The following is a 115,343-nucleotide window of genomic DNA, read 5'->3' as shown; positions in this document are numbered from 1 at the left end:
AACCTATCAGGATTCCGGCCCGGATCCCGAACCGGAACTGCCCCCGGACCCCTTCCCGGACTGGCACCAATTCACAGCCGCGCACCCACTGCCCGCCGCGGACACGGACGATCCCGGCTGGCCAGAACCCCTCGACGACCCCTACCCGGAAAGCTTCCAGTTCCAATCTGCCTGATCGGCTGGTAGCGGGCCGTTCCAGCGCGGATATCCCAAGCAGCCTGAGATACCTAAGCAGATTCTTGCGGCTGGCTGCTGCACCGCCCGTAAGCTGGCTGCTGTACCGCCCGTAACAGGTAGCGTTGTCGCCGTTGTGTTTGGCGCCCTACACCGGCGGATCGGTCACCAGGATCCGCACCGAGCACAGCTCCGCGGCGGCTTTCTTAAGGACCGCGGCACGTGGATCCGGGACGTCCAGAAACGCGAGCCGGGTCAGGCCGGCGATGCGTTTTAGCACCGGCTCGGCGAGCACCAGATCCGCCAGCGTCCGGTCGCCGCCCGGCGCCAAATATTCGACCGGGTGCTCTGCGAAGATCCTTCCAGCGTGCTCGGCGACAGCTTCCACAAGAGCGTCCGCCTGGTTGGCTCGCCGCCGGGCGAAGCGCTGCTGGGACCACCCGCCGGCAGCCGTCCGGGACTGGACGTGGCGCGTGCCGGTCTTGGACGCCAGCACGGCGCCCGCGCTGACCACAGCCACCGAATATCCGCCGCGCCGGACCAGCACGGCACCGACGCTCCGGGGCTGCCCGGCCAGGGAGGCCAGCCGGGAGAGGGCGTCGTGGCCGCTCCCGGGCCGGCCGTCCACGGGCCAGGGCGCCCGGAGCACGGCCATGGCGCCATCCGCGGCGCGCAACTGCAGGCCAGCGTCGAGCTCCTCCACCACCAGGTCGCCGTGGCTCGCGGCGAAACGGTCCACCCAGCCCGGCAGCCGGTCGCCGGAGACGAAGGCCACTCGGGTCTCGGGGCTGGACATGGCAGGCTCTCCGTTGCAGGGGTGAGAAGTGATGATGGCAGGGCGGGCAGGAACTAGAAGTAGCCTATCTATGTGGATGATCTATTTGGCGCAGGGCGGGACGACGCCGACGGAAGCGACGACCCCGGCGCAGACGGCAACGGCGGCGCCGAGGACTCCGGCCACGCCCGGGGTCAGATCCGGTCAGGCGCCGGGTCAGCCTCGCCGCGGAGCCCGCTCGCCGTCCGGATGCGGCCGCGCACCCTCGATGACGTGGTGGGCCAGCAGCACCTGCTGGGCCAGGGCTCCCCGCTGCGCCAGCTGGCTGCAGGCTCCGACGCGACCGGCCCCGCCGGGCCGAGCTCGGTGATTCTCTGGGGCCCACCCGGCACCGGCAAGACCACCCTTGCCCACGTCATTGCCAAGGGCCCGGGCCGGAAATTCGTCGAGCTCTCCGCCATCACCGCCGGCGTCAAGGACGTCCGTCGCGTGATGGATGAGGCGCTGACCGCACGCGACCTCTTTAAGACCACCACAGTCCTCTTCCTCGACGAGATCCACCGCTTCAACAAGGCCCAGCAGGACGCGCTGCTTCCCGGCGTCGAGAACCGCTGGGTGGTGCTGGTGGCGGCCACCACCGAAAACCCGTCGTTCTCCGTCGTTTCCCCGCTGCTGTCCCGCTCGCTGCTGCTGACCCTGAAACCTCTCACCGATGCCGACGTCGAGGGCCTGTTGCAGCGGGCCGTTTCGGATGTCCGCGGACTGAACGGCAAGGCCGAGCTCAGCGCCGACGCGATGGCGCACCTGGTCCGGCTCTCCGGCGGTGACGCCCGCCGGGCCCTGACGGCCCTTGAAGCCGCGGCTGGCGTCGCCTTCGGAGACGCGGACGACATCGACGCAGTGGATACCGACACAGCCGCCGGCGCGGGAACGGCGGAGCCTGTCACGATCCAATTGCGGCACACGGAGCGGGCTCTGGATGTCGCCTCCGTCCGCTACGACCGGGCCGGGGACCAGCATTACGACGTCGCCAGCGCGTTCATCAAGTCGATCCGGGGCTCCGACGTCGACGCCGCCCTGCACTATCTCGCCCGGATGCTGGAGGCCGGTGAGGACGCCCGGTTCGTGGCCCGCCGGATCGTAATCTCCGCGGCCGAGGACGTCGGCATGGCAGACCCGACGGCACTGCAGACCGCCGTCGCGGCGGCCCAGGCCGTGCAGCTGATCGGCATGCCGGAAGGCCGCATCATCCTCGCTGAGGCCGTGGTGCACCTGGCCACCGCGCCAAAGTCCAACGCCGCCTACATGGGGATCAACCAGGCAATCGCGGACGTCCGTGCCGGGCTCGGAAACGGCATTCCGGCCCACCTGCGCGATGCCCACTACCCGGGATCAAAACAGTTGGGTCATGGCAAGGGCTACAAATACGCCCACGACGCCCCGCATGCCGTGGCCACCCAGCAGTACCCGCCGGACGACCTCGTCGGGCGCAACTACTACGAGCCCACAGTCAACGGAGCCGAACGCGACATCGCCACCCGCCTCGAACGGCTTCGGAAGATCATCCGCGGCAAATGACCAGCCCCTGACCAGCGGCTGGTCCGCAGCGGCACGCAGCGCGGAATCCGTCGTTGACATAGGGGCCAAGAGGTCTAACGTGGAATTACGTCAGCATTGACCTGCTGGCCGTCCGTGCGGCGCAGGGGACAGCGCGGTCACATCGCCGGCACTCGCTCTCCGGACCGGCAGTCGGCTTCGCCCCATCCCAGATCATCCAGCGCATGCGTCCCCGCCCCGTCCCCAGGTAGTGTCCCATGAGTATCAATTTCGTTACAGCCATGGCAGTGAAGTCCTTCGATGTGCCCGATAAGAAGCGGTGTCCGGACAAGGCCGAATTCGACCTCTGCACAGTGAACGACTACTCGGTGACCCGACTGATCCTGGGCCCAGGCTGGCGGTGGTCGGAGAACACCAGGCCCTACGAGCAGACCGACGTGTGCCTGCACCACCATCTCGGTTTCTGCATATCCGGAGAAATGGAAGTCGAAACGGCCGAAGGGCTGCGCTCCACGATCCACGCCAACGACACCTATGCGATTCCGCCGGGCCACGACGAATGGGTAGTGGGACCGAAACCGTTCGTGGCCGTGGAATTCCTGGGTGCCGCGTCCTTCGGGCGCAGCGGTGCACGGGGAGTGCACGCCCGGATCTGACTTCGGTACTGGCTTCGGGCCATGGGCCCATTCATGGTAGGCTGATTCGTTGTCTGGCAAGGCACGGACGCACAATCCATCGAAACTTCGCATTTGATGAGGGTTGCCCTGTGCCCAGTAGCAAAAGGCAGCGGTTGGCCGATGCTCTCCATCGTGGAGGCCAGTAACACTGACACACCGCAGATATTGGAAGGACACAAGTGGCTAACAACACTCGTGCTCGCCGTACCGCACGCCTTTCGCGTGCACTCGGCATCGCTCTGACCCCCAAGGCCGCCAAATACATGGAGCGCCGCCCGTACGGCCCCGGTGAGCATGGCCGTGCCCGCAAGAAGCAGGACTCCGACTACGCCGTACGTCTGCGCGAAAAGCAGCGTCTGCGCGCCCAGTACGGCATCCGCGAAGCCCAGATGACCCGTGCCTTCGAAGAAGCACGTCGCACCAAGGGTCTGACCGGTGAAAACCTGATCGAACTGCTCGAAATGCGTCTCGACGCCCTCGTGCTGCGTGCCGGCTTCGCCCGCACCATCGCCCAGGCCCGCCAGCTGGTTGTGCACCGCCACATCCTCGTTGACGGCATTCGCGTTGACCGCCCGTCTTTCCGCGTCGGCGAGGGCCAGCTGGTTCACGTCCACAGCCGCAGCGAGACCATGCCTCCGTTCCAGGTTGCAGCAGCCGGCGCTCACCGCGACGTCCTGCCGATCGTTCCGGCCTACCTGGACGTCAAGCTTGACGCCCTGCAGGCCCGCCTGGTGCGCCGCCCCAAGCGTTCCGAGATCCCCGTGACCTGCGAAGAGCAGCTCGTCGTGGAATTCTACGCACGCTAGTTTCAAAGGCAACACCTACAAAGAAGCCCGTGGCAAGCGCCGCGGGCTTCTTTGTATGTAAGGTACTTGGGGGAGTTCCCCGGGAGCCGGTTCCGACCGCCGGTTTAAACTGCCGGCAAAATCCGTCGAACCCGACGCAACGAGCAGCTATCCACTGCAGTTCAAGGAGATGAGTGTCTATGTCTGGTGGCGATATTGCTGGCCTGATCGCGGCAGGGGTGTTCGCACTGCTGGTCCTGCTGCTCGCCGTGCCGATCCTGAAACTGGGGGGAGTGTTCGACGAAGTGCGGACATCCATCCGGTCCATCAGCGACGGCGCCACCCCGCTCATGGACGAAGTCACCGCCACGGTGACCACCACCAATGAGCAGCTGAAGAAGGTCGACGGTATCTCCTCCAACGTCTCGGATGCCTCCGCCAACATCTCGGCGCTGTCCTCGCTCATGGCCGCCACTGTCGGCTCACCGCTGATCAAGGTGGCCGCGTTCAGCTACGGCGTGCGCTCCGCCTTCTCCACCCCCAAGAAGCCCGCCACCGGCCGGCGCAGCCGCTAAGCCCTCCAGGAGAACCTGACATGAACAGAATTATCTGGATGGGAATCGGCGTCGCGATCGGCGTCATTGCCTTCCGCAAGGTCACCGAGGCCCAGTCCGCCCTTGGTCCCCAGGGGCTCAACCGTGCCGTGGGACGGCTGGCGGACGGCCTATACGACTTCGCCGACGCCGTCCGCGAAGGCATGGGAGAGCGGGAAGCCGAACTCCGCTCCGCCCTCGGCATCGACACGGCCTCGGATATCGCTGCAGGCGGCGCCGTTGCCCGCCGGGATGCGGTCCGGCGCTAGCCGGGAGAGAATTAGTAAGTACGGTGCCCGTTAAGGGCGTGCCGGCACGTCGGCACCTCCCAAAGGAGTCCCGGATTGACGGGGCCCGGATCAGCGCCATCTCAGCTTGACCCGCGCAGCAAAGACGCGGGCCACATAACGCAGTGAATATTGAAGGGTAAGAAATCAGCTCATGAAGTCGCAGGAGATCACCAAGCGCTGGATCGACTTTTTTGTCAGCAAGGGGCACACCGCTGTGCCCTCCGCCTCCCTGGTCTCCAGCGACCCCTCCCTGCTGTTCACCGTGGCCGGCATGGTCCCGTTCATCCCGTACCTGACGGCCCGTGAGGAGGCCCCCTTCAAGCGGGCCACCAGCGTGCAGAAGTGCATCCGGACTGGTGACATCGAGGAAGTGGGCAAGACCGCACGCCACGGCACCTTCTTCCAGATGTGCGGCAACTTCTCCTTTGGCGACTACTTCAAGGAAGACGCCATCAAGTTTGCGTGGGAGCTCCTCACCAGCAGCGTGGACGACGGCGGGTACGGACTGCCGCCGGAGCTGCTGTGGGTGACCGTCTACGAAGAGGACGACGAGGCCGAGCAGCTGTGGCTGAAGAACACCGGCATGCCGGCCGAACGGATCCAGCGGATGGGCAAGTCCGACAACTACTGGTCCACCGGCCAGCCGGGCCCGGCCGGTCCCTGCTCGGAGATCTACTACGACCGCGGCCCGTCCTACGGCGTCGAGGGCGGCCCCATCGCCGACGAAAACCGCTACGTCGAGATCTGGAACCTCGTGTTCATGCAGTACCAGATCGACAACGTCCGCTCCAAGGTGGATTTCGACATCACCGGCGAGCTGCCCATGAAGAACATCGACACGGGCCTCGGCATGGAGCGCCTCGCGATGATTCTCCAGGACGTCGAGAACATGTATGAAACCGACCAGGTCCGTCCCGTGATCGACCGCGCCGCGGCGCTCTCCGGCCGGGAGTACACCTCCGCTGAGTCCGCCGAGGACCCGCACCACACCGACGACGTCCGCATGCGCGTGGTTGCCGACCACATCCGCTCCGCCCTCATGCTGATCGCCGACGGCGTCACCCCCTCCAACGAGGGCCGGGGCTATGTGCTGCGCCGCCTAATCCGCCGCGCCGTGCGTTCCATGCGCCTGCTCGGCGTCGAAAAGGCCTGCCTGCCCGAGCTGCTGCCGGCCTCGCGGGACGCCATGAAGGGCGTCTACCCGATCGTGGAAACTGACTTCGAGCGCATCAGCCGGATTGCCTACGCCGAGGAGAAGGCCTTCCTGCGCACCATCGCGTCGGGCACCGCCCGGCTCGAGGACGCCGTCAAGGAGTCCAAGGCCGCCAACCAGCCGCTCTCCGGCGCCGACGCCTTTGCCCTGCATGACACCTACGGCTTCCCGATCGACCTCACCCTGGAAATGGCCGAGGAAGCCGGGCTGAAAGTCGACGAGCCCGAGTTCCGCAAGCTCATGCTCGAACAGCGCCAGCGCGCCCAGGCCGATGCCAAGGGCAAGAAGGGCTCGCACGCCGATCTCAGCGCGTTCCAGGAACTGCTGTCCGCGGGCGAGACCGTCTTCACCGGCTACACCGAGCTCCAGGGCGAGTCCAAGGTCCGCGGGATCCTGGCCGGCGGCCGGAAGGTCGCCCAGGCCTCCACGGGCGACGAAATCGAACTCGTCCTGGCCGAGACGCCGTTCTACGCCGAGGCCGGCGGCCAGGCGGCCGACACCGGGCTGATCACCGGTGACGGCTTCGTGGTCGAGGTCCTGGACGTTCAGCGCCCCGTCAAGGGCCTCAGCGTGCACAAGGCGATTGTCCGCGAAGGCGAAATCGGGTCCGACTCGCTGGTTCAGGCCGCCGTGGATCGGGAACGCCGCCACGCCGCCGAGCAGGCCCACACGGGCACCCACATCGTGCACGCGGCCCTGCACCAGATCCTGGGCCCGGAGGCCCTGCAGCGCGGCTCCTTCAACAAGGCCGGCTACCTGCGCTTCGACTTCGCCTGGGGCGAGGGCCTGAGCGCCGCCACCCGGTCCGAGATCGAGGAAGTCTCCAACATCGCCATCCGCAACAACTTCCGGGTGGAAACCAAGATCATGGGCCTCGCCGAGGCCAAGGCTCTCGGCGCCATGGCGCTGTTCGGCGAGAACTACGGCAACGAGGTCCGGGTCGTGGAAATCGACGGCGCCTGGTCCCGCGAACTCTGCGGCGGCACCCACGTCGAGAACACCTCCCTGATCGGCAGCCTGTCCCTGCTCGGAGAGCAGTCCGTCGGCTCGGGAAACCGCCGTGTCGAAGCCTTCGTGGGCATGGACGCCTTCCGGCACCTGGCCGCCGAACGGGCCCTGGTCACTGAGCTCACGGAGATGCTGAAGGTTCCCTCCGGGCTGCTCGCGGACCGGATTTCCAGCACGCTGACCAAGCTCAAGACGGCCGAAAAGGAACTCGAGCGGCTGCGCAGGGAGCAGCTCACGGCCGCCGCTGGCCAGCTGGTTGGCACCGCCAAGGACGCCGCCGGCGTCAAGGTCATCGCACACGACGCCGGCCAGGTCAGCGGCGCGGACGACCTTCGCGGCCTGGCCCTGGACCTGCGGACGCGTCTCGGTTCCGAGCCCGCCGCAGTCGCGGTGGCCGGCGTCAGCAACGACCGTCCCGTCATCCTGATCGCCACCAACGAAGCCGCCCGGGCGGCCGGAGTCAAGGCCGGTGCCCTGGTGCGCCTCGCCGCGGGCATCCTCGGCGGCGGCGGTGGCGGCAAGGACGACGTCGCCCAGGGCGGCGGCACGGACGCCGCCAAGGTCGGCGCTGCCCTCAGCGCCGTCGTGGACGCCATTACCCGGCGATAGCGGATCCTACGTGTCTGAAGCTGCTGTGGCCGGCGTCTATCCCCGGGGTGTGAAGCTCGGGGTGGACGTCGGCACCGTCCGCGTGGGCGTGGCCGTCTGCGACCGCGACGGAATTCTCGCGACCCCGCTGCGCACGCTGCAGCGGAACGTGAAAAAGAACACCGACGTGCGCATCCTGGCCGCCCTGGCCGCTGAGCTGGACGCCGTGGAGATTTTCGTGGGACTGCCGCGCACCATGAAGGGCGAAGAGCACGCCTCGGCCAGGATGGCCACAGAGTATGCACAGCTGCTTGCCCGGGCCCTGCAGGGCGCCGGATCCGACGTACCTGTGCGGCTTGTTGACGAGCGGCTCAGCACCGTGACCGCCCACCGCAACCTGCATGAAGCTGGCATGAGCAGCAGAAATCACCGTACAGTTGTTGATCAGGTTGCGGCGGCAGGTATTCTGCAACAAGCGATTGATATGCAAAAGGCCAGGGGAACGGAGGTCGGAAACCGCGTGTACGCGGAGTCTGCGCCGGGGCCGACCGGAGGCGGCGCACAGACCGGCCCGGCAGTACAGACGCACTCTTCAGACAATGGAAGGCTACAGTGAGCCCGGTCAACAGTGATGACTCCTCCGGTGACGCCCTTAGTGGTGCCGGCCGACCGCTGACGCGTAAAGAGATCCGGGCCCGGGAAAAGCTTCTGGCGACGCAGGGACACAGCGTGATCCCGCCGCAGGCTTTTGAGACGGGACAAGACGTTCCCACGCCGGCGCCGGAGCGCGAACTGCCGCAGGCCGCCCCGGAACTGCCCGACGCGGCACCGACCGTGCACGAAGACGCCGTACACGAAGAGCCCGTGCACACAGAAGCCGCGCACGACGAACCAGTCCACCCAGAACCAGTCCACGACGAACCAGTCCACCCAGAACCCGTGCACGAAGAGCCGGTTCAGGACGAGCCCGTGCGCCCCGAACCTGTGCACGAAGAGCCGGTTCAGGACGTTCCGGTTGACGTGAAGCCCGTTCGCGAAGACTTCACCCAGATGATCCCCGTCCGTGAAGAGCCCAGCCACGACGACCCCGGCTATAACGTCGCCGGCCACGAGGACGCCGTCTACGCAACGGCCGGCCAGCAGGGCTACGAAGCCCGCCATGGCGGGGCTGCCCCCGGCACCGGACCTCATGACGGTTACGCGCTGCCGCCCCATGAGATGGGACAACACGATGTGGGACAACATGATGAGGCCCACGATGTTTACGACGATTCCGTCGATCACGATGCCCCGGCCCATCCGGAGGCCGAGTACCACGGCGAGTCCGGCCACGAGCTGATGGCCGGAGCGGTCCGCTACAACAAGGTTTCGTCCAAGAAGGTCCGCCGCCGGCGCCGCTTCCTGGCCCTGGTGCTGTCCTTGACAGTTTTCGTCGTCGCAGTCGTTGTCGGCGCGCAGTTCCTCAAGCCCCTTCTGGGCGGGGACAAAATGGCCGATTACCCCGGCCCCGGGACCGGCAACGTGACCATCACGGTCGCTCCCGGTGCCGGGCCGAGGTCCGTGGCCACCGAGCTGGAATCGCAGAAGGTGGTGGCGAACGCGGACACTTTCTTGAAGGAGTTCACCGCTTCCGGCGGTGCCCTGAACCCCGGCACTTTCTCGATGCGCCAGGAAATGAAGAACTCCGATGCCGTCTCTGTCCTGCTCAACGAGGGCCAGGGCAAGGTCATGTACTTTGCGCTCAGCGCCGGGTTGCGGATCAGCGAATCCCTGCAGGCGATTTCGGAGGGCACCGGGATTCCGGTGGCCGATTTGAAGGCGCTCAGCGATGCGCCCGCGCAGTTTGGCGTCCCGAAGAAAGCCAAGAACCTCGAAGGCTACCTGGCGCCGGGGGAGTACCGCTTCCCGTTGGGCTCCTCTGCCAAGGACATTCTGCAGAAGCTCGTCGGCAACACCTTGGATGAACTCAAGGCCCAGGGCGTCACCGATTCCGCGAAACAGTACGACGTCGTGACGGTAGCGAGCATCGTGCAGGCCGAAGGCGGCCAGGCTGAATACGGTGATGTTGCCGGCGCCATCTACAACCGCCTCAAGCCGAACAACACCGAGACGAACGGGCTGATCCAGTCCGATGCCACGGTCACCTATGGCCTGGGCATCCGCAGCTTCCACATCGACGAGGCCCAGAAGGCTGACAAGTCGAATCCGTACAACACCTACGCCAACCAGGGACTGCCTGCCGGGCCCATCGGCTCTCCCGGCAAGACGGCCATCGACGCCGCCGCCAAGCCCAAGTCCAACAGCTACCTCTACTGGGTCACCATCAATCTGGACACCAAGGAGACCAAGTTCTCCAAGACGTTGGCCGAACACAACGGTTACGTGGAGCAGTACAACGCCTGGTGCGCCGCCAACCCGGGACGCTGCGTATGACGCTGCGGGCGGCCGTCCTTGGGCATCCCATCAGCCATTCGAAGTCGCCGGCGCTGCACCGTGCCGCCTACGCCTATCTGGGCCTGGGCATCTCCTACTCCGCCATTGACGTGACGGAGTCCGCATTGCCGGATTTCATGCGGCAGGTCAGGGACGAGGCGCGCGCTGACGGTTCCTGGCGCGGCCTCTCGGTCACCATGCCGCTCAAATCGGCCATGGTGGCGGAAGTGGACGAAGTCCGGGGCGTCGGGCGCGCACTCGGCGTGGTCAACACCGTGGCGTTCGAACCCGACGCCGACAGTGCCGACCAAACCCAGTTGGTCGCTTACAACACCGATGTCGCCGGGATCGTCAACGCACTCCGGCACGCGGGCGCCGCCCCGGCACCCACCGCCGTAATACTTGGTGGCGGCGGAACGGCCGCCGCAGCCATCGCGGCGCTCAAGGAACTGGGGGCACCGTCCGCCGACGTATTCGTGCGCGATCCCAGCCGCGCCGGCGAGGCCCGCGCGGCGTCCGCCGCCTTGGGAGTCCCCGTCCAGGTGCTTCCTCTTGCCGGTGCGGCCGCCGCGGTCGCCGCGGCCGACGTCGTCATCTCCACGCTGCCGCCCCGCGCGGCGGACGCACTTTCCGCGGAACTGGCAGACGCGCTGGCCGCGAAACCGACAGGCGCCCCGGGGGTGCTCCTGGACGTCGCCTATGATCCGTGGCCCAGCCGGATCGCGGCGGTCTGGCAGGAAGCCGGCGGCACGGTGGTCCCGGGACTTGAAATGCTTATCTACCAGGCCGTGGAGCAGGTGCGGCATTTCACCGGACTGGGCGAGGGTCTCCCGGCCGGAGTCATAGATGTGATGTGTGACGCAGTGGGGGCACCCCGACGGGTGTTCTAACCGCCCGACATGGCAGGATGGATTGTATGTTGCGTTGGTTGACTGCCGGAGAATCCCATGGTCCGGCACTGGTCGGAATAATTGAAGGCGTGCCCGCCGGTGTGGAGCTCACCAGCGCCCACATCAGCGAGGCCCTGGCCCGCCGCCGGCTCGGTTATGGCCGCGGCGCCCGGATGAAATTCGAGCAGGACGAGGTCACGATCCTCGGCGGAGTCCGCCACGGCCTGACCCAGGGCGGCCCTGTCGCGATCCAGGTCGGCAACACTGAATGGCCCAAGTGGGAACAGATCATGTCTTCCGATCCTGTCGAGCCGGAAATCCTGGCCGACCAGGCCCGGAACGCGCCTCTGACGCGGCCGCGGCCTGGCCACGCTGACTTCACCGGCATGCAGAAATACGGCTTCGACGAGGCCCGCCCGGTCCTCGAGCGCGCCAGCGCCCGCGAGACGGCCACGAGGGTGGCGCTCGGCACGGTCGCCGCAGCGTTCCTCAAGCAGCTCGGGATCGAACTCGTCTCCCACACCGTGTCCATCGCCAGCGTTGCCGTACCGGAAGGCCGGCCGCTGCCGGTCCCGGGCAACGTGATCGCCCTGGACGCCGATCCGCTGCGCTGCTTCGACCGCGAAACCTCGGACGCCATGGTGGCCGAGGTCGACGTCGCGCACAAGGAAGGTGAGACCCTCGGCGGCGTCGTGGAAGTGCTTGTCTACGGGCTCCCGCCGGGACTGGGCAGCTACGTCCACTGGGACCGGCGCCTCGACTCGCGCCTGGCCGCGGCCCTGATGGGCATCCAGGCCATCAAGGGCGTTGAGGTCGGCGACGGCTTCCGTACGGCGGCGCGCCGCGGCTCGGCCGCCCACGACGAGATCGTCAAGGACGCGGACGGCAAGATCATCCGCACGTCCAACCGTGCAGGCGGGATCGAGGGCGGCATGAGCATTGGCGATGTCCTGCGCGTCCGTGCCGCCATGAAGCCGATCGCCACCGTGCCCCGCGCGCTCAAGACGGTCGACGTCAGCACGGGGGAGGCCGCCAAGGCCCACCACCAGCGCTCCGACGTTTGTGCCGTCCCGGCCGCCGGCGTCGTGGCTGAGGCCATGGTGGCCCTCGTGATCGCCGAAGCGGTCACCGAAAAATTCGGCGGTGACTCCGTGCAGGAGACCGCCCGCAACATCAAGGGTTACCTGGACAGCATTCCGGCGTCCCTGGACTCGATCGGCCACTAGTGCCGGCCGGGAACACCGACAGGCGCTCCGCCGCGGCAAGGCACTCCGGCCCGGTGGTCCTGATCGGACCGATGGCCGTGGGCAAGTCGGCGATCGGGCACCAGCTCGCGCAGCACCTGGGCTGCCCGTTCGTGGACACCGACGCGCTCGTGGTGGCCCAGCACGGGACGATCGCCGAGATCTTCGCCAGCCGGGGCGAGCACGCCTTCCGTGAACTCGAGGCCCGGGCCGTGGCGCAGGCCATCGAAGAAGCGCAGGGGAACTCCACCGTCATTTCGCTCGGCGGCGGGGCTGTCCTTGACTCCGGTACCCAGCAGCTCCTGGGCCGCTGTACCGTTGTTTATCTCGAATGCGACGCCGAGACTGTGGCGGAACGCATTGCCAGAAATTCGGGCCGGCCGCTCCTGGCCGGCGACGCCATGGGCCGGTGGCGGACCTTGTTCGCCACCCGGCAGCCGGTCTACGAACGGCTCGCCGACCTGATCCTCGATGTCCGCAGCGGCAGCGTTCCGGAGCTGACCCACCGGCTGGAAGATGCGCTGGGGGAGCACGCCGCCGCGAAGACCGCGGCCGTGCCCACTCCGGCGGCGACAAAGGAAGTTGAATAGTGAGCAACGAATCAACCGTCATCAAAGTCACCGGACAAACGCCGGGTGAGAACTACGACGTCGTAGTGGGCCGCGGCCTCCTGGCAAGCCTGCCCGGCCTGCTGGGCGAGCGCGTCAAACGGGTCCTGGTCATCCACCCCCGGGCGCTCCGACTGACCGGGGACACCGTCCGGGAAGAGCTGGCCGCCGCCGGCTTCACCGCGCTGACAGCAGAAATCCCCGACGCCGAAGAGGGCAAGCACATCGAGGTCGCCTCCTTCTGCTGGCAGGTGCTGGGTCAAAACGACTTCACCCGCTCCGACGCCGTCGTCGCCGTCGGCGGTGGCGCCGTGACGGATCTGGCCGGCTTTGTCGCCGCGACCTGGCTGCGCGGCGTCAAGGTCATCCACATGCCCACGAGCCTGCTGGGCATGGTGGACGCCTCGGTCGGCGGCAAGACCGGCATCAACACCGCCGAGGGCAAGAACCTCGTGGGCGCTTTCCACCCGCCCGCCGGTGTCCTCGCGGACCTTGACACGCTGGAGACGCTGCCGAAGAACGAAATCATCTCCGGCATGGCCGAGGTCATCAAATGCGGCTTCATCGCAGACCCCGCCATCCTGGACCTGATCGAAAAGGACCCGTCAGCGGTCATCGATCCCCGCTCGGACCTGCTGCGGGAACTGATCGAACGGGCCATCACCGTCAAGGCCCGGGTGGTCTCCGAGGACCTGAAGGAAACCGGCCAGCGTGAGATCCTGAACTACGGCCACACCCTGGGCCACGCGATCGAACTCGCCGAGCGCTACTCGTGGCGCCACGGTGCCGCCGTCTCCGTGGGCATGATGTTCGCGGCCGAACTCGCCCGCAGCGTGGGCCGGCTCAGCGACGCCGACGCCGACAGGCACCGCAGTATCCTCGAAAGCCTCGGGCTTCCCATCACCTACCGCCGCGACCGCTGGCAGGCCCTCCTTGACGGCATGCGCCGGGACAAGAAGTCCCGCGGTGACCTGCTGCGGTTCGTGGTGCTCGACGGCGTCGGCCGGCCCGGCATCCTCGACGTCCCGGACACGTCACTGCTGTTTGCCGCCTACCAGGAGATTGCCTCCTGATGCACATGGTCAAGGGCGGCACCAGCGAGTGGCCGGACGCGGGACTTGCCGGGATCCGGATCAACCCGCAGACCCTGATGCCCCAGATCGTCAACGACGAGGTCCTGGCCGAGGCGTTGGCGGCCTCTGCAGACCCGGGGGACCTGATCCTCGTCCGGCTCGTCGAAGGGCGCGCTGCCGAGGCCGCCGAGCTCCTGGCCGAGGCCCGCTACAAGGACCCCGGCTCGCTCCGGCTCCGGATCTTCGAGGCGGACGTGCTCCGGGTTTCGAACCGGTTCGACCGGGCGGTCGAAGTGTTCCGCCAGCTCCTCGCCGAGACCCAAGGGACATTGGAGGAGGCGGCCGTCCGCCAGCACCTCGGCAGGTCCTACTTCGCCGGCGGGAACGTTGGCGCCGCCGTCGAATCCTTCGCCAAGGCGCTGGATCTGCGGGTGGCCGGGCACGCCGACGCAGCCCTGATCTACGCCTCGACAGTGGCGCTGCAGCGCGCGCGGGAAGTGCTGGAACAGCAGTCCTGAGCCCCCGTCAGCCAGCTGTCCGCGCGAACCGGTAGAATAGAACTTGGATTTTTGACAAATACGCGCTGGCGGGCCGCTTGGCATGCCGGCCCGGCATAGAACGTCTGGCCGATAGCACCGGCCCGATGGAACCAGAGAGAAACTAAGAGGATACTGTGGCAACCACTAACGACATCAAGAACGGAACCGTCCTTAAGCTTGAGGGCCAGCTTTGGAACATCATCGAGTTCCAGCACGTCAAGCCCGGCAAGGGTGGCGCGTTCGTGCGCACCAAGATGCGCAACGTGATGTCCGGCAAGGTGGTCGACAAGACCTTCAACGCCGGACTGAAGATTGAGACCGCCACGGTGGACCGCCGCGACTACCAGTACCTGTACCAGGACGGCGCCGACTACGTCTTCATGGACACCTCGGATTTCGACCAGCTCACCGTTTCCGCCGCCACCGTCGGCGACGCCACCAACTTCATGCTCGAGAACCAGATGGTCAACATCGCCATCCACGAGGGCAACCCGCTCTACATCGAGCTGCCCCCCAGCGTCGTCCTCGAGATCACCTACACCGAGCCGGGCCTGCAGGGCGACCGCTCCTCGGCCGGCACCAAGCCCGCCACCCTCGAAACCGGGTACGAGATCCAGGTGCCGCTGTTCGTCGAGAACAACACCAAGGTCAAGGTCGACACCCGCGACGGCAGCTACCTCGGCCGGGTCAACGACTAGTGAGTGCGCGCGGTAAGGCCCGGAACCGGGCTCTCGATGTGCTTTTCGAGGCCGAGCAACGCTCTGCCTCGGCGTTCGACGTGCTGAAGTCCCGCCGCGAGCAGACAGACCAGATCGTCAACCCGTACACCCTCGAAATTGTCGAAGGCGTGGTGTCGCACCAGGCGGCCATCGACGAATTCCTCGAGACCTATTCGCAGGGCTGGACCCTGGAGCGCATGCCCTCCGTGGACCGCATCATCCTGCGGATCGGCACCTGGGAACTGCTCTACAACGACGACGTCCCGGACGGCGTGGCAGTCAGCGAGGCTGTGGCTTTGGCCAAGACGCTCTCCACGGAGGAGTCGCCGTCGTTCATCAACGGCCTGCTGGGCCGGCTGCAGCAGCTGAAGCCTTCGCTGCTGGCTTAGGTCCTCAAGGCAATCAGCCCAGGCACCACGAAAGAACCCCGTCCAGGACAGTCTGGGCGGGGTTCTTTCGTTAGCCGACGACGGCGGTCCGGAGCGCGGCGATCTCGGCGAGCCGGTGCTGTTCATCGCGTTGGCACGCCGGCACGTCCCGGCCGGTGAGGATCCATTGCCGGGTCAAGGCAAGCTGGGTGGCTGCATCGATCAAGGCCTTCATCTGCGCGTCCCGCCCGACGGACTTGGCCCAGCGCAGTGCGGAACGGCGGCCCGCGGCGGTGGCCAGCATTTCCACCTCAGCCGCGGTGAACCAGCCCGCGGCCGCGTATTCCTTGAGCCGCTGGCGGGTGAGCCTGCGCTCCGCAACCCGCAGCAGCACGATGACCAGGGCCGCCAGCAGGAAAATGGGCACCTGCACCAGCACGTACTGGGCCAGGAAGTCCTGGCCCATGCTGTTCCAGCCGCTGTGCAGCAGCATCGCGGGGACGAGGCCGACGGCGAACGCCAGCACGCCCAGCCCGGTGTGCCCGCGGCGCACGGCGAGGCCCATGATCAGGCCGGTGGTTCCCGTGAAGATGGCGTGGGCGAAGGGGGAAAGTACGCCGCGGAGGAAGAACACCACGGCGAGGTCCGTGCCGGGGTCGCTGGATTCGGCAATGGCACGGCCGAAGTAGAGGATGTTCTCGGTGAACGCGAAGCCGGCCGCGATGGTGAAGGCGAACACCACACCGTCCACCGGCCCGTTGAAGTGTCTCGGGGCGAAGATCAGGAGCATCAGCAGCCCCAGGGACTTAGCGAATTCCTCCACCACCGGTGCTTGGACCGTCACGGCGAAGGTCGTGTAGTCCAGCCCCGAGGCCGGCCCCGCCACCAGCGAAAAATATGGCTGGATCAGCATGGTGACCGCGATGGAGACGGCAGCGCCCCAGACAAAGGCGAAAAGCAACAGCGGCTTGGGCTCAGGTTCCCAGCGGTCGATGAAGCGCACCGTCAACAGCACGGTCCCCAGCGGAATCAGGGAGGCGATGAAGCCAATGACAAAGCCGGAGATTCCGGTCCTGCCCAGCAGGAAGGGCAGGACCAGGAAGAGGCTGATGAAGGCGAGGAATCCGCCGGCCAGGACCAGGCCAGCGACGCCGGCGGAACGGCGGCCGGCCGGAACCGCCGGAGGAACCGCCGGCTGGAACGCCGGCTCGAATTGGCCACGGGGGTTGGCCGGGGCCCGCTGGTAATACGCCGGCCGGACATGTCCCAGCCACGTCGGGTTGGCCTGCTGGGGCAGCGGCCGCTGGCCGGAGGCGCCAAGGTAGTCCTGCCCGGGCCGTGGCTCGTTCGTCGTCATGGAGTCGAGCCTATGTCCGTGTGAGGTTAAACGCATTCCTGCGGCGGCGGACAGTCAGCCCCGCTGTGGTAATTTGAAAGAGCAAATAATCCTTTTTTAATTCCGTCCCGTGAGGCGGGGAAAGGGGAGACGAGCTTTGACTTCTGTGCCTTCAGCACCGGGTCCGGCAAAGGTGATGCTCACCCGGGTTGTCCTCAACCAGGCTGACATCGACCGCGCCCTCACTCGTATCGCCCACGAAATTCTCGAGGCCAACAAGGGCTCCCAGGACCTCGTCCTGCTGGGCATCCCGCGCCGGGGCTATCCCCTCGCCGTCCGCCTCGCCGCCAAAATAGCCGCTGCCGACCCCACCGTGGACGCCTCCGCGATTGTCGGCCAGCTCGACGTCACCATGTTCCGCGATGACCTCTCGCACCAGGCCACCAGGCCGCCGTACCCCACTCAGCTCCCGCGCACCGGGATCGACAACAAAGTTGTTGTGCTGATCGACGACGTCCTCTACTCCGGGCGCACCATCCGCGCAGCCCTCGATGCCATCATCGACCTCGGCCGCCCGCGGATTGTCCGCCTCGCCGTGCTGATCGACCGTGGCCACCGGGAACTGCCCATCCGCGCGGACCACGTCGGCAAGAACCTGCCCACGTCCTCGTCCGAGAAGGTCCGCGTCCGCCTCGAGGAAACCGACACCGTGGACGGCGCCCCCGACGGCACACCCGTCAATGAAGTGGTCATCGAGGCCACCGCATGAGGCACCTGCTCTCCACCCAAGACCTGAGCCTGCAGGACGCCATCCGCATCCTGGACACCGCCGAGGAAATGGCCGCAGTGGGGGAGCGCGAGGTCAAAAAGCTCCCCGCCCTGCGCGGACGCACCGTGGTCAACCTGTTCTTCGAGGACTCCACCCGCACCCGGATCTCCTTCGAGGCCGCCGCCAAGCGGCTCTCCGCCGACGTCATCAACTTCGCCGCGAAAGGCTCTTCCGTCTCCAAGGGCGAGTCACTCAAGGACACCGCCCAGACGCTCGCCGCAATGGGCGCCGACGCCGTGGTCATCCGGCACTGGGCCTCCGGCGCCCCGCACCGGCTCGCCGCGACCGACTGGATCGACGCCGCCGTCATCAACGCCGGCGACGGCACCCACGAACATCCCACCCAGGCGCTGCTGGACGCGTTCACCATGCGCCGGCACTGGTCGAAGCTGGCCGGCACGCCGTCGGCCGGGGCCGACCTCAGAGGCATGCGCGTCGCCATCGCCGGCGACGTGCTCCACTCCCGGGTGGCGCGCTCCAACGTCTGGTTGCTGCGCACCCTCGGCGCCGAAGTCACCCTCGTCGCACCGCCCACCTTGCTGCCCATCGGCGTCGAAAAGTGGCCCTGCGCCGTTAGCTTCGACCTCGACGAGACCCTCGCGCAGGGCGTGGACGCCATGATGATGCTCCGGGTCCAGGGCGAACGGATGAATGCATCCTTCTTCCCGACCACCCGCGAGTACTCTCGCCGCTGGGGCTTCGACGACAACCGGCTCCGGGCCCTCGACAGCCTCGGGCTCAAGGACACCATCATCATGCACCCGGGTCCGATGAACCGCGGCCTGGAAATCTCCGCGGCCGCAGCCGACTCGCCCCGCTCCACCGTGCTGGCGCAGGTCCGCAACGGTGTCTCCATCCGCATGGCGGCACTGTACCTGCTGCTGTCCGGCGAACACCGCGAACCGGCCCCGGCAGCGGTTAGGGCCTCTGCGGCCGCGCCTGCATCCGCGGCCAACGCCGCCACTCCGAACATCACTTATTCCCACCAGGAGATCCACTGATGGCCGAACAGCAACAGCACGCAGTCAACAGCGGCGCCTACCTCATCCGGGGCGCCTCGATCCTGGGCGGAGCAGCCGAGGACCTCCTGATCCGGGACGGCGTGATCGCCGCCCGCGGGCAGTTGGACGCCGACGGTGCCGGGGTGAGGGGTGCCACAGTAATTGACGCCGCCGGCCTCGTCGCGCTCCCGGGCATGGTGGACATCCACACTCACCTGCGCGAACCCGGCCGCGAGGACGCCGAAACCGTCGAAACCGGCACCCGCGCCGCCGCCCTCGGCGGCTATACGGCCGTCCACGCGATGGCCAACAGCACCCCGGTGGCGGACACCGCCGGCGTCGTCGAACAAGTCCTCACCCTTGGCCGGACCGCCGGCTGGGTGGACGTCCGCCCGGTGGGAGCCGTCACCGTGGGGCTCGCGGGGGAGCAGCTCGCCGAACTCGGCGCCATGGCCGACTCCCGCGCCCACGTCCGGGTCTTCTCCGACGACGGCATCTGCGTGCACGATCCCGTGCTGATGCGCCGCGCCCTCGAATACGTCAAGGCGTTCGACGGCGTCGTGGCCCAGCACGCGCAGGAACCCCGCCTCACCGCCGGCGCCCAGATGAACGAGGGCGAGGTCTCCGCCGTCCTCGGCCTGGCCGGCTGGCCGGCCGTCGCCGAAGAAAGCATCATCGCCCGGGACGTGCTGCTGGCCCAGCACGTCGGCTCCCGCCTGCACGTGTGCCACGTCTCCACGGCCGGGTCCGTGGAAATCATCCGCTGGGCCAAGTCCCGCGGCGTCAACGTCACGGCCGAGGTCACCCCGCACCACCTCTGGCTCACGGATGAGCTCGCCCGCAGCTACGACCCCGTCTACAAGGTCAACCCGCCGCTGCGCACCGACGCCGATGTCCAGGCCCTCCGCGCCGCCTTGGCCGACGGCACGATCGACGTCGTCGGCACCGACCACGCCCCGCACCCCAGCGAACACAAGGAATGCGAGTGGGCGCAGGCTGCCATGGGCATGACCGGGCTGGAAACCGCGCTCTCCGTGGTGCAGCACACCATGATCGAATCCGGCCTGATGGGCTGGGAAGACTTCGCCCGCGTGACTTCCACGGCGCCGGCCGCCATCGGCCGGGTCCAGGACCAGGGCCGCCCGCTCGAGGCCGGAGAGCCAGCCAACGTCACACTCGTGGACCCGGCTGCGCGCTGGACGGTGGACCCTTCTAAGATGGCAACCATGGGCCGTAACTCTCCGTTTGCCGGCCGGGAACTGCCCGGGAAGGTAATGGCGACGTTCTTCAAGGGCCACCCGACCGTTCTCGACGGAAAACTCAACACCCCGTACCGGTGGCCGGCCGACGCTGTCGACGCCGGACCGGCGGGCCGCCGCCCATGACGGTCAAGGACCTTTCCCTGCTCTTCACGCTGGTCCTGACCGGCGTCGCGCTTGTCCTCATCGCGGTCGGCTGGCGCAACCGCCTGCGCCGCCAGTCCGACGTCGAGCCCCTCCCCGAGGTTCCCGCCGAGCTCGGCGCCCCGCTGGCCGCGGCCGAGGGCCAGTACGTCGCGTCCACCACTGCCGGCGACTGGCTGGACCGGATCGCCGTGCACAATCTGGGCATCCGCACCAACGCCACGCTCAGCGTGCACCCCGAAGGCGTTTTGTTTGAGCGCGCGGGCGCCGGCCCGGTGTTCATCCCGGCCCCACGCCTCACCGGCGTGCGGCAGGAAAGCGGCATGGCCGGAAAGTTCGTCGAGAAGGACGGCTTGCTGGTGCTGAGCTGGATGCTCGGTTCCCACGAGCTGGACACCGGTTACCGGACCCGCCGTGCCGAGGACAAGAACGTCCTCCTCACCACCCTCCAAGATTTGATCTCCGCAGCCCCTCAGGCAGAAGCCGATAGTGGAAAGTAACGACGTGACGGAAGCCAACGAAGTGTCAGAAGAAGCAGTGTCAGAAACAGCAGTGACGGAAGAAACAGTGACAGCAACGCCCGCTGCGGCGGCATCCACCCCCGCTGTCCTCGTGCTCGAGGACGGCCGGATTTTCCGCGGCACCAGCTACGGCGCCACCGGAACAGCGCTCGGCGAGGCGGTCTTCGCGACCGGCATGACCGGCTACCAGGAGACCATCACAGACCCCTCCTACGCACGCCAGCTCGTGGTCCAGACCGCGCCGCACATCGGCAACACCGGCGTCAACACCGACGACGCCGAGTCCCGCCGCATCTGGGTAGCCGGCTACATCGTCCGCGACGCCGCGCGCCGGCCCTCCAACTGGCGTTCCGAACGGTCCCTGGACGATGAGCTCGTCGACCAGGGGATCGTCGGGATCCAGGGCGTCGACACCCGCGCCATCACCCGGCACCTGCGCGAACACAAGAGCATGCGCGCCGGCATCTTTTCGGGCGACGCCGCCCGCGCCACGGACAAGGAACTCGTCGACGCCGTCCTGGCCAGCGCGCCGATGGAAGGCTCACGGCTCGCCGAGGAAGTCAGCGTGGACGCCGCGTACACCGTGGAGCCCAAGGACTTCGGCTGGGACGGCGAGCCGCGGTTCAACATCGCCGCCATCGACTTGGGCATCAAACGCATGACCCCTGTCCGCTTCGCCGAGCGCGGTGTCCGGGTGCACGTGCTGCCCGCCACGGCGACCCTCGCCGACGTCCAGGCCGTCAACCCCGACGGCTTCTTCATGTCCAACGGCCCCGGCGACCCCGCCACCGCGGACAACCAGGTCACGCTGCTGCGCTCCGTGCTCGACGAGAAGATCCCGTACTTCGGGATCTGCTTCGGCAACCAGATCCTGGGCCGGGCCCTCGGGTTCGGCACCTACAAGCTGCGCTACGGCCACCGCGGCATCAACCAGCCCGTAATGGACCGCCGCACCGGCAAGGTCGAAATCACCTCGCAGAACCACGGGTTCGCCGTCGACGCTCCGCTCAACGGCGCCACGCAGGCCCCCGAGGAACGTTTCGGCCGCGTCGAGGTCAGCCACGTGAGCCTCAACGACGACGTCGTCGAAGGACTCGCCTGCCTCGACATCCCCGCCTTCTCCGTGCAATACCACCCCGAAGCGGCCGCCGGCCCGCACGACGCCGCCTACCTCTTCGACCGCTTCATCGAGCTGATGGCGGACGCTTCTTCAAAGACAGAGACAGGCACACAGACTGCCACCGATTCCAAGACTGAGGACAAGAAGTAATGCCCAAGAGAACTGACCTCAAGAGCGTCATGGTCATCGGGTCCGGCCCGATCGTGATCGGCCAGGCGGCCGAATTCGACTACTCCGGCACCCAGGCACTGCGCGTCCTCAAGGAGGAAGGCCTGCGGGTCATCCTCGTCAACTCCAACCCGGCCACCATCATGACGGACCCCGAGTTCGCGGACGCCACCTACATCGAGCCGATCACCCCCGAAGTGGTCGAGAAGATCATCGCCAAGGAGCGCCCCGACGCGCTGCTGCCGACCCTGGGCGGCCAGACGGCGCTCAACACGGCCATCGCGTTGGACAAGAACGGCGTCCTGGAGAAGTACAACGTCGAGCTGATCGGCGCCAACATTGCCGCGATCGAGCTCGGCGAGGACCGCGAGAAGTTCAAGGGCGTCGTGGAGCGCTGCGGCGCCGAATCGGCCCGCAGCCACATCATCCACACCATTGACGAGGCCCTCGCGGCAGCCGAAGACCTCGGTTACCCGATGGTCGTCCGGCCCTCCTTCACCATGGGCGGCCTCGGCTCCGGGCTGGCCTACGACGAGGCAGACCTCCGCCGGATCGTCGGCCAGGGCCTGCAGTACAGCCCCACGTCCGAGGTCCTGCTCGAAGAGAGCATCCTCGGCTGGAAGGAATACGAGCTCGAGATGATGCGGGACAAGAACGACAACGTCGTTGTGGTCTGCTCCATCGAGAACTTCGACCCGGTCGGCGTGCACACCGGCGACTCGATCACCGTCGCCCCGGCCCTGACCCTCACGGACCGCGAATACCAGCGGCTGCGTGACATCTCCATCGCCGTCATCCGAGAAGTCGGCGTCGACACCGGCGGCTGCAACATCCAGTTCGCCGTCGAGCCGGACACCGGCCGCGTCGTCGTGATCGAAATGAACCCGCGCGTCTCCCGCTCCTCCGCCCTCGCCTCGAAGGCCACCGGCTTCGCGATCGCCAAGATCGCCACCAAGCTGTCCCTCGGCTACACCCTGGACGAGATCCCGAACGACATCACCCAGAAGACCCCGGCGTCCTTCGAACCGACCCTGGATTACGTGGTGGTGAAGGTCCCGCGCTTCGCCTTCGAGAAGTTCCCGGCAGCGGACCCCACCTTGACCACCACCATGAAATCGGTGGGCGAGGCGATGGCCATGGGCCGGAACTTCACCGAGGCGCTGCAGAAGGCCCTGCGCTCCCTGGAGCAGAAGGGCTCCCAGCTGGACTTCAGCCACGTCCCGGAATGGGAAGTCGCCGAGCTGATCGAGAAGTCCAAGCGTCCCACCACCGACCGCCTGCACCAGGTCCAGCGCGCCCTGCTCGGCGGCGCCACCGTGGAACAGCTCTTCGAAGCCACCAAGATCGATCCCTGGTACCTGGACCAGCTCCAGCTGCTGAACGAAATCTCCCTCGAAATCCGGCAGGCCGCCGCGCTGACTCCGGAGATGCTGACACGCGCCAAGCGCCACGGCTTCTCCGACGAGCAAATCGGTGCCCTGACCCACAACTCCGAGGACGTCGTCCGCGGCGTCCGGCAGGCCCTCGGCATCCGTCCCGTCTACAAGACCGTGGACACCTGCGCGGCCGAGTTCGCCGCCTACACCCCGTACCACTACTCCTCCTATGACGAGGAGGACGAGGTCGCGCTGCACGCCAAGCCGTCCATCATCATCCTCGGGTCCGGCCCCAACCGGATCGGCCAGGGCATCGAGTTCGACTACTCCTGCGTCCACGCCTCGATGGCGCTGCGCAAGGCCGGCTACGAGACCGTGATGGTCAACTGCAACCCGGAAACGGTCTCCACGGACTACGACGTCTCCACCCGGCTCTACTTCGAGCCGCTGACCCTGGAGGACGTGCTCGAGGTCATCGCGGCCGAGGAGCGCACCGGCGGCGTCATGGGCGTCTTCGTCCAGCTCGGCGGCCAGACCCCGCTGAAACTGGCCCAGCAGCTCGCCGACGCCGGCGTGCCGATCCTTGGCACCTCCCCGGAGGCGATCGACCTCGCCGAACACCGGGGCGCCTTCTCCCGCGTGCTCGACAAGGCCGGACTCGTCTCGCCGAAGAACGGCACCGCCGTGTCCTTCGAGGACGCCAAGAAGATCGCCGACGAGATCGGCTACCCGGTCCTGGTCCGCCCGTCCTACGTCCTCGGCGGCCGCGGCATGGAGATCGTCTACGACGAGCCCAACCTCTCCCGCTACATCGCCAACGCCACCGAAATCACCCCGGACCACCCCGTGTTGATCGACCGCTTCCTCGAGGACGCCGTCGAGATCGACGTCGACGCCCTCTACGACGGCACGGAGATGTACCTCGGCGGCATCATGGAGCACATCGAGGAGGCCGGCATCCACTCCGGCGACTCGGCCTGCGTGCTGCCGCCCATCACCCTGGGCAGCAACGTCCTGGAACGGGTCCGGACCGCCACCCTGGCGATCGCCGAGGGCGTGGGCGTCCGCGGCCTGATCAACATCCAGTTCGCCCTGGCCTCCGACGTGCTCTACGTCCTCGAAGCCAACCCGCGCGCCTCACGGACCGTGCCGTTCGTCTCCAAGGCCACCGGCGTCCAGATGGCGAAGGCGGCAGCCCTGATCGGCACCGGCGTCACCATCAACCAGCTCCGCAGCGCGTACAAGATGCTGCCGGAGACGGGCGACGGCTCCTCCTTGCCGCTGGACGCACCGGTCTCGGTCAAGGAAGCCGTGCTGCCGTTCAGCCGCTTCCGCACCCCCGAGGGCAAGGTGGTCGACTCCCTGCTCGGCCCGGAAATGCGCTCCACCGGTGAGGTTATGGGCATCGACAAGCACTTCGACACGGCCTTCGCCAAGAGCCAGGCGGCCGCCAACAACGCGTTGCCCACCGAGGGCAAGATCTTCGTCTCGGTCGCGAACCGGGACAAGCGCTCGGTCATCATGGGCGTCAAGCGGCTCTCGGACCTCGGCTTCGAGATCGTCTCCACCGGCGGCACGGCCGACGTCCTGCGCCGCAACGGCATCCAGGCCACCCCGGTCCGGAAGGTCGCCGAGGGCTCCAGCGCCGAAGGCGAAGGCACCATCGCCGACCTCATCATCGCCGGCGAGATCGACATGGTCTTCAACACCCCCTCCGGTGGCGAGGCCCGCAGCGACGGCTACGAACTGCGTGCCGCCGCAACGTCGATCGGCATCCCGTGCATCACCACGGTGGCCGAGTTCAATGCCGCCGTCCAGGCCATCGAGGCGCTGCGCACCTACGAATGGTCCGTCACGAGCCTGCAGGAGCACGGCGCGAACCTGAAGGCCCTGCAGGATGCCTGAGGCATCCACTCCGCGAACGCCCGGCCGGGAGTCGTTCGGCTCCCGGCTGGGGCGGGCCATGGCGGAGCGCGGCCCGCTGTGCGTCGGCATCGACCCGCACCCGGCGCTGCTGCAGCGCTGGGGGCTGACTGACGACGCCGCCGGGCTGGAACGCTTCTCGCTGACCGTCCTGGAGGCCGTGGGCTCCCTCGCTGCCGCGGTGAAGCCGCAGGTAGCGCTGTACGAGCGGCACGGCTCGGCGGGAATCGCCGTGCTCGAACGGACCCTGGCCGCGGCTGCGGAACACTCCGTGCTGAGCATCGCGGACGCCAAACGCGGCGACATCGGCTCCACCATGGCCGCGTACGCCGACGCGTGGCTGCGGGACGGCTCGGCCCTGGCGGCGGATTCGGTCACGCTGAGCCCGTACCTGGGCTTTGAGTCGCTCCGGCCCGCCCTGGACCTGGCGGCCGAGACCGGTCGCGGCGTGTTCGTCCTCGCGCTGACCTCGAACCCGGAGGGCGCCTCCGTCCAGCACGTCGGCGGAGCGGACTCCGTCGCGCGGCGGATCACGGAAGCGGCCGCGGCGGAGAACCGCCGCTACGACGGCCCCCTCGGTTCGGTGGGCCTGGTGGTCGGCGCCACGGTGGGCTCAGCTCTCACCGCACTCGATCTGGACCTGGCGGCGGTCCGCGGGCCCATCCTGGCCCCCGGCCTGGGTGCGCAGGGCGCAACGGCGGCGGACCTGCGCCGCACTTTCGGTGCGGCTTATTCCCAGGTTCTGGGCACCTCGAGCCGGGACATCCTCGGCGCCGGACCGCAGCTGCAGTCCCTCCGGGATGCCGCACGGCGCACTCTCGACGAACTCCTCGCCGCCTAGCGGCAGCCGGGACGCCGGCCCGGGTCCGGGGCTCCCGGGCCCGGGCCGAGCGCTTTCCGGACGCCGGCCAGTTTCGGCATCTGAGTTCTTCCCGTGCCGGGGGCGTTCGCAGATTTCCATTGATTTCTGCCGCCGCCAGACGGTAGGTTCGGGGCAAGGGCATGAGTGCCCCGTCCCGCCATGCAGGGAGGACTTCCAGTGAGTTTGAGACCCCTCACTCCGCAGGAGCGTTCCGACGCCCTCCGCAAGGCCGCTGCCGCAAGGGCCACCAGGGCCGAGGCAAAAGAGCGCCTCAAGACGGGGGAACTGTCTATTGCCAAAGTCATCAGTGCCGCCGAAAGCGACGACGCCATTGCCCGCATGCGAATCGTGGAGCTGCTCGAAGCCCTCCCCGGGATCGGCAGGGTCCGGGCGGCGGCCATCATGGACCAGCTTGGCATCGCGCAATCCCGACGGGTCCGCGGCCTGGGAATCCACCAGCGCCGCGCGCTGGTAGATTTTATTGACGACAAATAGCTCGCTCCGCCGAGCTGCCCCCACCGCCAAAGGAATATGTGAGCAAGAAACCGGGACTGACAGTCCTCGCCGGCCCGACGGCTGTTGGCAAAGGCACCGTGTCCACCTACATCCGGGACAACTACCCCGAGGTGTGGCTGTCTGTTTCGGCTACCACCCGGGCTCCGCGGCCCGGGGAGATCGACGGAGTGCACTATTACTTCAAGTCGAAGGAGGAGTTCGAGTCCCTGGTGGCTGCAGGCGAATTCCTCGAATGGGCCGTGGTGCATGGACAGAACACCTATGGCACTCTGAAGAGCACGGTCAACGAGGCCATCGCCGACGGCCGCCCGGTGCTTCTGGAAATCGATCTGCAGGGAGCGCGCCAGGTAAGGCAGGCCGTTCCGGAGGCGCAGTTCGTGTTTCTGGCGCCCCCGAGCTGGGACGAATTAGTGCGTCGACTTGTGGGCCGCGGCACGGAAAGTGCCGAGGAACAGCGGCGGCGGCTGGAAACCGGTAAAGTAGAGCTTGCTGCTGAACCGGAGTTCGACCATACCGTCATCAACGACGACGTTCGCCGGGCAGCGGACGAGCTTGTTTCACTCATGGGGCTGACCCCCCACCCGCACTAGCTGCGGGAAGCCATCAGCCCGTTAGAATTTGGAGAATTCGTGTCCACGAACCTTGAAGGCATCATCAACCCGCCGATCGACGAGCTGCTGAAGGCCGCCGACTCGAAGTACGGACTGGTGATTTTCGGTGCCAAGCGCGCACGCCAGATCAACGCGTACTACGCCCAGCTGCACGAGGGCCTCTTCGAGTACGTTGGCCCGCTGGTCGACACCAAGCTGAACGAGAAGTCCCTGTCGATCGCTCTGCGAGAGATCAACGAAGGCAAGCTCGTCTCCACGCCGATCGAAGCCGCAGAGTAATTCCCTCCGCGGGAAGAGCCAAGTAAACAGACTGCCTGCTGACGGAGATCACGTGCGCATAGTCCTCGGAGTCGGGGGAGGGATTGCCGCCTACAAGGTGGCGTCGCTCCTCCGGCTTTTTACTGAAGCCGGGCACGACGTCACGGTCATCCCCTCCGAGGCGGCCACCCGCTTCGTCGGCGTCGCCACATGGGAGGCCCTTTCCGGGCACCCGGTGAGCAACAGTGTGTTCGACGCCGTCCACACGGTCAACCACGTTCGGCTCGGCCACGAGGCCGAACTGATCGTCGTGGCCCCCGCCACGGCCGATCTCCTGGCCCGTGCGGCCACCGGACAGGCCGATGACCTCCTCACCAACACCCTGCTGATGGCCGGCGACTGCCCGGTGCTCATGGCCCCGGCCATGCACACCGAAATGTGGCAGCACCCCGCCACCGCGGCCAACGTTGAAACCCTGCGCAGCCGCGGCGTCACCGTGCTGGAACCCGCGAGCGGCCGCCTGACCGGCGCCGACTCCGGTCCCGGCCGGCTTCCCGAACCCGAGGCGATCTTCACCGCCGCCATGGCCCTCGCCGGCGCAGCTGTTGCCGCGGCGGGGGAGCCGGCCGGCGCGGCCGAGCCGGACGTCGACGCTGCCCTGGCCGCCGGTCCGTCCGCTGCGCCGTTGGCGGCCCTGCCGTTGGCCGGTCTGACTGTGACCGTCAGTGCCGGCGGCACTAGGGAACCGCTGGACCCCGTGCGGTTCCTGGGCAACCGCTCCTCGGGCAAGCAGGGCGTCGCCCTGGCCTCGGCCGCCCTCGAGGCCGGCGCCCGCGTCCGCCTGCTGGCCGCCCACATGGAGATCCCGGCACCCGCCGGCGTCGAGGTCGTCCAGGTCGAGACTGCCCTCGAGTTGCGGAAGGCTGCACTGCACGCCGCCGCCGACTCCGACGTCGTCATCATGGCCGCCGCCGTCGCGGACTTCCGCCCGGCGGACGTCTCCGGGACCAAGATCAAGAAGCGCGACGACGTCGCCGATCCCGTGATCAATCTGGTGCGCAATCCGGACATCCTGCGGGACCTGGTGGAGGTCCGCGACGCCGCGTCGCGGGACCAGCTGATCGTCGGCTTTGCCGCCGAAACAGGCGACGCCGGGGGCGACGTCCTCGAGTATGCCCGGGCCAAGCTGCAGCGGAAAGCCTGTGACCTGCTGGTCGTCAACCAGGTGGGTCGGGACAAGGTCTTTGGCGAAGACACGAACTCCGTAGTCATCCTTTCCCGCGACGGCTCCGAACCCCAAGAGGCGTCGGGTTCCAAATCCGACGTCGCGGCTGCCGTGATCGACCGGATCAGCGCCGAGCTGAGCCGGGCTGTACCGCCGGCATAGCCCGGCGTAACCAACATCTCCTTAGCACGGTGACACATGCCGCCGGACGTCCGTTTTCCAACCAGTAAGGTAGTTGAGTGACTTTACCGCTGCACATCCCCGCCTTCCACGGGTCCACGCCCGCCGCGCTCCGGCTCTTCACGTCCGAGTCAGTGACGGAGGGCCATCCCGACAAGATCTGTGACCAGATCAGCGATGCGATCCTCGACGCCCTGCTCGCCAAAGACCCCGAGTCCAGGGTTGCCGTGGAGACGCTGGCCACCACCGGGCTGGTCCACGTGGCCGGCGAGGTCACCACCGACGCTTACGTCGAGATCCCGCAGATTGTCCGGGAAACCATCCTGGGCATCGGGTACGATTCTTCGGCCAACGGCTTCGACGGCGCCCGTTGCGGCGTCTCGGTGTCCATCGGCCAGCAGTCCAACGACATCGCCGGCGGCGTGTTCAACTCGCTCGAAGCCCGCGAGGGACGCCAGGAGGACGACTACGACCTCCAGGGCGCAGGCGACCAGGGACTCATGTTCGGCTACGCCAGCGACGAGACGCCGTCCTACATGCCCGTGCCGATCTGGCTCGCGCACCGGCTCTCCGAACGCCTGACCGAGGTCCGCAAGAACGGCGAACTCGCCTACTTGCGCCCGGACGGCAAGACCCAGGTCACGGTGGGCTACGACGGCGACCGGCCGGTCTCGGTCGAGACTGTCGTCATCTCCAGCCAGCACGCAGAAGGCACCAGCCTCGACCGGCTCCGGGCTGACCTCGCCGAGCACGTGGTGGGACCGGTCATGGCGCTGTCCAACCTGGACACCTCACGGGCCCACAACATCCTGAACCCCGCAGGCGCCTTTGTCATTGGCGGCCCGGTGGGCGACGCCGGCCTCACCGGCCGCAAAATCATCGTCGACACCTACGGCGGCATGGCCCGCCACGGCGGCGGCGCTTTCTCCGGCAAGGATCCGTCGAAGGTGGACCGCTCGGCGGCATACGCCATGCGCTGGGTCGCCAAGAACGTGGTGGCCGCTGGCCTGGCCAAGCGAGCCGAAATCCAAATCGCCTACGCGATCGGGCAGGCCCGCCCGGTGGGCACCTACGTCGAGACGTTCGGAACCGAAACCGTGGACCCGGCGCGGATCAGCGCCGCGATCGCCGAGATCTTCGACCTGCGCCCCCGCGCCATCATCGATGCCCTCGACCTTAAGCGCCCGATCTACGCCAAGACCGCCGCCCACGGGCACTTCGGCCGCGAAGACCCGGACTTCACCTGGGAACGCCTGGACCGGGTGGACGAGCTGAAGGCGTTCTTTAACGCCTGAGGCCAGGCCCACACCGTCCGAAGCCCCTTGTTGGGTTGTTGGATGGTGAGAATTGTCAGTCCTGTGTGATGTGCTGTAGCCAGGCCGCCCTCCGGTGGCCTGGCTACATGCAATTTAGCCGGTTCATATTTAGCCGTGGCGTTGTCGAACGATCCCAAGGGAGGTGCGAGCCGTGAGTCCCAATCCTGCCGGCGGCGCGCCCGGTGAGCCCCAGCAGCTGTCCCTGCTCCAGGGCTTTCCCGCCTCCGCCGCGGAAGCGTCGGGTCCCGCCCTTGCCGCACAGTTGCCGGTGGCGCGGGTGCTGATCGAATCCTCGCTGCCCCACCTGGACCGGCCTTTCGATTACAGCGTGCCTGCCGCCCTCGACGCCGCGGCCGTGCCCGGCGCGCGGGTCAAGGTCAAGTTCAACGGGCAGGAACTGGCCGGCTACCTGCTGGAACGAACCGCCGGGTCCGATGCCGGCCACCCGCTCGTGCCGCTGCACAAAGTGCTCTCGCCCGTCCCGGTCCTGACCCCTGCGGTGGCCGAGCTCGCCGGCCGGATCGCCGCACGGTACGCCGGAACCGTCAGCGATGTCCTGCGCGTTGCCGTGCCGCCCCGCATGGCCAAACTGGAAAAGGAATTCGCCCCTGACGGCCGGCTCGACCCCGAGCTGTTTGGTACTGAGATGTTCGGTGTTGCGACCGCTGTGTCGCTTCCGTCGCCTGCCGCGGGCAGCGCCTGGGCCACGTACCGCAACGGTCCGGCGTTCATCGCCCACCTCGCCGCGGGGGAGTCGCCCCGGGCAGTGCTGACCGCCCTGCGGGGGTACGGGCCCGGGGGCTGGCCGCGGATGGTCGCCGAGGCGGTGGCGGCCGTGCGGATCTCCGGCCGCGGCGCCGTCGTGGTGGTGCCCGACTATCGGGACCTCGACCGTGTGGAGTCTGCCCTGCTGGAGCTCCTTCCTGCCGGCGACGTCGCCCGGCTTACCGCGGACGACGGCCAGACGCCGCGCTACCGGAGTTTCCTGCGTGTCCTCAGCGGCGCGGCCGGGGTGGCCGTGGGCACGCGGTCCGCTGCCTACGCGCCGGTGCGGAACCTCGGGCTCGTGGTCTGCTGGGACGACGGCGATGACCTCCACATCGAACAGCGCTCCCCGTACGCGCACTCCCGCGAGGTCCTCCTGCTCCGCGCGGGCCAGGAGGGCGCCGCGTGCCTGCTCGCGGCCCATTCGCGCAGCACCGAAACGGAACGGCTGGTCGCCTCCGGCTGGGCGCAGGCCGTGGAAGCGGAACGAACCGTCCTCCGGCGCACCGTCCCGCGCGTCCTGAACACGGCGGACAGCTACGAACTCGAGCATGACCCGCTCGCCCGCATCGCCCGCCTCCCCGGCGCGGCCTGGCGGGCTGCCAAGGAGGGCCTGGAACGGGGTCCGGTCCTGGTCCAGGTGGCCCGGGCCGGGTACGCCCCCTCACTGGTGTGCGAAACCTGCCGGGAACCGGCGCGCTGCACCGCCTGCAGCGGGCCCTTGGCGATCGCCGGTCCGGGCGGGAGCAGCGCCGTACCGCAATGCCGCTGGTGCTCGGCCCCCGCCCCGGCCTGGCGGTGCGGCACATGCAACGGTGCCCGCCTCCGGCGTGGCGCCACGGGCGCCCTCCGCACGGCGGAGGAGCTGGGCCGGGCCTTCCCGGGAAAACCGGTCATCACCTCCTCCGGGGACCAGATCAAGGCCACCGTTCCGGAGACGGCCGCCCTCGTGGTTGCCACTGTCGGTGCCGAACCCGTAGCCACCGGCGGGTACGCCGCGGCGCTGCTGCTCGACGGCGACTCGCTGCTGCGCCGGGAAAACCTAAGGGCGGGGGAGGACGCAGTCCGCCGCTGGTTCAACGCAGCAGCGCTGGTGCGGCCGGCGCACGACGGCGGGCTGGTGGTCATTACCGCCGACGACGCCGCCGGCGTTGGCGCCCTCTTGCGCTGGGATCCCGCCGGGTACGCCAGTCGGGAGCTGGCTCTGCGGCAGGAGCTGCAGCTGCCGCCCGCCGTGCGGGTTGCCTCCGTCACCGGCGGCAGGACCGCCGTCGGCCATTTCACCGATGCCATTGCGCAGCGGCTGGCGGCGCAGGGTACCGTCCTCCGGACGGCCGGTCCCGCGCCCCTCATCCTGCCGGCTGCCGCGGGGGCCGGCCGCACAGTGTCACGGGATGCTGCGCTACGGGACTCGCCGCCGCGGGAGGCCGGCGAGGAAGTCCGGACCCTGTTGTTCATCCCCTACGCCCAGGCCGCGGACGCCACGGCCGTCATGCGGGCCGTCAAGGCCGCGGCCGCAGCCAAGCGCAGCGACGACCCGGTACAGCTGCGCCTGGACGGCGTGGACGTCCTCTAGCCGCAGCCAGGGCTAGCTCTTGCTCCGGCTCCGGAGCGCGACGGCCTCTTCGGCGACGGCCACGAGCCGCCGCGCCGACTCGTCCCAGCTGAAGTCCGCTGCCCGCTCCACCGAACGGCGGGAACGGGCCTTCCACAGGTCGGGGTCCTCGAGTTCGCGCACCGCCTCAGCAAAGTTCGACGGCGAGTCGGCGTGCACGTAGCTGACGGCGTCATCGCCGACTTCCCGGAAGATCGGGATGTCGCTGGCGATTACCGGCGTGCCGTGCGACATTGCCTCGACGAGCGGCAACCCATAGCCTTCGGCTCGGGACAGGCTGATCAGGGCCGTGGTGCGTGCCAGGAGGGCCTCGTACTCGGCGTCCGTAACGCCGTTGTGGAAGACGATGTTTGCGCCCTCCGGGGCCAGGGCCTCCAGTTCGGCCCGCCGCTCCGGAGCGATGCGGCTCAGCAGATGGAGGGTCATGTCCGGCAGCTCCGCCATGCCGCGGATCATCGTCTCCACGTTTTTGTAAGGCATGAAGGAACCCATGTAGAGCAGGGTCTTGTCGGCCCCTGCCCCCGGGTCGCGCGGTGTGTGGCCATGCTGGGGGGCGTTGCCCACAATCCTGACGGGGCGCCGCGTGAGCCGGTACTTTGCCATCAGGGCCGCCGTGGTGGAGCTGATGGTCGCCACGATGTCGGCCCTGTTCAGCAGGAGCCGTTGGGGCCAGAAGGCCTTGTGGTAGAGGCGCCACAGGACCCGGACCGGGGCCGGCAGGAACCCGGGCGGGGTGGGGTGCTCGTAGTAGATGAGGTCGTGCAGGGTCAGCACCAGGGCGTACTTGCGGCCCCAGCTGCCCATGGTCTGCATGGGGCACACCACCACATCCGCGCCAAGTTTGTTGACCTTCGCCGCCACGAAGAGCTCGGCCGGGGACAGCGGGCTGCTGATCAGGGTGTAGGGCACGTCCGGGAGGAGCGCGAGCTGGCGGCGATCGCTGATCAGCATCGAGACGTCGGCGATCTTGGCGGCTGCCGCGATCAGGCTGGCGCCGTACCGGCTAATGCCGTCGTGCTGGTCCAGCCGGGTGAAGCGGGCATCGATGAGAATTTTCACGCGGCGTGGTCCTTTAGGAAGCGTCGGATGTAGCGGGCGGCGGGTTCGGGGGTTTCGTAGTGGATCAGGTGCCCGACGCCGGGAATGACCTCCAGCCTCCCGTCCGGTAGCCGCGCCGCGAGTTTGTGCTGGTCCGCGAGCATGGCGATCTCGTCCTTCTCTCCGGCGATCAGCAGCACGGGCAGCGTCAGTTCGGCGGCCACCTCTGTGACGTTGCTGCCGACGGAGGCCTTGAAGGCCTGCAGCAGGCTGTCCCGGTCCGCAAAAGAGGAGAAGTAGGCGCTGTGCTGGGCGTGCACGAACCGGCGGATGTCCTTGTCCCCGGTCTTGGCCATGGCCACGCTCATCACCCGCACGATCGCCTGGCTGCGCAGCAGTGCCAGCCCGAGCCGCTGGGGGAGGCGCGCCGCGGCCTCGTAGTACAGCACCGCAAGCTTCGTCATCAGGCCCTTGGGCCCTTCGAGGGCGGGCGCTGCGATGGGATTGACCAGGATCAGTTCGGCCACGGCGCCGGGGTTGGCCGCCACGAAGTGGCTGGCGATGATCGACCCGAACGAGTGTCCCAGCAGGACGGTATCCGCGCCCAGGCCCAGCGCGGCCATGAAGCCGCCGAGGAAACGGGCGTAGGCGGGAACGCTGTGCTCGGTTCCCCCGAAGGCGGCTGAGCTGCCGAAGCCCGGCAGGTCCGGCATGATCAGGCGCATGTCCGTCAGCTGGTCCGCCACACGGAGCAGGCCGTGGTGGTCGCCGCGGAATCCGTGCACCACCAAGATGGTGCGGGTCTCCGGGGTGACGCGGACGGGTTCGTAGACCCAGTAGGCGATTCTGGCGCCGTCAACCTCAGCGGACGCGGCCCGGGTGCGGGCGTCAAGTCCGCCGCTGAACAGGGGCGTGCGTGAGGAGCCGGTTTCCACTTGTTCCATTGGTTCGAATCCTATGCGACGTTGTCGGGGTGGGAGCCGGTCCGGAAGCCGCGTTCGAGGCCGCTGATCTCCGACATGTCCAGCGGGGTGAGTTCAAAGTCGAAAACCTCGAAGTTTTCCCGGATCCGCCCGGACGAGCTGGCCTTGGGGATGGCGATGTTGCCAAGTTGCAGATGCCAGCGGAGGATAATTTGCGCCGCGGTGCGGTCGTGTTCGGCGGCGAGGGCCAGGATCACGGGGTCTTTCAGCACCTGGCCGCGGCCCAATGGACTCCACGCCTCGGTGCGGATGCCCAGCACCTCGTGCTTTTCCCGCAGTTCATCCTGCTGCAGCCAGGGATGAAGCTCGATCTGGTTCACGGCCGGTACTACCTCGGCCGTTTGCAGAAGCCGGTCCAGGTGTTGCGGCTGGAAGTTGCAGACGCCGATTGCACGGACCTTGCCTTCGCGGTACAGCGTCTCCAGGGCCCGGTATGTGTCCGGGAACAGGCCACGCCGCGCGCACGGCCAATGGATCAGGTAGAGGTCGATGTATTCCAGGCCGAGGTTGGACATCGAGGTGTCGAACGCCCGCATCGTGTTGTCGAAGCCGTGGTCGTCATTCCAGACCTTGGTGGTGACGAAGAGGTCCTCACGGGAAACGTAGGGTGCGGTTTCCCCCGGCTCACCGCCCGTACCCTCAAATCCGGACAGGGCACCGATGCCCTTTCCGACGCCGGTCTCATTGCCGTACATGGCGGCGGTGTCGAAATGCCGGTAGCCGGCCTCGACCGCCATGGTCACCAGGCTGGCGGCGTCGGCCGGGGGAACCTTGTACAGCCCGAATCCCAGCCGGTCGATCAATACGCCGTTGTTCAGTGTCAGCTGGGGGGAGAGTTTCATGACAATGACTTTACCTACTGGCGCTGGCGGGCGCCGGACCGCAGGACCCCCGGTGCCGCCCGCAGCTCCGGTGGCGGTGCGCCGTGGCCACTCAGGACAGCCCGTCGAACCGGACCAGCCTGCGGGCGCTGGCCTCATCCAGGATCAGGTCGGTGGCCAGCCCCGCCGCCAGCGCGCCCCGGAGCCCGTTGATCTTGGAGGCGCCGGACACGACGCAGATGCGGCGCCGCACCTGGCGGAGCTGGGCCAGGTCCGGCCCGGTGGACCGCTCGTTGAGCGTGATGCCGTCAGAGGATCCATCGGCCCGGAAGAACACCGTGGCAACATCGCCCACCACGTCGGAAGTCGCCAGAACGTTCAGGTCGTCTTCATCGAGGTAGCCGCCGGCGTATACGTGGCTGGGGTAGTCGGCGTCGACCGATCCGACGCCAAAGATCGCGATGCTCATCCGGGCCTGCAGCTCCAGGATTCGCTGAACACTGCGCTCATTCCACATGGCTGTTTTGGTCGCGGCGTGGTCGAAGAAAGCCGGGACGGGAAACTGTTCCACCCGTGCACCGTAGGCGCTGCCGAACCGTCGCATGATGTCGGAGGCGTAGGTGATGCCGGTGGTCTGCATGTTGCCGGCGCCGTTGAGCTGGACGATCACGCTGTCGTGGGTGATCTTTCGGGTCAGGTGGCGGCTCACGGCACTCAGGGTGGAACCCCAGGCGACGCCGATGATGGCGTTGGAGTCCACCAGCGGTCCAATCGTCCGGGCGGCCTGCATGGCCACGCGGTCCAGTGTTTCCGCCTCATTCAGGGTGTCTACCACCGGGACAACGTGGACATCCACCTTGAATTCGGCGCGGATCATGCTCTCAAGTTCGGGCCCGGTGTCCAGCGGGCTCCGGATCTGGATCTGCACCAGACCCGAATCCCGGGCCGCCGACAACAGCCGTGAAACCGTGGACCGGGACGTCCGGAGCTCGCGGGCAATGGCGTCCATGGTCAGGTCCTGGAGGTAATACAGCTGGGCCGCGCGGAGGGCGTCGGACTGGCGTGAATGCGTCATGAAATTTCCCGTCTGCACGTTTGTGCATAGTGCTTGACTCCATTTTCCATTAGTCCAAAGAATAGTGTTGAACGGCGCCGCGCCACGGGCGTGCCGCACAGAACCAAACCCAAGGGAGCAGTTTTGGGACAGAAGGACTCAGTCGGCACACCGGCGAACGATCGCGCCTCGGTGCAGAAGCTGCGGACGCGGCGGCGCGCGCAGGTTTTGATCATCGGCGGCGGAATCAACGGGGTGGGCACGTTCCGTGACCTGGCCCTGCAGGGCGTCGATGTGGCGCTCGTTGAGCGCGGCGACTACTGTCAGGGGGCCAGTGGAGCCTCCTCCCACATGATCCACGGCGGCATCCGGTACCTCGAGAACGGCGAGTTCCGCCTCGTCCAGGAGTCCGTGGTCGAGCGCAACAGGCTCCTGCGGATCGCACCCCACTACGTCAAACCGCTGCAGACCACGATCCCGATCTTCAGCACCTTCTCCGGAGTGCTGGCCGCCCCGATGCGCTTCCTGACCCATAAGCAGGGCAAGCACACTGAGCGTGGAGCGTTCCTGATCAAGCTGGGCCTGAGCATGTACGACTTCTTCTCCCGCGACGGCGGCACGGTTCCGCGGCACCAGTTCCGCGGACGCAAGCGGGCCCTGGCCGAGCTGCCCCGTCTGCACCCGGGGATCAAATACGCGGCCACCTATTTCGACGCCTCCGTCCACAACCCCGAGCGCCTCACCCTGGACGTGCTTCAGGACGGCGAGAAGGCCGGCGGCGCGGACAGCCGCACGGCCCGGGCCAGCAATTACGTCTCGCTCGTTTCGACAGGTGCCGCGGAAGGCGCCACAGGCGGAACCGGCTCCACCGGAGGCAACGGCACAACAGTCCAGTTGCGCGACGAGCTGACCGGCGAAGTGTTCGACTTCTCCGCCGACGTCATTGTGAACACCACCGGCGCCTGGGTCGACCTGACCAACGAGGCGATGGGGGCGGCGTCGTCGTTCATGGGCGGAACCAAAGGTTCGCACATCGTGCTGGACCATCCGGAGCTGCTGGCGGCGTGCAACGGCCGGGAGATCTTTTTCGAGCACACCGACGGCCGGATCGTGCTGATCTATCCGATGGGGGACCGCGTCCTGGTCGGCACCACCGACGTCGACGCCGACATGGCCCAGGACGCCGTCTGCACCGACGCGGAAATCGACTACTTCTTCGACCTGATCGGGCACGTGTTCCCCGGCATCCCCGTGGACCGGGAACAGGTGGTCTACACGTTCTCCGGTGTGCGCCCGCTTCCGAGGCATGACGCGACCCAGCCCGGGTTCGTCAGCCGGGACTACAGGATCGAACGCCGTGTGGCTTCGGGCGGGGCCGTCCTCAGTCTCGTGGGCGGCAAGTGGACCACGTTCCGGGCCCTCGCCGAGCACCTGAGCAACGACGTCCTGGCCGAACTCGGCATGGAACGGAAGGTCTCGACGGCGCAGCTCGCCATCGGCGGCGGCGCCGGCTTCCCGGACAGCGCGGACGGTGTCCAGCGGTGGATCAAGGCCCACATGTCGGCCGGCCGCGACGCCGCCCGCGTCACCGGGCTGCTGACCCGCTACGGGACCCGTGCCGAGGAAGTCATCCGATTCCTGGATGCGGACCCGGCCGGTGCACCCGACAGGCCGCTGCACTCCACCCGCGAGCTCAGCACCCGTGAATTGGAGTTCATGGCGGCGCACGAGCAGGTCGGACACCTCGTGGACGTGCTCATCCGCCGCACCTCGTTGGCTTTCCGGGGACTCGTGACGGGGGAACTGCTGAACGAAGTTGCCGACACACTTTCGGGCCCGCTCGGCTGGGACGCGGCTCGCCGGGCCAAGGAAATCAGCCACACGCAGGAGGTGCTTGAGCGGTTCCACCGCGTCCAGGTCCACAGCCTGGTCGCCTGATACGGCTTGCGTGCCCGGGCGGGGAAGCCCGGGTGCAAGCACTGCGCGGTCCGCCCCGGCGGCCGGCGCAGTGGCTGGCCGGCAGCACCAACATGCTGCCGGCCCCACGGCCCTTCAAACTCGCGAAGGGCCGACAACAGAAAATAGAGGAGTCAAAGATGTCTCTTGGAATAGTATTCCTGTCCGAAGTATTCGGAACCGCAATGCTGACCCTGTTGGGTTGCGGCGTTGTGGCCAACGTTGCGCTCAGAGGCACCAAGGGCAACAACGGCGGGTTCCTCATGGTCACCTGGGGGTGGGGCATTGCCGTCTTCTGCGGTGTCTATGTTGCCGTCCAGTCCGGGTCGCACCTGAACCCCGCGGTCACCTTTGGCCTGCTGCTCAACGGCAAGAGGTTGTACGCCCCCGGCGTTCCGGTCGACTTCGCCTCAACCCTGACGTACTTCGGCGGTGAACTTGTTGGTGCCTTCCTTGGCGCAGTCATCATGTGGGTGGCCTACCGGCAGCACTTTGACGTCGAGACCGAGCCCGCCAGCAAGCTGGCCGTCTTCTCCACCGGCCCCGCGATCCGCTCCAACCCGTGGAACCTGGCCACCGAGATCATCGGCACCTTTGTCCTCGTGTTCGTCATCCTGACCTTCGGAGGGACACCTTCCGGACTCGGCCCGCTGGCGGTCGCCCTGCTCGTTGTGGGCATCGGCGTTTCCCTCGGCGGTCCCACCGGCTACGCCATCAACCCGGCCCGTGACCTTGGCCCCCGCGTCGCCCATGCCCTGCTCCCGATCAAGGGCAAAGGGTCTTCCGACTGGAGCTACTCCTGGATCCCGGTGGTGGGACCGCTGATCGGTGGCGGCCTTGCGGGACTTGTGGCCGCGGTGGTGCCGATCATCCCCCCTGTACTTCCTCTCTAACTGCCAGTTCAACTGCCACGCCAAACAGACAAGGACGTCAATATGAACCAGTACGTAGTTGCAATCGACCAGGGCACCACGAGCACCCGCGCCATCGTGTTCGACCACAGCGGCAGCATTGTCTCCTCGGGCCAGATGGAGCATGAGCAGATTTTCCCCCAGGCCGGCTGGGTGGAGCACAATCCTGCTGAAATCTGGAACAACACCCGCGAAGTGATCGGCTCGGCCCTGTCCAAGGCGAACCTGACCCGGCACGACATCGCCGCCGTCGGCATCACCAACCAGCGCGAAACGGCCGTTGTGTGGGACAAGACCACCGGCGAGGCGATCTACAACGCCATCGTGTGGCAGGACACCCGCACCCAGCCGATCGTGGACGAGCTCGCGAAAGAGGGGGGCGCAGACCGCTTCAAGCAGAAGGTGGGCCTGCCGCTGGCGACCTACTTCTCCGGCACCAAGATCAAGTGGATCCTGGACAACGTCGAAGGCGCCCGGGCCAAGGCGGAGGCCGGCGACCTCGTCTTCGGCAACACCGACTGCTGGGTGCTCTGGAACCTGACCGGCGGGACCGACGGCGGAGTGCACGTCACCGACGTGACCAACGCCTCGCGGACCATGTTCATGGACCTCGAGACGCTGTCCTGGGACCAGGAGATCCTGGACGCGTTCGGCGTCCCGGCCTCCATGATGCCGACCATCAAGTCCTCCTCCGAGGTCTACGGCACGGTGCACACCTCCCAATTGCTGCGCGAGGTTCCGGTGGCCGGCATCCTCGGCGACCAGCAGGCGGCCACGTTCGGCCAGGCGGCGTTCGACGCCGGTGAAGCCAAGAACACGTACGGCACGGGCTGCTTCCTGATCTTCAACACGGCCGAGGAAATTATCCACTCCAAGAACGGGCTGCTGACCACCGTTGGCTACAAGCTCGGTGACGCGGCGCCGCATTACGCGCTGGAGGGCTCCATCGCCGTCACCGGCTCGCTCATCCAGTGGCTGCGGGATAATCTCGGCCTGATCAGCAGCGCCCCGGAGGTCGAGACCCTCGCGGCCTCGGTGGAGGACAACGGCGGCGTGTACATTGTGCCGGCGTTCTCGGGCCTCTTCGCGCCGTACTGGCGTTCAGACGCCCGCGGCGCCATTGTGGGCCTGACCCGCTTTGTGAACAAGAACCACATCGCCCGCGCGGCGCTGGAGGCCACAGCCTTCCAAACCCGCGAGGTGCTGGACGCCGTCAACGCCGACTCCGGCGTGCCGCTGACGGAACTGAAGGTCGACGGCGGCATGGTCGCCAACGACGCACTCATGCAGTTCCAGGCGGACATCCTCGGCGTGCCGGTCATCCGTCCGAAGGTAGTGGAGACGACCGCGCTGGGCGCAGCCTACGCGGCCGGCCTGGCGGTCGGATTCTGGAAGGACCTGGGCGAGTGCTCTGCAAACTGGGCCGAGGACAAGCGGTGGGAACCGCAAATGGACCAGTCCGAGCGGGAACGCCAGATGCGCCTCTGGAAGAAGGCCATCACCAAGTCCATGGACTGGGTTGACGAGGACGTCCGGTAGGGGCATCCTGACCCGCAGGCCGGGCACGGCTTCGGCGCACAATGAGGAGCTCCGGTCAGGGAAACCTGGCCGGAGCTCCTCATTTTGCCGCCTCCGATTCGTCCCTCAGGACAAGGGACGCACTTACCGGGTGCTCACAACAGCGCGCGGCGTCTTGGCGTAGACGTCCTTGCTGACCGTGTAGCCGCGGCGGTCAATCGCCAGCGCTTGCTTATTGACGCTGGCCAGTTCCGTTCGGTTGAGCTTCTTGATCTTGACCAGGTCCATGAACTCCTGGTCTTGGCCGCCCACGGCGGTCACTTTGATAAGCCCGGTCCCGGGAGCGTAGTACTTGCGCTGATGGCCAGCGCTCGGGGGATCCAGCGGGTTGAACTCATCGATCACCATGACGTCGTCGTAGCACCCCGCGGGGACACAGACGCACAGGTCCTTGTATTTGACGTCACCGCAGTCCAGGAAGTCCACGCTGGGGGCGTAGGCCTGGACGTAGGCCGGTGTGTTCCGGTGTGGCCGGGCCTGCATCGCAATGCCGGCACGGGCTTTGTCGATGCCGCTGATGAACGTGCTGGGGGCGCCGACAAGCTTGCCGTTCTCGTACTCCTCCGGATACTCGCCGAAGAGCCACACCGTCCCCTTCCTCGTCTGGGCGAAGAATGCGAGCTCGGACTCCACGAGTTCACCGTCGGAGTAGTCCCGGTCCCAAATCGCGATCGTCTTGACCCCGTCGATGACCTTGGTCAGGCCCGTCACGATGCTGACCACCGTACGGGCGGTCGTCCCGTCCGGCGAGACTACCTTGCCCGTGGTGGTGCGATGCATTCCGGGCTTGAGTGTGAGCCACTTGTTGTCAATGTCCGGCTTCGACGGGAAAGCGGAACGGTGGAACGACAACGCCGAGCCGGGGCCGCACAGTTCCTTCGAACTGGCGGCCGCCGGGGTGGCAGCCGGAGCGGCCGCCACCGCCGTCGCCGCGGTCGCCACCGTCAGGGACGCCACCACCAGCAGGAGCGCGGACCCGTAAGCGGTAAATCTCTTAGATCGTGGAGTCATCTGACTGCCCTCTCATGCGTGGTTGGGTTAGGCGGCTGGTACGGGTTCCGGGTCGCGGGACCCGCGATCACGTGCCGGGCCCTTCTTCGCGAACCGAAGGTAGAGCGACGGAACGATGAAAAGGTTGACCAGTGTCGAAGTCACCAGCCCGCCCAGGATCACCACGGCCATGGGGTGCTCGATCTCATGGCCGGGCCGGTTACCCATCACCACCAGCGGCACCAGCGCGAGCGCGGTGGCGAGCGTGGTCATCAGGATTGGCGACAAGCGTTCGGCCGCGCCCCGCAGGACCAGGTCCCGGCCGAACGGCACGCCCTCGAACTGCTCCAGATGCTGGCAGTGGTTGATGAGCAGGATGCCGTTGCGGGCGGCGATGCCCATCACTGTCAGGAACCCGACCAGCGACCCGAGGGACAGGATTCCGCCGCTCATGTGCGCGGCGATCACCCCGCCAACCAGTGCTACTGGCAGCGTCAGGATGCCAAGGGTGGCAAGCCGCCAGCTGTGGAATGCCGCCTGGAGCAGGAGGAACACCACAACCAGGGCGCCGGCCGAAAAGAGGAGAAGCCGTTGTGAGGCAGCCTGCCGCTCTGCGTATTCGCCCAGGATCTCCGCGTTGTAACCAGTAGAGAACTCCACGGCCTTGAGGTCGGATTCGAGTTTCTCGACCACTTTTGCGAGATCGCCCTCCTTGACGTTGGCGCTGACATCGAGTCGGCGGGACCCTTCCGAACGCTCAATGACGTTGGGGGTGGGCTTGACCGTGATCTTGGCGACATCGGCCACCCGGATCACCCGTCCGCTGGGAGTGTCCAAGGGGAGGTTCTCGATGCTCGTGACGCTGGTCCGGATCGCGGGAGGACTCCAGACCTGGACGTCGTAGGCTCTGCCGTCGCGGTAGACGTCGCCCACCTCCTCACCGGACACCAGGGTGGCTGCGGCACGGCGAACGTCACCGGGCTTCAGGCCGTAGCGGTTGGCGGCGTCCAGATTCACCTCAACGTCCACCTGCGGAACATTGACCTGCAGAGCGACTTTGGCTCCGATTGCCCCCTCGATGTCGGCAAGGACAGTCTTGACCTTGTCCGCCTGCTTCTTCAGCGTGGCGAGGTCATCACCGTATACACGGACGACGATCGAGTAGCCCGTGCCGGTGAGCACCTCGCGGACACGTTCCTTCAGGTAGGTCTGGACGTCACGGTGGATGCCGGGGTACCCATCCACTACCTGCTGGATAGAGGCCAGCGTCTTGTCGTAGTCGACCGAGGGGTCAACGCTGATCCAGTTCTCGCCAAAGTTGACGCCCACCACCTCATCGGCGGCGAAAGCCTGACCGATGTGGGATCCGCAGTTGTTGACGCCCGGAATGGTCATCAGCTCCCTGCAGGCCAGTTGGCTCACGCGCACTTCCTCGGCATTGGACGTGCCGGGTTGCGTGACCCAGTGCATGAGGAAGTCGCGTTCCTTGAACGACGGCAACAGCGATTGACCCAGGAGCGGTGCCGCTATGATTCCGACGACGCCGAGCGCCGCCACCGCGAGATAGCCCGGCAGTGGCCGCTTCACAATGGGTCGCAGGGCCGCGCCGTACCAGCGCTTGAGGACCCGGACCACCGGCGGATCCCGATCTTCGAGCTTGGCATTGCGCAGGAAGATGTACGCCATCGCCGGGGTGACCGTGAGGGCCACCAGCATGGACGCCATCACGGCCAGCGTGTAGGACGTCGCCAGGGGGCGGAAGAAGGCGCCGGTCAGCCCGTCCAGGAAGAAGATCGGCACTGTGGCGGCGACGATAATCAGGGTGGCGTAGACAATGGGGGCGCGAACTTCCAGGGAGGCGTTGACGACCACGCGGGCGGTACTCTCGGTCCCGCCGCTGGCCCGGTGGTGCCGGAGTCGTCGGACGATGTTCTCGACGTCGATGATGGCATCGTCCACCACCACCCCGACGGCAATCACGAGCCCTGCAAGCACCATCGTATTAATCGTGCCCCCGGTCCAATAGAGCACCAGGGCGGCGGCCATCAGCGACAACGGGATGGCCGTCACGCTCACAAGCGCCGTCCGCCATTGGAACAGGAAGACACTAAGCACCAGGACCACCAGGAAGCAGCCCAGCAGCAACGCGAGGCTCAGGTTGCCGAGGGACTCCTCGATGAACGAGGCAGGTCGGAACAGGGTGGTGTCGACCGCGATCCCGGTCAGGCCGGGCTGGAGTTCCTTCAGCGCTTCCTCAACCCCGCGCGTGACCTCGAGCGTGTTGCCCCAGGGCAGTTTTTCGACAATGAGCATCAGTCCAGGGCCGCCGTTGATGACCGCGTCACCGATCAGTTGCTGGTGGTCCTCCACGACGTTGGCCACGTCGGCAAGACGCAGGGGAGGCATTCCCTGACGGTCCTCCAATGGCACCTGGGCCAGGTCCGCCGGAGACGTGATGGGTTGTACGTGCCTGATGGTCATGCTCTGGTTGGGCGTTTCCAGCGCCCCTCCTGTGCCGATCAAGGCGCCGGAAGAGTACTTGAGCAGGCCCGCGTCCAAGGCGTCGGACGTGGAGTTCATGACGGAGTCCAGTGTGACCTTGTTGGCCGCCAGCTTGGCCGGATCAACCTGGACCTGCAGCATCTGAAGGCGTTCGCCCCAGATCGCCACGTTCGCGACGCCCGGCACCCGCAGGAGATGTGCCCGGATATTCCAGTAGGAAATCATGGACATCTCGATCAGGGAGCGGCTCTCGGAAGACAGCCCGATCTTCATGACACGGCTGGTGGACGACAGCGGCTGGAGCATCAGCGGCGGCGCTGCCCACGTGGGCAGCGTCGGTATGACCGTTGCCATCCGCTCCGAGACCAGTTGCCTGGCGGTGAGCAGATCAGTTCCGGGCTTGAACTCCATCACAATCGCGGACAGCTGCGACACAGACTTGGACCGCATCTGGTCCAGGCCGTCTATGCCGTTGAAGGCCTGCTCCATCGGGACCGTTACGAGTTCCTCAACTTCGGAGGCGGTGAGTCCCAGACACGCCGTCTGGACCTCGACGCGGGGCGGTGCAAACTCCGGGAAAACATCCACAGAAGCTCTGCTGAGTTGCGCGCCGCCCACGATCATGAGGGCCGCCGCCATCGCAATGATGATCGATCGGAACCTCAGACTTGCTGCGACAATACGGCGCATGTCAGTGCGCCGTATCGAATTCAGCGCCGAAGAGTTCAGCCGCGCCGACGGTCACGATGGTGGTACCGGCAGCGGGGCCGGCCGAGGCCGTCACCAGTCCGTTCTCCACCTTGGCTACGGTGACCGCCTGCCGCTGGTAAACCCGCGGGGCCGGGTTGGTGTAGACCCAGGTTTTTCCGCTGGCGTCATAGAGCAGCGCGGCGTAGGGCACGACGACGTCCTTCCCCTTGCCGGCCTTGACGGTTTCGGTCTTCAGATCCAGGCGTTCGACTCCCTTTTCGGTCAAGGTCAGCTTTGCGATGCCTGTTGCGGCATTCTTTTCCACCTTGGCTGGTTCGTTGGCTGCTACGAAGGCGGGTGCCGCCGCCGTCGTCTGGGCACATGCGGGCAGCGCGAACAGAAGTGCTGCACATACGGCGGCCGCCAGGGGCAGGCGCCGCAGGGGCTGTTGGCTGGTCATTTTGCTTCCACCTTTTCCTGCGTAACGGGCTGGACGGGAACTTCGGCCTCGTAGACTTCGGCCCACTCTTCCGGGGCGGCCTTTGGCCCAAACCAGAGTGCGAGCAGGGGGAGTACGAAGATCCCGATGAGAGTTGTTGTGATGAGTCCGCTGACAATGATCAGGGCCATCGGACCCAGTAGGGCCCAGCCCACGGCGCCGCCGAAAAGTCCCGGCGGGAACAGGACCGCAATTGTGATCAGGGCGGCCTTGAGGATGGGCGATACCCGGTCCCGGGCCGCCATCATGATGACTTTGTCAGGGGGGTCGTGTGGGGCAGCCCGCCACAGCTCATCCGTCCTGGCCGAGAGCAGCGTCGCGTTGCGGACGGCGATAGCCAACACCGCGGCAAACGCCGTGAGCGCCAGTACGGTGATGGCGCCTCCCGCGATCCACGCTGCCACGGCGGACCCCGCCAGCGCTGCCGGCAGGGAAAGGAAGACGGCAAGCGCCAGCTTCCAGCTCCGCACGGCTGTCTGGAGAAGGAGCAGGATTGCCAGGAGGGCGGCCGCGCCGATCCAGAGAACCAGGGCGTCGCCGGCGAGCTGTTCACTGTACTTCGTGGGGATTTCGGCGTGGTATTCAAGCGGGAACTGGATCTGCTCGATCGCCGTGTTGATATCGCGCTGGATATCAGCAAGCGGCCGCCCGCTGACCTCGGCCACGACATCGATCCGGCGCGAGGTGTCATCGTGCTGGATCACGACTTCATTGGGGACGAGCCGGACATCGGCGATCTGGCCCAGCTGAACCTGGCCGCCGTTGGGCGTGTCGAGCAGGAGTTCACGGATGCTGGTCAGGTCATCCCTGACACCCCCCGCGCCGCGCACCACCACTTCAAAGACCTTTTGCTGTTCGAAGAGGTTGCCCACGACGATGCCTTGCATCAGGGCGGCAGCGGCGCGCCGTGCGTCGCCGGGTTTGATTCCGACCTTCTGCGCCGCCTCAAGGTTGACCTCGACTTCGACGATGGGCGTCATGGCGCTGGCATTGATCGTCGGGTTCTTCACGCCGTCGACCTTTTCGATGGCCTTGCGGACCTCTTCGGCCTTCTCGCGCAGCACGGGCAAGTCGGTTCCGTAAACGCGGACGGCGAATCCCGGATCCATGCTGCTGCGCTGTTGACCAATCTTCTGCTGGGAGTAGTTCACCACGTTGTGGGCGATGCCCGGGTAGCCCTGGACGACCTCACGGACTGCCTTCTCCGTTTCGCTGAAGTTGGCATCGGGTGTGATGGATACCCAGAGTTCCGCGGAGCTGTTCCCCACAACCTTGTCGGAGGAGATGGCGCGGCCGATATGCCCGCCCACTCCCGAAACGCCCGGCAGGGTCCGCAGTTCATCGGACGCCTTCGACGCCACCCGGCGGACCTCGTCGGTGGACGTGCCCGCCATCGAGTCCCACTGCACCAGGAGCGTGCGGTCCGGAATCGTCGGAACGACCGCCCGGTTTCCGGCCAGTTGGGAGGCGGCGGCCAGTCCCAGCAGTCCCACTACGGCGACAGCGACGATGCCGAGCGCGGTGCGGGAGCGTGCGCCCTCCAGGGCCCGGTTGTAGTAGGACCTGGTCCGGACAACAGTGGCCGAGTCCGCCCGCCGGGCCTTCTCAGCGGGGAGCAGGAGATATGCCAGGACCGGTGTCACGGACAAACCCACCAGCATTGAAGCGGCAAGCGCCAGCGCCAGGGACCAGAAGAGGGGGCGGAAGAACGCACCGCCGACTCCCGTAACGAACAGCGTCGCAACCAGCGCGAGGGCCATGATGAGCGACCCGTGGAACAGCGGGGTGCGGACGCTGCGGACAAGCTGGACCATGCGGAACCTGATGGTGGCATCAGTCTCGGTCTCCGTGGTCCGCAACGGCCGGCGCCGCTGCGCCTGCACATCCTCCACGATGTCTCCGACAATCACGGAAACACCCAGGATGATGCCGGCCAGGATCGAGATATTCAGGGTGGAGTCGAGCAAGTAGAGCACCACTGAAGCCGCCATGACTGTCGTGGTTATCGCCACGAGGGCGATCACGGCGACACGCCATGAACGGAAGAGGACCCAGAAGAGCAGGACGGTGATCAGGAGACTCACGAGGAGCGCCACGCCGAGTCCGTCCACGGCATCTTGCAGGAATGAGGCCGGCCGGAAGACGGAGGTATCCATCTGAATTGCAGAAAGCCCGGGCTGCATGTCGTTCAGGGCAGCTTCGATGTCCTTGGTGACCTGCAGCGTGCTGGTTCCGGGGAATTTCTCGACGACCAGCAGGAGGCCTGCATCCTGGCCGACGACCGCATCGCCGATCAGCGGCTGGTGGTCTTCCTTCACCTGGGCAATGTCACCCAGGAGCACGGGAGGCTGGGCGTCCTCGACGCTGACCTTGGCCAGGTCCGCGGGCGTTCGGATGGGCAGGACGTGCTGAATGCCCAGGCGCTGGCTGGGGGACTCCACAAACCCGCCCGTGCCGGGGGTCGACGCTTCAAGGAAGCTCAGCGGCGACACCCACACTGCATTGCCCGTGGTCTTGATGATCTGTTCGAGCGTGATGCCCTTGTCGCGCATCTGCGCCGGGGTCACTTCGACCTGAAGCTGCTGCTCGCGCTGTCCCCAAATGGAAACATTGGCAACACCGGGAATGCCGATCAGCCGCGGCTTGATCTTCCACCGGGCCAGGACCGACATTTCGATCCCGGAGAGCTCCTTGGAATTCATCCGGACCATCAGGACGCGGCTGGTTGACGACAGCGGTTGCATGATCAGGGGCGGCGCGGAGACTTGCGGCAGCGCGTGGGCCTGGGTCATGCGTTCGGCCACCAGCTGGCGGGCGCGCAGAAGGTCGGTGCCCGGCTCGAACACGAGCTCGATGGAGGACAGGCCAGGAACGGACTTGGACCGGATTTCATCGAGCCATGCCACCCCGTTCAAGAGGTCCGCTTCCATCGGAGCGGTGATGAGCTGTTCGACTTCGGCAGCTGAGAGGCCCAAGGCCTCGGTCTGGATCTCGACGTGCGCGGGAGCAAACTCGGGCATGCTGTCGATGGCTACATGGGGGACATTCACTACCCCAAAGGCAATGAGTCCGGCGGCCACGGCGAGAACCAGGATGCGGAACTGCAGACTGAAACGAGTGATCCAGCCGAACATGGCTAGCTCTGTTCCAGGGAGCCGGCGTCGCGAATGCGGCCGGCGGGAGTTTTCGGTAGGTGCACGGAAGAATTGCGCAAGTGATACATGACAGGCTCCTCAACCCGAGACCATTTGCGAATCCCCCCTAGAGATCCATTTGCTGATCTTTATCGAATAGTGTCCCCAACTGAATCGTTTGGCAAGATTAAAATTGTTAGCCCCATCACCGGTTTTTCACGGGTTTCTCCCAGCTTGAAGCCGCATAACGCCCTTTCTGCACAAACTTCGTGGGACTGTCCGGGCTCCCGCAGGCAGTTACCCCAGTATTGATCGTTTTAATACCTGTTTTAGCTTTAGGAGCCACCTGGAATTCGGTTTCAATTGCTCGCCTTGGGCATTTGTCAATAGGCCGAAAGTACCGCAATTCCACGCGTATGGCATTTGTAACAATTGTGGACCTAGCGGCCCGCGAAGGTCGCCGGAGCGCGAGTCGACTGTGACTACCGGGCAGCCCCGGAGTCGTCGGTTCAGCGCGAACCAGCCCGAGGGGCTAAAGTGGTCCTATGCGCGCCGTGCTCCTGCTTAGCTAGCCGCCCGGCATCCCGACGAGACCTCGATTCCGAAGCGTCCCCGGATTGCCGAGCGGCGGCCCCTCCATGTCGAGGGGCTTTTGTGTGTCCGGGGTAAATTCCGGGGCCGCACAGCACGAAGTAACAGCAGGAGTAGCACGTACGAACGTATGGAGTCAGGGCCGGGCAACCGGCCGTGACAGTGCAGACTTGATGGTGAACAGGCCTGGCGGCAGGCAGGCCTGAAGGTAGGCAGGCTTGGGATGACAAGCCGCATAGAACAGAAGAGGCCAGCAGTGAGCGTTCAGCCGGAAACACAGACCGGATCACCAGCAGCCGCGGCGGAGGGGCCCGAGGAAGGTGCCTACAGCTTCGCGGCAATGGAATCCAAATGGCCACAGGTCTGGGAAGACCTGAAGGTCTTCACGCCGCTCGACGACGGCTCAAAGGAACGCCGCTATGTGCTGGACATGTTCCCGTATCCTTCCGGTGACCTTCACATGGGCCACGCCGAGGCATTCGCGATGGGCGACGTCGTGGCGCGCTACCTGCGCCAGCAGGGCTACGACGTGCTGCACCCGATCGGCTGGGACTCCTTCGGCCTGCCCGCAGAGAACGCCGCGATCAAGCGCAACGCGCACCCCAGTGAGTGGACCTACGCCAACATCGACACCCAGGCGGCGTCGTTCAAGCGCTACGCCATTTCAGCGGACTGGTCCCGCCGGCTGCACACCTCCGACCCGGGGTATTACCGCTGGACCCAGTGGCTGTTCAAGCGCTTCTACGAGCGTGGACTGGCCTACCGCAAGAATTCGCCGGTTAACTGGTGCCCCAAAGACCAGACTGTGCTGGCCAACGAACAGGTAGTCAATGGCGCCTGCGAGCGGTGCGGCACGCCCGTCACAAAGAAGTCCTTGAACCAGTGGTACTTCAAGATCACGGACTACGCCGACCGCCTGCTCGATGACATGGACGAACTGCGCGGGCACTGGCCCGAGCGCGTCCTGGCCATGCAGAAGAACTGGATAGGCCGCTCCGAGGGCGCCCACGTCAACTTCGTGATCGAGGCCGCCGGCGGCAAGGCCGCCAAGGATGTCACCGTTTTCACGACGCGTCCGGACACCCTCTACGGCGCCACCTTCTTCGTCGTCGCCGCGGACGCACCGCTAGCCGTCGAACTGGTCACGGACGAGCACGCCGCAGCCCTGGACGCCTACCGCGAACAAGTTAAGGCGCTGTCCGAAATCGAGCGCCAGTCCACTGAGCGCGAGAAGACCGGCGTCTTTACAGGGCGCTACGCGATCAACCCGCTCAATGGCGAGAAGCTGCCTGTGTGGGCCGCGGACTATGTCCTGGCCGACTATGGCACGGGCGCCATCATGGCCGTCCCGGCCCATGACCAGCGCGACCTCGACTTCGCCAAGACCTTTGACCTGCCCGTCCGGGCAGTACTGGACACCGGCGAGGAAGACCCCGCGACCACGGGCATCGCCACCATAGGCGAGGGTACCCTGATCAACTCCGGCCCCCTGGACGGGCTGCCGAAGGCCGAGGCCATCCCGGCCGCCATCGAGATCCTGCGTGAGCTGGGCACAGGCGAGAAGTTCGTGAACTTCCGCCTGCGTGACTGGCTGCTCAGCCGGCAGCGGTTCTGGGGCACCCCGATCCCCATCATCCACTGCCCGGCCTGCGGCGAGGTCCCGGTCCCGGACGATCAGCTGCCTGTGACCCTGCCTGCGGATCTGCGCGGCGAAGACCTGTCCCCGAAGGGCACGTCCCCGCTGGCCGCGGTCGAAAGCTGGGTCAATGTCGAGTGCCCCAACTGCCACGGCCCGGCAAAGCGGGACACCGACACCATGGACACGTTCGTGGATTCCTCCTGGTACTTCCTGCGCTTTGTCTCCCCGCAGTACACGGAAGGCCCGTTCGATCCGGAAAAGATCAACGACTGGATGCCGGTTGGCCAGTACGTCGGAGGCGTTGAGCACGCGATCCTGCATCTGCTCTATGCGCGGTTCTTCACCAAGGTCATCCACGACCTGGGCATGATCGACGCGGACGAACCGTTCAGTGCGCTGCTGAACCAGGGCCAGGTGCTCAACGGCGGCAAGGCCATGAGCAAGTCCCTGGGCAACGGCGTCGACCTCAGCGAACAACTGGACAAGTTCGGCGTGGACGCCGTACGCCTGACCATGATCTTCGCCTCCCCGCCGGAGGACGACGTCGATTGGGCGGACGTATCGCCGTCGGGTTCCGCGAAGTTCCTGGCCCGCGCCTGGCGCCTCGGCCAGGATGTGTCGAGCGCACCCGGCGTCGACTTCGCCACCGGTGACCGTGCACTCCGCACCGTCACGCACCGCACTATTGCCGATGCGCAGGCCCTGCTGGACAACAACAAGTTCAACGTGGTTGTGGCAAAGCTGATGGAACTGGTCAACGCAACCCGCAAAGCTATTGACGCAGCCAGCGGTGCCGGCGGCGCGGACCCTGCCGTCCGCGAAGCTGTAGAAGCCGTGGCCGTCATCCTGAGCCTGTTTGCTCCGTACACCGCCGAGGACCTGTGGAACGTCCTGGGGCACCCTGCCTCGGTGGCCAACGCCGGCTGGCCCGCGCACGACGACGCCTTGCTCGTGGAGGACACGGTCACGGCTGTCGTCCAGGTGCAGGGCAAGGTGCGGGACCGCCTGGAGGTTTCCCCCGACATTTCTGAAGAGGATCTTCGCGAACTCGCGCTGGCCTCGGAAAATGTCCAGCGCGTCCTCGACGGCCGTGCCCTCCGCACGGTGATCGTGCGGGCGCCTAAACTGGTCAACATCGTCCCGGCCTAACCGCCGTACGTCCCTGACACGGGCTGCCGGCCAAAGGCGGCGGCCAGTGTCAGGGGACGTGACGGGCACGGCTGCCCTGGCCGGCGAAAAAGTCCCATGCGTCCCGACTAGCAGGAGGTCCCGGGTGCCACACCGCGAGTCGCCAGGCTGGCCATGGCTGCGCGAGCGGCTTCTTCGCCTTCGCCCGGGCCCCCGGCATGGTGTCCCCGATGTGGCTCCTGCCGCCGTCGTGCAGGTTGCGGTGGTCACAGACTCTGCCGCCGCGTTGCCAGCTGACTGGATCCGGGCCTTCGCCGCCGACGGCGGGCTGACCGTGGTTCCGATGCCCGTGATGGTCGGCGCCGAAATCTACGGCGAGGGCGAGGACGACATTACCGAGACAATCGCCGTGGCCCTCGCCAGCGGCAAGTCCGTCAAGACCTCGCGTCCGTCACCGGGGCAATTTGAACACGCCTACCGGGCCGCCAGTGAGCATGGCTTCCAGTCCGTGGTCTCGATTCACATCGCCGGTGCGCTGTCCGGCACCGCCGACTCCGCTCGCCTGGCGGCCCAACGGGTCGGCATCCCGGTAGAGGTCCTCGACTCACGGACCGTGGGGATGGCGCAGGGGATGGGCGTGCAGGGCGCCGTCGTCGCGGCCGCCGATGGCCGGGATGCTGCCGGCGTGTTGGCCTTCGCGCAGGACCGGCTGGACCGCACCAAAGTGTATTTCTATGTTCCAAGCCTGGAACAGCTGCGTCGGGGCGGCCGGATAGGGGCCGCGGCCACGCTCTGGGGAACCATGTTCTCCATCAAACCCATCCTGGCGGTTGAAGATGGCCGGATCATCCCGCTGGAAAGGGTTCGGTCCGCGGCGAAGGCCATCGCACGGCTGGAAGAAATCGTTGTGGCCGATGCCTCCACGCGTCCTGCCGGGCATGCGCGGTTGGCAGTACACCACTTTGGAAACCGGGCCGAGGCCGAGGAGCTTGCCCGGCGCCTGGCCATGGCACTGCCGTCTTGTCCGCCGGCCCAGATCAGCGCACTCCCTGCCGTCCTGGCCGCCCACGCGGGGCTCGGCGTGCTGGCGGTGATCGTGGGGGAGGGCAGCACCCCCGGGAGCTCGAGCGGCAGCGGGGCCGGCGACGCGAGCGGCTCCAGCGACGCCACTGCGGACCGCCGCACCCCGGCGGCCGGAGTGGTGGACGGCGGGGAACCGGACGCCGGCCGGGCAACCGCGCACGCTGGCGACTAGCGCCGGGGTCCTCCTTGATGGGCGAAAGGCTGGCCGGGAGCCGGCGCCGGGGGTAAAGTCACTCCACCGAACCCAGCGAACCCGGAGGACGCCATGGCAATGCAGGTGCACCACGTAGCTCAGTTAGATCGCGACGTTGCCGAAGAGGTGACCAAATGGCTGAAATACCTCAAGGGCCAAGTGACTAGCGTCCAGTTCCTTACCACCACCGTCCCGGATCCCAAGGCCGCTGACAAATGGCGGGTTCAGTACGAGGCTTACATCACCTACCAGCAGTAATTCCGAACTGAAGCTGCGCCTTACGAGCTATGCGTGGTTCTAAGGCCAAGCGTCGTTTGCAGCGTAGCCGGCGCGGTCGCGGGCGCGGTTGTCGGCCCGAGGGCCGGGTCGGTGGTGAGGCCAAGCGTCGTTTGCAGCGTAGCCGGCGCGGTCGCGGTCGCGGGCGCGGTCGTCGGCCCGAGGGCCGGGTCGGTTGCCGGCGCGGGCGGTGGAGCGGTGGTTGGGTCGGCTGTTGGCGCGAGGACCGGCGCGGTGGTTGGCGCAGGCGATGGAGTCGGGCTTGGCTCGGTTGTTGGCGCTGGGACTGGCGCGGTGGTTGGTTCGGTTACTGGCGCGGGCGGTGGAGCGGCAGTTGGATCGGGGTCCGGCGTTGTGGTCGGCCCGGGGACTGGCGCAATCGACGGCGCGGCCGACGGCGCGGGGGCCGGGTTAGCTGGCGCGGCCGACGGCGCGGGGGTCGGGGCCGTGGTTGGCCCGGGGGCTGGCGCTGTCGTGGGCTCGACGGCTGGCGCTGTTGTGGGCTCGGGGACTGGTGCGCTTGTCGGAGCGGTGGCCGGCTGATTCGGCTTGATGGTGTAACTCGGCTGCGGGCTCGAGCCGTTGACCCACAGGGCTGCATTTGCCCTGCGGGCAGCGCCGGGCTCCAGCCACCAGAAGACCTGGACGTTGCAGTGGTAGACAACCGTGAAATTGCCGACTGCGCCACTGGGTGGAACCGAGTGAATCGCCGTGGCGGCCGTCTTGGTGGTCCAGATGAAGTTTTGGTCGGCCCTCATTCCTGCCGTGCCGTCGACCGTCACATGCGCTATGCCGTAGAGACCGTGCTGCGGGCAGAAGCTGCCGTCAACGGAAATGTTGACGGTCTGGGTGGAGGTAGCTTGCGTTGTGTCTGCCATAGCAGGCGGGGGCAACATAGTGCCGCCCAGAGCCAGGACCGCCGCAGGCCCAAACAACCACTTCATTGCACACCAGCTTTCGACGCCTGATGGTCACATCCAGGCGATCAGGGTTGCCCCCAGCCGGCAAAGTTTTCTCGATTGGATCCAGACGTTACCACCGGGTCCGGGTGGGCACCACCGTAGGGAATACTTGCACGGTGCCACGAAATTACGCGTATCACTCGGGTATTTCCACATACGTCTCGTGCCGGATGTCGGCGTGGGTGAGGGATGCCTAGAGTCACTTCCATGTCACGCCGAAACCCGGGAGCTGAATCCGCCACTGGAGTCAAGGTTGCCCGTGAACGACTGGCGTCGACGCTGAGAGATGCCGGGGATGCCCCCGACGGCGGGAATGCCGGGGACGCCGTTGATTCACCGTCCGGCTGGGGCGCCGGAAATTCGCCGCCGGCCTGGAGTTCGGGGATGCAGCTGGGTGCGGACCGGGCAGCGGATCTGTCCCGGGGGCTGTTGGGTGTGCCGGCGTCTGGCCTCCCCGTCCCGTCCCCGGCGGCCCCGGCGGCCGGTGGTGTCGGGAGGCGCAGTGCCGGCGGCGCCGGAACGCACGCCGGGGAGCACCGCGGGCGCGGGGACACTGCAGGGGTGCCGCTCTCCGCGTGGTTGCGGGCCAGGACCGGGGTGCGGGCGGCGGCTCTGCTGGGCGTCCTTGCCGCGGTGTTGGGCGGCTGCTTCTGGTGGCAGGCCGGTACCGGCGGCGCGCAGGTGGTCGCGTTAAGCGAGTCCGCCCCGGCCGTGGAGGAAGTAGCCGATCCGGCAGCCAGTGAGACCATCGCGCCGGCAGGAGAGGATGCCAGCGCGGGGCCGGAAAGCATCGAGGTCCATGTTGCCGGCGCCGTGCTCAGGCCGGGGGTGGTTCAGTTGCCTTCGGGCAGTCGGCTTTACGAGGCGATCCTGGCGGCGGGCGGCGCCACGGACAAAGCGGATCCGGACCGGCTCAACCTGGCGGCGGTGGTGGAGGACGGCCAGAAGGTCCTGGTGCCCATCCGCGGCGAACCCGATCAGGCCGATGCACCCGCGGGAGGCCCACCTGCGTCCGCTTCCGCCACGGGCGGCACTGGTCACGGCAGCGGTGGCGGAAAGATTAACCTCAACACCGCCAGCCTCGAGGAACTGGGGACTCTCCCGCGCGTCGGTCCGGTCTTGGCGCAGCGCATCGTGGACTGGCGTCAACAGCACGGGCGCTTCAAGACCGTGCAGGAGCTCGACGCCGTTGACGGGATCGGTCCGAAGTTGCTAGAGGCCCTGCTGCCGCTAGTGGGCATCTGAGATGGCACGGCGGGACGCTGACGTGGGGCAGCAGGGCGTGGCAAGGCGGGACGGCGACGTGGGACGGCAGGACGAGGCGCGCCGCGGCGTGGGTCGGCCCAGCCTGCGGGGTCCTGCGGCAGCCAGACGGAGCCGCTGGCAGCCCTACGTCGATTCCGCCGTCCAGTCCCCGCAGCGCGCGGAACACGAGGCCCCGGTGGGCAACGGTCGGGTCCGTGGATCGGGCCTGCGCCTCTCTGCCGGGCACTTCACCGGCCGCCTGCTGTCCCGGTCCGCGCGTGAGACCTCCTTGGGTCGGCGCCCAACGGAACGGACCCGGCGGACGGACCTTCGGCTGGTATTACCTGTGCTCCTTGTCTGGGGGACGGCTGTGGCCGGAAATTGGTTGTCCCCTGGAGGGCTGGCGGGTCTCTGCGCGGCGCTGGCGGCGGCCGCCGGAATCCTGCTTTACCTGGCAGGCCGCGGCACCGCCGGCCGGGCCGGGCTCGGCCGCGGCACAGCCCGGAGCGCCAGGGTCCGGAGCGCCAGGATTCGGAACGCAAGGGTCCGGCGCCCCCAGACTGTGCGGGAAGCCACCCGGCACCGCCCCCGCCCCGGGCCGGCGGCAGCACGCAGCCTTCCCGCCACTGTGGCTGTGGCACTGTTGCTGTCCCTCGCGGCGGGCGCACATGCTGCCGTCGAGGCGTCCCAGCGGCATGACGGCGCCATCGCTGACGCAGTGGCCGACCACGCGGCCGTCGTCGCGGAACTGGATATCGCCGGCGCCCCGCGGCGGCTCAGGATTCCTGGATCCGGCGGGCTGGCGGACCGCTGGGCAGTCCCCGTGATGCTGAAGACGATGACCTTGGGCGGCCATACGGTTGCCGGCGAGGCCAGGCTTGTCGTCATGGGTGGAGCGGCATGGGAACACGCAGTTCCGGGCCAGCGCCTGCGCGCCACGGGCAGGCTCCGGCCCGCCGCACCCGGCGACCCGGTGGCCGGGCTCCTGTCGGCCTCGTCCCCTCCACTGGTGTTGCAGGGACCGGGGCCCTGGCAGCAGGGTCCCGGTGGGCTGCGCCGTTCCTTCACGGCCGCGTCGGCACGGGCCGGGGGCGACGCCGCCGGGCTGCTGCCCGGCATGGTCACCGGCGACACCAGCGCCCTGGATCCGGAATTGGACGCTGCCATGAAGACGGTGGGCATGACGCACCTGACCGCCGTCAGCGGCGCGAACTGCAGTCTGGTCCTGGGGACCCTGCTGCTCATCGCCCGCTCGCTGCGCCTTCCGCGCACGGCGGCCGCCGCGACCAGTCTCGCCGGACTGGCGCTGTTCGTCCTCATGGTGGGACCGGATCCCAGTGTCCTGCGGGCCGCGCTCATGGGCAGCATCGGCCTCGCGTCCGTGGCTTTTGGGCGGGCGGGGCGCGGACTCAGCCTGCTGTGCCTTGCCATCATCGGCCTGCTGTTGGCACAGCCGGTCCTGGCCATCAGCTTTGGATTCCTGCTCTCGGTGCTGGCCACTCTGGGAATTGTGGTCACCGGACGTCGCATCATGGACTGGGTGCCACCCGCGGTGCCGCGCTGGGCCGCGGCGGGCGTTGCCGTCCCCCTGTCCGCCCAGCTGTTCTGCGCCCCGGCGATCGTGCTGTTGCAACCCCAGTTTGGGGCGTACACACTGCCCGCAAACGTGGCCGCTGCAGGGCTCGTGGCGCCAGTGACACTGCTTGGCACCGCCGCTGCGGCGCTCCTGCCCGCCGTCCCTGCCGCAGCGGGGCTCCTGGTGTCCGCTGCTGCCTTCTTCGCCGGCGCTGTGGCGGGGATCGCCCGCTTTTTCGCGGCGCTCCCGGGCGCCGCTTTGCCATGGCCGGAAGGGGCTTTCGGCGCAGCCACCATGGGCGCCTTTTCCGCGACCGTGCTGGCAGCGGCGTGGCTGACCCTGCACCCGGCCGCGGTTGTCCAGGCCGTCCTGGCGGCGCACGCGCGGGTGGTTGTCGTCCTCGAAGGATTGTCACGAGCGGCGGCACGGTCGGCGGCCCGGGGGGCCGTCAGGCGCGGCTTGGAGCACCGGTCCGGGCGTGGGACCCTTAGAGTCCGCAAACCAACTTCCGGGAGGAATCACGAGTGGCTGCTGCCCAGACCCAACGGCCCAGGACCTCGGCGTCGAACACCGCCACCTGGCGCGACGTGACACCGGCTGCCGTAGTTTTGGTCGGCGGCCCGGAAGACTATTTGGGTTCGCGTGCCATGGATCGTATCCGCGGGCAGGTCCGCGAGGCGGCGCCCGACGTCGAAATTACCCGGCTCAATGCCGGCAGCTACGCGGCCGGGTCGCTGGCCATGAATGTCAGCCCTTCACTGTTCGGCGAACAGAAGCTCATCGAGGTCGAGGGGCTCGAGGCGATGAACGATGCCTTCCTCGCCGATGCCCTGAAGTATGTCGCGCAGCCGGAACCGGACGCCGTCCTGGTGCTCCGCCACGGCGGGGGAGTCCGGGGCAAGAAGCTGCTGGACGCCATCAAGGCCGCGGGCTGGCCCGTTGTCGACTGCCAGCCGCTCAAGAAGGACGCCGAGAAGATCGCCTTCGTCACGTCCGAGTTCAAGATGGCCTCCCGTCGTATCGACCCCGACGCCGTGCACTCCCTCGTCAATGCGGTCGGTGCGCAGCTCGCGGAACTCGCCGCCGCCTGCAGCCAGCTGATCGCTGACGCCACCACCGGCGTGGATGCCGCCATGGTCGACAAGTACTACGGTGGCCGGGTCGAGGCATCGGCCTTCAAGGTCGCCGACGCCGCGATGGCCGGCAACGGCCCGTTGGCCCTCTCCACACTCCGCCACGCCCTGGCCACCGGCGCGGATCCGGTACCGATCGTGGCGGCCCTGGCGTCCAAGCTGCGCTCCCTCGCCAAAGTGGCCGGCGCGCAGGGGTCGTCCTCGCAGATCGCCAAGCAGTTGGGAATGCAGCCCTGGCTCGTCGAACAAGCCCAGCGGGAAGTGCGACGCTGGACGCCCGAGGGGCTGGTCCGCTCCATCCAGGTCACCGCCGAGGCCGACGCCCAGGTCAAGGGGCTCTCCCGGGATCCCGTCTATGCCGTGGAGCATGCGGTCACGGTGATTGCCACCTCGGTCCGCAGGTCCTGACGCAAGGGGTTCGGGTCCGCCCGCCCGGCGTGTCGGGCCAGGTTCGTCCGCTGCCAGTTGGCGTAAAGATATTTGGATGTGACTCGCGGCTTAACTGGATGTGGCCGGCACCCATGGGGTGCCGGCCACAATCATCAGTTCAAGTGAACTGGAAACCTTAGAGTGCGTTGACCTTCTTGGAGATCGCGGACTTGCGGTTTGCAGCGTTGTTCTTGTGAAGAACACCCTTGCTGACAGCCTTGTCCAGCTTGCGGCCGGCTGCAACCAGTGCTGCAGCGGCAGCATCCTTGTCGGTGGACTCAACGGCGGTGTTGACGGCGCGGATGGCCGTCTTCAGCTCGGACTTGACTGCGTTGTTGCGCAGGCGAGCCTTCTCGTTGGTCAGGATGCGCTTCTTCTGGGACTTGATATTAGCCACGTGTGAACTCTCTTTTTCAATGCGGAAAATGGTCTAGAGGGCTTTCAGATTGGCCATTGACTGAGCGGCGTGGGGATACCTATGGCGACCAACCATCTGTGGCCGTCGACCTGCACGGACACACAGCTGTAAATAATAGCAGAGATGAAGGTGCAGGCACGAGTACGGCCGGCAATCCGCCGCCGCACCGGGCGCGTGGCGGGTCAGCTCCAGCCGCGGCGCTCCCGCAGGGCCGTTGCGATGAGGTTGAAGCGCCCTACGTCCAGGATCGCACCCTCGCGCCGGATGTCCTTCGCGTTGATCTGCAGAACCCGGTCCAGCTTGGCTTCGCTGGGCCGCCACTGGCGGTCCCACGGGCCCGTGCCGATGTCCACGTAGTCATCCGACCGGCGGGAGTCGCCGTCGTGGTCCTTGCTCGTGAGCATCAGGCCCAGCAGATACCGGCCGCTGGTGCCCACCAGCAGCACCGGACGGTCCTTGCCCTGGGAGTAGTCCTCTTCATAGGGCACCCAGGTCCAGACGATTTCGCCGGGTTCGGGCAGGCCGTTGGGTGCGGGGGCGTAGCGGACGGCCGCCCGGCCCTCGAAGTCGCCGGGATACGTCCCGGTCAGCCCGGCAGCCGGTGCACCGCCCGTGGCGCGGGGCCGTGCCTGGCCCGGCCGCCGCTTCCCCGCAGGCTTCCCGGCAGGTTTTGCCGCCGGTCTGCGGGTGGTCCCCGGTGTGGAGCCGCCGAGTTTGTCCAGGTAGCGGAGTGCGTCGCGGACCGCGTTGCCGATCGATCGTAAGTTCCAAGCCATGGGGAAACCATACCGGGAACCCCAGTGGGGGAGAGGGGAGCCGGCAGGGCCGCGCGGAGTAACCGCGGGACTGACAAGGGCCCGCAACGCAATGCAGGGATGCACTGCCACCGGCCCGGACGTGGGAGACTATAGGAACGACAAATGCGCCACGTCGCAGGATGGGAAACCAGCCATCCGCGCCGACCCGTGGACAAGCCAACCTTAATGCCAACAGTAAGGACCCTGCGTGTCTCCCATGGCCCGCACCGCCCCGGTGCCCGCCGCAACAGATCCGGCCATCATCCGGAACTTCTGCATCATTGCGCACATTGACCACGGCAAATCCACACTGGCCGACCGGATGCTTCAATTCACCGGCGTCGTCCAGTCCCGTGACATGAAGGCCCAGTACCTGGACCGCATGGACATTGAGCGCGAACGCGGCATCACCATTAAATCCCAGGCCGTCCGCATGCCCTGGGAACTCGACGGCACCAGCTACGCGCTGAACATGATCGACACCCCCGGGCACGTCGACTTCACGTATGAGGTCTCCCGCTCGCTCGCCGCCTGCGAAGGCGCGATCCTGCTGGTCGACGCGGCGCAGGGCATCGAGGCCCAGACCCTCGCTAACCTCTACCTGGCGATGGAAAACAACCTCACCATCATCCCGGTCCTGAATAAGATCGACCTCCCGGCAGCCCAGCCGGAGAAGTACGCGGCGGAGCTTGCCAACCTGATCGGCGGCGACCCCGACGACGTGCTCCGCGTCTCCGGCAAGACGGGCATGGGCGTCGAGGTCCTGCTGGACAAGATCGTCCGCGACCTGCCGGCCCCCGTGGGCGACCCCAACGCCCCGGCCCGGGCCATGATCTTCGACTCGGTCTACGACACCTACCGGGGTGTGGTCACCTACGTCCGCGTGGTCGACGGCATGCTGCACCCGCGCGAACGCATCCAGATGATGTCCACCCGCGCCACGCATGAGCTCCTCGAGATCGGTGTCAGCTCCCCGGAGCCCACCCCCTCCAAGGGTCTCGGCGTCGGCGAAGTCGGCTACCTCATCACCGGAGTGAAGGACGTCCGCCTGTCCAAGGTGGGCGATACCGTCACCAACCTTGCCAAACCGGCCACCGAATCCCTGCCCGGCTATGCAGACGCCAAGCCGATGGTGTTCTCCGGCCTGTACCCGCTGGACGGCACCGACTATCCGGTGCTCCGCGATGCGCTCGAGAAGCTGATGCTCAACGATGCCGCGCTGGTGTATGAGCCTGAGACGTCCGCCGCACTGGGATTCGGCTTCCGGGTGGGCTTCTTGGGCCTGCTGCACCTGGAAATCACCCGGGAGCGGCTGGAGCGCGAGTACAACCTGGACCTGATTTCCACAGCCCCCAACGTGGAATACGAGGTGACGCTGGAGGACAAGAAAATTGTCCACGTCACGAACCCCAGCGAGTACCCCACCGGCAAAATCGCTGAAGTCCGCGAGCCGATGGTCTCCGCCACCATCCTTGCGCCGAACGAGTTTGTCGGCGCCATCATGGAGCTGTGCCAGAGCCGGCGCGGCGTCATGGGCGGCATGGATTACCTCTCCGAGGACCGGGTGGAAATCCGCTACCGCCTGCCGCTGGCCGAAATCGTCTTCGACTTCTTCGACATCCTCAAGTCCAAGACCCGAGGCTACGGCTCGCTGGACTGGAAGGCCGACGGCGAACAAGTGGCCGACCTCGTCAAGGTGGACATCATGCTCCAGGGCGAGCAGGTTGACGCCTTCTCCGCCATCACGCACCGCGATAAGGCCTACGCCTACGGCGTCATGATGACCGGCAAGCTGCGCGAACTCATTCCGCGCCAGCAGTTCGAGGTGCCCATCCAGGCCGCCATCGGCTCCAGGATCATTGCCCGCGAAAGCATCCGCGCCATCCGCAAAGACGTCCTTGCCAAGTGTTACGGCGGTGACATCACCCGAAAGCGCAAACTGCTCGAAAAGCAGAAGGAAGGCAAGAAGCGCATGAAGATGGTGGGCCGCGTCGAAGTGCCGCAGGAAGCTTTTATCGCCGCGCTCACGACGGACGAGTCCAAGGACAAGGCCAAGAAGTAGCGGTGCTGGTAATGACTGTTGCTGCAGTATCGGCAGGCCTGGCCCGTGCCTAGCGTTCTTCCTCTCGGTGACCCGGCGCCGCCGGACGGGCTCCTGCCCGCCCAGGCGCGCGAGGGCGCCGATCAGCGTGCCTTCGGGCTGTACGTGCACATCCCGTTTTGTGCGGTCCGGTGCGGGTACTGCGACTTCAACACCTACACCGCCACGGAGTTGGGCGGCGGGGCCTCCCAAGACGCCTACGCCGCCACAGCGATCGCGGAGGTGGATTTCGCCGCCGAGGCCCTGAAGCTCAGCGGCCTGCCCGCGCGCCCGCTCGGCACGGTCTTTTTTGGCGGCGGCACGCCCACGCTGCTGCCGGCCGAGGACCTGGCGCGCATCCTCACGGCCGCGATCGGCGCCTGGGGCCTGCAGCCCGGGGCCGAGGTGACCACCGAGGCAAACCCGGATTCCGTCACCCCCGAATCACTCCAGCTGCTCGCCGACGCCGGGTTCACCCGGGTGTCCTTCGGCATGCAGTCGGCCGTTCCGCATGTCCTGAAGGTCCTGGACCGCACCCACACGCCCAGCAGGGTGCCCGAAGTGGTGCAGTGGGCGCGGGACGCGGGGCTCGCGGTCAGCCTCGACCTTATTTACGGGACGCCGGGGGAGTCGCTGGGTGACTGGCGCTGCTCGCTCGAGACGGCACTGTCCTACGCGCCCGACCACATCAGCGCCTACGCCTTGATTGTTGAGGATGGCACCAAGCTCGCGGCGCAGATCCGCCGCGGCGAAGTGCCCGGAATCGACGACGACGACCACGCCGCCAAGTACGAACTCGCCGACGAGCTGATTTCCGCGGCCGGGCTCACCTGGTACGAGGTCAGCAACTGGTCCCGCACCCCCGAGCAGGCCTGCCGGCACAACCTCGCCTACTGGCGGGGGGACGACTGGTGGGGCATCGGACCAGGCGCGCACTCGCACGTGGGCGGCGTCCGGTGGTGGAACGTCAAGCACCCCACCGCCTACGCCAACCGCCTCGGCGCCGGGGTCTCACCCGCCGCCGGACGCGAAACGCTGGACACCGAAACCCGCAACGTGGAACGCGTCATGCTCGAGGCCCGGCTGAACTCCGGACTCGACATCCCGAGCCTGGGCGGCCTGGGGGACACCGGCCGGCACGCCGTCGCGGGCCTGATTGCCGACGGCCTAGTGGATCCCGCGGCCGCTTTCAAGGGCCGGCTCATCCTCACGCTCAAGGGCCGGTTGTTGGCCGACGCAGTGGTCCGCAGGCTCCTGCCGGACTGAGCGGGCCGACTAGGACCCTCCGGGGCCGCCGCACGCAGCACCCGCACATGAAACCCGCACACGAATAGAGCCGGCCGCTTGCCCTGACGGGCAGCGGCCGGCTCTCTTGCTTGCGTCCGGGCTGGGCTATTTGATCCAGCGCAGGTTGAATTCGTAGCGGTGCGGCTGGCCGCGGTTGACGTGGATGCCTGCCGCCACCGAGAAGCACGTCACGGCGATCCAGATCACTGTGGCGAGCACGGCGAAGAGATTGCCCACCACGGGAATGAAGACGAGCAGATTGGCGAGCACCGCGGCGAGGGTCGGCGGCAGCGTGAAATTGAGGGCTTCCTTGGATTCCTGCGCAGTGAACGGGCCGCGGTCCTTGAAAATCAGATAGATCAGCAGCGACGGCACGCAGCCCAGGATGCCGCCGAAGTGCGCCAGCGTGGCCCACTGCCGGTCCTCGCTGGCCGTCAGCGGAAGCGCATTTGCCGGAACGCCATGGTACGGGGGCTGACCATGGCCGGCCTGGTTGCCCGTCTGTTCGCGTGCGTTATCTGCCACGGTGAAGCCCTTCGGATTGCGGTGATGCGTTGCTGCCAGGTTGTGCCTGGAATAGCCGGAACCGTGCTGGGAGCGCGGTCACCGTTCCAAGAATACTTGCTTGGGCGCGGAAATGGAGATCAGGGAGCGTCCGCCGCGGCAAACTAGGGCACGGTGAGGAAGTCAATGACCTCTTCCACGCGGCCCAGCAGGGACGGCTCGAGGTCCGCGTAGCTGCGGACCGCCCCCAATAGTTTCTGCCAGCCGACGCCGACGTCCTCCTTCGTGGAGTGGGGCCACCCGAAAGCCATCAGGATGCCTGTCTTCCAGTCGACTCCGCGGGGGATCACGGGCCACTTCTCAATACCCAGGACCGCAGGCCGGATGGCTTGCCATACATCCACATAAGGGTGGCCCACAATCAGGACGTTGCCGGCGGCGCCCGGTGAGGCCATGACGGCGTCAGCGATCCGTGACTCCTTGGAGTTTGGCACCAGGTGGTCAACGAGAACGCCGAGGCGGCGGCCGGGGCCCGGACCGAACTCCGCCACGGCGCCCGCGAGGTCGTCAATGCCGTGCAGGGGTTCGACGACGATGCCCTCCACGCGGAGGTCATCGCCCCATACCTTTTCCACCAGCTCGGCGTCGTGCTTTCCTTCCACCCAGATGCGGCTGGCCTTGGCCACCTGTGCGCGGTGCCCCGCCACCCGGACCGAGCCCGACGCCGTGCGGCCGGCACCGGAGGCCGGGGCCGCCTTCTTCGGGGCCGGCGGCATCAGTTGGATCGGCTGGCCCTCCAGCAGGAAGCCAAAGCCGAGGCGGAAGGACCGGGACTTGCCCCGCCGGTCCTCGAGCGCCACCACATGCATGCCGCCGGACTTCTCCACGCGGGTCACGGCTCCCACCCAGCCGGACTGGACCTCCTCGAGGACCATCCCGCGTTCCACCGGGACTTCCGGCAACTGGGTCTTGGCGGGGGCGGACAGGTCCTGGGGTCCCCAGTTCTGGTACGACATCTCTACACGCTTACTTTGCACTCGGAATGTACGGCGGTTGGTGGAACTCTCCGGGTCCGGAACCGGACCGCGACGGCGCGGCAACGGCAGCGGCTGCCACGGTCCCGGCACCGGCGTGACGGGAATCGCAACCCCGCGGGCCACGCCTGGAGCGAATCCAATGCTAACAACGCGGCGACTCATATTAGACTGGTTAGCACTTAGGCATGTCGAGTGCTAACCCTTGTCCGGAGACGGCCGTCTCTGTATTACCTCTGGGTACTACTTCTGGACGCGAACCGGACAACGCGGGCGGCACCGGCTGCGGGACCGTCGATTGGAGGTGGAGCGTGAGCGAACCGCGCAAACTCGAAGTGCTGCGCGCCATCGTGGAGGACTACGTCCATTCGCGTGAGCCCGTTGGTTCCAAAGCGCTGGTTGAGCGGCATCATCTTGGTGTGTCCAGCGCCACGATCCGAAATGACATGGCGGCGCTGGAGGACGAGGGCCTGATCACGGCGCCGCACACCAGCGCCGGCCGGATCCCCACCGACAAGGGCTACCGGCTCTTCGTCGACCAGATCTCAGCGGTGAAGCAGTTGTCCCAGGCCGAGCGCCGGGCAATCCAGGCGTTGCTGGAAGGATCCGAGGACCTCGACGACATCCTCGACCGGACCGTGAGGCTCCTCTCCCACCTGACCAACCAGGTCGCCGTCGTGCAGTATCCGCTGCTCAGCCGGGCCCGGGTGCGGCACATCGAGTTTGTGCTGCTGGCTCCCCGGAAGGTGCTGATTGTCCTCATCGCGGACACCGGCAAAGTGGAGCAGCGCGTCATCGATGTCGGGCAGGACATTCCCGACGACGCCCTGGCGGAGCTGCGCACCCGCTTCCTGGCGAGCCTCTCCGGGACCCCGCTGAGCCTGCTGCCCCAGCTGCTGCCCGCCGTCGTCGCCAGTGGCCCGCCCGCGCGCCGTGGTCCGGCGCAGGCGCTGGCCCGCGGCCTGGAGGCCCTGGCCACCACCAGCCGCGAGGAGCGCATGGTCATGGCCGGCACGGCCAATCTGGCACGATCCAATGTGGACTTCCCGCTCAGCATCGGCCCCGTGCTGGAGGCGCTCGAGGAACAGGTGGTCATGCTCCGCCTGCTCAGCGAAATGGCCGAAGACCCGCGCGGTGTGACCGTCAGCATTGGCCGGGAAAACCCCTACGACGGTCTCGCCGAGGCCTCGGTGGTGGCCACCGCCTACGGGCCGGACGCCACGGCCAAGGTCGGCGTCCTCGGACCCACCCGGATGGACTATCCCACCACCATGGCCGCCGTCCGCGCGGTGGCCCGTTACCTTTCGAGGATCCTGGGGCCCTGACGGGCCCGGGACCAACGCGACTTCTTGCCCCACCGGCAGTACAAAAAGGAAGAGATACAAACTTTGACCAGCCACTATGACGTTCTTGGAGTCTCCCGCGACGCAACGGGGGAGGAGATCAAGAAGGCGTACCGGAAACTGGCCCGGACCCTGCACCCGGACGTGAACCCGGGAGAAGACGCCTCGGACCGGTTCAAGGCCGTCACCCACGCCTATGAAGTCCTCTCCGATCCGCAGAAGCGCCGGGTGTATGACACCACCGGCAACGAGAACGGCACCGACAACGGCTTCGGCGGCGGCAGCTACTCGGGCCAGGGCTTCGCCTTCCAAGACATCTTCGAGACCTTCTTCGGGGCGGGCGGTGGCCAGGGCGGCCCGGCCTCCCGGGTCCGCCGCGGCCAGGACGCGCTGATCAGCGTGCGTATCGACCTCCGCGAGGCGGTTTTCGGCGTCAACAAGAAACTCGAGGTCGACACGGCTGTCGTCTGCCCGACGTGCGATGGCTCCTGCTGCCGCGAGGGCACCCACCCGGTGCGCTGCGACATCTGTGGCGGCAGCGGCCAGGTCCAGCGCGCTGTGCGCTCCATCCTGGGCCAGGTCATGACCTCGGCCCCCTGTGGATCCTGTGAGGGCTTCGGTACCGTCATCAAGGACCCCTGCAACGAATGCAACGGCCAGGGCCGGATCCGCAGCCGCCGCTCGCTGACCGTCAAGGTACCGGCGGGCGTTGGTACGGGCACCCGCATCCAGTTGTCCGGCCAGGGCGAGGCGGGCCCCGCCGGCGGTCCGGCCGGGGACCTGTATGTGGAGATCCGGGTCAACAATGACGCCACGTACGTCCGCGACGGCGACGACCTGCACGCGAGCCTCAACATCCCCATGACGGCCGCCGCACTCGGCACCGAAATTAGCCTCGATACCTTCGACGGGCAGCAGGAGATTGACGTCCGGGCCGGCACCCAGTCGGGCGAGATCATCACCCTGCGCGGCCTTGGTGTCACCCACCTCCGCGGCCACGGGCGCGGTGACCTGAAAGTGCACCTTCAGGTCGAAACGCCCGGCAAGCTCGACGCCGCCCAGGAAGACTTGCTCCGCCAGCTTGCCAAGCTGCGCGGCGAACACTTCACGGCCGGAAAGCTCGCGGCCAGCGGCGGCGTCTTCGCCAAACTCCGGGACCGGCTCGGTAACCTGTAGCGGTGAGTAACCCGGTCTTCTTCACCGCCCCCGGCACGCTGGATCAGCAGGTCCCCGGCTCCGCCTTCGTCCTGGAGGGCCCCGAGGCCCGCCACGCCGTCACCGTCAAGCGGATCGCCGTCGGCGAGGCCGTGGACATCGCCGACGGCGCGGGCAAACGGCTGACCGGCAAGGTGATGGCCGCGCTGCCCGGTGAGCTGACCGTCGAGTGCCTCGGCCTTGCCGATGAGCCGCGGCCCGGGACCAGACTGGTCCTGGTCCAAGCCCTCGCCAAGGGCGACCGCGACGAACTCGCGGCCGAAACGGCCACCGAACTGGGCATCGACGCCGTCATTCCCTGGCAGGCGGAGCGGTCTATTGTGCGGTGGAAGGCTGAACGGGCCGCGAAGGCGCACGCCAAATGGCAGTCAGTGGTGACGGCAGCTGCCAAGCAGGCGCGCCGCGCCTGGATCCCGGAGGTCCGGGCGGCAGTCGACGGCGCCGGGCTGCAGGCGGCTGTGGCGGCCGCGGACCTCGCGGTCATCCTGCACGAAGATGCCGTCCGCCCGCTGCGGCACGTCCTGGAATCATGGCTGGAAACCGCACCGCCCGGCGACGCCGGGTCCCGTGAAGTCCTGCTGATCGTGGGCCCTGAAGGCGGCATCAGCCCGCGGGAGGTGACCAGGTTGTGCGACGCAGGGGCGGTCACGGCATTGTTGGGTCACCATGTGCTGCGCTCGTCCACCGCCGGGCCGGCCGCCACCGTGCTGGCCAGCGACGTCCTCGGCCGGTGGTGACCGGCCGCCGGCGTGGCGGCTTCCTGACGTGAAGGCTATGTGAAGCCTCAGACCATTCGATGCGCCAAATTATTGGCCTCGCAGGACGATGCGTCAGTCTATTTAGACGATGCGTCAGACTACTTACCGGACTATTTAACCGTGAAGCCGCGGGTGTCCTGGAACACTTCCTTGGCGCTGTCGGACGCGTCCACCTGGGACACACGGACTTCGTAGTTGCCCGGGGCAAGGTTCACGGACAAGGTGAACAACCCGGACTGGGTGGAGTCGGCCGAGGCCGTGGCGTTGCCGTTGAGGTAGGCCGTCTTGGCGTTGTCGCCGTCGCCGTCTACCTTGAGGATCGCCCAGCGGAGCTTCCCGCCCTGGACGGTGCTCCGGCCGCTGATCTTGACCGAACCGTCGGCCACTGACGTGCCTTCCTGCGGATCGATGATCCACACAGGTGCCACCATCCCGGCGCTGCGGGAGGTCGGCTCGCCCAGCCGGACGTGATTGAAGGCCACGTAGTCGGTGTGACCGTCAACCAGCACAACCACCTGGGCCTGCTGTCCGGCATCGATGAGGCCTGCGCTGGCCGCGGCAGCCGTCGCCGTGTACACGAGCTGCTGGATGGCCCGCTCGGCCATGGCGGCATCCACGTTGCTGTTGAAGGCATCCGCGGAGACATCCACCGTGATGACATTCTTGCCGGAAATCGACGTCGCCAGCTTCTTCGGGTTCTGCCAAGGCGTGAAGAAATCCGGGTCCAGCGGCGTCTGGGACATCATCACTCGAAGGGCGCGGGTGACGGGGTTGTCCTGATCCGGGACGTCACGGAACTCGCGGTAGAGAAACGCGTTGTCATTGCTCCGGCCGATCCAATACACCGGAGCCTTGTTCGACGTCTGGGCAGTTTCGAGCGGAGCGCTGGTGGTGGGGACGCCCGACGCCGGGACGGGTATGAGCTCCGACGGGCTGCTGGAGTTCGTGATGCCGCTTTGCGGTGTTGCCACGCAGCCGGACAGGAGGAGGACGGCGGGCAGCGCCAGCGCCAGCGCGGCGCGGCGGACGCGCCCCACCGTTGACTGCTGAACTTCACGCTTCCTGATGCCGCTGTCCCTTCTTGTGCCCCGCGCTCCGCGGCGATGATCTGTTTATAGCCGTCCTGGACCGCCGGTGGCCGAGCATCCTCCACCTGCCGGAGAGCGGCCCGGCGATCCTGGGACAGCGGGATTCCAGCATGGCACACGGGCGCGGCGCGACAGCCGGGTTTCGGCCCCGGCGCGGGAACTGCAACGGGAACGATATGAGGCCGATACAAAGTTGATACCTAATTCCCGCGAGTCATAGGTTCCTAACGCCAGGGCGGAAGGCCGGCACAGCTCTATCCTGCGATGAGCTCCCGGACTGGCCCCTCATGCAGGGCCAAGTAGACGTCGTCTCGGATTTTATTCGCCTCCTGATCTGTCATGGTCCGGGTCAGGGGACGCAGCGCCAGACGTATCAGTGCATTGGCCTGACCATCGCAGATGCGAAGTCGTTCCTGCACTGTTGCGGGGAGGTCTCCATGCGGGGTTAGGGCCAGGAGTTCGACGCTTTCCAGGTCCGCCGCCTTTTCGCCCAATGCTGTTCGCACCCGGTCGCCGAGCACTTCAGTGTCCATGTCCGCGGGCACCACAATGGAGATGTCCCTGCGGATGGAGGGCATTTGAGAGACCGGTTTCCAGCGGGACAGGTCCAACATCTGCTTCTCGATTCGCTCGTCTGTGGACCTCAGCAGCCGGATGTCGGGGATGCCCTTGCGGAGCATCAGGGCCCGGTCCAAGCCCATCCCAAGAGCAAGCCCGGACCACCTCGTGGGATCCAGGCCAGCGTCGGAGAAGAGATGAGGCGCCATGAGACCGCATTCTGCTAGTTCGAGCCACTCTCCGTCCATGAGGACATCGACCTGCAGGCCTTCTCTGGTGTAGGGATGCACGGCTGGAACTGCTCGCCATCGTGCCTCCGGAAGCACCGCCTGCACCAGGGATCCGATCATCTCCTGCAGGTTGTCGGCATCGAGTTGTCCGCGCGAGCTGACGCGCCACAGGTCGACCTGGTGGGGAGTTCCCACGTGGGTGCGGTCGATGCTGTCGCGTCGATAGACCAGACCGGGGACGGCCCAAAGCTCGTCCACCGAGGCGTTGTCGTCCAGTGCCCGCAGCTGCGAGGGGATGGAAGCCGACGTGTGGCTGCGGAGCATGACCGTGGGGCTGAGGTAGCGGGAGTATTTTTGATCCCGCGTCACGTCTGACGCGCTGAACCCCAGGCGATCGTAGTTGTCGGCCACACTCACCAGGGGGCTGTGGCGGACGATTCGTTGTGGCACTCCCCATTCACGGCAGAGAGCGTCGATGATGCCCTGCAGCAGCGTCTGCATGGCATGGGGCCGGCCGTCCGGATCTGAAAGATCACGGATGGTCAAAGCGTCGAGGAGTTCGGTCGGGCGGAGATAAGTGAGCATGGCAGGTCCTTGTGTTCGGATTCGAGTGGTGGGGTTCCCCCCGACTCAATCCGGCGCCAGGACCTAGGCGCGCGCCACAGAGCCCTCGCGACCGGAGACCGGTCGGGGGCAGATAAATCGACGCGTGGACAGCATGGGACGACTATACCTCCAGCGCGCACCCAGGGCGCGGTGCCTGGGTTCTGGCGGTCTGGCCTAGTTGGCTCGGAGCGTCAGTGTGTCTGGTCCGCTCGTCCAGTGGAGCACTCCGTCGGCAGATGTCATCTCGATAGGGCGCTGCAGGAACCCCACGACCCACTGCTCCTGGGCTCCGACGTCGCCGGCACATCCCATGGCGCCGACGGCAATATCCCCGACGTCGAGCGTATTTCCACTGATCGTCGCGGGACCGCCCACCGGGTTGCAGGGAGTCTTGACCGCCAGTTGGAGCGACCCAGTCACAGTGGTTAGCTGCACGGTCACTGCGCCGGAGGCCAGCCATGGAAGATTTTTGCCATTGGCCGTGCCGGAGATGCTGGCGTATGGGGAACAGGAGGCTGACGGCAGGAACGGCGCGCACGCTTCTACGGGGGTCCGGGACACTGTCTGTGAATTTGGGGGAGCGGCGGGCGGAGTGGAGCCGGCCGTTCCGGGACCGCCAGTGGTCCCGGCTGCGCAGGACGTCATGAGAATTCCGCAAAGCACGACGGAAGACAGGCATTGCCAGAACTGACTGCGCTTCATCGTGCTCCCCCCGACAGCCGACATTTGTCGGAGCCTATCGGTGGGAGCGCGCCTTGTCACGAAGCGGAAATCATTGTCCTCTTCACGGGGCGCCGTCGCTCCGGGGCCGTCGGAGGTTTCGAAGTAGTCCGGTGTAGGAGTCGTGTGCGAGGTCCAGCCCGAGGGCATCGTCAGGGCTGAGCCAGCGTATTTCAGAATGCTCAGCCGTGGCCGCGTTCGCAGGGTCGCCTGACCAGGCGTCCAGGACCCACCCTGAGAGCGCCAACCCGTCAGGTGTGCCCTCGTTGGCCTGCACCGTAAACGAGGGAGCGCTGCCGGGCGGAACTACTGTCACTGCGATTTCTTCGAGGAGTTCACGGGCCAGCGCCTCGCCGGCTGATTCTCCGTCCTCGATGTGGCCGCCGGGAAAGTCCCACATTCCCGGATACCACTTCGCGGACTGGACCCGCCGGCACATCAACACGCCTCGTGGCCCGACGAGTACGCCGACGGCAATGCGGTGGGTCATTGCATCAGTCGAACACGGCCGCATTCAGCGCACAAATCACCCATCAGAAGCGAATGAATGTACCGCGGCGAAATCATCCTTGGTGAACTCGCGCAGCAAGAGACGCTCAGTCTGCAATTCCATGGCTCCATCATGCCGTAGCCGGCGCATCGGCCCCGGGGCCGCCCAGTTGCTTCCCGGTAATGGTGTTGAATTCACAAGAACTAGCGCGGGGGTCAAAACCTGAGAATGTTCAATTCTCCGGCCGGTTCGAAACCCAGCCGTGCGTAAAAGTTCCGTGATTCGGCGGAGGGGGAAAGCACCATCCGTACGGCTTCGATGCTTTGCGAGAACTGGATGGATGCGTCGACGAGCCGGCCGCCGATTCCGGCGTTCCGGAATTGCGGAAGCACATAGGCGTTTCCCAGATAGACCCACCGGGACGATTCCGTTCCGGGTTTGGGCATCCGCTCGAAAATCATCAGGTTGAGCATCCCGACCAGTTCGCCGCCGTCCTCGGCCACAAAGAACTTTCGAGGACTGGCTTCCATCCATTCTCTGAACATGGCGTCGAAGGCTGGATCGTCCTTGAGTGCAGGTTCTTGTTCAGCCGCCCACGTGGCTCTCAGCCTCGCAAGTCCGGGCACATCACCTGGGCAGCCTTCGCGAACGATGAGCATGGAATTACCCTACGTCGGCGGTGCCGCATCCCATCGCGGGGTCCGCGGGGCACGTGGGGGATCAAGAGTCGATTAGGTTGAACATATGTTGATCACCAAGCTGCACGACGCGGAGCCTGACATCGACACAAGACAGGTCAGCCTCATGATCGCGGATCAGTTCCCGGCATGGGCGGGTCTGCCACTGGAGCCCGTGCCATCCAGCGGGACGGACAACGTCATGCTGACGCTCGGTGACGAGCTCGTCGTTCGACTTCCCCGGATCGCCGCCGCAGTTCCCTCGATCTCCAAGGAGTGGAAGTACCCGCGCATACTGGGTCCCCAACTGCCGGTGCCAGTGCCGATTCCGATTGCACAGGGCGCACCGGGCCGGGGCTATGCATGGCCGTGGACGGTGTCGGGCTGGCTGGAGGGGGAGAATCCTTCCCCGGGCCATGCGTACGGAACCGAACTCGCCCTCGATCTCGCCAACTTCATCCGGGCCCTGCATGCGGCCGACATCGGGAACGAAGCAGCCGCCGGGCCGCTGCAGTCCTACCGCGGCGGACAGCTGGCGTCCAGGGACGCGCCGACCCGTTCCGCAATCGCCAGTTGCGCGGGCCTGCTGGACGTCCCGCTCCTGGCAGCGGTGTGGGATACGGCGCGGCACGTGGCAGACGGAGACGGGGAACAGGTCTGGATTCACACGGACCTGCAACCCGGGAACCTTTTGATTGCCGACGGGCGGCTCGCCGCTGTCCTCGACTGGGGAGGCCTTGCCATTGGCGATCCGGCCGTCGACCTCATCGTCGCCTGGAACCTGCTCGAGGGCGAGGGGCGCACCGCATTTCGCGAGGCTGTTGGCGTTGACCAGGCGACGTGGGAACGCGGACGTGCCTGGGCTCTGTCGATAGGTGTGATTGCCTATCCCTACTATGTCCACACCAACCCAGCGCTGGCCCGGGTTTCGAGGTATCAAATCGAGCAGGTGGTTGCCGACATCTCGCGGACGGCGTAAGGCCGGCCACTACTGGAGGGCCGCGGTCAGGCGCGCCAGGTTGTCGAATACTTTTTGGGCTATGGGCCGCCGGTTCCAGTCCTCGAGCTGCAACTCACGGCTTTCCAGGCGGTACCCGTCTTCGATCCCGCGAATTGCGTCCACAAAAGCGCGCCCGTGCACCAGTACCGAGACCTCCATGTTGAGGCTGAAAGAACGGACATCCATGTTGCTGGACCCAATCACCGCAACCTCCTCATCGATAGTGAAGTGCTTCGAGTGCAGCACCTTGGGCGACCGGTAAAGGTAGATCCTGACGCCGGCGCGGAGCAGCGCCTCGTAGTAGGAACGCTGCGCGTGGTACACCATGCTCTGGTCTCCGACCTCGGAAACAAAGAGCTCGACGCTTAGCCCCCGCGCGGCTGCCGTGACAATGGCCATCAGGATGGATTCGTCCGGGACAAAGTATGGGCTGGTGATGCTGACCCGCCGCTCTGCTTTGTGGATGAGCGTCGCGTAGAGCTTCAAATTGTTGTCGTTGTCGAAGCTGGGACCGCTGGGCAGGACTTGCGCGTCAATGGGCGCCGAATTGTGGCTGAGGCCAATGGGGCTTGTATCCAGTGGCAGGATCACATCCGTTTCGCTGTACCAGTCCGTCGCGAAGACCGCATCCAGCTCCCGGACCACGGGTCCCTCGACGCGCATCATCAGCTCGTGCCACTGGAGCCCGCGCTTCAGGTTAGCTTTCGTGTCGTAGCTCGCGTCGATGACGTTCTGGGAACCGGTGAATCCCACGCGGCCATCGACGACGCAGATCTTCCGGTGATTGCGCAGGTCCGGCCTCTGCCATTCGCCACGCCACGGCCGCACCGGCAGCATGGGGCGATATTCCGCCCCTATCTCCTGGAGGAAGTCCAGGGTTTCTTTCCGGCCGGGGAATTTCAGGCCAGCCAGATGATCGGAAAGAACCCGGACATTCACGCCGCGCTGTCTTGCCCGGGCCAACGCTTGAAAATACGGCGCCGTCGTTGCGTCCAGCACCAGGATGTAAAACTCCACGTGCACGTAGCTGGTGGCCGAATCAATATCAGCGATCATGGCATCGAAAGCGCCGTTGTAGTCGCTCAACAGGGTCGCACTGTTGCCCGCGACCATCGGCAGCGCCCCCAGGTTGCTGTTCAACACCACCGCCGAAGGCAGCCACTGCGGCCAGTCAAGGCCGCGGCTGACCAGCGGGCTGCCTTCAGTCCGCGCCAGGACCAGATCGTTGACTTCGCGCTGTTTGTCTCGGCGCGCTTTGGGCAGTTTCGAGTAACCGACAAAGAAATACGCGACGGCACCAAGGATCGGTATGAAAATTATGGCGAGCACCCAGGCAATAGCAGAGGACGGACGCCGGTTCATCGACACGAGGACAGCTGCGACGGTCACGAGGAGTATGTGGGCCGCCAGCAGGAGCAAGGCGTACGTTTCAACGTCTTGGAAGAATCCGCGCACTGTTGCCTAAACGTTCTTCAAAATATCCCGAAATTCCCAGAGGCTTATTTGTCATTCCTGCTCTCAAAGTTCGGCGTTTTCGGGACGGTCCGTCCTTCAGCCTTGCCTGTGCAAGGTATGACTATTGTTGGCGTCGAGCCCGGCATGGGCCTCACCCCCTGCGGGTGAAATCCCTACGAGGCGACGAAGGGCTTGTCGACGAGGATGGCGGCCTGCGGGTGTTTCTCCATGGACCTCGCAGAGCGCACAAGCTGTGCGCGCATCACAAATCCTTGCTCGGTGAACCGGAGGGCCACGTCGTCGGGAGCATGCAGTTCTGCACGCAGTTGGACGTCGTGTCCGTAGGCCTGGTCAATAGTGGGGTGACCGCTGCCGGCGTGGAAGGCGACGAGCGCCGAGCCGCCCGGGCGGAGCCCTCTCCAGAACTCACGGGCGATCGCCGGCAGGGCCGTCGGGGGCGAATGGATGATCGAGTACCAGGCCAGGATGCCGTCTGCGGCGGCGTCGGCCACCGGCAGCGCGGTCAGCTCTCCCACTTCGAACAACAGCTCGGGATGCAGCCGCTGCGCGACCCGGACCATTTCCGGCGACAGGTCGACGCCGCTGGCGTCCAGTCCGGCGCGGCTCAGGTAGCTGGTCATTCGTCCGGCACCGCATCCGACGTCGATCACCTGCCGGTCCGGGGTGGCGCGCATGTGTCCGACGAAGTGGTCCACCATGGCCATGTCCAGAGCGGCCTCGAAGCTGGTATCCGGGATCACCGTTGAATATGCCTCGGCCACCGTGTCATACGCGGATCTGACCGCCATCAGGTTCTCGTTTGCCATCGATCGAGCCTAGCGGCTTTGGCCGGCGAACCCCAGCTGCCCGGACGCCGCCCGCAGCCGGGATCCGGGTCCCGGGGGTCTCCGGATCCCGAGGCGACCCAGGGGGTGCCGAATTCTTACGTCATGCAACGGGTGCGTGACGCGCTGTGTCGCTGCGCGACTGTGCGTTGCAGCCGGGCTTGGGAACCCGGGTTAGTGGTGGTTGATTGGGGTTTCCAGCGTCGAAAGGACCCGCCATGACGGAACACTCTGACCTCAGCCCCACGACACTCCGCCACATTCTCGGACACTTCGCCACCGGCCTGACAGTGATTACGGCGGCAACAAAGCACGGGCCTACCGGGTTTACGTGCCAGTCCTTCTCGTCCCTGTCCCTGGAGCCTGCCCTGATCACCTTTAGTCCGGCGCGGACGTCCAGCACCTGGCCGCTGCTGCGTGAGGCTGGCAGGTTTACCGTGAACATCCTGCCCACGGAACATCAGCATCTGGCTGGGCAGTTCGCGCGGCCAGGAGCGGACAAGTTCGCGGGCGTTGACCATTGGCTCTCGCCCCTGGGCAACCCGGTCCTGGACCAGGCACTGGCCTGGGTGGACTGCGAACTGCACCAGGAGTACGACGGCGGCGACCACACGATCGTCGTCGGCGCCGTCCGCGCCCTGGGCGCACGTCCCGACGCTGAGCCCCTGCTTTTCTACAAGGGAGACTACGTGGGCGTGCGTTCCCGCACCGGCGCGCTGGAGAGTGTGGCATGACCATGCTGCAGTCGCTGTCCCGCTTGTGGGCGGCCCGGCCCTTGTCGTTGGCACAGCCGGCTCGGCCGGGCCGCGGGGACGATTCGGAGCCGGTGAACGCGCAAAAGTCGTTCCCGGCCACAGGTGCCCACTGGCTGGATGGGTGGGTCATCTTCGGAAACCCCTACGTGTGACGCCCGACGCCGGATCTCCGTACGGCGTCGGGTGCGCCGTGCTGGCGTAAGATGGAAGGACCCGTTGACCCCGGCCCCGCGCGGTGCGAACCGCCGTCGGTACGGATCACGGTGACCGACCATATTCATACTGGAGGGGACCAGAGGCCCGCGGGCCAACACCATGACTGAAGCAGCGAACGGCAAGGCCCGGTTCAGCGCCCGAGAACGCACCGCAGGGGAATTTCCCCACTCCCTACCAGGGCTGCGGACGGAGGTGGTCTTGTTCGACGACTCAGAGCAAATGGTCCAGTCGCTGGGCAGCCATGACGAAGCCCTGCGTTTCATCGAAGACCAGTTCCCTGCCGTTGATTTCCATGTCCGCGGCAACGAGCTCGCAATCAGTGGTCCTGCCGCCGACGTGCCGCGCATCATGCGCCTGCTCAACGAGGTGCGAGGGCTGGTGGCCAGGGGCACAGTCATCACCCCGGCGGTCCTGCAGCAGCTGGTCTCCCTTCTCCGCAGCCAGTCACTGCTGAACCCCGTGGAAGTGCTGACCACCAACATCCTTTCCACGCGCGGGAAGACCATCCGGCCCAAGACGCTGAACCAGAAGAACTATGTGGACGCGATCGATGCGAACACGGTGATCTTCGGGATCGGCCCGGCCGGTACCGGCAAGACCTACCTGGCGATGGCCAAGGCCGTACAGGCCCTGCAGCAGAAGGAAGTCAGCCGCATCATCCTGACCCGTCCGGCCGTCGAGGCGGGGGAGCGGCTTGGTTTCCTGCCGGGCACGCTGAGCGACAAGATCGACCCCTACCTGCGGCCCCTGTACGACGCGCTGCACGACATGATGGACCCAGAATCCATTCCGCGCCTCATGGCCGCCGGCACCATCGAAGTCGCCCCGCTGGCCTACATGCGCGGCCGGACGCTCAACGACGCGTTCATCATCCTCGATGAGGCCCAGAACACCACGCCGGAACAGATGAAGATGTTCCTGACCCGCCTGGGCTTCGGCTCCAAGATGGTGGTCACCGGGGACATCACCCAGGTGGACCTTCCCTTCGGCACCCGCTCGGGGCTCAGGATCGTCGAGGAGATCCTGCAGGGGATCGAGGACGTCAACTTCTCGATCCTGGATGCCTCCGACGTCGTCCGGCACCGCCTGGTCGGGGATATCGTCAACGCCTACAGCATCTGGGACGAAGTCCAAAGGAACCGGGTCAAGCACTCCGTCGCCCGGGAAACGCGGGGAGAACACGCATGAGCATTGAGGTCAACAACGAATCCGGCGTCGCCGTAGACGAGTCGGAGCTCGTGGCTCTGTCGCGTTTCATCTTCGAACGCCTCTACATCCACCCGCAGGCGGAACTGTCCATCCTGCTGGTGGACGAGCCCGCCATGGAAAAGCTGCACCTCGAACTGATGGACGAGCCCGGCTCCACCGATGTCCTCTCCGTGCCCATGGACGAACTCACTCCGGGCACTCCGGACAAGCCGACTCCGCAGGGCATGCTCGGCGACATCGCCATTTGCCCCCAGGTGGCCCAGGTCCAGGCCCGCAACGCCGGCCACTCCACCCAGGACGAAATGCTGCTGCTCACCACGCACGGCATCCTGCACCTGCTGGGCTATGATCACGCCGAGCCGGAAGAGAAGGAAGAGATGTTCGGGCTGCAGCGTGAACTGCTGACCGCCTTCACCGGCAAGGCGGCCCCGTCCGAGACGGTTCAGTGACCCCACTGATCCTGGCCGGCATGGCGTTGGTGTTCCTTAGCTTTGCCGCGGTGCTCACCGCTGCCGAATCCGCCTTCAACTTCCTGCCCCGGCACGACGCCGAACAGGCGGTCCTGAACAGCAGGGGCACGTCGCTCAAACGCATCCTGGCGCAGCCCGTGGGGCACATGCGCGCCCTCCGGTTCTGGCGGGTCTGGTTCGAGATGGCTGCCGCCGTCGCCGTGACCGTCCTCCTGTACAGCCTGCTGGACAACGTCTGGCTCGCCGGCCTGGCGGCCACCGGCATCATGGCGCTGCTCGGTTTCGTGATCGTCGGGGTGTCCCCGCGGCAGCTCGGCCGGGTCCACTCCGCCGCCCTGGTCCGGTTCAGCGCCCCGCTGGTCCGGTCCCTCTACGCCGTGCTTGGCCCGATCCCGGGCTGGCTGGTGCGGCTTGGCAGCGTCGTGGCCCCCGGCGCGCCTGCGGACAGTGAGGCGTTCTTCAGCGAAGAGGAATTCCGCGAGCTCGTGGACCGGGCCACCGAGTCCGACGTGATCGAGGACAACGAGGCTGAGCTGATCCAGTCGGTCTTCGACTTCGGGGACACCCTGGTCCGCTCCGTCATGGTGCCGCGGACCGACATCCTCACGATCGACTCCGGGTCCAGCCTGCGGCGCGCGATGTCGCTGTTTCTGCGCTCCGGGTACTCCCGGATCCCGATCATCGGCGAAAACGCCGACCAGATCCTGGGCATTGTCTATCTGAAGGACGTCGCCGCCGCGCTCCACAACCTCGGCCCGGACGAGGAACCGCCGGTGGTGGACGAACTCGCCCGCGAGGTCCGCTACGTGCCGGACTCAAAGCTTGTCAGTGACCTGCTGCGCGAGCTCCAGAAGGAATCCACGCACGTTGCGATCGTCATCGACGAATACGGCGGAACGGCAGGGCTGGTCACGCTCGAGGACCTCATCGAGGAGATCGTCGGCGAGATCGTGGACGAATACGACACCGAAAGCGCCGAAGCCGTGGCCCTGGGCGACGGACGCTACCGGGTCAGCGCCCGGATGAGCATCGATGACCTCGGCGAGCTCTTTGACCTCGAGCTCGACGACGACGAAGTGGACACCGTGGGCGGCCTGCTCGCCAAGGCCCTCGGGCGGGTGCCGATTGTCGGCAGCACCGTCCAGGTCCACGGGCTCTCCCTCCGCGCCGACCGGCTCGAGGGCCGGCGGAACCGCGTCAGCCACATCATTGCGGCCGCCGTAGCAAAAGAACAAACTGACCTTGAAGACCTTCTCGACGAGGCCGCACCAATCCAACAGGGAGTCTCACGTGAGCAAGCAGAATAAGTCCGACGGCGAAGCAGCCTACGGCGGCTACCGCGCCGGGTTCTCGGTGCTGGTGGGGCGGCCCAACGCTGGCAAGTCCACCCTCACTAACGCCCTTGTCGGCCAAAAGGTCGCGATCACCTCGGCCAAGCCGCAGACCACGCGGCACACGATCCGTGGCATCGTGCACCGGGATGATGCCCAGCTGATCCTCGTGGACACCCCGGGCCTGCACCGCCCGCGCACGCTGCTGGGGAAGCGGCTGAACGAACTCGTCGCCGACACCCTCGCCGAGGTCGACGCGATCGGTTTCTGCCTGCCGGCCAACGAGAAGATCGGCCCCGGCGACAAGTTCATCGCCGCCCAGCTCGCCGCCATCGGCAACAAGCCGATCATCGCGGTGGTGACCAAGGCCGACACCGTGGACCGCCAGGGCCTCACCGAGCAGCTGCTCGCCGTCGCCGCCCTGGGCCGCGAGGTCCTCGGCGAGGACGGCTGGAAGGACATCGTCCCGGTCTCCGCCACCGACGGCTTCCAGGTCGAGACCCTGGCCGACGTGCTGATCAGCCACATGCCGGCGTCGCCGCCGCTGTACCCGGACGGGCACCTGACGGACGAGCCGGAAGCGGTAATGATCGCCGAACTCATCCGGGAAGCCGCCCTCGAGGGCGTCCGCGACGAGCTGCCGCACTCCCTGGCCGTCGTCGTCGATGAGATCGTTCCGCGGGAAGGCCGGCCCGAAGACCGGCCGTTCCTGGACGTCCGGGTCAATCTGTACGTTGAGCGGCCCTCCCAGAAGGCCATCATCATCGGCAAGGGAGGAGCGCGGCTCCGCGAGGTCGGGACCACCGCGCGCAAGGCGATTGAGGCGCTGCTCGGCGCCCGGATCTACCTCGACCTCCATGTGAAGGTTGCCAAGGACTGGCAGCGCGACCCGAAGCAGCTGGTCAAACTAGGCTTCTGAGCCGGGGCCAATTTAGGGCCCTGTTTTGGGCGCTACTTGGGCTCGTATTTTGGCCGCTGGCCCCTCCCGCCGCTCCCAAAAGAGGGCCCATCGGCGTTTTCTCAGATTCGGACTCTAAAATGGGCTGATCCCCGTTCTTGTAGGAAGGCTCAACAAGTGGTTCGACCCCGTGACAACCGTGCCGACGGATCCACCCCGCCGGCCCGGGCAGCCGCCGCTGCCCGGCACACGGCCGATCCCGCCGTTGGTCCGGCCCGCCACCTCGGAGCCGTCCATCGGACCCCTACCTGGCTGAAAGTGACCACGGGCGTGATTGCAGTGCTCCTGGTGGGCGTAATCGCGTTCGGCGCTTACTGGGCCATCCGGCTTCAAGGCAACCTCACCAAGGCCCCGCTGAGCGCCGGCAGCATCAAGTCCGAGAACGCCCTGAACGATTCGACGGACCGGATGCAGATCCTGATCCTGGGCTCGGACACGCGCGACGGCAAGAACTCGGAGTACGGCACCAGCGATGACGCGACCGGCTACGGGCACTCGGATGTGATGATGCTGATGGATATCTCGGCTGACAACAAACGGGTCAATGTCATCAGCTTCCCCCGGGACCTCCTGGTCGACATCCCCAAGTGCAAGGATCCGAAGACCAACAAGGAATACCCGGCCCAGACCGGCGTCATGATCAACTCGGCGATGTCCGAGGCCGGCATCGGCTGCGCCGTGGACACCGTCAACAAGCTCACCGGCCTGGAGATCGACCACTTCATGATGGCCGACTTCAACGCCGTCAAGGAACTCTCCAACGCCGTCGGCGGTGTGCAGGTGTGCGTCAGCGACGCCGTCTACGACCCCGACTCGAAGCTCCGGCTTCCCAAGGGCACCTCCACCGTCCAGGGCGAGCAGGCATTGTCGTTCGTGCGCACCCGGCACGCCTTCGGCGACGGCGGCGACCTCGGCCGCATCAAGGCCCAACAGGGCTTCCTTTCCTCCCTGACAAGGAAAATCAAGGACGACGGCACCCTCACCAACCCGGCCAGGATGCTCGGCATCGCGGACGCGATCACCAAGAACCTGACCATCGACGACGGCCTGGCCTCGGTGCCGACGCTGCTGACCGTGGCCAACCGGCTCAAGGACATCGACGTCAAGAAGGTGGCCTTTGTGGCCGCGCCGACCGTCCCGGCCGAATCCGACATCAACCGGCTGCAGCTCGCCGAACCCGCGGCGTCCCAGCTGTTCGACGCCATGCGCAGGGACGTCGATCTGACGGATCCGTCAGCGAAGCCTGGCGCCTCGCCGAGTGCCAGCGCGACGCCGACGCCCAGCGCCACGGCACCGGCCTACGACAAGGCGCTGCAGCCCGTGACCGTGGCCAACGGCTCAGGCGCACCGGCCCGGACCCAGGCGATCATGCAGGCCATCAAGGGCGCCGGCTTCACCCAGGTGGGCCAGCTGACGGCGCAGCCCGTCGCGAAGACGGCTGTCTATTACGGTGCGGATTACGCCGACGTGGCCACTGACGTCGCGGCTCTCCTCGGGGTGGCGCCGGGTCAAGTGTTGCCGGCTGCCGGCGTCGCCGGCGTCCAGGTCTATCTGGGCAGCGACTTCGCCAACGGGACCCCGACGGCAGCCCCCGCGCCGCCGCTGCCCGCGGACATCGTCAACCAGACCGCCGGCGACACCGTCTGCCAGCAGGCCAACCCGGCGCTGATTACCCGCTGATTGTTCGCTGCAGCGCAGGATCTCAGCCGAGACTGACGCCTGCGGCGACGGACTGGCACCAACGGCGAAGGGCCGGCCCGGGGAAACTTGGGTTCTAGCGGTCGTTGCAACACCCAGAACTTTGGGAGTTGCAACGACCGTGTCGTCTTTAACGGGAGAACCTCGAACCAGCAGGAAATACACGCCGGAGCAGAAGGATCAGTTCTTCGTCGTGTTCGACCGGCTCAAGAGCACCCGGAAGGCGGCCAGGGAGCTCGGATTGAACCCCGACACTTGCGCCGGCTGGATCCGTAAAGCCGGGCTGAAGAGCCATGGCAAACCGGGGGCGCGCCCTCACCCTGGGCGGGATGAGTACTTCCGGTTGCGCAAGACCGGCGTGAGCCGGCGGAAGGCGGCCATGGCCGCCGGAGTGCATCTTCGGACAGCCGAGGAGTGGGACGACGGGATCCGTAAGTCCAATGGCCGACGCATTTACCCGGATGGCCGGATGGTCGATTACAAACGTGGTGTGACCACTCTGACATCTCCCGCCCACACGACCGGAACGGCCCTCGCCCCTCCGACGTCAGTCTCGGCGCTCGAGAAACTCCTCGATCCGCGGTTCCTCAGCGTGCAGGAACGGGAGCTGATCCGGGACCTGAAAGGCGCAGGGTCTTCAATGAGGGCAATCGCCCACGCTCTTGGCCGTTCGGCTTCAACCATCAGCCGCGAGCTCGGCAGAAATACCGGTGCCCCGATGGGCTATCTGCCCCACGAGGCGCATCGGAAAGCCGCTGCCCGGCGGCCACGACCCAAGATGGCCAAGCTCGCTGGCGACTCGGACCTGCGCGACTACGTGAAGGACAAACTGCTCATACGCTGGTCTCCGGAGCAGATCAGCCACACCTTGGTCGAAAAGTTCCCCGACCAACCGGAGATGCGCGTGAGCCCAGAGACGATCTACCAAGCCCTCTACGTCCAGGCCAGAGGCGGACTCAAACGCGAGATACAGGCAGCGCTGCGCACCGGCCGGACCCGCCGCAAGCCCCACCGCACCGGCGAGCAACGCACCCCCAGGTTCGTGGACCCGATGATCATGATTTCCGAGCGCCCACCCGAGATCGAGGACCGCGCCGTGCCAGGCCATTGGGAAGGGGACCTCATCACCGGCGCCTACAACCAGTCAGCGATCGCGACCCTGGTCGAGCGCACCACCCGCTACGTGATGCTCGTCCACCTGCCAAATGACCACACCGCCGAAACCGTCCGCGACGGACTCGTCAAGACCATGGCCACCCTGCCGGCACACCTGCGCGGCTCCCTGACCTGGGACCAGGGCGCGGAAATGGCCACCCACCGATCATTCACCCTTGCCACCGACATGCCCGTCTACTTTTGCGACCCCGCCAGCCCCTGGCAACGAGGCTCCAATGAAAACACCAACGGGCTGCTGCGCCAGTACTTCCCCAAAGGCACCGACCTGTCCGTCTACGGACCCGAAGACCTCGAACACGTCGCGCAGGAACTCAACGGACGCCCACGCAAGACGCTCGGCTGGAATACTCCAGCCGAGCGTCTACGTGATTTACTACTAACCACCTAACCAGCAGGTGTTGCAACGACCGCTAGAACCCAAGAAACCCCGTGGCCGGCCCTTTCAGCCTTAACAGCTTTTGGCTACCAGATGCTGACGCGCTCTTGGGGCGCCATCCACATGCCGTCCTGATCCGTGACGGCGAACGCGTCATGGAAGGCATCGAGGTTCTTGGCGATCGCATTCGTGCGGAACTCGTTGGGGGAGTGCGGGTCTGTCGCCAGCCGGCGGATGGCTTCTTCCTTCCGGATGACCTGCCGCCACCCCGCAGCCCAGGATGCGAAGAACCGCTGGACCCCGGTCAGCCCGTCGAGCACAGGGGGCTCTTGCCCGTCGAGGCTGATCAGGTAGGCCTTGTAGGCGATCGCGAGGCCACCGAGATCCCCGATGTTCTCGCCGAGGGTGAGCTTGCCGTTGACGTTGTGGCCGGGGGCGGCTGTGGGGGAGAGGGCGTCGAACTGCGCCACCAGCTTCGAGGTCAGGACCTCGAAGGCGGTGCGGTCGTCCTCGGTCCACCAGTTGCGCAGCAGGCCGTTGCCGTCGTACTGCGAGCCCTGGTCATCGAAACCGTGGCCGATTTCGTGGCCGATTACGGCGCCGATGCCGCCGTAATTGACGGCGTCGTCGGCGTCGGCGGTGAAGAACGGCGGCTGCAGGATGGCGGCGGGGAACACGATCTCATTGAGTAGCGGGTGGTAGTAGGCATTGACCGTCTGCGGGGTCATGAGCCACTTCTCGCGGTCCACCGGCTTGCCGACTTCATCGAGGTGACGGTCGACGTCGGCGCTGTGGGCGCGCTCCACGTTCCCGAACAGATCGGTGGGATCGACCTGGACCGCGGAGTAGTCGATCCACTTGTCCGGGTAGCCGATCTTGGCGCGGAAGGTGTCGAGTTTCTTCAGGGCCTCGAGCTTCGTCGCCTCGCCCATCCAGTCCAGTCCCGTGATGGAGTCCCGGTACGCCGCGATGAGGTTGGCCACAAGGGTCTGCATGCGCGCCTTGTTGCCTTCCGGGAAGTGTTCGGCCACATAGATCTGGCCGACCGCCTCACCGAGGCCACCCTCGACCACAGCGACGCCACGCTTCCAGCGGTCCTTGATCCTCGGCGTGCCGCTCAGCGTGGTGCCATAGAACGCAAAGTCTGTGTCCACGAACACCGAGGACAGGTACGGGGCGGCCGCGCTGACGACGCGCATGGCGAGCCACTCCTGCCAGGTGCCCAGCGGTTCGTTGGCCAGCAGTGAGGCCGCGCCGGAGAAGAAATCGGGAGTGCTCATGACGAGCTCGGCGCGCTTCTCGGGTTCGATGCCGGCGGCGTCGAACCAGTCGGCCAGCAGCGGGAACAGCTCGGCGGCCTCCGCGGCGGACTTCAGGTTGTACGTCTTTTGCGGATTCCGCAAAGTCACGTTGTCCCAGTGGTGCGAGGCCAGCGAAGTCTCCAGCGCCACCACGCGGCCGGCTGCGCCCTCCGCGTCCGCCACTTCCGCCAGGTCCAGCATGGCCTGGACGTGCTCCCGGTATGACTGGACCATCGGGGCGAACTTCTCTTCCCGGTAATACGATTCATCCGGCAGGCCGAGGCCCCCTTGGCCGGTGTAGAGCAGTACGCGGTCCGGGTTTCCGGCGTCGGGGGCGGGGTAGATATAGAAAAGCCCCGAGACGTCGGCGCGGAACAGGCGTCCGGCCAGAGCCACGAGTGCGGGCACCGACCTCGTGGCAAACACCTCCGCCAGCCGCGCCCGGAGCGGGTCCAGACCCTTGGCTTCCACCGCGGATTCGTCCATAAAGCTGTTGTACAGGTCCCCGATCTTCCGCTCGATGCCTGTAGCCTCTGCGCCTCGCGCGGCGGCCCGCTCGATAATCTCCTTCACGGCGAGCTCCGAAGCGTCGCGCAGCGCAGTAAACGTGCCCTCCAGCGGCCGGTCGTCCGGAATGACTGTGCTGTTGAGCCAGCCGCCATTCACGTGCTGGTACAGGTCATCCTGCGGACGGACGCTGGCGTCGATGGTGGACAGATCGATCCCCGAAAGTGGCACGGATGCTCCTTTGAGAAGCAGCCCGGCGCCGGAGCGTTGGTCGGCGCGCAGTCTGCATGGTGGACGTTACGGTGGTCTGGCTCCTTCATCTTACGCACCCGTGTTACTGTGAAATTGTGCGCGCAGAACTGCTCCTTCTTAGCTGCCGCGGCGAGGCCTCAGACGCGATCTAGCGCAAGGCCCACCCTCGCTGCGGAGTTTGTGTTGCCCGGCCACCCTTTCATCAAGAATCACAGAAAAGGCCCCGATTGTAATGCGAAACGCACAGAAGCCCTCAGGAATGCCGGTCCACCGCTACATCCCGTTCCAGGACCAGATCACCGTTGAACTGCCTGACCGCACCTGGCCCGACAAGGTCATCACCAAGGCCCCGCGCTGGTGCGCAGTGGACCTGCGCGACGGGAACCAGGCCCTGATCGATCCCATGAGCCCGGCCCGCAAGCTGAAGATGTTCGAGCTGCTGGTCCGGATGGGCTACAAGGAGATCGAGGTCGGCTTCCCCTCGGCGTCGCAGACGGACTTCGACTTCGTCCGGCAGCTGATCGAGGGCAACCACATCCCCGACGACGTGACGATCCAGGTGCTGACCCAGGCCCGTGAGCACCTGATCGAGCGGACCTATGAGTCCCTGGTCGGCGCGAAACAGGCGATCGTCCATCTCTACAACTCCACATCCGTCCTGCAGCGCCGCGTGGTCTTCAACCAGGACGAAGACGGCATCCTGGACATCGCCCTGCAGGGCGCCCGGCTGTGCAAGAAGTACGAGGAAACCCTCGTCGATACGCACATCACCTACGAATACTCGCCCGAGTCCTTCACCGGAACCGAGCTGGAGTACGCCATCCGCGTCTGCAACGCGATCGCCGACGTCTTCGAGGCCTCGGCCGACCGGCAGGTCATCATCAACCTGCCCGCCACGGTGGAAATGGCCACCCCCAATGTTTACGCCGACTCGATCGAATGGATGAGCCGGAACCTGCACCCGCGCGAAGGCATCATCCTCTCCCTGCACCCGCACAACGACCGCGGCACCGGCGTTGCCGCCGCCGAGCTCGGCTACCTGGCCGGCGCGGACCGGATCGAGGGCTGCCTCTTCGGCAACGGCGAGCGGACCGGAAACGTGGACCTGGTGACCCTGGGCCTGAACATGTTCGTCCAGGGCATCGATCCGATGATCGATTTCTCCGACATCGACGAAATCCGGCGCACGGTGGAGTACTGCAACCAGCTGCCGGTGGCCGAGCGGTCCCCGTACGGCGGGGACCTTGTCTTCACCGCGTTCTCCGGCTCGCACCAGGACGCGATCAAGAAGGGCCTGGAGGCCCTCGAAAAGGATGCCGCCGCGGCGGGCAAGGATGTGGCCGACTACACCTGGCAGGTCCCGTACCTGCCGGTTGACCCGAAGGATCTTGGCCGCAGCTACGAGGCGGTCATCCGGGTCAACTCGCAGTCCGGCAAGGGCGGTGTCGCGTACCTGCTCAAGAACGAGCACAGCCTTGACCTGCCGCGCCGCGCCCAGATCGAGTTTTCCGGCGTCATCCAGAAGCGGACCGACACGGTGGGCGGGGAAGTCAGCGGACCCCAGCTGTGGCAGGTCTTCCAGGACGAATACCTGCCGTCGGGTTCGGCCGACACGCAGTGGGGCCGCTACGCCCTCGGTTCGATCAGCACCGAGACGGACGAGGACGGCGCAATGACCTTGACCGCTGCCCTGAAGGTCGACGGAAACCAGGTCCGCCGGACCGGGACCGGCAACGGCCCCATCGCGGCCCTGCTGAGCATCCTGCGCGAGGACGGCGTGGACGTCCGGGTCCTGGACTACAGCGAACACGCACTCTCCGAGGGCGGCAGCGCCTTGGCCGCCGCGTACGTTGAATGCGCCGTGGGGGAGCGCGTGCTCTGGGGCGTCGGGATCGACGCCAACACCAGCACCTCTGCCCTCAAGGCCGTCATCTCGGCCGTGAACCGCGCCATCCGGGACGCCCGCGCCTGATCCGGCCGCGGGCAGGACCCCCCGGCGGCACGGCATGGACAGCCACGGCATACACGGTTATCCCGACGCACACAGCGCCGCCGGAACACTCCGGCGGCGCCGTGTTTTCCCTCAGCAGTGTTCTACCTCAGCGGTGCCGCCTATGCCGTGATTCCGCAAAGACAATGCGAAGATTAACTGTGGTCCAACAATCCTTCGCAGCGCGCGCCTACCGTGACGAGGCCGTGGTCCTGCGCACCCATAAGTTGGGTGAGGCCGACCGGATCATCACCCTGCTGACAAAGCACCACGGCCAGGTCCGTGCGGTGGCGAAGGGCGTCCGGCGCACCAGCAGCCGCTTCGGCGCCAGGCTGGAACCGTTCATGGTGGCCGATCTCCAGCTGATTTCCGGGCGCACCCTCGACGTCGTCACGCAGGCCGTCGCCAAGGGCGTCTATGGCGGAAACATCGCGGCGGACTATGGCCGCTACACGGTTGCGGCCGCCATGACCGAGACCGCCGAGAAGCTCACGGACGTCGACGGAGAAGCCGGAACGGCCCAGTACAACCTGCTGGTTGGTGCCCTCGCGTCCCTGAGCCGGGGCGACCACGCGTCCGAACTCATCCTGGATTCCTACCTGCTCCGCGCCCTCGCGACCGGCGGCTGGGCGCCCAGCTTTACCGACTGCGCCCGGTGCGGTGCGCCCGGGCCGCACACAGCCTTTTCCGCGCCGCTGGGCGGCATGGTCTGTGCCGAGTGCCGGCCGCCGGGATCCCCGGCACCGGCCGCGGAAACCGTGCTCCTGCTTGGTGCCCTGCTCACCGGGAACTGGACGACGGCGGATGCGTCCGCGTCCGTTCACCGCCGGGAAGCGGCCGGTCTGGTGGCCAGCTACCTGCAGTGGCACCTGGAGCGAGTCCTGAAATCCCTCAAACATGTGGAGCGAACGTAAAAGTGGCATTGGGAAGAAGCTTGGGAAGAACCCTGGAGAAGAGCCAAGGGAAGCAGGCCAACGTCCGGCGGCGGACCGCCCCGGTGGTGGCTCCCTATCCGCACCCGTCCGGCGCTGTGCCGCCCGCGATTCCTGCTGAGTTCATTCCGAGGCATGTCGCGATCGTCATGGACGGCAACGGACGCTGGGCGAACCAGCGCGGCCTGCCGAGGGTCGACGGCCACAAAGCGGGGGAGCCCGCCCTGCTGGATGTCATGGCCGGTGCGATCGAGCTGGGGATCGAGTACGTCAGCGTGTACGCCTTCTCCACCGAGAACTGGCGGCGCTCCCCCGAGGAGGTGCGCTTCCTGATGGGCTTCAACAAGGACGTGCTGCGCCGGCAACGGAACCAGCTCGATGACTGGGGAATCCGCATCCGCTGGTCCGGGCGGCGACCAAAACTGTGGGGCTCGGTGATCCGCGAACTCGAAGAGGCCGAGGACTACACCCGCGGCAACAGCACTTGCACCTTGAACATGTGCGTCAACTACGGCGGACGGGCCGAGATCGCCGACGCCGTCGCCGCGATCGCTGAGGAAGTGGCGCAGGGCCGGCTCAAGCCGGGCGCCATCACCGAACGGACCATCCAGAAGTTCCTCGACGAACCGGATCTGCCCGACGTCGATCTGTTCCTGCGCAGTTCCGGCGAGCAGCGGCTGTCCAATTTCATGCTGTGGCAGTCGGCCTATGCCGAGTTCGTGTTCATGGATACCCTGTGGCCTGACGTGGACCGCCGGACGCTGTGGGACGCCGTCGAGATCTATGCCCAGCGGGACCGCCGCTACGGCGGAGCGGTCGACGCCGCTCCCGTGGCAGGCAACCAGGGCACCTGACCGGCGTCAGTCGATCACGTAGGCCCTGAGCCACCGGGACAGCCGGGAGTAGGCGTCGGCGCGGACCCGGGGTGCGGAGAGGAAGACGTCATGCAGGGCGCCGTCTATTCGCTCCAGCGTGACGGTCCGGCCCAGGCTGAGGGCGCGAAGGGCGATCGTGTTCACGTCCAGGACCGCGTCGGTGCGGCGCATGGATTCCTTCCAGAACATCCCGTTGGCGCTGGCGCCCGAAATCAGCACGAGGATGGGCACATCGATGTTCAGGCCGCGCGCCACCTTGGACTGTCCGCTCAGCACGGCGCTGAGCCAGCCGGCGCGGACCGGAAAGGCGTGCGGCGGTCGGTAGGCATCGTCCAGGGCCCATTCGCCCTCCGCGGCGCTGCTGATGCTGCGCCAGTAGAAGGCACGCTCGGGCAGCCGGATCACCGACTCTGGCCAGAACCTGGCGAACGGCTCCACCATTGTCCGCGCGGCCCGGCGCAGGGCGGGGCTGCCGTGGACCTCCAGCCAAGGGCTGTCCAACACGAGCTGCGACGCCACCCCCTGATGGCGGTCGGCCCACAGCGCCGCGATCAGGCCACCGGTGGAGTGGCCCATGAGGATCAGTTGCGGCGCCATGCCGGGCGGCCGGAGCGAGCCGATGATGCCGATCGCTGCGGTGATTTCGGCGTCGTAGTTGTCCAGGTCCGCGACGTAGCCGCCATGGGTGCCCGGCCGCAGGCTGCGGCCGTGGTTGTGCATGTCGAGCGCGAAGAACTCAAATCCCTGCCCGGCCCAGAATTGGGCGAGTTCCTCGTTGAAGAAGTAGTCACTCCAGCCGTGCAGGAACAGCACGGCCCGGGCCGGCAGCGCGGACGGTGCCGGTTCGAGCGGGGTATGGCGGACCAGGGTGGCAGTGCGCAGCACGCCGTCAGGGCCGGCGGCCTCGAAGGCGCACGCCTGGAAGTCATCGCCCAGTATGTCGGTCCGCCACTGCATCGCCATTTCCTCCTGCGCCGCCTGCGCTGCCGACTATGCCGCGGACGCCGCGGCGCGGCCCGCGGAACGTCCGGAGAAGAGGCACCCGCCTAGGAATGTCCCCTCTAGGGCCCGGTAGCCGTGAATTCCGCCGCCGCCAAACCCTGCGGCTTCACCGGCGGCGAACAGCCCGGGCACGGGCTCCCCGGTGACATCCAGGACCCGCGACTGCAGGTCCGTGTGCAGGCCGCCGAGGCTCTTGCGCGTCAGGACGGAGAGCCGGACGGCAAGCAGCGGACCGTGGCGCGGATCCAGCAGCCGGTGGGGTGGCGCCACCCGCATGATCTTGTCGGTGGCGAAACGCCGCGCGGCCCGGATGGCGGCCAGCTGCGGATCCTTGCCCATCCCACTGGAAAACTGCCGGTCCCGGTCGCGGACCAGCCGGTCCAAGGCTGCGGCGTCAATGAGGTGTCCCCCCGTCAAATCGTTCATTCGGGCGGCCAGCTCCGCAGGGTTCTCCGCCATCAGGAAGTCGACCCCGTGGTCCAGGAACCGCTGCAGAGGCGTGTCGCTGCCGGGCTTCAATCTGGCAGCCAACAGGCGGACATCCTTCCCCGTGAGATCCGGGTTCTGCTCCGATCCGGACAGCGCGAACTCCTTCAGGGCGATGGCCCTGTTGAGGACGAACCATGAATGGGCATGTCCTGTGGCCAGGATGTGGCGGAGGGCGCCGAGGGAGTCGAAGCCAGGAAACAGGGGAGGGGGGAGCATCCGCCCCGTCGCGTCCAGCCACAGGGCGGATGGCCCGGGCAGGATCCGGATGCCGTGCCGCGGCCAGACCGGGGCATGGTTGTGGATGCCCTCCGGGTAATGCCACATCCGGTCGCCGTTGATGAGGCGACCGCCGGCCCGCTCCACGGCCGGCAAAAAGTCCCCGTCCACGGAGGCAGGCACGCCGCTCAACATCCGCTCCGGCGCCACGCCGCCGGGCCACTGCCTGCGGACCGAGTCGTGGTTGCCGCCGATCCCGCCGCTCGTCACCACCACGGCCGCGGCCGTGGCCTCGAAACTGCCGGCCGGGTGCCGGGACGAACGTTCGCCCCGCCCCGCGCTGCTGGCCTCGAGCAGATCGCCGCACACGCCGCTCACCCGTCCCGAGGTCTTCACCAGCTCCGTGGCGCGGTGGCGGAAATGGAAGGACACGCGGCCGGCGGCTTCGCCTTCGCGCAGTTTGGCCAGGAAGGGAGCCACCAGGGCAGGTCCCGTGCCCCACGCGACATGGAAGCGCGGGACGGTGTTGCCGTGGCCATTCGGGCCGTAGCCGCCGCGTTCTGCCCACTGCACCAGGGGAAACAGCCGGACGCCCAGCGAGGCGAGCCACGCACGCTTTTCCCCGGCGGCGAAGTTCACGTACGCCGCCGCCCACTCCTTCGCCAGCGCGTCCTCCGGCCGGTCGAATCCCGCGGACGCATGCCAGTCCGCGAGGGCCAGCTCTTCGCTGTCCCTCACCCGGAGCCTGCGCTGTTCCGGCGAGTTGACCAAGAACAGGCCGCCGAATGACCAGTGCGCCTGGCCGCCGACAGAGGCGTCGGGTTCCTGATCTAGCACCGCCACCCGCCTGCCTGCGGCATAGGCCTGGGCCGCCGCGACGGGCCCGGCCAGGCCCGCCCCGACCACCACCACATCGGCCTCGATCCCGCGCCCCGACGTCCCGCGGCCGGCCGTCCCGGCACCATCTTTGCTGGTCATGGCTTCATGCTAACTCGCCCCGGGGCCCTACGGCCGATGCGTCCAGGGCGCGGGGCGGCGCAGTCACAACGGCAGTCACAACCGCGCCGGCGCGCGTGCTGGTTTGGTCTGCGGGGCCCGAACCTGAAAACTAGAGGCATGCGCGTATATCCCACATTCTTCCGGCTGGCCTTCTCATGGATGGACGCCGAACGCGCCCACAAGATCGGCTTCAAGGCCATCCGGCTCGCCCACAGCTGCGGCGCCGGACGGCTGCTGCAGAAGTTCACCGCCCCGGCGGCGTCCCTGCAGACCCAGGCTTTCGGCCTGACGTTCCCCTCACCGTTCGGGCTCGCGGCCGGCTTCGACAAGGAAGGCCACGGCATTGAGGCGCTGACCGAGCTTGGCTTCGGCCATGTGGAAGTCGGCACCATCACCGGTCAGGCCCAGCCCGGGAACCCGGCGCCGCGGCTGTTCCGCCTTGTGGAGGACAGGGCCGTCATCAACCGGATGGGGTTCAATAACGACGGCGCCGCGGCGGTAGCCCCGCGGCTGAAGTCCGCCCGCGCGGCCCTGCAGCACCACCGGCCCGGTGTTCGGCCCGTGATCGGGGTCAACATCGGCAAGAGCAAGGTGGTTGGACTGGAGGATGCGGTGTCCGATTACCTCATCAGTGCGCGCAGCCTGGCTCCCGCAGCCGACTATCTCGTCGTGAACGTCAGTTCGCCCAACACGCCCGGCCTCCGGCTGCTGCAGGACGTGGAGACGCTGCGCCCGTTGCTCACTGCAGTGGGCGAGGAGGCGGACAAGGCCGCAGGACGCCACGTTCCGCTCTTGGTCAAGATCGCGCCTGACCTCAGCGATGAGGACATCGACGACGTCGCTCGGCTGGCTCTGGATCTTAAGCTGGACGGCATTATTGCCACCAACACCACGATCGCCCGCACCGGGCTCGTCTCCAGCCCGGACAAGGTTGAAGCGTGCGGGGCCGGAGGTCTTTCCGGAGCGCCCCTGAAGCAAAGGTCCCTGGAGGTCCTGGCCCGGCTCAAGTCCGTGACCGGCGGAGCGCTGACCCTCGTCTCGGTGGGCGGCGTTGAAACCGCGCAGGATGTGCAGGCACGGCTGGACGCCGGCGCCACCCTGGTCCAGGGCTACACGGCGTTCCTCTACGAGGGCCCCTTCTGGGCGGCCCGTATCAACCGGTTGCTGGCCATGCACCCGAGCCGGCGCTAGGCATCACGGGGCCAGCGGCTCCGGACCGATCGCTGCAAACGAGAAGCCCCCGGCAGATGACTGCCGGGGGCTTCTCGGTTGCAAAAGAGTGGGAGGGTCAGACGGGGAACTGGCCGCGGGCGACCTGGGGCTTGGGCAGGCGCAGGCGGCGGAACTGCAGGGAGCGCATAGAGCCGTACCAGACGGTGCCGCGCTCCACCTCGCCGAACTTTTCGCCGAGCCGCTTCTTGAGCTTGCGGGAGAGGATGAAGACATCCACGAAGACCGCGAGGAACATGACCCAGAATCCGCCCAGGACGTAGATCATCTGTGCGCTGGAGGCAGGCACCAGCAACGAGATGATGACGAACAGCAGGGCCCCGAACATGAGGTACTCGCCGAGGCTAAAGCGGGCATCGACGTAGTCACGGGCGAAACGCTTCTGCGGACCCTTGTCGCGCAAGGGCAGGAACTTCTCGTCACCGCTGTCCATGGCCTGCCGCATCTTGAGCCGCTGGTCTGCGACGGCTGCGCGGTCGGCGGCCTTGGAAGCCTTGCGGTCCTCGGGCACGAGGGGCCGCTTGCGGGCCGCCACCTGAGCGCTGCGCTTGGGCGTGGGTGCGCCCTTGCCGGTCACGGTGCCCCGGGCTGCTGCCTCGGCTGCCTGCTGGTCAACTACGTCCTGCGCCGATGGCGCTTCTTTTCTACGTCCAAACACCCCTAAAGAATACCCCGCAGACACGGGTCCGAGACCCAGCCCACACGGTGCGCGCCCGGCGATGGCAGCGTTCAAGGTTTAGCGTGATCCAGCGCACGGGTAGTGTTTTGGCCATGACTTCATCAACCGCGGGGAACCCGCTGACCACCATGGACCACGACGGCACCATTGATGCCGAAGCCCTCCGCCAGGCTGTTGCCGAATCGTTCGACGAGACGATCGGCCAGTTGACGGACCTTGTTGCCATTCCGGGCATCGCCTGGCCAAGCTTTGATCCTGCCCCGTTGAACCGCAGCGCCGACGCCGTCGCCGCCCTCGTGCGGGCCAGCGGTTTCGACGACGTCCAGATCCTCCGCTGCGACAAGGAAGACGGGACGCCCGGCGGGCCCGCCGTCGTCGCACGCCGCCCGGCCGCCGAGGGCAAGCCGACGGTTCTGCTGTACGCCCACCACGATGTCCAGCCCACCGGTGATCTGGCGCTGTGGGACACCGACCCCTTCACCGCCGTCGAACGCGACGGGCGGCTCTTCGGCCGCGGTGCCGCGGATGACAAGGCCGGCATCCTCGCCCACATCGCCGCCTACTCGGCCGTGACGCGCGTGCTCGGGGACGAACTGGGCCTCGGCGTGACGTTCTTCTTCGAGGGCGAAGAGGAGGCCGGCTCGCCAACATTCCGACAGTTCCTGGAGACGCACCGCGAGCTGCTGCGTGCCGACGTGATCGTCGTGGCCGACTCCAGTAACTGGAAGGTGGGCATCCCGGCCCTGACCACCAGCCTCCGCGGCCTGGTGGACGGCACCATTGAGGTCAAGGTTCTGGACCACGCTGTGCATTCGGGTATGTTCGGCGGCCCTGTGCTCGACGCGCCGACCCTCCTGTCCCGCCTGATCGCGACCCTCCACGACGACGAGGGCAGCGTCGCGATCAAGGGCCTCGTGAGCCGCGATGATGTGGTGGTCGACCTCACCGAGGAGGAGTACCGCGCCGACGCGTCCGTGCTCGACGGCGTGAAGCTCGCCGGGACCGGGAGCATTGCCTCGCGAATGTGGACCAAGCCGGCCCTGTCCATCATCGGATTTGACGCCCCGGCCGTGGACGTGGCCTCCAATACGCTGCTGCCGCGGGCGCGGGCCAAGTTCAGCCTGCGCCTGGCACCCGGGCAGGACCCCGCAGCCGCCATGGAGGCTGTCCGCAAGCACGTCGAGGACCACGCGCCGTTCGGCGCCCAGGTGGTGTTCACCCCGGGGGAGAGCGGCAGCTCTTTCCTGACGGACACCAGCTCGAAGGCCGCCTCCGTGGCCATGTGGGCCCTGGGTGAGGCTTGGGGCGTGCCCGCCGTTGAAATGGGGATCGGCGGGTCCATTCCGTTCATCGCGGACCTGACCGAGCTCTACCCGGACGTGCAGATCCTGGTGACCGGCGTCGAGGACCCCGATTCCCGCGCCCACAGCGCCAACGAATCGCTGCACCTGGGTGACTTCCGGAACGCGATTGTCGCCGAGGCCCTGCTGCTCGCGCGCCTCAACAACGACGGCGCGCTCTAGGGGCCCGGCGCCGCAGACCCCGGGGGAACATCCAGCCGCCTCCCACGGTTACGCCAAAAGTTAGAGCTAGAAGGCTGCGCGAAGTAGCATGTAGCTATAGCCCATACCGTTTAAGTAGGGGCGGGCACCGTGCGAGCGGGGCCGCCACCACCGTTGCAAGAAGGTAGGCCATGAGCACTACAACCAATGAAAACAGCGCCGACACCACTGCCGCCCAGGCCGGCGAGCTGGCCACGCACGAGGTCAAGCTGACCGACGTCGCGGCCGGAAAGGTCCGCAGCCTCCTGGAACAGGAGGGACGCACCGATCTGCGCCTCCGCGTTGCCGTGCAGCCCGGCGGTTGCTCGGGCCTGATCTACCAGCTCTACTTTGACGAGCGGCTGCTCGACGGAGACGCTGTGCGCGACTACGACGGCGTGGAAGTCGTCGTCGACAAGATGAGCGTTCCTTACCTCAGCGGTGCCAGCATCGATTTCGAGGACACCATCGCCAAGCAGGGCTTCACGATCGACAATCCCAATGCCGGCGGGTCCTGCGCCTGCGGAGATTCTTTCCACTAATTCCTTCCACTGAGGCCGGGCATTTTGCCCGGCCTTAGTGCGGCAGGATCCTCAACGAGCGGCACCGGCAAAAAGCTCCCGACGCACGGTGCGGACATGTGGGCGAAAACTCGCGGGGAGCGGTAAGCTCTACACCGAGTAGTAAAACTTTTCGTTTGCCCTGCCCGTAATTCGCGGGGCAACAGCAACAAGTAGGAAGGGCCGTCTGTGAGTTCGCAGAACCGAACCGGCAGCCGACGCAAACAGATCACTACGATCACTGGCTTGGCACTAGCCGGCGCGTTGGCTTTGACTGGATGTTCACCAGAGGTACAGAAGGGCTGGTTGCCCACCGAGCGTGGCACCACCAATCACGTTGACCTCATCATGGACCTCTGGGTCAACTCATGGATAGCGGCGCTGGTCGTCGGCATCATCACCTGGGGCCTGATGATCTGGTGCGTCGTTGCCTACCGCCGCCGCAAGGGCACCGTGGGCTTCCCTCGCCAGAACAGCTTCAACCTTCCGCTTGAAGTGTTCTACCTGACGATCCCGTTGTTCATGGTCCTGGTGTTCTTCTACTTCACCGACCGCGACACGGCGTCGATCGATGACCGCTCAAAGCCGGCCGACGTCGTCGTCGACGTCCGCGGCAAGCAGTGGGCATGGGACTTCAACTACAAGAAGGGCGCCGTCGTCACCGAGGACGTCCACGAAGCAGGCGTCCAGGCGCACCTGACCGGCAACGACGTGGACAAGGAAAAGCTGCCCACCCTGTACCTGCCGGTCAACAAGTCGGTTGACCTCGAGCTCAACTCACGCGACGTCATCCACTCCTTCTGGGTGCCTGCCTTCCTGCAGAAGCGGGACATGATTCCCGGCAAGACCAACTACATCCGGTTGACTCCCACCCGGGAGGGCACCTACGACGGCAAGTGCGCCGAACTTTGTGGTGAGTACCACTCCGAAATGCTGTTCCGCGTGAAGGTTGTCTCCGAGTCGGAGTTCCAGGCGCACATGAACCAGCTGCGCCAGGACGGGAACACCGGCCTGCTCGGTGAAGAGTACGACCGCAACCCGGCCCCGACCGAAACCAAGTAAGGCGAGCGACGTGGCAACTTACACTCAATCCGCCGGGATCCTCGAGGCTCCCGTAGTACCGAAGTCCAAGGGACGCATCGTCGTCAACTGGATCACCTCGACCGACCACAAAACGATCGGGTACATGTACCTGATCGCGTCGTTCATCTTCTTCTGCTTCGGCGGCATCATGGCGCTGCTGATCCGTGCCGAGCTCTTCGAGCCCGGCATGCAGATCCTGCAGACCAAAGAGCAGTACAACCAGCTCTTCACCATGCACGGCACAGTAATGCTCCTGATGTTCGCGACGCCGCTGTTCGCCGGCTTCACCAACGTCATCATGCCGCTGCAGATCGGTGCCCCCGACGTCGCGTTCCCGCGACTGAACGCACTGGCCTTCTGGTTCTTCCTGTTCGGCTCCACGATTGCCGTATCCGGCTTCATCACCCCGCAGGGTGCCGCGTCGTTCGGCTGGTTCGCTTACGCGCCGCTGTCCAACACGACGTTCAGCCCCGGCGTGGGCGGTGACCTCTGGGTCTTCGGCCTTGCGCTCTCCGGCTTCGGCACCATTCTTGGTGCGGTCAACTTCATCACCACCATCATCTGCATGCGCGCCCCGGGCATGACCATGTGGCGGATGCCGATCTTCACCTGGAACGCCCTCGTGACATCCATTCTGGTCCTGATGGCCTTCCCGCCGCTGGCTTCCGCACTGTTTGCCCTTGGAGCGGACCGCCGCTTTGGTGCGCACATCTTCGATCCCGAGAACGGCGGCGCCGTCCTCTGGCAGCACCTCTTCTGGTTCTTCGGCCACCCCGAGGTCTACATCATCGCGCTGCCGTTCTTCGGCATCGTCTCTGAGATTTTCCCGGTCTTCTCCCGCAAGCCGATCTTCGGTTACAAGGGCCTGGTCTATGCGACCATCTCCATCGCGGCTCTGTCCGTGACCGTGTGGGCACACCACATGTACGTCACCGGCTCGGTCCTGTTGCCGTTCTTCTCCTTCATGACGATGCTCATCGCCGTTCCGACCGGCGTGAAGTTCTTCAACTGGATCGGCACCATGTGGCGCGGTTCCATCACCTTTGAAACCCCCATGCTGTGGAGCATCGGCTTCCTGGCGACGTTCCTCTTCGGTGGCCTCACCGGCATCATCCTGGCCTCGCCGCCCCTGGACTTCCACGTCTCGGACTCCTACTTCGTGGTGGCGCACTTCCACTACGTGGTCTTCGGTACTGTCGTGTTCGCCATGTTCGCCGGCTTCTACTTCTGGTGGCCCAAGTGGACCGGCAAGATGCTCAACGAGCGCCTCGGTAAGATCCACTTCTGGATGCTGTTCCTCGGCTTCCACGGCACCTTCCTGATCCAGCACTGGCTGGGTGTCGAGGGCATGCCGCGCCGCTACGCCGACTACATGCCGCAGGATGGGTTCACGTGGATGAACCAGTTCTCCACCATCGCCTCCTTCGTCCTCGGCGCCTCGCTGATTCCGTTCTTCTGGAACGTCTACATCACCTGGCGCAGCAACGAGCGTGTGGAAGTTGATGACCCGTGGGGCTTCGGCGCCTCGCTCGAGTGGGCCACGTCCTGCCCGCCGCCGCGCCACAACTTCACGTCCCTGCCTCGCATCCGCTCCGAGCGTCCCGCCCTGGACCTGCACCACCCGGAGCTCTCCCAGTCCTACACCGCGGATTCGCCTGCTCCGGCAGCATCGGCCCTCGGTAACGCCGACCAGAAGGACACCGCCAAGTGAAACTCGAATCAAGAATTTTTGGCTTCGGCGCCTTCTTCTTCGTGCCCGTGGCACTAATCTACGGGTACCTGAATAACTGGACCGAATGGGTCGGCATCCTCGGTATTCTGCTCGTGGGCGGGCTCGCCGGCATGATCGGCGCTTACCTGGGCTTCACCGGGCGGCGCGTAGGCATGCGCCCCGAGGACCGCAACGACGCCGAAATCCACGAAGGCGCCGGCGAACAGGGACACTTCAGCCCCTGGAGCTGGTGGCCGCTGATGCTGGGCATGTCCTGCGCGGCCGGGTTCCTCGGCCTCGCCGTCGGCTGGTGGATCGTCTTCATCGCCGGTGGAATGGCAGTAGTCGCCCTGGTCGGCTGGGTCTACGAATACAGCCGTGGTGACCACGCGCACTAGCGTGCACCCGGACTAAAAGTTCAGATTGCACGACGGCGGGCCCCGCCAAATTGAACTGCTCCCCGAAAGTTGGACTGAAAATTCAGTTCCGGCTTGCGGGGAGCAGTTTCACGTTTTAAGGGCAGTTCGTAGTCTGAGGAGCAGCGCGAAGCCCCGGTGGCGCTGATTGCGACTGGTTGGGGCTCCAGGGCCGGGCCGTAGCGACCAGGCTTGGAGTGGGTAGGAAAGCTGTCCTCCGGTTGCACGACAGATAGCGAGTTCGCGGAGATACTGCTCTAGTCACCAAACCAGGCAAGCGGCTGTAATCGTTCGAGCTCAAGCTCAGCGCTGTGCAGCGATATATCTCCGGCGAGAACAGGGTCGCTCTGGCGAAGGAGCTCGATCTGTCGTCGCCACACCTGCGTGCAGAGGTGGCCTTCCTGGGAAAAGTAGGGGCCTTGGGGGACGGGGAACAGCGCTAAGGTTAGCGCTGTCAGCGCTCTCAAGGCTGAGCATCGGCTGGAAGTTCTCCTGGACGTAGCAGGGTTACCTCGGTCCACGTTCTTCTACCACCAGTCCCGCCTCCAAGGCCCCGATCCTCGCGCGTCCCTGAAGGCCGCCGTCTCAGAGATTTTCGGGAAGAACCACGGCCGGTACGGGCACCGGAGAATCCATATCGAACTGCTCAAGCAAGGGTGGACGGTCGCCAAGAAGACCGTGCTGAAGCTGATGCGTTCCCTCCAGCTGGTCTGCAAGGTCCGGAGCAGGAAGCGGTACAACTCCTACCACGGCGGCCAGGGAGTTGTTGCCCCGAACCTTACATCCGGTGGTACAACACCGAGGGAATCTCCACAAAACTCGAGGGTCTCAGCCCTGCGCAATACCGTGCTCGGACCCTCGCCGCATAGGCCCCGGCAGACAACACAACATTCGAACGCCGTATGGAAGCTAAGCCCGTCGGCGCCGGCATTAGGACGATTTGGCACCGTTCAGGGATCTGAATTTGCCGCCGAGTTCCTGAGCCAGTCCCTTCAGGTCTTTATCACTTGGAGGCTCACCAAGTGCTTCGGACATGTCTACGACCATCCAGTTCTTGCCCTCCACAATGGACAGAGGCTGAGCTGAATCACTGTACAGCTGGTGCTCGGCATCTCGGGCGTCTTCCGTCTTGAACCACTCGACTTGGACGCGGCTCGCACACACGGCGTATTCAGCCGTGAAGCCTGCAAGGTCCGGATTGATGATGGGATCCGTCTTGGGCTCATCATCGCAGCCGATCACGCCGGCAACTGCCCGACGGGCGTCATCGACAGAATCGAATTCCTTGAGCTGCGGAGCGGCTGAGGATTGCGTGGTTGCGGACTGCTGCGGCGCAGCTGCCTGCTGCGCGCTAGCCGCGCAGCCTGTGAGCCCGATAATCACACCGATTGCTGCGACGGCTACCGTGCCCCTGCGTCTGCCTCTGTCCATCATTGATACCCCATCCCCCCGGAGGTTAGTTCAGCCATCCTTGCACGCGACCGTCGTTGCGTACAGGAAAAGAATGGACCTGAAAGAGCTGCACGCAGAAAGTCCCCATCCAAAGTGGGAAGGGGACTTCTTCGAGGAACAAACCGATAGTTGGCCGCTAAAGTGGAACTCGCTTACTTACGAGTCCAACTTTCGGGGACCACTTCAAATGGTGGGGCCCGCCGTCGTTTGTGCCCACGGGCTGGGTGGTGCTGAGCGCCTGCGTGCTGCTGGAATGTGTGCGGCGCGGTCGTTGGTGGCAGGCTTGGGGCCGGGCGTGAGGACGGCCGGGAGCGCCTCAGGCGGCCGCTGCCGACTCCAGGAGGATCCGGAGGCCCTCCAGTGCAGTCTCGGCATCCGCGAGGCTGCAGGAGGCCGGGAGGGCCTCCGCTGCGACGGCCAACTCCACTTCGCAGCCGCATTCGAAGTCCTCGGTCATGACCTCCAGCAGCGAGCGGGCGTCGACGCCGGGCCTGCCGTCCTTGCTGATGGTTACCGGGAGACCGGTGGCCGTGACGGCCCGGACAAATACTGCCGCCGGCCGGGCGTGGAGGCCGATTGCGGCCGTGACGATTGCCTTGCGAACTGGCAACGGGACTCCCTCGTGCTGGTGTTGGTTCTCTTCGGTGGTGCCACCGGACGGGCTGTTCCATACGACAGGCGTTCCATCGGACTGGCGTGCCGTATGGATGGCGGTGTATCGGACTGGCGTTCCTTCAGGCTGGCCGGGTTCCGTTGCTCGGTTCCGGCCTATGAGTTCAAGGGTAGCCGCGGGGGAGGGACCCGCACGACTTGGGTCGGCGCCGTGGTCTAGACCTGCCTGGGTACGGGCTTACCCTTGAGATATGAGTGTCTTTCCCGCGCCGCGGCCCAACCGGAGGCTGACCCGTGGCGTCCTCTAATGCGTCCAAGATGATCGGCGAGATCGATCGCCAGAGCGGGGTGCCGATCTACGTGCAGCTGCGGGAAATCCTGCGGGCCCACATCAGTGCCGCCTGCCCGCCGGGGTCGGCGCTGCCCTCCGAGCGTGACCTCGCCCAGCGCTTCGGCCTGGCCCGGATGACTGTCCGTCAGGCCATCGATGCCCTTGTGGGCGAGGAAGTCATTGAGCGTGTCGTGGGGCTGGGCACGTTTGTGCGCAAACCCAAACTGGATCTCCAGGTCAAGCTCACCTCCTACAGCGAAGAGATGCAGCGCCGCGGCATGGTCCCCGCCGCCAAGGTCCTCAGCTTCGAGCAAATCAGCGCCAGCGCTTTCCTGGCCCGTGAGTTGCAGTTGGAGGAGGGTACGCCCCTGGTCCGGTTCCGGCGCCTCCTGCTGGCCGACAACGAGCCCATGAGCGTGGACGAGAACTTCATTCCGGCCCACCGGGTCCCCGGCCTGCTGGACGGGGAGCCGCCCACATCCCTCTACAACGTGCTGAGCGAACGCTACGGGCTGGTGATGGAATGGGGCGAGGACATGATCGAGGCGACGGCCGCATCGCCGTCCACGGCCCGGCTCCTGAACGTCGAGGTCGGAACGCCGCTGCTGAAGATCCAGCGCCACGCGTTCGTGGCCCGCGCCATGGTGGACTACTCAGTGTCCTACTACCGGGCTGACCGCTACAAGCTCTGGGTGCCCCTGCAGCGCCCCGGCGTCCGGCCCACCCGCAACTACGCCTCTGGATACCGGCCCTAGCCCCAACGACGCAGTGGGCGGCTGGGCTGCAAGGATCTTGGCGGCAGAAGCTGCGACAACAGAAAACACAGAAAGGCCCGGTCCCCAAGGGGACCGGGCCTTCCGTTGTCTTGCTTGCAGCCTAGTGGCTCAGCGTCTTCTGAGACTCTGCCGCTTCGACAGCCTCATGGGCGCCGTGGTGGCCGTGAGCGGCCTCCAGTTCTGCCGGAGTGGCCGGGGCAACCCGGTCCTCGAAGAACCAGCGGGACAGTTTGGCGCGGCGCTTTTCCTTGCGGTCCACGACGCCGTGCTCGTTCGGCACCGCGGGCAGCGGGACCGGTGACTCGAAGCCGACCAGCTTGTAGCGCTTGTATTCGTCCAGCGGGGCGTGGACCTCGATGAACTCGCCGTGCGGCAGGCGCACGATGCGGCCGGTTTCGCGGCCGTGCAGGGCGATCTCGCGGTCCTTGCGCTGCAGCGCCAGGGCGACGCGCTTCGTGACGATGAACGCGATGACCGGGCCGATGAAGAACAGCGCGCGCAGCCAGTAGGTCACATCGTTCAGGGCCACGTGGAAGTGCGTGGCGATGAGGTCGGAGCCTGCGGCGGCCCACATAACGCAGTACCAGACGAAACCGGCCATGCCGATCGCCGTACGGGTAGGAGCGTTGCGGGGACGGTCCAGGACGTGGTGCTCGCGGTTGTCCTTGGTGATCCAGCGTTCAATCCACGGGTAGGTGAACATAACGGTGAAAAGGATGCCCGCGGGGACCAGTGCAGGCAGCAGCACGTTGAACGTGAACATGTGGCCGAACCACACCTGCTCGACCTTCCAGTCACCGATCGTGCCCGGCATCAGGCGCAGGGCGCCGTCAACGAAGCCGATGTACCAGTCAGGCTGCGTGCCTGCCGAAACCGGTGAGGGGTCGTACGGGCCGTAGTTCCAGATCGGGTTGATGGTGAAGAACGCCGCCATGAGGGCAACGACACCGAAGACGATGAAGAAGAAGCCGCCGGCCTTCGCGGCGTAGACCGGTCCCAGGGGGTAGCCAACGACGTTGCCGTCATTCCGGCCGGGGCCGGGGTACTGGGTGTGCTTGTGCACAACCACCATGAAGAGGTGCATCACGATCATCAGCAGGATGAGCGCGGGAACCAGGAGGATGTGGAGCATGTACAGGCGGCTGATGATCATGGTGCCCGGGAACTCGCCACCGAAAAGGAAGAACGAGATGTAGGTGCCGATGACGGGGATGGACTTGATGACGCCGTCGATGATGCGCAGGCCGTTACCGGAGAGCAGGTCATCGGGGAGCGAGTAGCCGGTGAAGCCCGCAGCCATGGACAGGATGAGCAGGACGCTGCCCACCACCCAGTTCAGTTCGCGGGGCTTGCGGAACGCGCCGGTGAAGAACACGCGGAGCATGTGCACCGACACGGAGGCGACGAACAGCAGCGCCGACCAGTGGTGCACCTGGCGCATGAACATGCCGCCGCGGACATCAAAGGAGATGTTCAGGGACGAGCTGTACGCCACGGACATTTCAACGTTCTTCAGCGGCGTGTAGGAGCCCGCGTAGTGCGTCTCCGCCATGGACGGATCGAAGAAGAACGTCAGGAACGTGCCCGAGAGCAGCAGGATGACGAAGGAATACAGCGCCACTTCGCCGAACATGAACGACCAGTGGTCCGGGAAGACCTTCCGGCCGAACTCGCGGAGGATGCCGGAGCCGCCAACGCGCTGGTCGACGAAGTCCGTGATGCGGCCGCCCGAAGTCTTGGCGACGAAGACGGGGGCATCAGGAGTTAGGGATGAGGACATGCTGCTCACGCTCCCAGTAGCTCGGTCCGACGGGTTCATGGAAGTCGCTCGTGGCGACCAGGTAGCCCTCGGCGTCGACTGCGATAGGCAGCTGGGGAAGAGGGCGGCTGGCGGGGCCGAAGATAACCTTGCACTGTTGAGTCAGGTCGAAGGTTGACTGGTGGCACGGGCACAGCAGGTGGTGGGTCTGCTGCTCGTACAGGGCAACAGGGCAACCAACGTGGGTGCAGATCTTGGAGTACGCGACGATGCCGTTGTACGCCCAATCGACGCGTTCCGGGGAAGGGTGGAGCTCGCTCGGGTCCAGTCGCATGAGCAGGACAACAGACTTGGCCTTCTCGTTCAGCTTGCCTTCGGTCAGTTCGTTCAGCCCTTCCGGGATGACGTGGAAAGCGGAGCCGATGGTGACGTCCGCGGCCTTGATGGGAGTGCCATCGGGGTCGCGGGCAAGGCGCTTCAGCTTGCCGTCCGGACCCGGTGCCCACATCGTGTGGGCCAGCGCGAAGTCCGGCCGGGGGCCGAGGTCACCGAAGATGGCCAATGCCGGCAGGGGCGCGAGTGCGACCGCGCCGAGCAGGGTGTTACGGATCAGCGGCCGGCGCTTGATGCCGGTTTCTTCCACAATGTCATCAACGATGCGGACGGCAGCCTGGCGGTCTTCCTCGGTGCGGATCGCGTGGCGCTCTTCCGAGACCTCGTGGTCCGGCATCAGGGCCTTGGCCCAGTGGACAATGCCGGTGCCGATGCCCAGCATCGCGAACGCGGTGCCGATGCCCAGCAAGGCATTCTGGAGACGGATCGTGGCGATTGAGGAATCATTCCCCAGATCGATCGCGAAGTACGACACCAGGAATATCAGGGTGCCAACGACCGAGGTGCCGAACAGAAGGGCTACCTGCCGTTCTGCTTTCTTTGCGGCCCTCGGGTCCGTGTCAGCCAGGCGCAAACGGTGCGGGGGAATTCCAGGATCCTGGAACTTCTCCACCTCATTCTGACCAGCCGTAGCTACGGTGCCCGAGTGGTTCGGACTGCCGTCACTATGGTTGCCCATAATTCGCCTCATCCTTCTCTCGTCTCGGCCTATGCCGAGTTAGGTTTCAATTCAAACTGCTGACGGGTCAGCAGAAAATTCTTACAGGTGCAAGGTCCGCTTAGGAAGTGCGGGATGTGAGCCAGATCGTGAATGCGATGATGACGCCCAGGCCAGCAATCCAGACAAAGAGACCTTCGGAAACCGGTCCCAAAGCTCCAAGATCTGCGCCGCCGGGTGAACCGTTGGCTTCAATCTGCTTCAGGTAGGTGATGATGTCGCGCTTTCCCTCGGGGGAGATGTTCGCGTCACTGAATACGGGCATGTTCTGGGGGCCGGTGACCATGGCCTCGTAGATGTGCTGACCGGAGACGCCCGCGAGGGCCGGAGCGAACTTGCCCCGGGTGAGCGCACCGCCGGCAGCGGCTGCATTGTGGCACATGGCGCAGTTGGTGCGGAAGAGTTCGCCACCCTTGGCGGCGTCGCCCTTCTCATCGAGCACACCCGCTTCGGGGATGGCCGGGCCAGGACCCAGCGAGGCAACGTAAGCAGCCAGCTGCTTGGTCTGTTCCTCGTTGAACTGGGCGGGCTTCTGCTGGGCCTGCGGGCCGTTCATCTGCATGGGCATGCGGCCGGTGCCAACCTGGAAGTCAACAGCGGCGGCGCCGACGCCCACAAGCGACGGTCCCGACTGGGAGCCGCTGGCACCCATGCCGTGGCAGGTGGCGCAGTTGGCGGCGAAAAGCTTGCCGCCTTCCTCTACGTCGCTTGCGCTGTAGGTGGTGGTGTCCGCCTTGGCCTGGTTGACGGTGGTGGCAACGGCGTACAGCCCACCCGTGACCAAGAGGCCCATCAGCAGCAGCGCAATTGCTGCCAGAGGGTGACGTCGCTTCTGCGAGAGTGCCTTCACGTGGTGGTTCCTTTATTCGATCCTGCGATGGCTCCGGGAGCCGCTTCTTGAAATTCTGCCTCTTGTAGAAAAAGAGTCAAGTCTGACTACTTAAGGACGTAGATGACCAGGAAGAGGCCAATCCAGACGACGTCCACGAAGTGCCAGTAGTACGAGGTGACAATCGCCGAAGTCGCCTCAAAGTGTCCGAACTTCTTCGCGGCGAAGGAGCGGCCCATGATGAGCAGGAAGGCAATCAGACCGCCGATGACGTGCAGGCCGTGGAAGCCCGTCGTTATGTAGAAGGCTGAACCGTAGGCGTTGGAGGACAGCGAGACATGCTCGGAAACGAGCATGGCGTACTCCGTCGCCTGGCCGGCGACGAAGAAGGAACCCATGAGGAACGTCAGGATGAACCATCCGTTCATCCCCCACTGGGTGAAGCTGAAGCGTCCACCGGTCCGGCGCGGCTGTAGCCGCTCGGCAGCGAAGACGCCCATCTGGCAAGTAAAGGAACTTGCCACGAGGACGATGGTGTTAACGAGCGCAAAGGGGAAGTTGAGCTTGGCTGTCTCTTCGGCCCACAACAGTCCGGATGTCGAACGGAGTGTGAAGTACATGGCAAAGAGACCGGCGAAGAACATCAACTCACTGGACAGCCACACAACGGTTCCAACAGAAACCATGTTTGGGCGGTTCAGCGTCGGGTGCGCCGGGGTACTGGGGGCATGGGTCGCAGATGTCACATAGACATTATGTCTATAAAAGTCCGTCCTGCCCAACGCAAACCGCGTTTTGGGGGGACTTTTTCTACAAAGACGCGAATTCGCGCGGAAAAGTTCCCGGAGGGGTTCACATTGGTCTTTGCGGGGCCGACCTCGATAGCATCGGGAGGTGACTTCACAGGCATCTGCACAGGCGGCAGGCAACACCTGGCCGCGGCTCATCAACGCGCTCATCAGCGGCGTGGACCTCACCGCCGGGAGCACCGAGTGGGCCATGAACTCCATCATGTCCGGTGAAGCGACGCCTGCCCAGGTGGCGGGATTCCTGGTGGCCCTGCGCTCCAAGGGCGAGACCGTGGATGAGCTGTCTGGCCTTGTGGAGGCGATGATCTCCAACGCCAACCCCATTGACATTGCCGGTGAGAAGTTGGACATCGTCGGAACGGGTGGCGATCAGCAGAACACTGTCAACATCTCCACGATGGCCGCCCTTATCGCCGCCGGTGCGGGGGCCAGAGTGGTCAAGCATGGAAACCGTGCGTCGTCATCCTCGTCCGGATCCGCCGATGTCCTGGAGGCCCTCGGCGTCAGGCTCGATCTTCCCATTCCCCGCGTGGCGCTCAACGCCGAAGAGGCGGGAATCACGTTTTGCTTTGCCCAGGTGTTCCACCCCTCGATGCGGCATGCCGCCGTCGCCCGTCGCGAACTCGGCGTTCCGACTGCGTTCAACTTCCTGGGCCCCATGATCAACCCCGCCCATGTCCAGGCCTCGGCCGTGGGCGTCGCCAACGAGCAGATGGCCCCCTTGGTGGCCGGCGTGCTGGCCAAGCGGGGCAGCCGCGGCCTGGTCTTCCGCGGGAATGATGGCCTGGACGAGCTCACCACCACCGGCCCGTCGCGCGTGTGGGAGATCCGTAATGGTGAGGTCACGGAAGAGATGTTTGATCCGCGCAACCTCGGCATCCGGACGGCCACGCTGGAGGAGCTGCGCGGCGGTGACGCCGTAACCAATGCCGCCGTCGTCCGCGCTGTCTTGGCCGGCGCGCCGGGTCCGGCCCGTGATGCGGCGCTGCTCAACGCGGCGGCCGGGCTGGTTGCGTTCGACCTCGACGCCGTCGGTCCACTGGCGGAACGCATGGCCGCCGCGTACAAGCGCGCCGAGCAGTCCATTGAATCCGGCGCCGCGGCCGCGGCGCTGGACAGGTGGGTCGCTTTGTCGCAGACCGCCGCTTAAGCGCGGCTACCCAGCGCGCCCGGCGGGACAGTAGCGCCCCGGCTTCACTCAGGGCCGGGCACGCCGTCCCCTGCCCCCTCCGCTGACTGGAGCTTCCGGCGTCTGCGCCGGCGCCAGACGATCACCAGGCCAAGTATGACGACGGGGACCAGCACCCAGCCGCCGATGTCGAGAGCGTCACCGAGGGCCTGGGCCAGTGTCCCGGCCAGATAGGCGAGAACGCTGAGGCTCGCGACCCAGGCAATGGACCCTGTGATGGTCCACAGCAGGAACTTGGGCCACGGCATCTTGGCAGCCCCCGCGGCAATGGCGCCCCAGAGCCGGACGACAACAACCCAGCGGCCGAAGAACAAGGCTTTGCCGCCGTGCCGTTCAAAGAACGACTCCATTTGGATGATGCGTTTCTCGTCGGCGTGGAAGCGCTGTGCCAGCCGCAGCATCAATGGACGGCCTCCCACACGCCCAAGTACGTAGCCAATAGTGCTCCCGAGCATGGCGCCCAGGCTGCCCACCGCGATAACGGCAGCAAGGTTTAGATCTCCATGGCGCGCCGAGGCGTAGGCCCCAAGCAGTACGGCCACGGCGGGGAGCGGCACACCGGCGCACTGGGCCAGCACAATCACGAAGACGCCGAAGTAGTACCCCCATTCGTCCGCAATCCCCGCTTCTGCCGCGACCAAGCCTGCCCAGCCGAGCGCCACGAAGCGGAGGGCAGATAATCCGGTCATCGCACACACCTCACTCCGCTGCTCCGCCGTGGTTCACAATGACGGTCCCCGCGCTGCCCGTGTTTGTTCTGCGGTCGCGACCCCCGACGACGCCGGGATGGCCCTTGTATACGCTTGCGGCGCGGGCCGAGTCAAGAGCACACTGCGGTCACGGCCCGGGCCGGCGGCGAACGTTGATCAGGTCCGCGATGACTGCTCCGATCAGTGCAAATCCGACCAGTGCAAAGGTGAACGGCAATGTGGCACCGTTGATGACGCTGAAGAGTGCGATCGGCTGCGGCACCCCGTCCATCGGGAGTGGCCGCATCGTGTTGGCGCCAGGGAAGACGGCGATGCCTCGGTCCGGCGTGGGCTCGTTGTCATGTCCATCACGCATTTCCCCTACGTTGACTGCATCGACACTTAGCGCCTATGCCATTTTTCGGTAGGGGTGGGCCAGGGGTCGCGTGATCGCCCTTGACCGCTGCGCGGATTACGAGCGGTAAGACGGCCTAATCACAGGCCACTCACGCCTGGTGCCACTCGTTGCTACTGCTCGAAACCGAGGGCAAAGGCCGCGTCGAGGTCGTGCTGTGAGTACGCGCGGAAGGCGATCTGGGTGGTGGTGTGGGCCACGCCCCGGACTTTCGAGAGCTTGTCCGCGATGACTTCAGCCAGGTCTTCGTGCTTGGCGACCCGGGCGATGGCGATTAGGTCCCACTCGCCCGTGACGGAATAGACCTCGCTGATGCCGGCGATGGCGGAGATTTCCTCGGCGGTCTCCGGGATGCGTGAAGCGTCTGTCTTGATCAGGACGAATGCGGTGACCACGTGTGAGCCTTTCCGGATCGGTTGCGCCGTTTGCGGGCCTGTCGGCGGCCCTTGTCGGGGCGCTGCCATCTTCTGCCAGCCTAGTGCATTAGCTCTGGCGACGGCGTGAACGCAACCGCCGCACGCCCGCTGCCACAAGGCGGTAACCCAGGAGGAAAACGCCCAGACTCAGCAGCGCCACGATAATGAACGGCAGCACCACCGTCTGCCCGGTGACGGCTCGCAGGATCATGCCGACGCCGACCGTTCCGAGCCAGACGGCGACGCCGGCGGGCCACACCCGCAGGGGGTCATGCCACAGCCGGAGGGTGAGCCACGCCAGTGCCGCGCCCGCAAGGAACGGCCACGCCGTCGCAAAGACGCCGGTGATGATGTCCCCGCGCTGGTGCGCGTCGCGCCCTATCGCCGCGAAGAGCAGGATCAGGAGCGCATCCGCGGAGGCGGCCAGGGCTGCTGTCTGCCCGGGCCGCAGGCCCGTACTGGGAACGTCCTGGGCGGCGGGAGGGGGGAGTCTGGGGGTTGGAGAAGGCATACATCCAAGCCTAGCCCCGTCCGGGTGGGCCGGGCGGCAGGAGCCGTGGTGCCCGAAATCACCGGGGGCTAGGCTCGGTCCCATGCCTCTGATCGCCGCCGGAGCCAGCCGGGGCTCAAGGACCGCTACGGGGTCTCGTGGCAGGTTGTGCCGTCAGTGCTGGAACAACTGATCGGTGGCCCCGACTCCGCCGGCGCCCAGCGCGCCATGCAGGCAATGTTCGGCATGCGCAAGCTGGACATCGCCGCCCTTCAGACTGCTACGACGGCGCCTGAGGCCCCGGCGCCTCACCGCCGGATGGCCTGCGGCGCCGGGAAACCAGGGCGCCGGCCGCGTTGCGGGCCCGGGCCGGCCCGTCCGTGGCACCTCGGACGGCGTGGCCCGCGGGCTGGGGGGCCTGTCCGCACATATGATCGTCGCATGAGTAGCGACGCCGTTCCGGAGGCTGTTGTCCCGGTGCAGCTGGATCCTCAGCTGGACGGCCAGCTGAGCATTAACGACATCCTGCTCGAGCTCGGCCAAGCTCCCGTGGTGCATCCTTCCCCAGACGCGGCCAGTGAGCTGCACTTCTTCTAGGCCTGCCACTTAAAGGACTGCCTCGTCTTAGGCCGCCTCGCGCTCCCGCTCCACCGTTCATTGACCAGCCCGTTGACAGGCTCGTTGACAATGAGGCCGTGCGTAGGCTGGTGCCGAAACGGGTCCCAGCGTTCACTTGCGCCAAGCCGCCTGCGGGCAAGAGACTCCTTGATGAAGGCACCATCACAGGCGACGAGTTCCAGATGCTGAAGGCCAAGGCGCTCCGGTAGAAAGCCCCTGGCTGGAGCCGCGTCCGGGACGGCATAGGGGCTCCACCTCGGTAAATTCAGGCCTTATGGTCCTAACGGCGGATATCGCGGCGGACTACCTTGGCGCCTAAGGAATGCCAGCAGGGCTTCCTTAGAACGAAAGGATGGCTCCCGTGGAGCAATTCTGGAGCGTCATTTGGCTGTTCTTTTGGGGATTCGCGTTCGTCGCCTACCTTTTCGCGCTGTTTGCCGTTATCAGCGACATTTTCCGGGACCACGAGCTCAGCGGCTGGCTCAAGGCTGTGTGGATCATATTCCTCGTCTTCGTGCCGTTCCTGACGGTTCTTGTGTACCTGATCGCGCGGGGCCGCAGCATGGCCGAGCGGCAGGCCAAGAGTGCAGAGCAGGCCCAAGCCGCCACTAATGAGTACATCCGCTCCGTGGCCGCAGCATCCCCCACCCAGGAAATAGCGAAGGCCAAGGAACTCCTCGACGCCGGCACGCTGACTCAGAGCGAGTTCGACGCTGTCAAGGCCAAGGCGCTGAGCCAGGCCTGATTGGCGGGACGTGCCTGCGAGTGCGTCATGAAGTGCATTGGCGGGCTCGCTGAGTCAGCGGACCTCTCAACTAGAGGGCACACTTAATGTCATGGCTGATTCTGACGCGGTGACAACTCAAGGATCGACCGTTGAGGATTGGACGCGGGCTTTGGCAGAGTCCATTGGTTCGCCAGGTGGCGGAGCCGGGGCTGGAGTAATGCTTGCCATCGCTGCGTCCCTGACGTCTATGGTGGCCGGATATACAGAAGCGGAGGAGCACCAGCGCGGTGAACTCAGCAATATTCACGGGCGGGCGCGGGCTCTGCGAGAAGTCGCCCTTCAGCTGGCCGATGACGATGCGACAGCTTCTAAGGCTTTCGGGGCCGCGTTTCGGCTGGAGCCGGGACCGGAGCGCGAGGAGGCAATCCACCGGGCATCCGTAGTCGCTGCCAAGGCATCCGCCGTGCTCGGCGAGCGGGCCATCGATGCCATCGGCGATCTGGGATGGCTCGCATCCAACGGTAACCCGGCACTCATTGCTGATGTCGTCGTCGCGTTCGGTGCCCTAAGGGCAGCGGTGACGGGGGCGCGCACCAATGTCAGTTTCGATCTCGCCGCGCTTGCCACGGAGGAAACCACCCTCGACAACATCCGGGAACAGCATCCGTCACTTTGGGCGACGGTTGAGCATTTCAACGCCGCCCTTGAACGGATCGACGAACTGACCGCCGGGATCGATCACCGCGCCGCCCCAACCGACGTCGTCTGATGCGGCGCAACGGCCGGCCCATCCCGCAGGGCCAAGAAACTCGACTGTCCGGGCATCTGGGATATGGCTGGTCAGAACTCGCGGGTCTGACTCGGGGTTACTACCCCATTGACGGGTAGGTCATGGCTCTCTGCCGGGACCGAGTCAAGCAACTCGTCGTCGTAGACAACGGCGAACACCGGAGGGGCCTCCCTTAGAGACGCGAGAGCCCGGTCAAAGTACCCGCGCCCCCACCCCATCCTCATTCCCGACAAGTCGACCGCGGCAGCGGGAATAAGCAGCAGTTCAACACTCTGGAACACACTGGGGCCGACAACTTCGCCAACCATTTCAGAGATGCCGTACAGGCCGACCTGTTCGGGCCCTCCTCGTGCCTGCACCCAGTCCAAGAGCCCGTCCCGTCTGCTCACTGGAACCAGAACCTCTACGCCGTTGGCGGCGGCCCAGCTCAGGAACGGCCGCGTGTTCGGTTCATCTGTACCCGACAGGTAGCAACCAACCAAGGTGGGGGCACGGCGACGGACCAGAGCGATCAAATTCGCCGTCAAGCCGGCCGTGGCCGCTTCCCGTTCACTCACCGATCGAGCCCGGCGGCCGAGACGAACCTCGGCGCGCAAGACACTCTTCGCATCCCTCAATAAAGCGTCCGACACCATGCCGCGACACTAGCCCTAGTTCCCGCTGCCCGCACCTTCTTCAGAGTGTCACTCACAAATTCGCCGCCGGCCAGGGGGTTCAGTTCGGCCGCCGCTAGCGTGCCAAGCCGTGTTCATAGGCGAAGATGACGGCGTGTACACGGTCGCGCAGCCCGAGTTTCATGAGGATGCGGCCCACATAGGTTTTGACCGTTGATTCCGCCACGGTCAGCCGTTCCCCGATCTCGGTGTTGGTAAGTCCCTGCCCGATGGCCACGAGTATTTCCCGCTCCCTCGGTGTCAGGGACGCCACCGCTTCGTCGCCCGCGGCGGGGGGCCCCGAGGGAAGTCGTTGGCTGAAGAGCTCCAGCATCCGGCGGCTGACCCTGGAGGAAATGGCGGCGTCTCCTCCGGCGACGGCCCTGATGGAGGCGAGCAACTCAGATGGCCCGACATCCTTGAGTAGAAAACCACTGGCACCGGCCCGGAGTGCCGCGAAGGCATACTCGTCGAGGTCGAACGTCGTCAAGACAATGACCCGTGACTGCGGGCACTCCTCGACAATGCGCCGGGTCGCGGTGATGCCGTCCGTGTCGGGCATCCGCACATCCATCAGGACCACGTCCGGCGCCAGGGTTCGACACATGTCGATGCCAATCCTGCCGTCAGAGGCTTCCCCCACGACTTCCACCCCGTCCTGGGCATCAAGCACCATGCGGAAACCCATCCGGACAAGTGTCTGGTCATCAACCAGCAGTACCCGGATCGGACGGCTGAACGGGGCACCTACCGAAGCCACGGAGATCCCTCCTGCGGTGGGAACCGGGCGGTCACGGACCATCCACCGCTGGCCAGAGGACCCGCGCGCAGCGTGCCGCCGTACAGCGCGACACGCTCACGCATTCCCGCGACGCCACGCCCGGCATGGTCGCCAGCGGCGACCTCCGGGTGCCCGTCGTCTGTCACCGTGACCACGATCGTCTGCGGGCTGAACTCCGTACGAACCGTGACCGCTGTTGCAGCTCTTGCGTACTTAAGCGCATTAGTAAGCCCTTCCTGGACGACACGGTAGATAGCTAGCTGGATTCCGGGATCGGCCGGAGCAACACCAGCCGGCTGCCAAGCCACCGGAAGGCCCGCAGAACCGAACAGCTCCACCAACTCCGGAATGTCCCCCACCCCGGGCGAAGGTACTGCCGCGCCGGCCAACATCCCGGTACTGCCTTCGGTATCGCCTTCGTTCAGGACTCCCAGCATCCGGCGCATATCCGTCACCGCCACGCGTCCCGTCTCGGCGACTTGACGCATGGCTTGGACGGCGCGCGCAGGATCAGTGGCGGCGATCTCGGCCGAACCATGGGCCAGGGAAATCATCACTGCCAATCCATGCGAGACGATGTCGTGCATCTCCCGGGCGATCGCGTTGCGTTCCGCGGCGGCCGCGATGCTGGCCAGATGCTCCCGTTCACGCGTCAGCCGGTCCGCACGGTCCACGAGAGCGCTCACGTAGTGCCGGCGCGTGCGGACGTTCAGGCCGCTCAGTGTCGCGATCACCAGGACGGCAATCGCCTGGACGGCTTGGCCAAGGTCCACCATCGACCAGGGCAGCAGGACCGCGGCAATAAGGAGGATCGCACCGGTCCCCAGAAGGGAAAGGACGGCGTGCCGC

103 protein-coding genes and 2 pseudogenes (2 of these 105 cut by a window edge) are annotated in these 115,343 nt (G+C 66.3%); 67 read left to right on the top strand and 38 right to left on the bottom strand.

From position 1 onward, the window contains the following. Positions 1-175: pseudogene (locus tag AC1DEM_RS12720) on the top strand (HNH endonuclease signature motif containing protein) (its annotated part extends 305 nt beyond the left edge of the window); the annotation flags it as partial. A gap of 147 nt (positions 176-322) precedes the next feature. Here AC1DEM_RS12720 and AC1DEM_RS12715 read toward each other — a convergent pair. Next, complete coding sequence (locus tag AC1DEM_RS12715; protein ID WP_476884708.1) at positions 323-970, bottom strand: acVLRF1 family peptidyl-tRNA hydrolase; 648 nt, start codon at positions 968-970, stop codon at positions 323-325. A 72-nt stretch (positions 971-1,042) separates the two neighbouring features. Here AC1DEM_RS12715 and AC1DEM_RS12710 point away from each other — a divergent pair, with 72 nt between their 5' ends. The 15 genes from AC1DEM_RS12710 to nusB all read left to right on the top strand — a co-directional run bounded on the left by AC1DEM_RS12710 (position 1,043) and on the right by nusB (position 15,555). Beyond that, positions 1,043-2,527, top strand: a complete 1,485-nt coding sequence (locus AC1DEM_RS12710) for a replication-associated recombination protein A (RefSeq protein WP_476884707.1) — start codon at positions 1,043-1,045, stop codon at positions 2,525-2,527. A gap of 236 nt (positions 2,528-2,763) precedes the next feature. Further along, on the top strand, positions 2,764-3,162 hold the full coding sequence (locus AC1DEM_RS12705; protein ID WP_476884706.1) for a cupin domain-containing protein: 399 nt from the start codon (positions 2,764-2,766) through the stop codon (positions 3,160-3,162). 200 nt (positions 3,163-3,362) lie between these two features. Then, complete coding sequence (rpsD, locus tag AC1DEM_RS12700; RefSeq protein WP_018773157.1) at positions 3,363-3,989, top strand: 30S ribosomal protein S4; 627 nt, start codon at positions 3,363-3,365, stop codon at positions 3,987-3,989. 179 nt (positions 3,990-4,168) lie between these two features. Then, complete coding sequence (locus AC1DEM_RS12695; protein WP_476884705.1) at positions 4,169-4,543, top strand: DUF948 domain-containing protein; 375 nt, start codon at positions 4,169-4,171, stop codon at positions 4,541-4,543. Between the two features lie 20 nt (positions 4,544-4,563). Further along, positions 4,564-4,830: a DUF6167 family protein gene (locus tag AC1DEM_RS12690; RefSeq protein ID WP_476884704.1), complete on the top strand. Its 267-nt coding sequence runs from the start codon at positions 4,564-4,566 to the stop codon at positions 4,828-4,830. 172 nt (positions 4,831-5,002) lie between these two features. Next, a complete protein-coding gene (gene alaS, locus AC1DEM_RS12685) occupies positions 5,003-7,681 on the top strand; it encodes an alanine--tRNA ligase (protein WP_476884703.1) in 2,679 nt (892 codons plus the stop codon). 10 nt (positions 7,682-7,691) lie between these two features. Next, positions 7,692-8,276, top strand: coding sequence for a Holliday junction resolvase RuvX (ruvX, locus tag AC1DEM_RS12680; RefSeq protein WP_476884702.1), 585 nt, complete (start codon positions 7,692-7,694; stop codon positions 8,274-8,276). Further along, on the top strand, positions 8,273-10,093 hold the full coding sequence (gene mltG, locus AC1DEM_RS12675; protein WP_476884701.1) for an endolytic transglycosylase MltG: 1,821 nt from the start codon (positions 8,273-8,275) through the stop codon (positions 10,091-10,093). Before ruvX ends, mltG begins: the two co-directional genes overlap by 4 nt. After that, entirely contained in the window at positions 10,090-10,983 is an 894-nt protein-coding gene (locus AC1DEM_RS12670) for a shikimate dehydrogenase (RefSeq protein ID WP_476884700.1), read from the top strand. Before mltG ends, AC1DEM_RS12670 begins: the two co-directional genes overlap by 4 nt. 26 nt (positions 10,984-11,009) lie before the next feature. Then, complete coding sequence (gene aroC / locus AC1DEM_RS12665; RefSeq protein ID WP_277525862.1) at positions 11,010-12,209, top strand: chorismate synthase; 1,200 nt, start codon at positions 11,010-11,012, stop codon at positions 12,207-12,209. Then, entirely contained in the window at positions 12,209-12,817 is a 609-nt protein-coding gene (locus tag AC1DEM_RS12660; RefSeq protein WP_476884699.1) for a shikimate kinase, read from the top strand. The genes aroC and AC1DEM_RS12660 overlap by 1 nt, the downstream gene beginning before the upstream one ends. Next, on the top strand, positions 12,817-13,908 hold the full coding sequence (aroB, locus tag AC1DEM_RS12655; RefSeq protein ID WP_476884698.1) for a 3-dehydroquinate synthase: 1,092 nt from the start codon (positions 12,817-12,819) through the stop codon (positions 13,906-13,908). Before AC1DEM_RS12660 ends, aroB begins: the two co-directional genes overlap by 1 nt. Then, positions 13,908-14,426: a tetratricopeptide repeat protein gene (locus AC1DEM_RS12650; protein ID WP_476884697.1), complete on the top strand. Its 519-nt coding sequence runs from the start codon at positions 13,908-13,910 to the stop codon at positions 14,424-14,426. The genes aroB and AC1DEM_RS12650 overlap by 1 nt, the downstream gene beginning before the upstream one ends. A gap of 155 nt (positions 14,427-14,581) precedes the next feature. Next, complete coding sequence (gene efp, locus AC1DEM_RS12645; RefSeq protein ID WP_476884696.1) at positions 14,582-15,145, top strand: elongation factor P; 564 nt, start codon at positions 14,582-14,584, stop codon at positions 15,143-15,145. Then, positions 15,145-15,555 carry a transcription antitermination factor NusB gene (gene nusB, locus AC1DEM_RS12640; RefSeq protein WP_476884695.1) on the top strand — a complete coding sequence of 137 codons (411 nt, stop codon included), beginning with the start codon at positions 15,145-15,147 and terminating at the stop codon, positions 15,553-15,555. The genes efp and nusB overlap by 1 nt, the downstream gene beginning before the upstream one ends. A 70-nt stretch (positions 15,556-15,625) precedes the next feature. On the opposite strand, the gene AC1DEM_RS12635 is transcribed toward nusB, so the two are convergent. Beyond that, positions 15,626-16,891 (bottom strand): PrsW family intramembrane metalloprotease, encoded by a 1,266-nt coding sequence (locus tag AC1DEM_RS12635; protein WP_476884694.1) that lies wholly within the window; start codon positions 16,889-16,891, stop codon positions 15,626-15,628. A gap of 136 nt (positions 16,892-17,027) precedes the next feature. On the opposite strand from AC1DEM_RS12635, the gene pyrR reads away from it, so the two are divergent. From pyrR to AC1DEM_RS12570, 13 genes are all read left to right on the top strand, one after another. After that, the gene (pyrR, locus tag AC1DEM_RS12630) at positions 17,028-17,639 is read left to right on the top strand and encodes a bifunctional pyr operon transcriptional regulator/uracil phosphoribosyltransferase PyrR (protein ID WP_476884693.1); all 612 of its coding nucleotides are present in this window, start codon (positions 17,028-17,030) and stop codon (positions 17,637-17,639) included. Then, on the top strand, positions 17,636-18,700 hold the full coding sequence (locus AC1DEM_RS12625) for an aspartate carbamoyltransferase catalytic subunit (protein ID WP_476884692.1): 1,065 nt from the start codon (positions 17,636-17,638) through the stop codon (positions 18,698-18,700). Before pyrR ends, AC1DEM_RS12625 begins: the two co-directional genes overlap by 4 nt. Next, positions 18,700-20,085: a dihydroorotase gene (locus AC1DEM_RS12620; RefSeq protein ID WP_476884691.1), complete on the top strand. Its 1,386-nt coding sequence runs from the start codon at positions 18,700-18,702 to the stop codon at positions 20,083-20,085. The genes AC1DEM_RS12625 and AC1DEM_RS12620 overlap by 1 nt, the downstream gene beginning before the upstream one ends. Then, positions 20,082-20,603 (top strand): PH-like domain-containing protein, encoded by a 522-nt coding sequence (locus AC1DEM_RS12615; protein ID WP_476884690.1) that lies wholly within the window; start codon positions 20,082-20,084, stop codon positions 20,601-20,603. Before AC1DEM_RS12620 ends, AC1DEM_RS12615 begins: the two co-directional genes overlap by 4 nt. A gap of 37 nt (positions 20,604-20,640) precedes the next feature. Then, a complete protein-coding gene (carA, locus tag AC1DEM_RS12610) occupies positions 20,641-21,894 on the top strand; it encodes a glutamine-hydrolyzing carbamoyl-phosphate synthase small subunit (RefSeq protein WP_476884689.1) in 1,254 nt (417 codons plus the stop codon). Next, positions 21,894-25,193 (top strand): carbamoyl-phosphate synthase large subunit, encoded by a 3,300-nt coding sequence (gene carB / locus AC1DEM_RS12605; RefSeq protein ID WP_476884688.1) that lies wholly within the window; start codon positions 21,894-21,896, stop codon positions 25,191-25,193. Before carA ends, carB begins: the two co-directional genes overlap by 1 nt. Further along, positions 25,186-26,052: an orotidine-5'-phosphate decarboxylase gene (gene pyrF, locus AC1DEM_RS12600; RefSeq protein WP_476884687.1), complete on the top strand. Its 867-nt coding sequence runs from the start codon at positions 25,186-25,188 to the stop codon at positions 26,050-26,052. Before carB ends, pyrF begins: the two co-directional genes overlap by 8 nt. A gap of 198 nt (positions 26,053-26,250) precedes the next feature. Next, the gene (gene mihF / locus AC1DEM_RS12595) at positions 26,251-26,568 is read left to right on the top strand and encodes an integration host factor, actinobacterial type (RefSeq protein WP_476884686.1); all 318 of its coding nucleotides are present in this window, start codon (positions 26,251-26,253) and stop codon (positions 26,566-26,568) included. A gap of 38 nt (positions 26,569-26,606) precedes the next feature. After that, complete coding sequence (gene gmk / locus AC1DEM_RS12590; RefSeq protein ID WP_476884685.1) at positions 26,607-27,179, top strand: guanylate kinase; 573 nt, start codon at positions 26,607-26,609, stop codon at positions 27,177-27,179. A 39-nt stretch (positions 27,180-27,218) separates the two neighbouring features. Continuing rightward, positions 27,219-27,479, top strand: a complete 261-nt coding sequence (gene rpoZ, locus AC1DEM_RS12585; RefSeq protein WP_090581074.1) for a DNA-directed RNA polymerase subunit omega — start codon at positions 27,219-27,221, stop codon at positions 27,477-27,479. A gap of 52 nt (positions 27,480-27,531) precedes the next feature. Beyond that, positions 27,532-28,845 carry a bifunctional phosphopantothenoylcysteine decarboxylase/phosphopantothenate synthase gene (locus tag AC1DEM_RS12580; protein ID WP_476884684.1) on the top strand — a complete coding sequence of 438 codons (1,314 nt, stop codon included), beginning with the start codon at positions 27,532-27,534 and terminating at the stop codon, positions 28,843-28,845. A 77-nt stretch (positions 28,846-28,922) separates the two neighbouring features. Then, positions 28,923-30,158, top strand: a complete 1,236-nt coding sequence (metK, locus tag AC1DEM_RS12575; RefSeq protein ID WP_277525877.1) for a methionine adenosyltransferase — start codon at positions 28,923-28,925, stop codon at positions 30,156-30,158. Between the two features lie 172 nt (positions 30,159-30,330). Further along, entirely contained in the window at positions 30,331-32,520 is a 2,190-nt protein-coding gene (locus AC1DEM_RS12570) for a primosomal protein N' (RefSeq protein ID WP_476884683.1), read from the top strand. Positions 32,521-32,532: 12 nt separating this feature from the next. On the opposite strand, the gene AC1DEM_RS12565 is transcribed toward AC1DEM_RS12570, so the two are convergent. The 4 genes from AC1DEM_RS12565 to AC1DEM_RS12550 all read right to left on the bottom strand — a co-directional run bounded on the left by AC1DEM_RS12565 (position 32,533) and on the right by AC1DEM_RS12550 (position 36,476). Next, positions 32,533-33,618: a glycosyltransferase family 4 protein gene (locus AC1DEM_RS12565; RefSeq protein WP_476884682.1), complete on the bottom strand. Its 1,086-nt coding sequence runs from the start codon at positions 33,616-33,618 to the stop codon at positions 32,533-32,535. Then, positions 33,615-34,541: an alpha/beta fold hydrolase gene (locus tag AC1DEM_RS12560; RefSeq protein WP_476884681.1), complete on the bottom strand. Its 927-nt coding sequence runs from the start codon at positions 34,539-34,541 to the stop codon at positions 33,615-33,617. Before AC1DEM_RS12560 ends, AC1DEM_RS12565 begins: the two co-directional genes overlap by 4 nt. A gap of 11 nt (positions 34,542-34,552) precedes the next feature. After that, positions 34,553-35,422 (bottom strand): aldo/keto reductase, encoded by an 870-nt coding sequence (locus tag AC1DEM_RS12555; RefSeq protein ID WP_476884680.1) that lies wholly within the window; start codon positions 35,420-35,422, stop codon positions 34,553-34,555. 91 nt (positions 35,423-35,513) lie between these two features. Further along, positions 35,514-36,476 carry a sugar-binding transcriptional regulator gene (locus AC1DEM_RS12550; protein ID WP_377984697.1) on the bottom strand — a complete coding sequence of 321 codons (963 nt, stop codon included), beginning with the start codon at positions 36,474-36,476 and terminating at the stop codon, positions 35,514-35,516. A gap of 123 nt (positions 36,477-36,599) precedes the next feature. Between AC1DEM_RS12550 and AC1DEM_RS12545 the strand changes: the two genes are divergently transcribed. The 3 genes from AC1DEM_RS12545 (at position 36,600) to glpK (ending at position 40,861) form a co-directional block, all read left to right on the top strand. Further along, positions 36,600-38,393, top strand: coding sequence for a glycerol-3-phosphate dehydrogenase/oxidase (locus AC1DEM_RS12545; RefSeq protein ID WP_476884679.1), 1,794 nt, complete (start codon positions 36,600-36,602; stop codon positions 38,391-38,393). Between the two features lie 158 nt (positions 38,394-38,551). Further along, positions 38,552-39,304 carry an MIP/aquaporin family protein gene (locus AC1DEM_RS12540; RefSeq protein WP_476884678.1) on the top strand — a complete coding sequence of 251 codons (753 nt, stop codon included), beginning with the start codon at positions 38,552-38,554 and terminating at the stop codon, positions 39,302-39,304. Between the two features lie 42 nt (positions 39,305-39,346). Next, entirely contained in the window at positions 39,347-40,861 is a 1,515-nt protein-coding gene (glpK, locus tag AC1DEM_RS12535) for a glycerol kinase GlpK (RefSeq protein WP_476884677.1), read from the top strand. A gap of 123 nt (positions 40,862-40,984) precedes the next feature. Here the strand turns inward: glpK and AC1DEM_RS12530 are convergent, their stop codons facing one another. From AC1DEM_RS12530 to AC1DEM_RS12515, 4 genes are read right to left on the bottom strand one after another with little or no spacing between them, the layout of a single operon-like run. Next, positions 40,985-41,911: a hypothetical protein gene (locus AC1DEM_RS12530; protein WP_476884676.1), complete on the bottom strand. Its 927-nt coding sequence runs from the start codon at positions 41,909-41,911 to the stop codon at positions 40,985-40,987. Positions 41,912-41,938: 27 nt separating this feature from the next. After that, positions 41,939-45,082, bottom strand: a complete 3,144-nt coding sequence (locus AC1DEM_RS12525; protein WP_476884675.1) for an efflux RND transporter permease subunit — start codon at positions 45,080-45,082, stop codon at positions 41,939-41,941. Position 45,083: 1 nt separating this feature from the next. Continuing rightward, on the bottom strand, positions 45,084-45,542 hold the full coding sequence (locus tag AC1DEM_RS12520) for a hypothetical protein (protein ID WP_476884674.1): 459 nt from the start codon (positions 45,540-45,542) through the stop codon (positions 45,084-45,086). Beyond that, complete coding sequence (locus AC1DEM_RS12515; protein WP_476884673.1) at positions 45,539-48,715, bottom strand: efflux RND transporter permease subunit; 3,177 nt, start codon at positions 48,713-48,715, stop codon at positions 45,539-45,541. Before AC1DEM_RS12515 ends, AC1DEM_RS12520 begins: the two co-directional genes overlap by 4 nt. 847 nt (positions 48,716-49,562) lie before the next feature. Between AC1DEM_RS12515 and leuS the strand changes: the two genes are divergently transcribed. The 6 genes from leuS to holA all read left to right on the top strand — a co-directional run bounded on the left by leuS (position 49,563) and on the right by holA (position 58,949). Beyond that, the gene (gene leuS / locus AC1DEM_RS12510; RefSeq protein WP_476884672.1) at positions 49,563-52,094 is read left to right on the top strand and encodes a leucine--tRNA ligase; all 2,532 of its coding nucleotides are present in this window, start codon (positions 49,563-49,565) and stop codon (positions 52,092-52,094) included. 124 nt (positions 52,095-52,218) lie between these two features. Further along, positions 52,219-53,328, top strand: a complete 1,110-nt coding sequence (locus AC1DEM_RS12505; RefSeq protein ID WP_476884671.1) for a DegV family protein — start codon at positions 52,219-52,221, stop codon at positions 53,326-53,328. A gap of 99 nt (positions 53,329-53,427) precedes the next feature. Then, positions 53,428-53,607, top strand: a complete 180-nt coding sequence (locus tag AC1DEM_RS12500; protein ID WP_476884715.1) for a hypothetical protein — start codon at positions 53,428-53,430, stop codon at positions 53,605-53,607. A 1,187-nt stretch (positions 53,608-54,794) separates the two neighbouring features. Further along, positions 54,795-55,832, top strand: coding sequence for a helix-hairpin-helix domain-containing protein (locus AC1DEM_RS12495; RefSeq protein ID WP_476884670.1), 1,038 nt, complete (start codon positions 54,795-54,797; stop codon positions 55,830-55,832). A 1-nt stretch (position 55,833) separates the two neighbouring features. After that, positions 55,834-57,999 carry a ComEC/Rec2 family competence protein gene (locus AC1DEM_RS12490; protein ID WP_476884669.1) on the top strand — a complete coding sequence of 722 codons (2,166 nt, stop codon included), beginning with the start codon at positions 55,834-55,836 and terminating at the stop codon, positions 57,997-57,999. Beyond that, the gene (gene holA, locus AC1DEM_RS12485; protein ID WP_476884668.1) at positions 57,933-58,949 is read left to right on the top strand and encodes a DNA polymerase III subunit delta; all 1,017 of its coding nucleotides are present in this window, start codon (positions 57,933-57,935) and stop codon (positions 58,947-58,949) included. Before AC1DEM_RS12490 ends, holA begins: the two co-directional genes overlap by 67 nt. 157 nt (positions 58,950-59,106) lie before the next feature. Here the strand turns inward: holA and rpsT are convergent, their stop codons facing one another. Together rpsT and AC1DEM_RS12475 are read right to left on the bottom strand one after the other, a co-directional pair. After that, a complete protein-coding gene (rpsT, locus tag AC1DEM_RS12480) occupies positions 59,107-59,367 on the bottom strand; it encodes a 30S ribosomal protein S20 (RefSeq protein WP_090581023.1) in 261 nt (86 codons plus the stop codon). Positions 59,368-59,570: 203 nt separating this feature from the next. Continuing rightward, entirely contained in the window at positions 59,571-60,164 is a 594-nt protein-coding gene (locus AC1DEM_RS12475) for a type II toxin-antitoxin system PemK/MazF family toxin (protein ID WP_476884667.1), read from the bottom strand. Positions 60,165-60,393: 229 nt separating this feature from the next. Here AC1DEM_RS12475 and lepA point away from each other — a divergent pair, with 229 nt between their 5' ends. Together lepA and hemW are read left to right on the top strand one after the other, a co-directional pair. Further along, positions 60,394-62,247, top strand: coding sequence for a translation elongation factor 4 (gene lepA / locus AC1DEM_RS12470; protein WP_229993353.1), 1,854 nt, complete (start codon positions 60,394-60,396; stop codon positions 62,245-62,247). A 45-nt stretch (positions 62,248-62,292) separates the two neighbouring features. After that, positions 62,293-63,531 (top strand): radical SAM family heme chaperone HemW, encoded by a 1,239-nt coding sequence (hemW, locus tag AC1DEM_RS12465; RefSeq protein WP_476884666.1) that lies wholly within the window; start codon positions 62,293-62,295, stop codon positions 63,529-63,531. A gap of 126 nt (positions 63,532-63,657) precedes the next feature. On the opposite strand, the gene AC1DEM_RS12460 is transcribed toward hemW, so the two are convergent. Further along, a complete protein-coding gene (locus AC1DEM_RS12460) occupies positions 63,658-64,077 on the bottom strand; it encodes a DUF4870 domain-containing protein (RefSeq protein WP_476884665.1) in 420 nt (139 codons plus the stop codon). A 143-nt stretch (positions 64,078-64,220) separates the two neighbouring features. After that, positions 64,221-65,072, bottom strand: coding sequence for a DUF3097 domain-containing protein (locus AC1DEM_RS12455; RefSeq protein WP_476884664.1), 852 nt, complete (start codon positions 65,070-65,072; stop codon positions 64,221-64,223). Between the two features lie 329 nt (positions 65,073-65,401). Here AC1DEM_RS12455 and hrcA point away from each other — a divergent pair, with 329 nt between their 5' ends. The 3 genes from hrcA (at position 65,402) to AC1DEM_RS12440 (ending at position 68,385) form a co-directional block, all read left to right on the top strand. Next, complete coding sequence (hrcA, locus tag AC1DEM_RS12450; RefSeq protein ID WP_476884663.1) at positions 65,402-66,415, top strand: heat-inducible transcriptional repressor HrcA; 1,014 nt, start codon at positions 65,402-65,404, stop codon at positions 66,413-66,415. Positions 66,416-66,478: 63 nt separating this feature from the next. Next, on the top strand, positions 66,479-67,609 hold the full coding sequence (gene dnaJ / locus AC1DEM_RS12445) for a molecular chaperone DnaJ (protein ID WP_476884662.1): 1,131 nt from the start codon (positions 66,479-66,481) through the stop codon (positions 67,607-67,609). A 2-nt stretch (positions 67,610-67,611) separates the two neighbouring features. Then, positions 67,612-68,385, top strand: coding sequence for a 16S rRNA (uracil(1498)-N(3))-methyltransferase (locus AC1DEM_RS12440; RefSeq protein ID WP_476884661.1), 774 nt, complete (start codon positions 67,612-67,614; stop codon positions 68,383-68,385). Positions 68,386-68,516: 131 nt separating this feature from the next. Here AC1DEM_RS12440 and AC1DEM_RS12435 read toward each other — a convergent pair whose 3' ends face one another. From AC1DEM_RS12435 to AC1DEM_RS12415, 5 genes are all read right to left on the bottom strand, one after another. After that, positions 68,517-69,443, bottom strand: a complete 927-nt coding sequence (locus AC1DEM_RS12435; RefSeq protein WP_476884660.1) for a GerMN domain-containing protein — start codon at positions 69,441-69,443, stop codon at positions 68,517-68,519. A gap of 305 nt (positions 69,444-69,748) precedes the next feature. After that, complete coding sequence (gene srmL / locus AC1DEM_RS12430) at positions 69,749-70,867, bottom strand: PheS-related mystery ligase SrmL (RefSeq protein WP_476884659.1); 1,119 nt, start codon at positions 70,865-70,867, stop codon at positions 69,749-69,751. 195 nt (positions 70,868-71,062) lie between these two features. Next, on the bottom strand, positions 71,063-71,308 hold the full coding sequence (locus AC1DEM_RS12425; RefSeq protein WP_476884658.1) for an META domain-containing protein: 246 nt from the start codon (positions 71,306-71,308) through the stop codon (positions 71,063-71,065). Between the two features lie 364 nt (positions 71,309-71,672). Then, positions 71,673-72,098 carry an NUDIX domain-containing protein gene (locus AC1DEM_RS12420; protein ID WP_476884657.1) on the bottom strand — a complete coding sequence of 142 codons (426 nt, stop codon included), beginning with the start codon at positions 72,096-72,098 and terminating at the stop codon, positions 71,673-71,675. 215 nt (positions 72,099-72,313) lie between these two features. Beyond that, positions 72,314-72,757 (bottom strand): N-acetyltransferase family protein, encoded by a 444-nt coding sequence (locus AC1DEM_RS12415; RefSeq protein WP_476884656.1) that lies wholly within the window; start codon positions 72,755-72,757, stop codon positions 72,314-72,316. An 85-nt stretch (positions 72,758-72,842) separates the two neighbouring features. Between AC1DEM_RS12415 and AC1DEM_RS12410 the strand changes: the two genes are divergently transcribed. Further along, positions 72,843-73,754 carry an aminoglycoside phosphotransferase family protein gene (locus tag AC1DEM_RS12410; protein WP_476884655.1) on the top strand — a complete coding sequence of 304 codons (912 nt, stop codon included), beginning with the start codon at positions 72,843-72,845 and terminating at the stop codon, positions 73,752-73,754. Positions 73,755-73,763: 9 nt separating this feature from the next. On the opposite strand, the gene cls is transcribed toward AC1DEM_RS12410, so the two are convergent. Next, entirely contained in the window at positions 73,764-75,230 is a 1,467-nt protein-coding gene (gene cls, locus AC1DEM_RS12405; RefSeq protein WP_476884654.1) for a cardiolipin synthase, read from the bottom strand. 173 nt (positions 75,231-75,403) lie between these two features. Next, positions 75,404-76,057, bottom strand: a complete 654-nt coding sequence (locus AC1DEM_RS12400; protein WP_476884653.1) for a class I SAM-dependent methyltransferase — start codon at positions 76,055-76,057, stop codon at positions 75,404-75,406. Between the two features lie 236 nt (positions 76,058-76,293). Here AC1DEM_RS12400 and AC1DEM_RS12395 point away from each other — a divergent pair, with 236 nt between their 5' ends. The 7 genes from AC1DEM_RS12395 to AC1DEM_RS12365 all read left to right on the top strand — a co-directional run bounded on the left by AC1DEM_RS12395 (position 76,294) and on the right by AC1DEM_RS12365 (position 84,276). Next, entirely contained in the window at positions 76,294-76,809 is a 516-nt protein-coding gene (locus AC1DEM_RS12395) for a flavin reductase family protein (RefSeq protein WP_476884652.1), read from the top strand. Between the two features lie 336 nt (positions 76,810-77,145). Beyond that, on the top strand, positions 77,146-78,234 hold the full coding sequence (locus AC1DEM_RS12390) for a PhoH family protein (RefSeq protein ID WP_377986534.1): 1,089 nt from the start codon (positions 77,146-77,148) through the stop codon (positions 78,232-78,234). Beyond that, a complete protein-coding gene (ybeY, locus tag AC1DEM_RS12385; protein WP_476884651.1) occupies positions 78,231-78,704 on the top strand; it encodes an rRNA maturation RNase YbeY in 474 nt (157 codons plus the stop codon). Before AC1DEM_RS12390 ends, ybeY begins: the two co-directional genes overlap by 4 nt. Next, the gene (locus AC1DEM_RS12380; RefSeq protein ID WP_476884650.1) at positions 78,701-80,032 is read left to right on the top strand and encodes a hemolysin family protein; all 1,332 of its coding nucleotides are present in this window, start codon (positions 78,701-78,703) and stop codon (positions 80,030-80,032) included. Before ybeY ends, AC1DEM_RS12380 begins: the two co-directional genes overlap by 4 nt. Beyond that, positions 80,016-80,975, top strand: a complete 960-nt coding sequence (era, locus tag AC1DEM_RS12375) for a GTPase Era (RefSeq protein WP_476884649.1) — start codon at positions 80,016-80,018, stop codon at positions 80,973-80,975. Before AC1DEM_RS12380 ends, era begins: the two co-directional genes overlap by 17 nt. 156 nt (positions 80,976-81,131) lie before the next feature. Beyond that, on the top strand, positions 81,132-82,694 hold the full coding sequence (locus tag AC1DEM_RS12370; RefSeq protein ID WP_476884648.1) for an LCP family protein: 1,563 nt from the start codon (positions 81,132-81,134) through the stop codon (positions 82,692-82,694). 376 nt (positions 82,695-83,070) lie between these two features. Further along, positions 83,071-84,276, top strand: a complete 1,206-nt coding sequence (locus AC1DEM_RS12365; protein ID WP_476884714.1) for an IS30 family transposase — start codon at positions 83,071-83,073, stop codon at positions 84,274-84,276. Between the two features lie 74 nt (positions 84,277-84,350). Here AC1DEM_RS12365 and AC1DEM_RS12360 read toward each other — a convergent pair whose 3' ends face one another. Then, positions 84,351-86,303 carry a M13 family metallopeptidase gene (locus tag AC1DEM_RS12360; protein ID WP_476884647.1) on the bottom strand — a complete coding sequence of 651 codons (1,953 nt, stop codon included), beginning with the start codon at positions 86,301-86,303 and terminating at the stop codon, positions 84,351-84,353. A 253-nt stretch (positions 86,304-86,556) separates the two neighbouring features. Between AC1DEM_RS12360 and leuA the strand changes: the two genes are divergently transcribed. From leuA to AC1DEM_RS12345, 3 genes are all read left to right on the top strand, one after another. Next, a complete protein-coding gene (gene leuA / locus AC1DEM_RS12355; protein ID WP_377986529.1) occupies positions 86,557-88,296 on the top strand; it encodes a 2-isopropylmalate synthase in 1,740 nt (579 codons plus the stop codon). A 179-nt stretch (positions 88,297-88,475) separates the two neighbouring features. Continuing rightward, positions 88,476-89,228, top strand: coding sequence for a DNA repair protein RecO (gene recO, locus AC1DEM_RS12350; protein ID WP_476884646.1), 753 nt, complete (start codon positions 88,476-88,478; stop codon positions 89,226-89,228). A 20-nt stretch (positions 89,229-89,248) separates the two neighbouring features. Continuing rightward, positions 89,249-90,100, top strand: coding sequence for an isoprenyl transferase (locus AC1DEM_RS12345; RefSeq protein ID WP_476884645.1), 852 nt, complete (start codon positions 89,249-89,251; stop codon positions 90,098-90,100). 6 nt (positions 90,101-90,106) lie between these two features. Here the strand turns inward: AC1DEM_RS12345 and AC1DEM_RS12340 are convergent, their stop codons facing one another. Both AC1DEM_RS12340 and AC1DEM_RS12335 read right to left on the bottom strand, forming a co-directional pair. Continuing rightward, entirely contained in the window at positions 90,107-91,078 is a 972-nt protein-coding gene (locus tag AC1DEM_RS12340; RefSeq protein WP_476884644.1) for an alpha/beta hydrolase, read from the bottom strand. Positions 91,079-91,111: 33 nt separating this feature from the next. Beyond that, complete coding sequence (locus AC1DEM_RS12335) at positions 91,112-92,806, bottom strand: FAD-binding dehydrogenase (protein ID WP_476884643.1); 1,695 nt, start codon at positions 92,804-92,806, stop codon at positions 91,112-91,114. A 138-nt stretch (positions 92,807-92,944) separates the two neighbouring features. Here AC1DEM_RS12335 and AC1DEM_RS12330 point away from each other — a divergent pair, with 138 nt between their 5' ends. Beyond that, positions 92,945-94,018 carry a quinone-dependent dihydroorotate dehydrogenase gene (locus AC1DEM_RS12330; RefSeq protein WP_476884642.1) on the top strand — a complete coding sequence of 358 codons (1,074 nt, stop codon included), beginning with the start codon at positions 92,945-92,947 and terminating at the stop codon, positions 94,016-94,018. A 97-nt stretch (positions 94,019-94,115) separates the two neighbouring features. Here AC1DEM_RS12330 and AC1DEM_RS12325 read toward each other — a convergent pair whose 3' ends face one another. Beyond that, positions 94,116-94,715: a DUF3043 domain-containing protein gene (locus tag AC1DEM_RS12325; RefSeq protein WP_476884641.1), complete on the bottom strand. Its 600-nt coding sequence runs from the start codon at positions 94,713-94,715 to the stop codon at positions 94,116-94,118. Positions 94,716-94,828: 113 nt separating this feature from the next. Between AC1DEM_RS12325 and AC1DEM_RS12320 the strand changes: the two genes are divergently transcribed. The 7 genes and pseudogenes from AC1DEM_RS12320 to AC1DEM_RS12290 all read left to right on the top strand — a co-directional run bounded on the left by AC1DEM_RS12320 (position 94,829) and on the right by AC1DEM_RS12290 (position 100,916). Beyond that, on the top strand, positions 94,829-96,259 hold the full coding sequence (locus tag AC1DEM_RS12320) for a M20/M25/M40 family metallo-hydrolase (protein ID WP_476884640.1): 1,431 nt from the start codon (positions 94,829-94,831) through the stop codon (positions 96,257-96,259). Positions 96,260-96,429: 170 nt separating this feature from the next. Further along, the gene (locus AC1DEM_RS12315) at positions 96,430-96,819 is read left to right on the top strand and encodes a HesB/IscA family protein (RefSeq protein WP_090580934.1); all 390 of its coding nucleotides are present in this window, start codon (positions 96,430-96,432) and stop codon (positions 96,817-96,819) included. A 207-nt stretch (positions 96,820-97,026) separates the two neighbouring features. Continuing rightward, on the top strand, positions 97,027-97,899 hold the full coding sequence (gene ctaC, locus AC1DEM_RS12310; RefSeq protein ID WP_476884639.1) for an aa3-type cytochrome oxidase subunit II: 873 nt from the start codon (positions 97,027-97,029) through the stop codon (positions 97,897-97,899). Positions 97,900-97,909: 10 nt separating this feature from the next. After that, on the top strand, positions 97,910-99,631 hold the full coding sequence (ctaD, locus tag AC1DEM_RS12305; RefSeq protein ID WP_476884638.1) for an aa3-type cytochrome oxidase subunit I: 1,722 nt from the start codon (positions 97,910-97,912) through the stop codon (positions 99,629-99,631). After that, on the top strand, positions 99,628-100,029 hold the full coding sequence (locus AC1DEM_RS12300) for a cytochrome c oxidase subunit 4 (RefSeq protein ID WP_476884637.1): 402 nt from the start codon (positions 99,628-99,630) through the stop codon (positions 100,027-100,029). The genes ctaD and AC1DEM_RS12300 overlap by 4 nt, the downstream gene beginning before the upstream one ends. A gap of 498 nt (positions 100,030-100,527) precedes the next feature. Then, positions 100,528-100,767, top strand: a pseudogene (locus tag AC1DEM_RS12295) (IS3 family transposase); the annotation flags it as partial. After that, a complete protein-coding gene (locus AC1DEM_RS12290) occupies positions 100,704-100,916 on the top strand; it encodes an IS3 family transposase (RefSeq protein ID WP_476884636.1) in 213 nt (70 codons plus the stop codon). The pseudogene AC1DEM_RS12295 and the gene AC1DEM_RS12290, both read left to right, overlap by 64 nt. Before the next feature lie 61 nt (positions 100,917-100,977). Here the strand turns inward: AC1DEM_RS12290 and AC1DEM_RS12285 are convergent, their stop codons facing one another. Together AC1DEM_RS12285 and AC1DEM_RS12280 are read right to left on the bottom strand one after the other, a co-directional pair. After that, positions 100,978-101,430 (bottom strand): hypothetical protein, encoded by a 453-nt coding sequence (locus AC1DEM_RS12285; protein ID WP_476884635.1) that lies wholly within the window; start codon positions 101,428-101,430, stop codon positions 100,978-100,980. A gap of 385 nt (positions 101,431-101,815) precedes the next feature. Next, positions 101,816-102,109, bottom strand: a complete 294-nt coding sequence (locus AC1DEM_RS12280; protein ID WP_476884634.1) for an HPr family phosphocarrier protein — start codon at positions 102,107-102,109, stop codon at positions 101,816-101,818. Between the two features lie 320 nt (positions 102,110-102,429). On the opposite strand from AC1DEM_RS12280, the gene AC1DEM_RS12275 reads away from it, so the two are divergent. Beyond that, positions 102,430-103,197, top strand: coding sequence for a GntR family transcriptional regulator (locus AC1DEM_RS12275; protein ID WP_476884713.1), 768 nt, complete (start codon positions 102,430-102,432; stop codon positions 103,195-103,197). A gap of 121 nt (positions 103,198-103,318) precedes the next feature. On the opposite strand, the gene qcrB is transcribed toward AC1DEM_RS12275, so the two are convergent. From qcrB to ctaE, 4 genes are all read right to left on the bottom strand, one after another. Further along, on the bottom strand, positions 103,319-104,998 hold the full coding sequence (qcrB, locus tag AC1DEM_RS12270; protein WP_476884633.1) for a cytochrome bc1 complex cytochrome b subunit: 1,680 nt from the start codon (positions 104,996-104,998) through the stop codon (positions 103,319-103,321). Next, on the bottom strand, positions 104,976-106,049 hold the full coding sequence (gene qcrA, locus AC1DEM_RS12265) for a cytochrome bc1 complex Rieske iron-sulfur subunit (protein WP_476884632.1): 1,074 nt from the start codon (positions 106,047-106,049) through the stop codon (positions 104,976-104,978). The genes qcrB and qcrA overlap by 23 nt, the downstream gene beginning before the upstream one ends. 100 nt (positions 106,050-106,149) lie before the next feature. Then, positions 106,150-106,938 carry a cytochrome bc1 complex diheme cytochrome c subunit gene (qcrC, locus tag AC1DEM_RS12260; RefSeq protein ID WP_476884631.1) on the bottom strand — a complete coding sequence of 263 codons (789 nt, stop codon included), beginning with the start codon at positions 106,936-106,938 and terminating at the stop codon, positions 106,150-106,152. Positions 106,939-107,024: 86 nt separating this feature from the next. Further along, on the bottom strand, positions 107,025-107,663 hold the full coding sequence (gene ctaE / locus AC1DEM_RS12255) for an aa3-type cytochrome oxidase subunit III (RefSeq protein ID WP_476884630.1): 639 nt from the start codon (positions 107,661-107,663) through the stop codon (positions 107,025-107,027). 148 nt (positions 107,664-107,811) lie between these two features. Between ctaE and trpD the strand changes: the two genes are divergently transcribed. Beyond that, positions 107,812-108,876: an anthranilate phosphoribosyltransferase gene (trpD, locus tag AC1DEM_RS12250; RefSeq protein ID WP_476884629.1), complete on the top strand. Its 1,065-nt coding sequence runs from the start codon at positions 107,812-107,814 to the stop codon at positions 108,874-108,876. A gap of 44 nt (positions 108,877-108,920) precedes the next feature. On the opposite strand, the gene AC1DEM_RS12245 is transcribed toward trpD, so the two are convergent. From AC1DEM_RS12245 to AC1DEM_RS12230, 4 genes are all read right to left on the bottom strand, one after another. Beyond that, positions 108,921-109,604 (bottom strand): DedA family protein, encoded by a 684-nt coding sequence (locus AC1DEM_RS12245; RefSeq protein ID WP_476884628.1) that lies wholly within the window; start codon positions 109,602-109,604, stop codon positions 108,921-108,923. Positions 109,605-109,752: 148 nt separating this feature from the next. Further along, a complete protein-coding gene (locus AC1DEM_RS12240; RefSeq protein WP_476884627.1) occupies positions 109,753-109,980 on the bottom strand; it encodes a hypothetical protein in 228 nt (75 codons plus the stop codon). 152 nt (positions 109,981-110,132) lie between these two features. After that, entirely contained in the window at positions 110,133-110,414 is a 282-nt protein-coding gene (locus AC1DEM_RS12235; protein WP_090580900.1) for an Lrp/AsnC family transcriptional regulator, read from the bottom strand. Positions 110,415-110,502: 88 nt separating this feature from the next. After that, positions 110,503-110,946, bottom strand: a complete 444-nt coding sequence (locus AC1DEM_RS12230) for a DUF3054 domain-containing protein (protein ID WP_476884626.1) — start codon at positions 110,944-110,946, stop codon at positions 110,503-110,505. 420 nt (positions 110,947-111,366) lie between these two features. Here AC1DEM_RS12230 and AC1DEM_RS12225 point away from each other — a divergent pair, with 420 nt between their 5' ends. The 3 genes from AC1DEM_RS12225 to AC1DEM_RS12215 all read left to right on the top strand — a co-directional run bounded on the left by AC1DEM_RS12225 (position 111,367) and on the right by AC1DEM_RS12215 (position 113,039). Further along, the gene (locus AC1DEM_RS12225) at positions 111,367-111,522 is read left to right on the top strand and encodes a hypothetical protein (RefSeq protein ID WP_018773067.1); all 156 of its coding nucleotides are present in this window, start codon (positions 111,367-111,369) and stop codon (positions 111,520-111,522) included. 382 nt (positions 111,523-111,904) lie between these two features. Next, positions 111,905-112,288 carry an SHOCT domain-containing protein gene (locus AC1DEM_RS12220; RefSeq protein WP_476884625.1) on the top strand — a complete coding sequence of 128 codons (384 nt, stop codon included), beginning with the start codon at positions 111,905-111,907 and terminating at the stop codon, positions 112,286-112,288. Positions 112,289-112,379: 91 nt separating this feature from the next. Beyond that, positions 112,380-113,039 (top strand): cyclodeaminase/cyclohydrolase family protein, encoded by a 660-nt coding sequence (locus AC1DEM_RS12215; protein ID WP_476884624.1) that lies wholly within the window; start codon positions 112,380-112,382, stop codon positions 113,037-113,039. 71 nt (positions 113,040-113,110) lie between these two features. On the opposite strand, the gene AC1DEM_RS12210 is transcribed toward AC1DEM_RS12215, so the two are convergent. The 3 genes from AC1DEM_RS12210 to AC1DEM_RS12200 all read right to left on the bottom strand — a co-directional run. Further along, on the bottom strand, positions 113,111-113,695 hold the full coding sequence (locus AC1DEM_RS12210) for a 5-formyltetrahydrofolate cyclo-ligase (RefSeq protein WP_476884623.1): 585 nt from the start codon (positions 113,693-113,695) through the stop codon (positions 113,111-113,113). Between the two features lie 94 nt (positions 113,696-113,789). Continuing rightward, positions 113,790-114,473 (bottom strand): response regulator, encoded by a 684-nt coding sequence (locus tag AC1DEM_RS12205; protein WP_476884622.1) that lies wholly within the window; start codon positions 114,471-114,473, stop codon positions 113,790-113,792. After that, positions 114,461-115,343, bottom strand: partial view of a sensor histidine kinase gene (locus tag AC1DEM_RS12200; RefSeq protein ID WP_476884621.1) — the 3' portion only. Its footprint extends 335 nt past the window's final position; only the last 883 of its 1,218 coding nucleotides appear in the window; its start codon lies off the right edge, out of view; the stop codon is at positions 114,461-114,463. Before AC1DEM_RS12200 ends, AC1DEM_RS12205 begins: the two co-directional genes overlap by 13 nt.

It is taken from the genome of Arthrobacter sp. 05T420, from assembly GCF_056396305.1.
This window is presented reverse-complemented; position numbering and strand designations above follow the sequence as displayed.

What these genes read in the sequence shown, in the direction of transcription:
- AC1DEM_RS12715 (WP_476884708.1), bottom strand. Translation starts at nt 970, where the DNA reads ATGTCCAGCCCCGAGACCCGAGTGGCCTTCGTCTCCGGCGACCGGCTG.
- AC1DEM_RS12705 (WP_476884706.1), top strand. Translation starts at nt 2,764, where the DNA reads ATGAGTATCAATTTCGTTACAGCCATGGCAGTGAAGTCCTTCGATGTG.
- AC1DEM_RS12695 (WP_476884705.1), top strand. Translation starts at nt 4,169, where the DNA reads ATGTCTGGTGGCGATATTGCTGGCCTGATCGCGGCAGGGGTGTTCGCA.
- AC1DEM_RS12690 (WP_476884704.1), top strand. Translation starts at nt 4,564, where the DNA reads ATGAACAGAATTATCTGGATGGGAATCGGCGTCGCGATCGGCGTCATT.
- alaS (WP_476884703.1), top strand. Translation starts at nt 5,003, where the DNA reads ATGAAGTCGCAGGAGATCACCAAGCGCTGGATCGACTTTTTTGTCAGC.
- AC1DEM_RS12670 (WP_476884700.1), top strand. Translation starts at nt 10,090, where the DNA reads ATGACGCTGCGGGCGGCCGTCCTTGGGCATCCCATCAGCCATTCGAAG.
- aroC (WP_277525862.1), top strand. Translation starts at nt 11,010, where the DNA reads ATGTTGCGTTGGTTGACTGCCGGAGAATCCCATGGTCCGGCACTGGTC.
- AC1DEM_RS12650 (WP_476884697.1), top strand. Translation starts at nt 13,908, where the DNA reads ATGCACATGGTCAAGGGCGGCACCAGCGAGTGGCCGGACGCGGGACTT.
- AC1DEM_RS12635 (WP_476884694.1), bottom strand. Translation starts at nt 16,891, where the DNA reads ATGACGACGAACGAGCCACGGCCCGGGCAGGACTACCTTGGCGCCTCC.
- AC1DEM_RS12625 (WP_476884692.1), top strand. Translation starts at nt 17,636, where the DNA reads ATGAGGCACCTGCTCTCCACCCAAGACCTGAGCCTGCAGGACGCCATC.
- AC1DEM_RS12620 (WP_476884691.1), top strand. Translation starts at nt 18,700, where the DNA reads ATGGCCGAACAGCAACAGCACGCAGTCAACAGCGGCGCCTACCTCATC.
- AC1DEM_RS12615 (WP_476884690.1), top strand. Translation starts at nt 20,082, where the DNA reads ATGACGGTCAAGGACCTTTCCCTGCTCTTCACGCTGGTCCTGACCGGC.
- carB (WP_476884688.1), top strand. Translation starts at nt 21,894, where the DNA reads ATGCCCAAGAGAACTGACCTCAAGAGCGTCATGGTCATCGGGTCCGGC.
- pyrF (WP_476884687.1), top strand. Translation starts at nt 25,186, where the DNA reads ATGCCTGAGGCATCCACTCCGCGAACGCCCGGCCGGGAGTCGTTCGGC.
- AC1DEM_RS12560 (WP_476884681.1), bottom strand. Translation starts at nt 34,541, where the DNA reads ATGGAACAAGTGGAAACCGGCTCCTCACGCACGCCCCTGTTCAGCGGC.
- AC1DEM_RS12555 (WP_476884680.1), bottom strand. Translation starts at nt 35,422, where the DNA reads ATGAAACTCTCCCCCCAGCTGACACTGAACAACGGCGTATTGATCGAC.
- AC1DEM_RS12550 (WP_377984697.1), bottom strand. Translation starts at nt 36,476, where the DNA reads ATGACGCATTCACGCCAGTCCGACGCCCTCCGCGCGGCCCAGCTGTAT.
- AC1DEM_RS12540 (WP_476884678.1), top strand. Translation starts at nt 38,552, where the DNA reads ATGTCTCTTGGAATAGTATTCCTGTCCGAAGTATTCGGAACCGCAATG.
- glpK (WP_476884677.1), top strand. Translation starts at nt 39,347, where the DNA reads ATGAACCAGTACGTAGTTGCAATCGACCAGGGCACCACGAGCACCCGC.
- AC1DEM_RS12530 (WP_476884676.1), bottom strand. Translation starts at nt 41,911, where the DNA reads ATGACTCCACGATCTAAGAGATTTACCGCTTACGGGTCCGCGCTCCTG.
- AC1DEM_RS12525 (WP_476884675.1), bottom strand. Translation starts at nt 45,082, where the DNA reads ATGCGCCGTATTGTCGCAGCAAGTCTGAGGTTCCGATCGATCATCATT.
- AC1DEM_RS12520 (WP_476884674.1), bottom strand. Translation starts at nt 45,542, where the DNA reads ATGACCAGCCAACAGCCCCTGCGGCGCCTGCCCCTGGCGGCCGCCGTA.
- AC1DEM_RS12515 (WP_476884673.1), bottom strand. Translation starts at nt 48,715, where the DNA reads ATGTTCGGCTGGATCACTCGTTTCAGTCTGCAGTTCCGCATCCTGGTT.
- AC1DEM_RS12500 (WP_476884715.1), top strand. Translation starts at nt 53,428, where the DNA reads ATGCAGGTGCACCACGTAGCTCAGTTAGATCGCGACGTTGCCGAAGAG.
- AC1DEM_RS12495 (WP_476884670.1), top strand. Translation starts at nt 54,795, where the DNA reads ATGTCACGCCGAAACCCGGGAGCTGAATCCGCCACTGGAGTCAAGGTT.
- AC1DEM_RS12490 (WP_476884669.1), top strand. Translation starts at nt 55,834, where the DNA reads ATGGCACGGCGGGACGCTGACGTGGGGCAGCAGGGCGTGGCAAGGCGG.
- AC1DEM_RS12475 (WP_476884667.1), bottom strand. Translation starts at nt 60,164, where the DNA reads ATGGCTTGGAACTTACGATCGATCGGCAACGCGGTCCGCGACGCACTC.
- AC1DEM_RS12455 (WP_476884664.1), bottom strand. Translation starts at nt 65,072, where the DNA reads ATGTCGTACCAGAACTGGGGACCCCAGGACCTGTCCGCCCCCGCCAAG.
- srmL (WP_476884659.1), bottom strand. Translation starts at nt 70,867, where the DNA reads ATGCTCACTTATCTCCGCCCGACCGAACTCCTCGACGCTTTGACCATC.
- AC1DEM_RS12420 (WP_476884657.1), bottom strand. Translation starts at nt 72,098, where the DNA reads ATGACCCACCGCATTGCCGTCGGCGTACTCGTCGGGCCACGAGGCGTG.
- AC1DEM_RS12415 (WP_476884656.1), bottom strand. Translation starts at nt 72,757, where the DNA reads ATGCTCATCGTTCGCGAAGGCTGCCCAGGTGATGTGCCCGGACTTGCG.
- AC1DEM_RS12410 (WP_476884655.1), top strand. Translation starts at nt 72,843, where the DNA reads ATGTTGATCACCAAGCTGCACGACGCGGAGCCTGACATCGACACAAGA.
- AC1DEM_RS12400 (WP_476884653.1), bottom strand. Translation starts at nt 76,057, where the DNA reads ATGGCAAACGAGAACCTGATGGCGGTCAGATCCGCGTATGACACGGTG.
- AC1DEM_RS12395 (WP_476884652.1), top strand. Translation starts at nt 76,294, where the DNA reads ATGACGGAACACTCTGACCTCAGCCCCACGACACTCCGCCACATTCTC.
- AC1DEM_RS12390 (WP_377986534.1), top strand. Translation starts at nt 77,146, where the DNA reads ATGACTGAAGCAGCGAACGGCAAGGCCCGGTTCAGCGCCCGAGAACGC.
- ybeY (WP_476884651.1), top strand. Translation starts at nt 78,231, where the DNA reads ATGAGCATTGAGGTCAACAACGAATCCGGCGTCGCCGTAGACGAGTCG.
- leuA (WP_377986529.1), top strand. Translation starts at nt 86,557, where the DNA reads ATGCGAAACGCACAGAAGCCCTCAGGAATGCCGGTCCACCGCTACATC.
- AC1DEM_RS12340 (WP_476884644.1), bottom strand. Translation starts at nt 91,078, where the DNA reads ATGCAGTGGCGGACCGACATACTGGGCGATGACTTCCAGGCGTGCGCC.
- AC1DEM_RS12335 (WP_476884643.1), bottom strand. Translation starts at nt 92,806, where the DNA reads ATGACCAGCAAAGATGGTGCCGGGACGGCCGGCCGCGGGACGTCGGGG.
- AC1DEM_RS12330 (WP_476884642.1), top strand. Translation starts at nt 92,945, where the DNA reads ATGCGCGTATATCCCACATTCTTCCGGCTGGCCTTCTCATGGATGGAC.
- AC1DEM_RS12320 (WP_476884640.1), top strand. Translation starts at nt 94,829, where the DNA reads ATGACTTCATCAACCGCGGGGAACCCGCTGACCACCATGGACCACGAC.
- AC1DEM_RS12315 (WP_090580934.1), top strand. Translation starts at nt 96,430, where the DNA reads ATGAGCACTACAACCAATGAAAACAGCGCCGACACCACTGCCGCCCAG.
- AC1DEM_RS12275 (WP_476884713.1), top strand. Translation starts at nt 102,430, where the DNA reads ATGATCGGCGAGATCGATCGCCAGAGCGGGGTGCCGATCTACGTGCAG.
- qcrB (WP_476884633.1), bottom strand. Translation starts at nt 104,998, where the DNA reads ATGTCCTCATCCCTAACTCCTGATGCCCCCGTCTTCGTCGCCAAGACT.
- qcrA (WP_476884632.1), bottom strand. Translation starts at nt 106,049, where the DNA reads ATGGGCAACCATAGTGACGGCAGTCCGAACCACTCGGGCACCGTAGCT.
- AC1DEM_RS12245 (WP_476884628.1), bottom strand. Translation starts at nt 109,604, where the DNA reads ATGACCGGATTATCTGCCCTCCGCTTCGTGGCGCTCGGCTGGGCAGGC.
- AC1DEM_RS12240 (WP_476884627.1), bottom strand. Translation starts at nt 109,980, where the DNA reads ATGCGTGATGGACATGACAACGAGCCCACGCCGGACCGAGGCATCGCC.
- AC1DEM_RS12230 (WP_476884626.1), bottom strand. Translation starts at nt 110,946, where the DNA reads ATGCCTTCTCCAACCCCCAGACTCCCCCCTCCCGCCGCCCAGGACGTT.
- AC1DEM_RS12225 (WP_018773067.1), top strand. Translation starts at nt 111,367, where the DNA reads ATGAGTAGCGACGCCGTTCCGGAGGCTGTTGTCCCGGTGCAGCTGGAT.
- AC1DEM_RS12215 (WP_476884624.1), top strand. Translation starts at nt 112,380, where the DNA reads ATGGCTGATTCTGACGCGGTGACAACTCAAGGATCGACCGTTGAGGAT.
- AC1DEM_RS12210 (WP_476884623.1), bottom strand. Translation starts at nt 113,695, where the DNA reads ATGGTGTCGGACGCTTTATTGAGGGATGCGAAGAGTGTCTTGCGCGCC.